We start from the raw sequence: 115,343 nt of genomic DNA, 5'->3' as shown, positions 1-115,343 counted from the left end.
ATCAGCCTGGAGGTGATTGCGGCGCCGGTGGGGCAGTAAGGCGTGCGTGGCGCGGAACAATGAAGCCGGGGGACGCGCCGCGCCACCGCCCTAGCAACCTTTCGCGCAAAAAAAACGCAGCGGAAGCCGCTGCGTACGATGAGAACGTGAGGGGAGACCTCTCCTCGCCTGCGTAAGTTACCCGTAAGTTATGACAAAAAAATGTCATGCAACTGCCTTAATCGCCGCTTTCGGGGCAAAACTGCCTACCAAAAGCGGAATTCTTGGCTGATGTGTATGTGTAGATCACATGCCTAAGCGATATGAGCTGCTTGCGAGTGAGCATCGAGCCCCGCCAGTGGATGCACACCCGCCCGCCACGGCGACGACAGAAAGTGCTGCACCCGCTCCGGCCGCACCGCGGCGAGCGTGGACGGTGCCCAGCCCGGGCGATGGTCCTTGTCGACCAGATACGCGCGCACGCCCTCGCAGAAATCGCCGTCTTCAATCCCGCGCGCCACGATGCCCAGTTCCATCTGGAAGCATTCGGCCAGCGACAGGTGCCGCCCGCGCAGCAGCGCCTCGCGCGTGACGTACAGCATGGTCGGCGAATGCGTGGTCATGGCGTCGAGCGTGGCCTGCAGCCACTGGCGCGGCTCGCGGGCCGATTCGCGCTCGAGGCTCTCGCGCAACGTGGCGAGGACGCGATCGACCGTTGAACGCCGATCGAAGTAGCGCAGCACCCACGGCATGGCCATGGCGAGCGCGGCATGCGGGACGATGTTGCATGGCGGCTCGAACACGCGGCGCAGGGCCTGCATCAGGTCACCGTCGTGCGGCATGCGCTGCAGGCGGTCTTCAAACGTGGCCAGCCATTCCGCCGGCACGCACAGATCCGCAAGATGGCAATGCAATGCGTCGGCGCCGGAAAGCGTCACGCCGGTCAGCCCGACATACAGCTCCAACTCGGGCGACATCACGCTCAGGAAGCGCGTCGCCCCCACGTCCGGCAGAAAGCCGATGCGTGTCTCGGGCATGGCCATTTTCGTGCGCTCGGTCACCACACGCAGGCGCGCAGCCTGCCCCAGGCCCATGCCGCCGCCCATGGTGATGCCGTCCATCAACGCGACGATCGGCTTCGGGAACTGGTGCAGCGCGTAGTCGAGCCGGTATTCGTCGATGAAGAATTGCAGCCAGCCGTCGTCGCCGTCCCGGCGGCCCTGCTTGGCAAGCTGGTAGAGCGAACGCACGTCGCCGCCCGCACAGAAGCCCTTCTGCCCGGCGCCGCGCAGTACCAGCGCAACGATGCCGTCGTCATGACGGCATTGCTCCAGCAGCACCGCCAGCTGCCGCACCATGCCGTGCGACAGCGCGTTCAGTGCAGAAGGCCGGTTCAGCGTGATGATCGCCACGCGGTTGATCACGCGCATCAGCACTTCGGGTTCGGCCGCGGCGGTATCTGGCTGCGCCTGCATCTGGACGGCACTCATTGCAGCGTCTCCGATTCGTGTGTGGTGTGCCAGCGTGGCGCGCGTTTCTCCAGGAAAGCGTTCACGCCTTCGCGTTGATCGGGGTGATCGAACAGGTCGACAAAGCGTTCACGCTCCACGGCCAGCGCCGCGCTGCGCGGCACGCCGTTACGCGCCTGGTGGACCAGCTGCTTGCTGAAGGTGACGGCCTGCGGGCTGAGCGTCGTCACCCGCAGCGCCATGGCGATGGCGGCCTCGCGTGCGGCACCGGTCTCCACCACCTCTTCCACCAGGCCGATGCGCAAGGCGGTCTGTGCATCGACGCGCTCGCCGGTCAGGATCATGCGTTTGGCCCAGCCTTCACCCACGAGCCACGGCAGCGTCTGCGTGCCGCAACCGCAGCACAGCAGGCCGACAGCGGTTTCAGGCACAGCGAGCTTGGCGTGAGCCTCGACGATGCGGATGTCGCAGGCCAGCGCACACTCCAGCCCGCCGCCCATCGCAAAGCCGTTGATGGCAGCAATCACCACGGGGCGCGCATTCTGCAACGCTTCAAAGGCCGCACCGAAACGTGCAGCGGCCTCGCGTGCGACATCGCGGTCGCCATCGGCAAAGGTGTTGAGGTCCGCCCCGGCGCTGAAGAACTTCGGGCCATCGCCGGTGATGACGATGGCGCGCACGCGGGCATCGGCGTTCAGGCGTTCCACGGTGGATTGCAATTGCAGCAAGCCTTCCGGCGTGAAGGCATTGGCGGGCGGGCGCTTGAGCGTCAGCAGCGCGACAGTGTTGTCGTGGAGAAAATCGAGTTCGATCATCACACGCCTCCGCCCTGGCGATAGAGCTTGATGACAGCAGAGAAATCCAGCCTGCCGTCGCCCTTGCTGCTCACGGTCTGGTAGAGCTGCTGCGCCAGCGCACCAAGATAGACTGGCTGGCGCACAGACTTGGCCGCATCGCCCGCCAGGCCCAGGTCCTTGAGCATCAGGTCCGTGCCGAAGCCACCGGTGTAACCACGCGACGATGGCGCGGTCTCGATCACGCCGGGGAACGGGTTATACGTGTCCGAACTCCAGCAGCGGCCGGTGGATGTGTTGATGATGCCGCCCAGCACCTTCGGGTCGATGCCCAGCGCCTCACCCAGCGACATGGCCTCAGCCACACCGGCCATGGTGATACCAAGCACGAGGTTGTTGCAGATCTTCGCGCCCTGGCCTGCACCGGTATCACCGCAGTGCACGAGATTCTTGCCCATGGCGGAAAGCACCGCGCGCACCTGCTCGAACGCCGCTGCGCTGCCGCCCACCATGAAGGTGAGTGTGCCTGCAGCCGCGCCGCCTGTTCCACCCGAGACCGGCGCGTCGATGAAGGTGTTGCCATGCTCGGCCGCCAGCGCGGCAAACGCCTTGGCGCTGGCCGGGTCGATGGTGCTCGAATCCATGATGGGCACGCCTTTGCTGATACCCGCCAGGACACCGTCTTCCGCAGTCAGTACATGACGCACATGCGCTGCGGCGGGCAGCATGGTGATGACAGTCTCGGCACCCGTCACCGCCTCTTTCGGCGATGCTGCGGCCACGGCTCCTGCTTCCACCAGCGACCCGACTGCCTGCGCGTTCAAATCGAACACGTTGAGTGCATGGCCTGCCTTCAACAGGTTGCGCGCCATCGGGGCGCCCATGTTGCCCAGGCCGATGAATGCGATCTTCATGACAACGCTCCTTGGCCGCTCAGCGCAGGCTGATGGTGGTGTTCACGCCGCCAGCATCGACTGCGTCGTCAAACCAACGTGCGGTGACGGTCTTCGTCTGCGTGTAGAACTGCACGACCTGCTTGCCGTACGGGCCCAGATCCCCCAGCTTGGAGCCGCGCGAGCCCGTAAAGCTGAAATACGGCACCGGCACCGGAATCGGGATGTTGATGCCCACCTGCCCGACGTCGATCTCGCTCTGGAACTTGCGTGCCGATGCACCGCTCTGCGTGAACAGGCCCACACCGTTGCCGAACGGGTTGGCATTGACCAGCGCAATGGCGTCGTCCAGCGTCGGTGCCGTCAGCACAACCATCACCGGCCCAAAGATCTCGTTGGTGTAGATATCCATATCGGTCGTCACATCGGTGAAGATGGTTGGGCCGACGAAGTTGCCGTCTTCATATCCGGCGACCTGCACACCGCGACCGTCGAGTGCCAGCGTGGCGCCCTGCTGAATACCCGACTCGATCAGGCCGAGAATGCGTTGCTTGGCTGCGCGCGAGACCACGGGGCCGACGTCCGTGCCCGGTTCCACACCCGCATTCACCTTGAGCGTTTTTGCCTTGGCGATCAGGTCCGGCACCCATTGCTGGGCTGCGCCCACCAGCACCACGACAGACGTTGCCATGCAGCGCTGCCCCGCCGCGCCAAAGGCCGCACCGGCCAGCGCGTTGAGCGTCTGCTCACGATTGGCATCTGGCAGCACCACGGCGTGGTTCTTCGCGCCCATCATCGATTGCACGCGCTTGCCGTGCTCGCTGCCCAGGCGGTACACATGTGTGCCCACGGCGGTGGAGCCGACAAACGAAATCGCTTTCACGTGTTCATGCGTGCAGAGCGCATCCACCACGTCCTTGCCGCCGTGCACGACGTTGAGCACGCCCGCCGGTACACCGGCCTCCAGCGCCAGCTCCACCAGCAGCATGGTCGACAGCGGGTCTTGCTCCGACGGCTTCAGAACGAACGTGTTGCCGCACACAATGGCCATCGGGAACATCCACAGCGGGATCATCGCCGGGAAGTTGAACGGCGTAATGCCCGCACACACGCCAATCGGCTGGCGCAGCGTGTAGGTGTCCACCGCGCCGGCTACGTTCTCCAGAAACTCACCCTGCTGCAGTGAGCCGATCGAGCACGCGTGCTCCACCACCTCCAGCCCTCGGAAGATGTCGCCTTCGGCATCGGGCAGCGTCTTACCCTGCTCCGCCGTGAGCGTACGTGCAATGCGTGCTGAGTGCTCGCGAATCAGCGCCTGGAACTTGAGCATGATGCGCATGCGCGCGCCCACGGGCGTGTTCTTCCACGTGGCAAACGCGGCATGCGCAGATTGGATGGCCGCATCCACCTCGGCTGCCGTGGCAAACGGCACGCGCGCCAGCACTTCCTGCGTGGCGGGGTTCACGATGTCGCGCCATTCTTTCGACTTGGATTCGACAAACGCACCGCCGATCAACAGCTTGACGGTGGGCGGGGTGTCCTGATTGGCAGCAGGCTTGGCGGAAGCGAGAGAGGCAACGGCGCTCATTGTGGTTCTCCTAGGCAATTCGATGGCGGGGGTTCAATGGGGATCAGCTTGGTCAAGCGAAGTCTTCTTCCCAGAACTCCCCAGGCATGCGGGCAGGTTCTGGGTTGCGCTCCAGTTCGAGCCGGCGCAGCTCAACCCGGCGGATCTTTCCGGAGATCGTCTTGGGCAGCTCGCTGAACTGCAGGCGACGGATGCGCTTGTACGGCGCGAGTTTTTCGCGCGAGAAGAGGAACACGGCGCGCGCCAACTCCGGGCCAGCCTCGTAGCCCTGGCGCACCGTCACAAAAGCTTTGGGCACGGACAGGCGCAGCGGGTCGGAACTCGGTACCACGGCGGCTTCGGCAATGGCCTCGTGCTCGATCAGCACGCTCTCCAGCTCGAAGGGGCTCAAGCGGTAGTCCGACGACTTGAACACGTCGTCGGTGCGGCCCACGTAGACGAAGTAGCCGTCGTCGCGGCGCATGGCCACGTCAGACGTGTGGTAGTAGCCGTTGCGCATCGCCTCGGCGGTGGCCTTTGCGTTGTTGGCGTAGCCCTGCATCAGACCAAGCGGGCGGTGCGCGAGCGGCAGCACGATCTCGCCTTCGCTGGCGGGTTGATCATCGTGGTCGACCAGTTCAACGCGGTAGCCCGGCAACGGGCGCCCGACCGAGCCCGGCACCACCGGCTGGCCCGGCGTGTTGCCGATCTGGCAGGTGGTCTCGGTCTGGCCAAAGCCATCGCGGATGGTCACGCTCCAGGCACTGCGCACGCGCTCGATGATCTCGGGGTTCAACGGTTCACCTGCACCGACGATCTCGCGCAGCTTGACCGGGTACGACGCCAGCGGCTCCTGCACCAGCATGCGCCACACGGTAGGCGGCGCGCACAGCGTAGTCACGCCACAGCGCACCAGCACATTCAGCGTGTCTTTCGGCACGAAGCGCGCGTAGTTGTAGACGAACACGCTGGCTTGCGCATTCCACGGCGCAAAGAAGCAACTCCAGGCATGCTTGGCCCAGCCGGGGGAGCTGATGTTCCAGTGGATGTCGCCCGGTTGCAGGCCGATCCAGTACATGGTCGACAGGTGGCCGACCGGGTAGCTCTGGTGCGTGTGCTCCACCAGCTTGGGCTTGGATGTGGTGCCCGAGGTGAAGTACAGCAGCAGTGGATCCGTGGCCTGGGTCGGGCCATCGGGGATGAACTCTGCAGGTGCGCTGTACGCGCCGGCCAGATCGATCCAGCCCTCACGCTGCGCACCCACGGCAATGCGCTTGACGCCCGCATCCACGGTATCGAACTTGTGCAGCTCCGCCGCATCCACAACCACGCAGTTCGCGCCACCCAGTTCCACACGGTCGCGCACGTCATCCGGCGAAAGCTGCGTCGTAGCAGGCAGCACCACGGCACCCAGCTTCATGGCCGCGAGCATCACATCCCACAGTTCCACGCGGTTGGGCAACATCAGCAGCAAGCGGTCGCCACGCACGATGCCCAGCCCGCGCAGGAAGTTCGCCATGCGCGACGAGCGCTCGGACATCTGCGCGAACGAGAGCTTCAGCCCTTCGCCTTGCAGGTCATCGACAATCCACAGCGCCGGGTTGTCGTTGCCGCGCGCCATGACATCGAAGTAATCGAGCGCCCAGTTGAACGTGTCCAGCTTCGGCCATGCAAACTCGCGGTACGCGCGGTCGTAGTCGGTGCGATGGCGCAGCAGAAAATCGCGCGCCTCGACAAAACCCTTTGCTGCAGATGCCACTTCGTTCATCGTCGTCTCCTGGTCGGCGCGTCTGCGCTCTTTCGTCGCTGTTTCGTACTCGGTCGATGCCGTGCAGGGCGCGCTACACGTGCCGCGCAATCACCATCCGCTGGACTTCGCTGGTGCCTTCGTAGATCTGGGTGATGCGTGCGTCGCGGTAGTGGCGCTCGACAGCATAGTCGGCCAGGTAACCGTAGCCGCCGTGGATCTGGATGGCGTTGGAGCAGATCTCCTCGGCCAGTTCGGATGCGTAGAGCTTGGCCTGCGAGGCTTCGGACAGGCACGGCTTGTCTGCACTGCGCAGGCGCGCCGCGTGGTGCACGAGCAGGCGCGCCGCATTCAGGCGCGTGGCCATGTCGGCCAGCATGTTGGCGATGGTCTGGTGCTCGCGCAGTGCCTTGCCGAACTGAATGCGCTCGTTGGCATAGTTGCGTGCGGCATCGAACGCGGCGCGCGCAATGCCCACTGCCTGTGCGGCAATGCCGATGCGCCCGCCTTCGAGGTTGGACAACGCAATCTTCAAGCCCTCGCCACGCTCACCCAGCAGGTTCTCTTCGGGCACGGCGCAGTCTTCCAGTGTGATGGGGCAGGTGTCCGACGCGCGAATACCGAGCTTGTGCTCCGGTCGCCCGACATGAAAGCCCGGCGTGTCCGTCGGCACGATAAAGGCTGAGATGCCGCGCTTGCCGGCCTCAGGGTCCGTCACGGCAAACACGATGGCGATGTCCGCCCGCGCACCGTTAGTGACGAACTGCTTGTTGCCGTTGAGCACCCACTTGCCGTCGCGGAGCACCGCACGCGTGCGCAGATTGTTGGCCTCGGAACCGGCGTGCGGCTCGGTCAGACAGAACGCGCCAATCGCGCGGCCCGTGGCCAGGTCCGGCAGGTGGCGCGCCTTCTGCGCCTCGGTGCCGAACTTCAGGATCGGGCCGCAGCCGACCGAGTTGTGCACGCTCATCATCGTCGCGCAGGCGGCGCAGCCGGCGGCCACTTCTTCCAGCGCAAGCGCATAGGCCACGTAGTCGGTGTACGAACCGCCCAGCTCGGCCGGCACGATCATGCCCAGCAGGCCCAGCTCGCCCATCTCGCGCACCACGTCATCTGGCAGTGCACCATCGCGGTCCCACTGCGCCGCGTTGGGCGCCAGGCGCTCGGTGGCAAAGTCGCGCGCAGCGTCGTGGATCATCCGCTGCTCTTCCGTATAGAAATCGTCCATCGCTTGCTCTCTGCTTGCCGACCGCGTGACGCTGCGTGCATGGGCGCCTTACACTGTGCAGCCCGCGGCGCGTGTACTCGATGGGGAAAAAGTGTAGGCATGCGGCGCGCCGGCTTCGATGCCCGTCACGCTCAACTTGCGTGAGCGGATTTGCCATACCGCGCTGCCGTAACGTTCGCTGCAACGATGAAGAACAACGAAAAAGGAACAGTCTCTGTCAGCCTCGTCAATGAGGCCGTGACCCGCGCACGCGCACACGGTGTCGACGTGCAGCCCGTCATGGCGGCGGCCGGCATCACGCCGCAGATGCTGGGCTCACCGCGCAGCCGCGTGTCGTCCGCGCAGTACGGCGCCCTGTGGGCTGGCATTGCGCAGGCCATGGACGACGAGTTCTTCGGGCAGGATGCGCACCCCATGCGCTGGGGCAGCTTCGTGGCGATGACGCAGGCGGCGCTTACCGCGCGCACCGGCCGGCAGGCGCTGCAGCGCGCGACCGGCTTCCTGCGGCTGGTGCTGGATGATCTGCACGTGCAGATCGAAGAGGATGCGCAGCACGTGCGCCTGGCCTTCGTGCACCGCAAGGGCACACGTGTGCCGCCCATGTTCACCTACGCCACGTGGTTCATCATGGTCTACGGCCTGGTCTGCTGGCTGGTGGGGCGGCGCATTCCGCTCATCGCCGCACGCTTCCGTTGTGCGGCGCCGCAAGATGCGCAGGAGTACCGCCTGATGTTCTGTGACGACATGGCATTCAAGCACAGCGCATCGTATGTCGATCTCTCGCCCGCCTTTCTTGACCTGCCGGTTATCCAAACCGCCGCGTCCATCAAGACCTTCTTGCGCGATGCGCCGGGCAGCTTCATCGTCAAGTACCGCAACCCCGATTCATTCGCGGCGCGCGTGCGCAAGACGCTGCGCAACCTGCCGGTGGCTAGCTGGCCTGCATCAGACGCGATGGCGCTCAAGCTGAACGTGGCCGAGGCCACCATGCGCCGGCGCCTCAAGCTGGAGGGCCACACGTATCAGTCCATCAAGGATGACCTGCGGCGCGACATTGCCATCGGCCAGTTGCAGGACACGCGCCGCACGATTGCCGACATTGCAGTCGCCGTCGGCTTTGCAGAGCCAAGCGCGTTTCACCGCGCCTTCCGCAAGTGGACGGGCATGCGACCGACCGACTACCGCTTGACCAGCGCAGGCTGAGGCTCAGCAGCGGCGGCGTCCGCACCTACGCTGCTCACTTCCCGCAGCGTTTCCAGAAAAGCCTTGAGCACTGGCGATGTGTCGTCCACGCGGTAATGCACGTACAGCGGCACGGCTGGAAGCGCGGGGTCCAGTGGTTTGAAAACCACCCCGGGCGGCGCCAGGTTGGCGGTGGACCCAGGCAGTAGCGCCACACCAAAGCCCGCACTCACCAGCGCCAGAAGCGTCTGCACCTCGGTCACCTGCTGGCGCACCAACGGTGCAAAACCGGCCTGGATGCACAGATGCATCAGGTGGTCGGCAAAGCGTGAGCGCTTGGACTCGAACGCCACGAACGGCTCGCCGGCAAAGTCGCCGAGTGCCAGGCTGGTTTGCCCGGCCAGCCGGTGTGTGGCGGGCAGCGCCATCACAATGGGCTCGTGCTGCAGCAACTCACTGCGCACGGCGGGGTCTTCGTGGCCGAGGCGGAAGATGCAGGCGTCAATGCGGCGCTCTTTGAGCGCTGTGACCTGCGCTGCGGGCGTCATTTCCTTGAGGCGCCAATCCACGCCGGGGTAACGCTCACGAAACTGGCGCAGCGCTTCGGGCAGCAGCCCCACCATCACCGAGCTGATCATGCCGATTTCCAACTCGCCGACCTGGCCGCGGCCCGCTTGCCGCGTAAGATCCAGCGCGCGGTTGAGCTGCTCGAACACCAGCGGCGCCTGTTCCTTGAGCGTGCGCCCGGCCGCCGTCAGCTCCACGCGATGGTGGCTGCGCACGAACAGCGGCGTGCCGATCTCATCTTCCAGCAGACGGATCTGCTGGCTCAGCGGCGGCTGCGACATGAACAGGCGCGCCGCCGCCCGCCCGAAGTGCAGTTCGTCGGCCAGCACCGAGAAGTAGCGCAGCAGGCGGATGTCCATGATGCGCCCTACGCCTGCAGGTCGAGCTTGAACGGCGTTTCGCGCTGGCGCTTTCCAGTCAGCCGGAAGATGGCGTTGGCAATGGCGGGCGCGACCGGCGGGTTGGCCAATTCGCCCACGCCGCCCGGTTTGTCGCGGTTGCCGTCCACCACAACGATCTCGATGGCGGGCATGTCCGACATGCGCATCACCGGGTAGTCGTGGAAGTTGCTCTGCTGAACCGCCCCGCCCTGGATGTCGATGCGGTCGAACAGCGCATGGCCGAGGCCCCACATCAGGCCGCCGTAAAGCTGCTCCTCCACACCGGTGCGCGAGACAGCCAAGCCGACGTCGGCCACGCAGGTGAGCTTCTCCACCACCACGCGGCCATCCTTACGCGCCACCTGGGCCACCACGGCGATGTAGCTGTCATAGGCCTGGTGCGTGGCGACGCCCAGCGCATGCCCGTGCGCGGTTTTTCCCCACCCGGCGCGCTGTACGGCGGTGCGCAGCACCTCCACATGACGCGGCCGGTCAGCCATGTGCGCAACACGAAATTCCACCGGATCGCGCTTGGCTGCCGCGGCCAGTTCGTCCATGAAGCTCTCGGTGGCGAACACATTGGGGATGAAGCTGACCGCCCGGTACCAGCCCGTCGGGATGCCCGTTTCGTGGCGCACCCAGCCGATGTCCATGTGGTTGGCGCGGTACGGAAAATCCCACTTCGAGATGGCCTCGGTTGTGCTGTAGTCCATGCGGTCTGCACGGTCGAAGTAGCCGGGCTCCCATTGCTCGGGCGAGGCCGGTGACACCGCGCGGATGCGCAGCGCATCGAGCCGGCCCTGTGTATCGAGCGCGCCTTCGAGCTGGTGATACGTGGCGGGGTGGCCGTACAGCGCGCGCATCTCGTCTTCACGGCTGTTCATCAGCTTGACGGGCACGCCAGCCTTCTTGGCAAGGTAGCTCACCTCGAACAACCAGTACTTGCTCTCGCGCGCGCCAAAGCTGCCGCCCGACACCATCTCGTGCAGGACCACCTTGCCGCGCGGCAGGCCGCAGATCGTCTCGGCCGCCTCCATCGCTGTGGACGGCACTTGGATACCGCCCCAGTACTGAATGACGCCATCCTTGAGCCACGCGGTAATGTTGACCGGCTCCAGCGGGTTCTGCTGCTTGTAGGGCATGCGGTAGGCTGCGTTGATGCGCTTTACCCCGTGCGCGATCGCCGCATCCGTATTGCCCGACTGGACGGTGTGCACCACACGGGCCTTGCCACTGGCGAGCCACGCTGCCTGGTGCTCGGCGACATGACCACTGTCGAAATCGGCGAAGGCGCTGTCGTCCCACTCGACCTTGAGCGCGGCACGGCCCTTGTTGGCGGCCCAGTAGTCGTCGGCCAACACCGCCACGCCTTCCTGGTTGCCGCCCAGCACGTCAGACCGCAGCGGAATGGTGATGACCTGGCGCACGCCGCGCACCTTCAAAGCCTCGGCGCTGTCGATATGCCGCACGCGCGCCCCAGGCATCGGAGCACGCTGCACCACTGCCACCAGCATGCCGGGCAATGCCACGTCGATGCCGTACTGGAAGCGGCCGCTGGCCTTGGCCGCAGCATCGCGCTTGTGGCGCAGCTTGCCGATGTATTTGAAGTCCGCCGGGTTCTTGAGCACGACGTTGGCAGGCGCGGCCAAGCGGCCTGCCGCATCGGCCAGTTCACCGTAGGTGGCCTTGCGGCCGTCGGCGCAGAGGACGGTGCCATCCGCCGTTCTGCAATTGGCAACCGGCACACCCCAACGTTGCGCTGCCGCACTCACCAGCATCGCGCGCGCCGTGGCGCCCGCCTGCCGCAGGCGTGCGTATTCGAGCGACACGCTGGTGCTGCCGCCCGTGGAATACACCTTCCAGATCGGGTGGATGTAGTCCTGAAAGAACGGATCTTCCGGCGTGATGACGGCAATGCGCATGGGGTCCACATCCAGCTCTTCGGCCACGCAGGCGGCCAGCGCCGTTTGTGTGCCGGTGCCGGAATCATGCTTGTGAACGACGATCTTGACCGTGTTGTCCGGCAGCACGCGTACCCAGGCATTCGGTTCGAACTCGCCCGCTGCGGCGTCCTTGCTGGCAGCCAGCGCATCGGGCAGACGGAACCCGACTGCCAGCCCTGCCGTCAACAATGCGCTCTGCTGCAGAAAGCGGCGGCGCGATGGCGCATCGAGCATCGGCGCGTGTGGCACTTGCGGCGTCGCGTTCATGCCTTGCCTCGCTCGTCGGCAGCGCGCTTGATCGCCTGGCGGATGCGCCCATAGGTACCGCAGCGGCAGATGTTGCCGGCCATGGCGTTGGTGATGGCCTCGTCGTTGACGGGGCCACCGGCTGCCAGCAGCGCTGCCGCCGACATGATCTGCCCCGACTGGCAGTAGCCGCATTGCGGCACGTCCTCAGCCACCCAGGCGCGTTGCAGCGGGTGTGTACCGTCCTTGGACAGCCCTTCGATGGTGGTGATCTTGTGCCCGGCCGCTACCGATGCGGGCGTGATGCACGCGCGAATCGGCGCACCATCCAGGTGGACCGTACAGGCCCCGCAGAAGCCGCCACCGCAGCCGAATTTGGTGCCGGTCAGCTTAAGCCGGTCGCGCAATACCCACAGCAGAGGCATGTCGGCGTCGGCATCGTCCAGCGCATGGGGGGTGCCATTGACCAGAATGTCGGTCATCATTGTTTCCTCCAGAAACCGGGCCGTCTTGTGCGGCCGCTACTGGCCGCAATATGAAGCCGCGCCCCAGCCCCCCGCCAGCGACGATTTCTGCCAACCTGTGTAAGTCAAACTAACAGCCCGCTGACAGCCGCCATGTACAAGCGTTATCCGTCGATCCAGTCAATGCATGCCTTCCTGCAGGCCGCCCGCACCGGCAGCTTTACCAAGGCCGCGCAGCAACTGGACCTGACGCACAGCGCCATCAGCCAGCAGATCCGCTCACTGGAGGAGTTCATCGGCCAGCCGCTCTTTGTGCGCGAGGCCGGCGGCATCGTGCTGACCGACGCCGGCCAACTCTTCGCCAGCATGCTCACCGACGGCTTCGGCCAGGTGGACCGGGCGCTGTCTTCGGTGCGCAACCGGCGCGTGCCGCAAACGTTAATCGTCGATGTCGACAGCGAACTGGCGCAGGGCTGGCTTAACGCGCGGCTACCGCAGTTGCTGATGGCACTGCCCGGTTATCAGGTGATGTTCCTGTCGACCACACGCGGCGAGCGGCCATCGTTCGAGCGTGTGGATGTCTCGCTGCGCTACGGCTACGGGGAATGGGACGACTGCGAGATGGCCCTGATCTGTGGCGACCACGTCACCGCCGTGGCGGCACCTGCCCTGCTGGAACAGCACGGTGTGCAGGCGCCACTCGCACCATCGGCGGTGATGACGCTGCCGCTGCTGGGTTACACGCGGCGCTCGTGGATTCCCTGGCTCGATGCGGCCGCACAGGAGCCGCAGGAACCCGCGGTGGTGGCCGCTTTCGATAACGCGGCCAACATGGTGGCTGCGGCCGAATCCGGCATCGGCGTCGCGCTGGTACGCGGCCTGCTGGCGGCCGATGCGTTGCAGCATGGGCGCCTCGTGCAACTGACCGAGGTGGCCATCCCGGCGCACTACAACCTGTATGCCGTCTGGCAACGCGGCCAGGGCGAGCGTGCCCGCGCCGTGGTAAATGCAGTGCAGCAACTCGCACGCGACACGCTGGGCGGCTGAGCCGTCGCTTATCCCCGCCTCACCTTCCCGCCCGCTTGCCGATATCGGCAGCGTATCAAGACCGCCGCCAAATAGTATTGGCCGGCCCCCGGCCCCGACTCCGATACTGCGCCCCAAGCAGCACGCATCCGGCATCAACGCGAATCAACGCGATCCGGCGAGGGGAAGGCACACGCCTAGCAAAGAGCGCCGCGCTGCAGGACGTGCCTGCCCTCACCGGGAAGCCATCACGCGCTTCCTCCCAGTCATCAGGAGATCCAACGATGATCATCGACATCAGCTGCTACCCCACCGACCTGGTGGACCTCGCGTGGTGGCACGACGGCGACCCCTTTACCGGCGAGCGTCTGCTCGAAATGATGGACGGCCCCTACATGATCAACGGCAAGCCGCGCCGTATTGACAAGGCCTTCATCCAGCCGCCGCAGGGCAACACCATCTATACGTGGACGGACGGCGAGCTCACGGGCCGCGAGTCCATCGACGCCTACATGGCGTACACCCTCAAGATGGTGCAGACGTATCCCGACCGCTTCATCGGTTGCTTCGTCTACAACCCGCGCTGCGGTGTGCAGAACGGCGTGGAGGCCATCGAGCGCTACGTCAAGGAACACGGCTTCAAGATGGTCCAGATGCAGGCCAACATGCACGCCTACCGGCCCGACCGCGCGCTGGACTGGGTGATGCCGGCCTTCGAGAAGTGCGCCGAACTGGGTGTGCCCGTCAAGCTGCATACCGGCGACGGCCCCTACAGCATCCCATCGGAATGGATTCCGATGATCAAGCAGTTCCCGAACGTCGATTTCATCATGGCGCACTTTGGTGTGCAGACCGGCGGCGTGTACGTGTTCGAGCCGATGCAGTGGGCCATGGAACTGCCCAACGTGTACTGCGAATCGGGCTGGTGCCTGCAGTCGCGCATCGTTGAATTTGCCAAGGTGCTGCCCAAGCACAAGATCCTGTTCGGCACCGACACGCCGCCCAACGAGCCCGGCATGTGGCTACGCTTGCTGGAGGTGCTGTGCATGGACCCGCCGCAGGGCCTGAACCTCGATGAAGACACGCTCGAGGATTACCTGGGCAACAACATCGCCCGCATGATCGGCCTGGAGCCGACCCGTCCGCCCAAGACCGTGGCCGAAGCCGAAGCGCAGCTTGCGCTGGCTGCCGCCTGAGCCACCGCAGAACGCACGGAGCGCACCCATGATTATCGATACCCATCTGCACCCGACCAACCTCGTCGACGAGGCCTGGCGCCACACCGGCACGCCGTTCAACGGCGAGCGCATGATCCAGCTGATGGATGGCCCCTACATGATCAACGGCAAGCCGCGCCGCATTGACATGGGCTTCATCCAACCGCCGCCGGGCAACACCGGTTACCGCGACGGCAACCGCCGCGGCCGCGAAGGCATTCGTGACTACATGTCGTACATCGCCGAACTGACGCAGAAGTACCCGGACCGCTTCATCGGCAACTTCACCTACAACCCGCGCTGGGGCCCGGAGAACGGTGCGGCGGAGCTGGAATTCCACATCAAGGAATACGGCTTCAAGATGGTCAAGCTGCACGCCAACATGCACGGCTACCGCCCCGACCGCGCACTGGACTGGCTGCGTCCGGCCATGAAGGTCTGCGCCAAGTACAACATCGTGGTGCTGATCCACACCGGTGATGGCCCGTACACCATCCCGACGATGTTCTACCCGATCATCCGCGAGTTCCCGATGGTGAACTTCATCATCGGCCACTTCGGTATCCAGACGGGCGGCAACTACTCGTTCGAAGCCTTCTGGATGGCGATGGACACGCCCAACGTGTACTGCGAATCGGGCTGGTGCTTCCAGTCGCGCATCGTTGAGTTTGCCAAGCAGCTGCCGCGCGACAAGATCGTCTTCGGCACCGATTCGCCGCCCAACGAGCCAGGCATGTGGCTGCGCGAGCTGGAAGTGCTGTGCTCGGCGCCGCCGCAAGGGTTGGGCATCGATGAGGACCACCTCGAAGACTATCTGGGCAACAACATTGCGCGACTGGTCGGCATCGAGCCCACCAAGCCGCCCAAGGACCTGGCCGAGGCGGAACTGCGCCTGAAGTCGACCTACGTCCAGACAGCAGAAGCGGCCTGAGCGCCGATCCCGCGGGCGCCGCGCCTCTGTGGTACCGGCGCCCGCCTCTAGCGAGGTGTGCCATGAGCATGACCCGGCTTGCCGAAGGCCAGGATTTCCACGTCTTCGCCAATCTCTATCGCGAGCTGTATCCGGATGACGTCCTGACCCTGCACAACGGCATCTCCGCCGACCAGGACGTCACGGCCGTCATCGACCAACTTGCTGCGCGCAACCGCAACCCCATGCTGGTGTGCGAGCACGTCAGCGGCCTGCAGGTGCCGCTGGTCACCAATGTCTTTGCCTCACGTACACGGCTGGCACGGCTGTTCGACGTGCCGCCGCAGCAACTGCACGATGCCTTCCAGGCGCGGGCCAATGCGCCCATCGCACCGCGTGTCGTTTCGCAGGGGCCTATCACCGACGAGGTGATCGAAGGCGATGCGGTGGACGTTGCGCTGCTGCCAATGATCAAGCACTTCGAGAGCGACCGCGCGCCCTACATCACCAACGCCATCATCGTGGCTGAGGACCCGGTAACCGGCGTGTCGAACATGAGCTATCACCGCTCGATGCGCCACGCACGCAACGCGCTGGCCACCAGCCTGCACTCGCGCGGGCACCTGTGGCGCATGCTGCAGACCGCGCGCGAGCGCGGCGATGTACTGCGTGTGGCAATGGTGGTGGGCGCGCATCCGCTGTTCATGCTGGCCGCCGCCGCGCGCCTGCCCTTCGGTGCCGATGAACGCGCCGTGGCCGGTGGCCTGCTGGGCGCGCCGCTGGATATCGTGCGCACGCCCCGCTACGGCATCGGCGTGCCGGCGGCGGCGGAGTTCGTGCTGGAAGGCACCATCGACCCGGCCGCGTATGCGGAAGAAGGCCCGTTTGGTGAATTCACCGGCTATTCGTCAGACCGCTCCACCAACAACGTGCTGCGCATCGATTCGCTGATGCGCCGGCGCGATGCATGGCTGGTCGACGTGGTGGGCGGTCAGTACGCCGAGCACCTCACGCTGGCCCGCCTGCCGCGCGAAGCCGAGATGAGCGAAAAGCTCAAGGCGCGCTTCCCTTCAGTGACGGCGCTGCACTACCCGAACTCGGGCACGCACTTCCACTGCTATGTCGCGCTCAATCCGACACGCGACGGCGAGGCCCGCCAGATCATGCTCGCCCTGCTCGGCTGGGACCCGTACCTCAAGACCGTGATTGCGGTGGATTCGGACATTGATCTGCAGCAGGACGAACAGGTGCTGTGGGCCATGGCCACGCATTTCCAGCCGCATCAGGATCTGTTCATGATCGATGGCCTGCCGGGCAGCCCGCTCGATCCGTCGTCGTCCGTGCATGGCACGACCTCGCGCATGGGCATCGACGCCACGCGCGGCGCCAGCTTCGAGGGCATCCGTGCACGCATCGATCCGGCGGTCATTGCGCGGGCAAGCGAGATCCTCGCCAAAGCCGGAGTGCAATCATGAATGCACGCCATCTTCAGCATCTCCGCCCCGCGCCCCCGCGCATGGTGGTCGGCATCAGCGGCGCGTCAGGCTTCATCTACGGCGTGCGCCTGCTGGAGCTGCTGCAGGCGCTGGAGGTGGAAACGCACCTCGTCGTCACGCGGTCTGCCCTGCTGACGATGACGCACGAAACGCCGTACAAGCTGGCCGACGTGATCGACCGCGCCACGCATTACCACCGTGCAGACGACATGGCCGCCGGCATTGCCAGCGGATCGTTTCGCGCGCTCGGCATGATCGTGGCGCCGTGCTCGATGAAATCGCTGGCGGAAATCGCCACCGGTGTTTCGTCGACACTGCTGACACGCGCGGCGGATGTCACGCTCAAAGAGCGCCGCCCGCTGGTACTGATGGCGCGCGAGACGCCATTCACCCTGGCACACCTGCGCAACATGCAGGCCGTGACGGAGATGGGCGCCATCGTCGCCCCGCCCGTGCCGGCCTTCTATGCAAGACCCAATACGTTGGACGACATGATCGACCACACCCTCGGCCGCGTACTCGACCTCTTCGGGCTCGATGCCGGCACCGCCCTGCGCTGGGGCGAACACGCTTTACCAACCTTAGTCCGTACCCCACCCACGATTGACAAGGAGATCGCATGACCACCCAAGCCCACCTGCCTGGCCCGAACACCAAGATTCCGGTCACCATCCTGACCGGCTTCCTGGGCGCCGGCAAAACCACGCTGCTCAACTACATCCTGCGTGAAAACCACGGCCGCAAGATTGCCGTGATCGAGAACGAATTCGGCGAGGTCGGCATTGACGGCGGCCTGGTGATGGCCTCGGAGAACGAAGAGATCTACGAGATGGTCAACGGCTGCGTGTGCTGCACAGCCGAAGTACGCGAAGACCTCGTGCGCATCGTGCGCCAACTCGTTGCACGGCCCGAGCGCCTGGACCACATCCTGGTGGAAACCAGCGGCCTGGCCGATCCGTACCCGGTGGCACAGTCGTTCTTCATTGACGACCCGATCGCCGAGCACGTGGAGCTGGACGCCATCGTGACCATGGTTGACGCCAAGCACATCGCCGCGCATCTGGATGATCTGCAACTGGACGGTGTCGACAACCAGGCCGTTGACCAGATCGTCTGTGCAGACCGCATCGTCATCAACAAGGTGGACCTGGTCGATGCCGATGCCGTTACCGCGCTGCGCGAACGCATCCGCGGGCTGAACGCCACGGCCGACATCGTCACCTCCAGTTATGCCGAGATCGACCTGAACAAGATCATTGGCGTGGGCGCGTTCGAAGCCACGCAGAAGCTGCTGGAGATCGGTGCCGAGCATGGCGAGCACCACGATCATGACCATCATGATCACGACCATGAACATGTTCATGCCGAAGCGCATGACCACGAGCCCGATCACCAGCACGACCCGAGCGTCAGCTCGGTGGGCTTTGACGTGCCGGCTGACGTTGACCTCGCCCGCTTCCATACCTGGATCGAAACCCTGCGCAACGAACAAGCGGAAACGCTGTATCGCATGAAGGGCATCCTGGCCGTGCAAGGTCAGGCGCAGCGCTACGTGCTGCAGGGTGTGCACAGCCTCATCGATTTTCGCGCAACGCAGCCCTGGGGCAGCGAAGCGCGCAGCAGCAAGATCGTCTTCATCGGCCGCGACCTTGATCGTGCGGCCCTGCAGGACGGTTTCAACGCGTGTCTGGCGGCGTGAGCATGCCATGACATGACATCCCCCTGACCTGCGGGCGGCTCCTGGCACGCCCCGGGCATGACAACGATAGGAGACAACCATGACAACAGCCGTACACCCGGTCGACCAGATTTTGTCGACCCGACAGATGTTGACGTTGGGCTTGCAGCATATGGCGGTGTCGTACATCGGCGCCATCGCGGTGCCGCTGATCATTGCATCGGCGCTGAAGATGTCGCAGGCGGACACCATTGTCCTCATCAGCACAACGTTGTTCTGCTCGGGCATCGCCACGCTGTTGCAGACCATCGGGTTCTGGAAGTTCGGGGTGCGGTTGCCGATCCTGCAGGGGGTCGCGTTCAGCAGCGTAGGGCCGGTGATTGCCATCGGCACCAACCCTGCCGTAGGTTTCGCGGGCGTGTGCGGTGCGGTCATTACGGCCGGTCTGTTTACGCTGCTCGCCGCACCGCTGGTGGGGCGGCTGCGGCGATTTTTTCCACCGGTGGTGACGGGCTGTATCGTGACCGTCATCGGCCTGCAACTCTTTCCGGTCGCCTATGACTGGGTGGGCGGCGGGCGCAACGCCTCCAACTTCGGTGCGCCGCTGTACCTGATGGTGGCGGCCATCGTGGTGCTCACCATCCTCCTCATCAACCGCTTCGGCACCCCGCTGCTGCGCAACCTCGCGGTGCTGATCGGCATGATTGTCGGCACGCTGCTCGGCTGTGCGCTGGGCATGGGCAACTTCCACGGTGTGGCGGAAGCCCCGTGGGCAACGCTGCCGGTGCCCTTCCACTTCGGCATGCCCGTTTTTGCGATCGTGCCGGCACTCACCATGATCGTCGTGATGATCGTGCAGATGGTGGAATCGATGGGGCTGTTCCTGGCCATCGGTGACATCGTCGAGAAGCCCATCCAGGAAGAAGAAGCCATCAACGGCCTGCGCGCCAACGGTTTGGCCAGCGCCATTGCCGGCATGTTCGCAGCCTTCCCGTTCATTGCGTTCATGGAGAACGTCGGGTTGGTGGTGCTGACCGGCGTGCGCAGCCGCTGGGTGGTGGCCGTGAGCGGCGTGCTGATGTGCCTGGTGGCGCTGGTGCCCAAGGCCGGCGCCGTGATTGCCGCCACGCCGCCGGCTGCACTGGGCGGTGCGGGCATCGCCATGTTCGGTGTGGTGGCCGCAGCCGGTATCCAGACGCTGGCACGCGTGGACTACGAAGAGAACCGCTACAACGTGCTGATCGTGGGCTTCACCATTGCCGCGGCGTTGGTGCCGGTGCTTGCCCCGGCGCTGTTCAAGCAAATGCCCGACTGGACGCAACCGTTCCTGCACAGCGGCGTGGTCATCGCCTGCCTGGTGTCGGTGGCGCTGAATCTGCTGCTCAATGGCACCGGCGAAGCGCATGTGCCGTCGTCCATCGTGCGAACGGCCGGCCGCGCCTGATTTTCCACCGGAAACTCTCATGCTCAACACGCCTCAAGACATCCTGATCCGCCGCCCCGTCGCCGTCATGACCGGCCTGCGTGGCGACGCGGCGCGCGCTGGTGCCGTCGATATCCGCATCGTCGGCAGCCGCATTGCCGAGATGGGCCCCGACCTCATGCCCCGCCCCGGCGAGCGTGTGATCGACGCCAGCGACTGCCTCGTCTACCCCGGCTGGATCAACACACACCACCACCTGTTCCAGAACCTGCTCAAGGCCGTGCCGGAAGGCATGAACCAGGACCTGCAAGGGTGGCTGGCCAGCGTGCCATATCCGCGCCTGCCGCTGTTCACGCCGGAGCTGATGCGCACCGCTGCGCGCTTGGGGATGGCGGAGCTACTGCTGTCAGGCGCCACCACGTGTGCCGACCACCACTACCTCTATCACGCTGGCGGCAGCACCGAGTCGGGCGACATGCTGTTCAATGTGGCCGGTGAATTTGGCATGCGCTTCGTGTTGTGCCGTGGCGGCGCGATTGAATCAGCCAACAGCCATCCGGGGTTTTCGAAGACGGCGCTGCAACCAGAAACGCTCGACCAGATGCTGGCCGACATCGAACGCCTCAAGCACCGCTATCACGATGCTTCGCCCGACGCGATGCGCCGTGTGGTGGTTGCCCCGACCACGCCCACGTTCTCGCTGCCGCCGGCTCTGCTGGCAGAGTTGGCGCATGTGGCGCGCGCCATGAACCTACGCATGCATACGCACCTGTCTGAGACCGACAACTACGTACGCTTCTGCCGCGAGAAGTACAACTGCCTGCCGGTAGAGTTCGTGGCCGAGCACGAGTGGCTGGGACCAGATGTCTGGTTCGCGCACCTCGTGCACCTGCAGCCGTCGGAGATTCGCATGCTGGCGCAAACGGGCACCGGCATCGCGCACTGCCCGGTCAGCAACAGCCGGCTGGGCAGCGGCATCGCACCGGTGCCGCAGCTGGCGGCGGCCGGCGTGCCGGTGTCGTTGGGCGTGGATGGCGTGGCGTCGAACGAATCAGGCAGCATGACCGGCGAAGTCAACACCACCTGGCTGATCCACCGCGCAGCACAGGGCGCCAGCGCCACCACGGCCGAAGAGGTAATCCACTGGGCCACGGCCGGCGGCGCACGCGTGCTGGGTTTGGGCGAGGTCGGCACGTTGCGGGTCGGGCAAGCGGCAGACCTGGTGCTCTACGACATCAACCACCCGCGCTTCTACGGCTTCCACGATCCGGCGCTCGCGCCCGTGGTGGCGGGCGAGCCGATCACCGTGCGCACCAGCATCATCAACGGGCGCGTGGTGGTGGATGAGGGCGTGGTGTGCGGGCTGGATGTGGAGAGCATACGCGCGCAGGCCAGCCAGGGCGTGGCCGACCTGATGGCGTGTGCCTGACGGCTCAGGTGTCGAGCCGCAACGCCATGTGTTCTTCGTCGAAGAAGCGATCTCCGACACGCATGGCGCGGCGCTCGACGCCGAAGGTTTCGAAACCCACGTTGCGATACAGCTGTTGCGCACGCGGGTTTTCGGCATTGACGCAGAGTTGGATCTGCAACACGCGTGCGGCGCGCGCATGTTCAATGGCTGCGTCCAACAGACGCCCCGCAATACCACTCCGCCGGTGCGCGGGGTCTACAAACACGCCCCACAGCACAGCCTTGTGCGCGACTTGCGCGAGCCGTTCTCGGCGCAAGCCGGCAATGCCGATCAGCGCTTGCCCCGCAAACGCGCCAAACACGATCTGGTGATCGGTCGTGCGGATGCGATTGCGCGTCTCCTCCAGCGTGCGCCCGGACTCTTCATCGTGCGTCGGCCAGATGGCGGTGGGTGCATCTTGAATCGCCTGGAGGCGCAGCGCCTTGAACGCTTCAGCGTCATCGTCAACCAACGGGCGGATGGCGATGTCGCTCATGGTTGCTTGGCCTCGACGCTAAAAGCATCGCCCGTTTCAAAGAAGGCGCCGCCCGCGAGGTAATGCACCGTCTTGCTACCGGCATCGGTGAAGTGCCAGCGGCCGTTGCTGAACAACGCTGGGTCTGCCCAGGCGGCCGTCACTTCAGCAATGAACAGGTCGTAGCGCTTCTCGTTGTGCGGCTCTGGAATGACGCGGCATTCCAGCCATGCCGCGCAGCCCGCCACCAGTGGTACGTCGATCGTGCGGGCCGGTACGCTGGCGAGACCGAGCGCTTCGAACTTGTCGCCATCGCGGCCGGAGAGCGTGCCTACGGTGAGCGTCGTCTCGGCAATGGCTCGGGTGGGGATATTGAGTGCGAATACGCCGGAGGCTTCGATCAACTCACGCGTGAGCGTACGGCTGTCGACCACCAGCAGCACCCTGGGTGGGTCAAAGTCGAGCGGCATCGCCCAAGCGGCGGCCATGACGTTGCGCACGCCGTTGTGCGCACTGCTGACCAGCGTGGTCGGCCCATGGTTGAGCAATCGGTACGACTTGGCAAGCTCGACGGGCGCGAGCGAGATGGGATCGGGCATGGTAGTCAAACGAGGAATCATATCGACGACCCGCCATCATAGGGCAGCCGCCATCAGCTCGTAGGCGGCGCCGACAGCCGCGCAGCATCGTCGATACCGAACTCGGATCGGCAACGGCGGTCGTATTCAACGTTGACCCCGCCGACATGCGCGATGGCCGTCATCAGACGTGGGTGAAAGCCGGCCTCTTCCAATGAGCGCCCATCCGAGAAGGTCAGCTCAGTAAAAATCAAGCCCCGCCCCGCGACCGTGCATTGCACCTTCGTCACTTGCCCGAGCGGGTAGGACTCGGCATGCAGGGCAAAGAAACGCTTTTGCACAATCTGCGTCGGCGTGACGATCGTGTAGGTGTTCATCCCGGGCAGGCACAGCAGCAAGACCACCGGTGTCGCAACGGCAAACCGCCTGAGCTGTCGCCTCGCTTCTTCACGCTGCGCCCCAACTTTGCGCCCGCCGCGCCATGGACGGCGAAACACCTGCCACGCATTCGACAACACGCTGTACGTCAGCAGCAGATAGAACAAGACCAGCAGATTGTTCGGAAGAACATTGATCACACTGTTGCTGTCGAGCCGGACATAGGGCCCGAGCGAGGCATCAATGAAGAGCCACGCACCAATCCGGCGCAGCACCTCGAGTGCGGCCCACATGGCAGCGAACAGCGCGCACAGGCCGAGCGCGAACCCAAACAGGATCACGACATTGGTGCGCCAAGTGTCAAGGCGTTCTGACAGACTGCTTTTCATATCCTTGGCCAGCAACGCCCCGATGCGGGCAGCGATGGATGCGCCAGACAGCACGAGCGCAATCAGCGGCCGGCCTTCGTACCGGCACGGCCGCTGGAGCGGCTTACTCCGCCACGCGCTTGGCGATGTGATCCAGCGCCTCTTCCACCTGATCAATCAGGATCAGGCAGAGGTCGCCGGGCTGCAGGCGGCCCAGTGCCGTATCAATGGCGAGGAACTCGCCGCGAATCTCATCGATGTGGCTGGTGCGCTGGGCACCCTGCAGCCCCTCGCGCAGCAGCGCCAGCACTTCGCCGTCTGCACGGCCGCGCTGGCATTGGTCTTCGTACAGCAGGACATCGTCAAACACGCCACCGAGGATCTGCGTCTGCTTGCGGATGTCCTCATCACGGCGGTCACCCGCCCCGCTGATCACCACAGAGCGGCGACGCGCCGGCATGGTAGCCACGGCGTTGCACAGTGCCTGGATGGCGTCGGGGTTGTGGCCGTAGTCGGCGATGAGCGTGGCACCCTTGTAGTCGAACAGGTTGAAGCGGCCCGGTGCCGTGGCAGCGTCGTTCACAAACGTCGCCAGCCCGCGGCGAATGACCGCCCAGTCGATACCAAGCGCCCAAGCAGCGGCAATCGACGACATGGCGTTCTCAACCTGGAAACCGATCGTGCCATTGCGCGTGAGCGGAATATCGGCCAATGCGATGCGCGTTTCGTTGGCGCCTTCGGTCGCCACGATCTCCGCACCGTCGACAAACACCACACGCTTGCCCTGGGCGCGATGCAGTGCCAGGGTGGGCAGGCTCGCATCCTGCGCGAAGAACGTGACCGAACCCGGGCAACCATCGGCCATGCGCGCAACCATCGGGTCGGCGGCGTTGAGGACGGCCATGCCGCGCGGTGCCACGTTCTGCACAATCACGCTCTTGAGCACGGCCAAGTCTTCAACAGTGCTGATGTAGTTCAGGCCCAGGTGGTCGCCTTCGCCCACGTTGGTCACCACGGCCACGTCGCAGCGGTCGAAGGCCAGGCCTTCGCGCAGCAGGCCGCCGCGCGCGGTTTCGAACACAGCGGCATCCACGTCGGGGTGCAGCAGCACGTTGCGGGCGCTGCGCGGGCCGCTGCAGTCGCCGGTATCGATGCGCTGGCCTTGGATGTACACGCCGTCAGTGCCGGTCATGCCCATGCGCAGGCCACTGGAGGCCAGCAGATGGGTGATCAGGCGCACGGTCGTCGTCTTGCCGTTGGTGCCGGAGACTGCCACCAAAGGGATGCGACCATCGTCGCCGTCGGCAAACATCGTCGAGATGATGGCCTCGCCCACCGCGCGGCCCTTGCCGTATGACGGCTGCAGGTGCATGCGCAGGCCCGGCGCGGCATTGACTTCCACAATGCCGCCGGCCTGGTCCTCGAACGGCTTGAGCATCGTTTCGCACACGGCATCCACACCGCAGATGTCGAGCCCGACCATCTGTGCAGCAGCCACCGCTCGTGCGGCAATGGCTGGGTGGACGTCGTCGGTCACATCGGTTGCTGCACCGCCCGTGGAAAGGTTGGCGTTGTTACGCAGCACCACGCGCGTACCCTTCGGCGGCACGGCGTCGGCGCTCAGGCCCTGCTTGGCGAGCGTGGCCAGTGCAATGTCGTCAAAGCGGATCTTCGTGAGCGACGTGGCATGCCCTTCGCCGCGGCGCGGGTCGCGGTTCACTTCTTCAACCAGCTCGCGCACCGTGTGCTTGCCGTCGCCAATGACCTGCGGTGGGTCGCGGCGCGCGGCCGCCACCAAGTGTTTGCCCACCACCAGCAGACGGAAATCGTGGCCGGGGATGTAGCGTTCGACGATCACGTCCGACGAGATGTCGGCCGCGACTTCGTAGGCGGTCATCACCTCTTCCTGCGTGCGGATGCGCACGGCCACGCCCTTGCCCTGGTTGCCATCACGCGGCTTGACCACCACCGGACCGCTGATTTCCTGCGCGGCTTCCCAGGCCTCTTCGGCGCTGCGCACCGAGCGGCCCAGCGGCACCGGCACACCAGCTGCGTGCAGCAGGGTCTTGGTCAGGTCCTTATCCTGCGCGATGGATTCGGCCACGGCGCTGGTCATGTCGGTCTCGGCCGCCTGAATGCGGCGCTGCTTGCTGCCCCAACCGAACTGCACCATCGAGCCTTGCGTGAGGCGGCGGTACGGAATGCCGCGCGCCACAGCCGCATCGACGATGGAACCGGTGCTTGGGCCCAGGCGCACGTCTTCGTCCAGGTCGCGCAGGCGGTGCAGCGCGTCGTCCAGATCGAACGGCTGGTCATCACGCGCCGCCAGACAGAGTTGGCCAGCCAGCTCGAACGCCAGTCGCCCCACTTCCTCTTCGCTGTATTCGACAACGACTTGGTACGTACCCGGTTCGAGCGTGGGCTCAGTGTGGCTGAAAGTGACCGGGCAACCGGCAGCAGCCTGCAGGCCCAGCGCAGCGGCTTCCAGTGCATGCGCCATCGACGGCGCACCGGCTTCGTCATCCGGCCGCAGCGGGCCGATGGCTGGAAAACGCGCACGCAGGCGTTCTTCAAAGCCCGGCAGCTCGGCCAGCAGCAGCGATTGGTCCGAGCACGCCACGATGGCCTCGATGGCCGTGTGACGACACCAGAGATTCGGGCCGCGCAAGGCCCGGATACGAGAGACTTCCATACAGTCGGCTTTCCGTTGTGCTTGGGGCTGCTTGTGAGATTCAGGCCCGGTGTTCCGTGCGGCCCATCCACTGGTGGACTTGTTCGACAGTGGCATCGATCGCGCACTCATCGCATTGCAGGACCAGCAGGTCACCAGCTGCGAGCTGCGATAGCGCCGTTTCCACGGCATCCCAGCGCTTGCCCCCTTCAATGACGACCTCGGCCACTCGGCCGCCTTGCTGCAACCCTTGCTTGAGCAGCGCACGCGCCTGGGACTCGAACTGGGCATCGGCACGCTTGACGCTCGCGTCTTCGCACAGCAGCACGCGGTCGAACGTTTGGCCAATTACCTTACCTTGTGCCACGAGATCCTCGTCGCGGCGCTGAACGCCGGCACCAAATACCAGCGTCCGGCGCTCTGCCGGGAAGTTGTCCAACGCAGCGGTCAGCGCCTGCAGCGCCGACACGTTGTGCGCGTCATCCACCACGATCGTGGCGCCGTTGTGCTGGAACAGCGTGAAGCGGCCCGGCACATCCACCTGGCCAACGTCAAACGTGAGAATGCCGGCACGGATCAACTCATGCGAGATGCCCAGCGCCCAGCCAGTCGCCACGGCGGCCAGCACGTTCTCGACCTGGAACGGCACCCGGCCCGCGTAAGCGAGCGGGATGGCCGACACATCGGCCAGTGCCACTTCCGTTTGGCCGGTGGCGAGCACCACCTTGCCATCGCGCACGAACACAGCCCGCTTGCCCGCGGCACGGTGTGCTGCGATGGCCGGCAGGTCACCCGAGAGCGCAAAGAAGATCACCTCGCCGTCGCACAGCTCAGCCATCTCGACCAGGCGCGCGTCAGCGGCATTGAGCACGCCCACGCCGGTTTTCAGCACCACATCAATCTGCGTACGCAGAACGCTGTACATGCGGTCTTCGTCTTCGACGTAGAAGTCGCCCAGGTGATCGGGCTTGTCGAAGTTGGTGACCACGCCGACCTGGCAGCGGTCATACGGCAGCCCTTGCGACAGGATCATGCCGCTGTCGTTTTCGAACACGGCGGCTTCCACCGCGCGGTTCATCAAGATGCGATGGCAGGCGTCCCAGGCAGCGCGATCGCTGCGGGCCACTCCTTCCACCTGGCGGTGGTCCAGGTACAAGCCGTCGCTGCAGCCCAGGCCCGTGTGCTTGCCCGACAGCTGCAGCAGTTGCGCCACCAGCTTGGCGACGACGGTCTTGCCGTTGGTGCCCGTGATGCCGACGACGGGAATGCGGCCATCGTCCTGCACGCCGTCCTTGTCGGAGAACAGGTGGTCGACAATCGCACGGCCCACCGGGCGCGGTTCGCCCTGGGCGGGGCGGATATGCATCAGCAAACCCGGCCCGGCGTTCACCTCAACAACGGCGCCGCGCTGTTCGTCCAGCGGGCGCGAGATGTCTTCGGCCACCAGATCCACACCGGCAATGTCCAGCCCGACCACCCGTGCCGCCAGCGACACATGGGCCGCCACGCTCGGGTGCACGCGGTCGGTCACATCAAATGCGACGTTGCCGTTGCGCTGGATCAGCACGGTGCGGCCTGCGGGCGGCACGGCGGTGCCATCGGCATAGCCCTGGCGCTTGAGCTCCAAGCGCGCGGCGGAGTCCAGGCGCACAGGGTTCAGCGGGTGCTCTTCGGTAGGTCCACGGCGCGGGTCGGCGTTGATCTGCGATTCGATCAGCTCCTCAATGGTGGAGGTGCCATCGCCGACAACCGAGGCGGTCTCGCCCATGGCCGCCGCTGCCACACGGCCGCCCACCACCAGCAGGCGGTGTTCGTTGCCGGAGACGAAGCGCTCGACGATCACGCCGTTGCCTTCCTCGATGGCCACGGCATAGGCGGTTTCCACCTCTTCGCGCGTCATCAGGTTCGTGAAGACGCCGCGGCCGTGGTTGCCGTCGTATGGCTTGACCACCACGGGCACGCCGATGTCTTCGGCGGCGTCCCACGCGTCTTCGGCGCTGTCGACCATGCGGCCTTCCGGCACCGGCACGCCGCACGACTGCAATAAGCTTTTCGTAAGGTCCTTGTCGCGCGAGATCGATTCGGCAATGGCGCTGGTGCGGTCCGTCTCGGCCGTCCAGATGCGGCGCTGGCGTGCGCCGTAGCCCAGTTGCACGAGGTTGCCATCCGACAGGCGGATCGACGGAATGCCCCGGTCATCGGCGGCATCCACGATGCAGGCCGTGCTGGGGCCAAGGCAGTGGTCGTCCACCAGATCGCGCAGCGTTTCAACCGCGGCATCCACGTCGAACGGGCGATCTTCGATGGCGGCCATGACGAGGTCCCGCGCCGCCAGCAGTGCTGCACGGGTCACGTCTTCGTGCCAGGCACGCACGATCACCTTGTAGACACCGCGGATCGGGGTCTCGCGCGCCTTGCCGAAACCGCCCGGCATACCGGCCAGGTTCTGCAGCTCAAGCGTGACGTGCTCCAGGATGTGACCCGGCCAGGTGCCTTCCTTCAAGCGCATCAGGAAGCCGCCGCGCACGCCGGGGCTGCAGCGGTGCTCGATCAGCGTTGGCAGCCACGTCGACAGGCGCTCATAGAACCCCGGAATCGTGTTGGAGGGGAAATCCTCCAGTTCACCAATGTCGACCCATGCCTCCAGCACTGGCCGATATGTCCACATATTCGGGCCGCGCAGCGACATGACATCGAGAATCTCAATGTCCTTCTTCTTCATCGAATTAGCTTGGAAAGCAGTGGGCGAAATGCCCGAGAAAATGAAGCGTTACCTTTCAATAACGTTACAACGGCTTCGGCGTTGACCGCTTGAGCCAGGAGTGCGTTGTGCACCGCACCAAATTCCTGGCTCGCTCCCCTAGGTATACTTGCGAGCAAAATTTCGGGCCACCGGGCGCTCAACGCGCGCGATGGCCGCACCATTGCTCCGATTTATGTTCGTCCTTTACCCGTTTTGGGCTGTTTTTTGGGCCATTGGGACGCGCTTTTTGAATTCTTTGCGCCGCTCATGACCCAGTCCTCCCCAACATCCGCCCCCAACCTTGCCCGCGCTCAGGACCCCTGGAGTGTCGAGCTCGGCTCAAGCCTCGCTCCAGAGGAAACCGTCCTGGCCGGACTGCAGCTGGATTTGGACGCAAGGCTGCATTTTACCCAAGGGTGGCTGGTTGTTACGCATCGCCGCCTGATCGGGCGGGCACCCGGCGGCAAGGACTTGCAAAGCTGGGACATCGCGCCCGGCATGACGCTTTCGCACACCGACCACGCCGGCGTGGGCACGCTGGAGCTGTCCGACGGCCAGCGCCGCCTTGCGAGCTGGCGGTACACGCTGGGCCACAACGCCGACGCCCTGCGGCTGACGGACGTGTTCGACGCACGCCGCAACGCACTGACTGCAGGTGCCGAGCCCGCTCCGGCCGACGCCAATGTCTGCCCAACCTGCAAGGCGCCGCTCCCGCCCGGTGAAGACACCTGCCCTCAGTGCAGCCGCGAGCTGGAACAGCCGCCCTCCACCTGGGCCCTGCTGCGCCTGTGGCGCTTTGCCCGGCCGTATCGCTGGCAATTGCTGGCTGGTTTCGCCCTGCTGCTGCTCGGCACGGCCGCCACCCTGGTGCCGCCGTACCTGACGATGCCCTTGATGGACAAGGTGCTGATCCCGTACCAGAACGGCAAGCCGATCGACACCAGCCTGGTCGCGCTCTATCTGAGCGGTCTCCTTGGCGCCGCGCTGGTGGCGTGGTCGCTGGGCTGGGCGCGCACCTACCTGCTGGCGCGCGTGTCCGAGCGCATCAGCGCCGACCTGCGCACCACGACGTACGAGCACCTGCTCAAGCTGTCGCTGGAGTACTTCGGCGGCAAGCGCACGGGTGACCTGATGGCCCGCATCGGCTCGGAAAGCGATCGGATCAGTGTGTTCCTATCGCTACATCTGCTCGACTTCGCCACCGACGTGCTGATGATCGCGATGACGGCGGTGATCCTGGTCTCGATCGACCCCTGGCTGGCGCTCGTCACGCTGATGCCGCTGCCGTTCATCGCGTCGATGATTCACCTCGTGCGCGACCGCCTGCGGCACGGTTTCGAGAAGATCGACCGGATCTGGTCGGAAATCACCAACGTGCTGGCCGACACGATCCCGGGCATCCGCGTGGTCAAGGCCTTCGCCCAGGAAAAGCGCGAAGTGACGCGCTTTGCTGAAGCCAACAAGCACAATCTGGCGATCAACGATCGCGTCAACGCGGTGTGGTCGCTGTTCACGCCCACCGTGACGCTGCTGACCGAAGTGGGCCTGCTGGTGGTGTGGATCTTCGGGATCTGGCAGATCAGCCACGACGCCATCAGCGTGGGCGTGCTCGTGGCGTTCCTGACCTATATCAGCCGCTTCTACACACGCCTGGATTCGATGAGCCGCATCGTGTCCGTCACGCAGAAGGCGGCGGCCGGCGCCAAGCGGATCTTCGACATCCTTGACCATGTATCGAGCGTGCCGGAGCCGGCCAAGCCCATGCACATCGAGAAGGTCAACGGCGCGATCGAGCTGCGCGACCTGGGCTTCCGCTACGGCAACCGTGCGGTGATCCGCGGCCTGAACCTGTCGATCCAGCCGGGCGAGATGATCGGCCTGGTGGGGCATAGCGGCTCGGGCAAGAGCACGCTCGTGAACCTGATCTGCCGCTTCTACGATGTGTCGGAAGGGGCGATCCGCGTGGATGGCGTCGATATCCGCTCGCTGCCCATCTCGGAATTCCGCCGCAACATCGGCCTGGTGCTGCAGGAGCCGTTCCTGTTCTTTGGCACGATTGCCGACAACATCGCCTACGGTAAGCCCGACGCCACGCGCGAGGAGATCGTCGCCGCCGCGCGCGCGGCCCACGCGCACGAGTTCATCCTGCGCCTACCGCATGGCTACGATTCGCTGGTGGGTGAACGGGGCCAGGCGCTGTCGGGCGGTGAGCGCCAGCGCATTTCGATTGCGCGCGCGCTGCTCATCAACCCGCGCATCCTGATCATGGACGAGGCCACGTCGTCGGTGGATACGACCACCGAGAAAGAAATCCAGAAGGCGCTCGACAACCTCGTGCAGGGCCGCACGACCATCGCCATCGCGCACCGTCTGTCAACGCTGCGCAAGGCCGATCGCCTGGTCGTCATGGACCGTGGCCAAATCGTCGAGGTGGGCAGCCACGATGAACTGCTGGCACGCGAAGGGGCGTACTACAAGCTCTATCAGGCGCAAGCGCGCAATGTCGATGCAGACACCGACATGACGAGCGACGGCGAGCGCGTGGACGCTGCCGAACCGGCTTACGCGCAATAAGCGCAGCCATCACGTTTCTGGAAGAGCACGGTAATGCAGACGCCCGATTTCACCCTGAGCCGCAACAGCCTCGGCAAGCTGGTCATGACCCTGGCCGATGGCACCTCGCATGAAGGCGTAGTGCCTGTGCGCGCGTTTCCGATTTCCGCCGCCGGCGACGGTTTCAGCCTGATGAGCACCGATGGCCGCGAGCTGGTCTGGATCACGCGGCTGGATGCGTTGCCCGAACCAACACGCACGCTGATCGCAGATGAGCTGGCCGCACGCGAGTTCATGCCCGAGATCCGCAAGATCATCGGCGTGTCGACCTATGCCACGCCCAGCACGTGGACGGTGCAGACCGATCGCGGCCAGACCGATCTCGTATTGCGCGGGGAAGAAGACATCCGTCGCCTGACCGGCAGCACGCTGCTGATCTCAGACAGCCACGGCATCCACTACCTGATTCGCGATCACTTTGCGCTGGACAAGCCCAGCCGCAAGATCCTGGACCGGTTCCTCTGAGCTGCGCAGCGGTCATCTGGTGGCGGAAGCGGCGGGCAACGCCGGCTGCACTGTCGCCATGACCTCGCTGAACAACGTTTTGGTCTGCCTCCAGATCGCGCGCTGGTTATAGTCACCCGCGGTGGCCACCACCACCATGTCTAGCCCCGGCACGATCCAGAGACGCTGCCCGCCTCGGCCGATGCCACCGATCCAGTCCTGCTGCGCACCGCCCGCTTCCACCTTGCCCAGCCACCACTGGTAGCCATACTGCAAGCCGGGCTCGAGGCCAGTGTCGATGCGTGGGCGCGTCGATTCCGCAATCCATTCGGCGGGCACGATCTGGCGACCCTGCCATTGACCGTGCTGCAGTACGAGTTGCCCGATGCGGGCCAGATCACGCGGGCGCAGCCGCAACCCGGCGTGCGCCATCGGGCGGCCCCGAAAATCGTCGACCCATTCCCAGTCGGTAATACCCAGCGGTTCGAAAAGTTGCTTGCGCGCGTAGTCGGGCAGCGACATGCCCACGCGCTCCACCAGCAACTGCGCCAGCACCACCGTGTTGCCGCCGTTGTAGTTGAACTGCGTGCCGGCCGGCGCAGCCATGGGCCGGTCGAACACGTAGTGCGCCTGCGCACCGCGCCAGATCAGGCCAAATTCGTCGTTGTCCAGCAGGCCGGTCGCGTTCCATTCGTTCCAGGCCAGGCCGCTCGACATGGCGAGCATCTGCGCCAGCGTGATCGCCTCACGCCCTTGCCCGTTGAGGTCTGCCAGATCCGAAAACAATGACAACGCGGGCGTGTCGAGCGGCGGCATCTTGCCTTGCGCCTGCGCAATCCCCCATAGCAGGCTCGTCACCGATTTGCTGATCGACCGGACGTCGTGCACGGTGGTCGGGCCAAATACTCGCGTGGTGCGGAACAGGTCTTTGATGCGCTCGTCCTTACCGGGCCGATAGACCTCGGCCACCAGATGGCCCTGGCGTACAACGAGCAGGCTGTGGAAGTTGATATCGCCGTCTGCGAAGTGATGCAGGACGCTGCAGAGGCGGTCGGCATCGAAACCCGCTGCAGCAGGGCTCGCGTCGACCTGCCAGCCGTCGTTCAATTGGGCTGGCGCATCGCACAGTGGAGCGGCAAGCGTTACATGCGTGCACACGGCCAAGCCAAGCGCGAGTCCCGCGCGGGCTAACCAGCCAAGACTGCGATGTCGTTGCGTCATGAAGCCCCACGTTGGATCGGTGGCAGGCAGTATCACCAACTGTTTGGCGTCAACCAAGCGGCGTGCGACGAACGGTGGATCCAGCGGCGTGAATGTCAGCGAAAGTGGTCTGACGGCTACACGCCTGTTGATGCGTAGACGTAGGCAAAGACGAATGCCCCGATCACCAGCGAGGCCACCCAGCCGGAAATGCGCACGCGGCGCGAACGCACCACTGCGCTCGAAAACAGCATGCGCTCGCGGCGTGCTGCGGCGCCGAAAGCAAGCAGCAGAAAGCCGAGCAGGCCAACTGCTGTAACGGCTGCGCCGACGCTCAGGCGCGACCACGTGGCCCTCAGCTGTTCACCATCCTGATAACCGAGATAGCTGCAAACCACCCCGATCACAACGAGGGCAATGCAGCCGAGGACAAAACGACCGCGCGCGGGGCGGGCTTTCCAATCAACCGGCATGTTGTTCTTGTTCTGCAAACACAATGGGCGAAGTATAAGTCGCATCCGAACCGACCCCGCCAAGTGCGACGCCAAGTCCCCGTCGGGAACCCCTGCCCGCGTTACCATGTCGGACTGATCTGATTTCAAAGTTACGTTACAGGCACCTATGGTCACACGCCGAACCCTTCTTGCCTCCGCCTCCGTTACCGCCACGCTGGCCGCGCTTGGCATCACGCCCGAAGCGCTGGCCGCCAGCCGCGTCAAACTGGGCGATGCCGCACCGTTTTCTTTCGATGCACTGATCGAGCGCGCCCGCACGATGGCCGGCCAGCCGTATACGCCGCCCGCCACCGCGCCGGCTGACATCCTCGCCAAGATCGACTACGAAGCGCACGGCAAGATCAAGTTCGACACGGCGCACGCGCTGTTTGCCGATGGTCCTGGCCAGTTTCCGGTGACGTTCTTCCACCTGGGCACGTTCTTCCGTGCACCAGTGCGCATGCACGTCGTGGAGAAAGGCGCCGCGCGCGAGGTCGTCTACGACGAGACCTACTTCGACATGCCTGCCGACAGCCCCGCGCGCAAGCTGCCGCGCGGCAGCGGGTTCGCTGGTTTTCGCTTCCAGGAAAGCCGCCTGGGCGACCAGAAGAAACTCGACTGGAAGAAGAATGACTGGGTGGCCTTCCTCGGTGCGTCGTACTTCCGCGCCATCGGCGAGCTGTATCAGTACGGTCTCTCGGCGCGCGGCATTGCGCTGGACGTGGCTCAAGCAGGCAAACCGGAAGAATTTCCCAACTTCACGCACGTGTGGTTCGACACGCCGGCAGACAACCGCGCCGATTCCGTCACCATCTACACGCTGCTCGACGGCCCGAGCATCACGGGTGCATATCGCTTCGTCATGCACCGCACGAAGGGCGTGGTGATGGACATCGACACGGCGATCTTTTTGCGCCGCGACATTGACCGCTTCGGCATCGCGCCGGCCACGTCGATGTACTGGTTCTCGGAAACCGCCAAGGGCACCGCCACCGACTGGCGCCCCGAGGTGCACGATTCCGACGGACTGGCTCTCTGGACGGGCAGCGGCGAGCGCATCTGGCGCCCGCTGAACGATCCGCCGCGCACGATGGCGTCCGCTTTTGGCGACAACAACCCGCGCGGCTTCGGCTTGCTGCAGCGCGATCGCGACTTCAATAACTACCAAGACGGCGTGCACTACGAGCGCCGCCCGAGCCTGTGGGTCGAGCCGCTGGAGGGCTGGGGCGAAGGCGCGGTGCAGCTCATCGAAATCCCGACCGACGACGAGATCCACGACAACATCGTCGCCATGTGGGTGCCGAAAGCGCCGGCGCGCGCGGGTAGTCAATATCGCTTGCGCTACCGCCTGCACTGGCTGGCCGATGAACCGTATCCGACGCCGCTGGCGCGTTGCGTGGCCACGCGCCTGGGTAACGGTGGCCAGCCGGGCCAGCCGCGTCCGCACGGTGTGCGCAAGTTCATGGTGGAGTTCAAGGGCGGTCCGCTGGAGAAGCTGCCCTTTGGCGTAAAGCCCGAAGCGGTGCTGAGCACCTCGCGCGGCACGTTCTCGTATGTGTTTACGGAAGCGGTGCCGAATGGTGTGCCGGGCCACTGGCGCGCGCAGTTCGATCTGACGGTCGACGGCAAGGACCCGGTGGACATGCGCCTGTTCCTGCGCGTGGATGGCAAGCCGCTGTCGGAAACGTGGCTCTACCAATACCACCCGTTCCAATCGCCGGTGGGGCCGGTGGCGTCGTAAGCACCGGCGCGACCAATAAATAAGGCGGGAGAATTCCCGCCTTATTTATATGCCACCGTCACCACGGCCAGGGCTGGTTCTGCCCCCGGCGGATGCGATAGCGTAAGTTTGCCGTTCTTGCCTGTGAGCACGTTGGCCTTGAAGCCTTCATACCGGGCGCGCACAGCTGCGCCACCAACGGCCTCACTAACACGCTGCCACACGCTCGACGATTTGCTGCGCGCCACGACCGATACCTCGGCGGGCACTGGCTTGACCACGGGCGTGTTGAAGTCCACCACCACCTGATTGCCGGTTGCGGCTGTACGCGCTTGCAGACCATCGACCACGCCCGCAGCACGCGGCCCGGCCTGCACGCTGTACCCGGTTGCAACAACAGCGCCCCTAAACCGGATCGTTCCACTGCTCTGGCCATCAGCTGCCAGCGCCCCAGTCACCCCAATCGCCGCCATCAACGCGGCGGCCCCTCTCGTATAGCACTTGCGCATAACAACCCCCAATGCCCGACCCTCGGGCGATGCTCTCTACCCAGTCGTTTACGGACGACCAGACATGACACGTTTTTAACGACTAATTTGTGACAGCCAGATTCAACAATTTTTTACATACGAAATCGTCTCACAACCCGATTCCTATCTTTAACTCCGGGTATTCCCGATTGAATATAAGAATCAGAAATACAGCATCCTCAGAGATTTATGGTGTCGGCCATACTGCCAGCGCTTGCATCAGCCGTTTGCCCAGCGGGATGCGCTTGGCCATGTCGACTTCGTTGGGCATGTCGATGTTGAGGGCGAACGCGTAAACCTGCCCCGCCCGTTCAACCCAGCCCACCCACCAACCGATTTCGGGCTGGTACTCGGTTGCGACGCCTGTCTTGGCGTAGAGCGCTGCATCGCCCTGCTTCTCGATTAGCAACATGCGATGGACCCGATCCCACGTACGTGGCGTCACGGGCAACTGCTTGAGTGCCAGTCGGCTGGTGAAGCGCGCTTCTTCAAATGCAGAAATCTCCAGCGGACCACGCAGCCAGAACTGGTCAATCACACTGCCGATCTGACGGTTTCCATAGTCAAAGGCATCCACGTAGGCCTGCATACGCTCAGCGCCAATGCGGCGCGCCACTTCCTGATAGATCGGCACGTTGGACGCACGAATCGCCTCGGGCAACGTCATGTCGTGCTCCCAGCGCTTGTAGGGCTGGGGCTTGCCGCCGTATGGGACCACCTCGTGGTCATCGCGCACGGCACCCGTATCGAAGGCAATCAGGCTATTGGGAATCTTGAAAGTCGATGCTGGGTGAATGCGTCGCGCGGCGCGCGACAGGTCGACCACGTAGGTGCGATCAGCGCTGATGTCCATCAGCACGAAGGTGCCCGTGACACCGGTTTCGTCGAAGACGCGCTTCAGGTCATCGCGCACGATCAACTCGGCGTGCGCTTGACTGGCACCCATCACGAAAGCACAGGCTGTAAAGGCCAGCGCGAAGGTCTTTGACCAGCGAGAGAGCATAGGAACTCCTTGAACGTTGTCGGTAGCTGCCGGCAAGCACCGGCGCTGCGCATCGTAGGGAGCGCGCTGTGCGCTTTCCAGCGCGCAAGGCATGCTGCACGTCACACGCGTAACGCCTGTAACAAACGGCTTGGCGCACAATGACGGCAATCTTTTTTGCCTTGCAGCCTCAACTGCAGTTTCCGTATGCAGCCACCCACCTTGCCCGCCCTTCACCTGGAACTGACCACGCCGCAAACCGTCGATGGCCGACGTGCGCCGTTCCAGAGCCTGTGGCTGCTGGTACGGCTGGCCTATGCACACCGCCTGTCGCCCGAGCAGCCCTTTGTGCGACTGGCTGATCTGCGTGGGGCGGTATCGGATGCCAGCACGCAGCGCATGATGATCAGCCGTGCGTTTCGCGATTGGCAGAACTGGGGGGTGCAAGCCGGCTGGGGCGAACAGCGCGACCGCGAGCCACGCTTCCTCAACGCCGACAAACGCAGCCAGGGCCCGTTCTGGCTCACCCCCGAAGACGCCGCACGCGTCGTGTGTCTGGTCGAAGGGCGTATTGCCGACGACACGGACGTACGCGCCTTCCTCGGCATCACCACCGCAGAATGCGCAACGGACAACGCTGCAGATGCCACCGCCAGCGCGCTATCCGGCCCCGCACCCGGCACACCCAACCCTGCGTTCTGGCATGCCTTTCTGACGGCACGCCATGCCATGCGGGAAGGGCGCTTGCTGCACGCGTTGGGGGCCGGCACCCACACCGGCAGCGCGTCTGATGCCGAGCGCGGTGGTGCGCTGCTCGCCCTGCGCCACGCGGGGGATGCTGCCGACAACGATTTCCAGCGCGCCCTCGTCACCCTGGGCGAGGCAATGGCAGCCCGCCGGCTGGGCGACTCCACGCGCGCCAGCGCCCTGCTCTCGCAACTGCGGGCGCACCGCCGTCAGCGGCACGTGCTCGGCAACGACTACCTCGCGGCCATGGAGCGTGTCGTCACCGCCTGGTGTGCGTACGACCGACGCGATCTCGACCTCGCCGCCGGCCTGCTCGCACGCATGGCCGACGCAGAACCCGGCCGCAGCCTGCTGCGCTATCACCCGCAGATCCGGTTTGAGTGGAACAACCTCAGCGCCCTGATCGAACGCGCGCGGCTGCTCTACGCCGACACGGCCGACATTGCCCCGGCCGCGCGCGTACAAACGGCACAGCGCATCGTCGCCCAGTTCGAAACCGCGCTGGCTGCCGCGCTGGAGAGCCAGGCCTCCGATGCCGTGCAGCAGGTTGCCGCCAACCTCGGCATGACGTGCTGGCTGCTGCGGGATGCGCTGGGCAATTCAGCACCTGCGGATGGCACCATCGATGCCGTGCGCTGGCTGGCCATGAGCGAGTGGCAAGCGCTACGCAATGGCGGGCCACTGCAATCGGCATGGAACGCCATCGCCCTGATGCGCATTGCGCGTGCCGATGTGCCCCTCACCCTGGCCGAGCTTCGAACACGGGCCGGCCCGTTTGCCGAAGCCTTCGATGCACGCTACTGGCCGCAACGCTGGGCCGATGTGGCTGCACTGCGCCTGCGCGAGCACGACAGCGGCCGCCATCGATACGGCCACGTGCAAGTCAGCGGCCTGCTGCTGGAGCTGGCGTGGTTTTCCAATGCCGATGGCGATCACGCCACCTCCCGCACTGCCATGGAGCGGCTGTCGGAAACCGCACAAGACCTGGCGCCGCATGACCGCGCCTACTTCGCGCAAGCGCTCAAACAGCTTGCACAGACAACCGAGGCCGCCCCCTGAACCAGGTCGGTCATGAATCGACGGAAATATTCGTTGCATCCCTAACGATCTGTCGCTAGACTGCCGCGCATGTTCGATCACTGCCTGTACTTCAACACGACTGCCCTAGCCCGCACCGTCGAGCGCGAATGGACCGCCGCGTACGCGCCGTTCGGCCTGACGCCGCCGCAGGGGTTCGTACTACGTGTAGTGCTCAAGCGGCCCGGCGTGCTCAACCGCGAGCTGGCCGAGGTACTGGGCATTGCGCGGCCAACCGCCACGCGGCTCGTTGATGGTCTGGTCGCCAAGGGGCTGGTGGAACGCCAGCCCTCCGCGGAAGACGGCCGCGAGTGGAACCTGTTCCCCACCGATGCTGCACGTGCGGTGGAAGCTGCGTTGCAAGTAGCCAGCGCCAAAGTGGCACGGCGTCTGCGCGAGCATGTGGGCACCAGCATGTTTGACGACACGGTCCAGGCCATCCGTGAAGTGCGCAGCGCGCTGAACACGTAGCAAAAGCCAAGGCGGCAGATGCCGCCTCTTTCATCGCCATTTAGTTGCATACCTACTCATTTTTGCAGGGAGCCATGCATGACCACAGTCCTCGTCACCGGCATCGAACCGTTTGAATCCGACCCGACCAACCCTTCCTGGGACATCGCGCAGGCACTCGATGGCACGCAAGTCGACGGCGCGACCATTGTGGCGCGGCAGTTGCCCTGCGTGTTCGGCGCTGCCAATGCGCAGCTGGTGGCCGCGATTGAAGAAACGTCACCCACACTGGTGCTGGCGCTGGGGCTGGCCAGCGGGCGGGCGGAGATCTCGGTGGAGCGCGTGGCAATCAACGTGATCGATGCGCGCATTCCGGACAACGCCGGTAACCAGCCGGTCGACACACCCGTGGTGCCAGACGGGCCGACGGCGTACTTCTCCACGCTGCCGATCAAGGCGATCGTGCAGACGCTGCGCGAGGTGGGCGTGCCTGCGGCGGTGTCGCAAAGTGCCGGCACGTACAACTGCAACCACCTGTTCTATGGCCTGATGCACCACATCGCCACGCGTGCGCCGCATGTGCGCGGTGGCTTCATCCACGTGCCGACCACGCCCCAGCTGGCGGCACGGCATGCAGGCCGGCCAAGCCTGTCGCTGGATACGCAGGTCAAAGGGATACGCACGGCGATCAGCGTTGCGCTCGCCACGCGTGCCGATCTCAAGGTGAGCGGTGGTGCGGTGCACTAGGGCAGTCGTGCTGCCCGATGCTACGATCCAGGCGAAACTTCAATTCGCGAGGATCCTCACATGAAGAAGAATGCATGGATGCTCGGCATCTGCTTGGCGGTTGCAGGCGGCACGCTTGGTTCGATCACGTTACCTGCACAAGCGCAGGTGTCGGTTCATGTGCGGGTCGGCCCACCGCCGCCGCCACGCCACGAGCGTATTCCGAGAATGCCACCGGGCTACGTGTGGGCACCGGGTTACTGGCAATGGCACGCTGGTCGCTACGTCTGGCGCCCTGGCCACCAGATGCGCGGACGCCCCGGCCAGCACTGGCGGGCGCCGCATTGGGTGCACGGCCCCCGTGGCTGGGAAATGCGTCAAGGTGGCTGGGACCGTAACCACGGCCACCCCAAGAACCGCATCCAAGGCTGCCCGCCTGGCCGCAGGTGCTGATGAGATCAAAACTGGCCGGCCATGCGCCGGCCAGTTTTTTTGCCGAAGGCGATTCAGGCCACCAGCGGCATCAGCAACATGCGCGCAGCCAACTCCTGGCTAAACCCGTCGAGAGCCTGCACTGCGGATTCAGCACCGCGCGCCGTGTTCTGCAATCGGATGCCTTCCACTTGCTGGATGCCCACCGTGGCAAACACGTAGCGCAGATACGGCATCAGGAAATCCGTCTGCGCGTGGGCGCCGTCAAAATTGCCGCCCGATGCCGACACCACCAGCACCGAGCGATCCGCCAGCACACCAACCTTGCCTGTCGGCGTACGGCGAAACGTGCGCTCGGGCCGTACCACCAGGTCAATCCACGCCTTCAGCGTCGACGGCACGGTGTAGTTGTGCACGGGCGTCGAGATCAACACCGAATCCGCCGCCTCCAGTTCGCCGATCAACGTCTCGGACAGCGCCAGTTCCGCACGGTGCGCGTGGGTGCGATCGGCATCGGGCATCAGACTGGCCTCGACAAACGCAGCGTCGGGATGCGGCAGAGGCGTTGCCGCAAGGTCACGCTCGATGATGCGCAGGTCTGCGCTCGCCTCGGCCAGTTGGTCGAGCACCAGTTGCGCCGCGCGTCGGCTGTGCGATCGGCCTTCTCTCGGGCTCACGGCCACATGCAGCAATGTCGTCATGCGGCACCTTTTGCTGGCGTGTTGAACCCGAAACGCAGGGCGCCGGCCAGCAGGCCGTTGCGGTAATAGAAGCGGTGGCCGAGCACGTTGGACAACGGCGTGTCCAACACCAGCCGCACGCAACCCAGGCGCTGCGCCGTGTCCTTCAGATAATCCATCAACACATTGCCCAAGCCGCTGCTGCGCAGGTTGGCGTCGGTCACCAGATCGTCGACATATAGAAACGGACCGTAGACCAGGTTTTCCTGCAGCCGATAGCCAGCCAGTGCGACGGGCGCGCCATCACGCCAGACAGCGATGAGGCGATAGCCTTGCTCGACCTGCCGGCGCCAGCGTGTAACCAACTCGTCGGCATCGGCCAGATGCGGCCGCAGTTGATGCATGACGGGAAAACACGCACGCAGCGCGGCTTCGTCTTCAATAGGGCGGATGGAATCCACGGTCATGCCTCCTGCGTCGTAGCCACGGCGGTCGCTGGTACCTGCGGCGCAAAGCGCAACGACACGGCAATGCGGTTCCACGCCTGGATGTTGGCAATGGCGGCCGTCAGAAAGGCCACTTCGGTCTTGGAGAAATGCTCACGTACGGCATCGTATGCGTGGTCCTCAACACCGTGATCGACCGTGCGTGCCAAGGCGGACAGGGCTTCTGTCCAGGCCAGTGCAGCGCGCTCGCGCGGGGTGAACACCGCCGGCGTGTCACGCCACACGGCCACAAGGTCCAGCTTGGAAGTTGCCACGCCCAGCTTGCGCGACAGATTCAGGTGGAACTGCACGCAGAACGCACAGCCGTTGATTTGCGAGGCGCGTACCTTGATGAGCTCGGTCAGCGGCTTTTCCAGCCCGGAGGCATCCACCGCCTTGCCAAGTGCTTGCAAAGCGGCCGATACACCACCGGCGGTTTCGACGAATTCCGAGTAATCCATGCGAGGCGAGAGATCGTGCATATCCAGCTCCTGTTTGGGGGACGACGTTGTAAGCATGTTAATATCAGAGTTCGAACATGATATTCGAACTCTTACATTATGAGCAAGCGCACCCCTGCCGCCAACGCGGGCAATGAGTTGGACACACCCTTCATTCCCGAGCCAGGCCAGGGCAAACGCGGTGAAGAGGGCTACCTTGGTTACCTGCTGCGCCAGGCCAGCGCCGCGCACCGCCTGCGCATGGAACGCGCCATGACCGACGTGGGTGTCACGCTGCCGCAGTTCCTGGTGCTGACCATGATCCGCGCCTACCCCGGCGTCTCGAATGCCGACCTCGCCCGGCTGGCCATGCTGACGCCGCAAACCGTGAGCGTGATCGTCGCCAACCTGGAGCGCAGCGGCGCTATCACGCGCCGGCCGCATGCCGTGCACGGCCGCATCCAGCACATCGATGTAACGCCGGAAGGATTGGCCCTGCTGGCTGCCTGCCGAAAACGATCCGGCGGCATTGAGCGGGAACTGCTCGAAGGCTTCACCCCCGAAGAAGAACAGGTCGTGCGGCGCTGGCTGGTGCACGCGGCCATGGTGGGCAGCGACAAAGCGGCACCCTGAGCACCCTCCCGCGCCTGAAATTTTTCGCCCTCGTCCTTGACTTCAAGATCATCGCCACTATCATTCGATGTATCTTAAGATATATCTAGTGATGTTCAGCAGGAGAGTGACGATGCACGGATGGTTTGGACGCCACCACAAGATGTGGATGGAAAAGCATTTCATGATGATGGGCCGGCATGGCCACGGCCGCGGTGGTTTTGGCCGCGGTATGGGTGGCTTCGGCGGCCCTGGCGGCCACGGCGAGGGCGATGACGAAGGCGGCAGCCCCTGGCGCGGCCGGCGGCTGAGTTCAGCCGACCTGCAGCTCGTGCTGCTGGCGCTGCTCAAAGGCAGCCCACGTCACGGCTATGAACTCATCAAAGCGGTGGAAGAACACTCGTTGGGCTTCTATACACCGAGCCCTGGCATGGTCTACCCGGCGCTGTCGTATCTTGAGGATCACGGCTTTGCCTCCGTTACCGTCGAGGGCAACAAGAAGCGCTACGGCATTACGGCCGAAGGCGAGGCTTGGCTAGCCGAACGCCAGCACAGCGCCGACGCCATCCTCGCGCAACTGCGCGCCATGGGTGAACGCGTCAAGCGCATGAACGAAGCCATGGCGTTCGACCGCGAAACCGACGGCTCGGCTGAATGGGCCGACACCGGCAACGACCCGCTGCGCACCGCACGCTGGCGCCTGAAGTTCGCCATCATGGAAAAACGCTTCGCCTCGCGCGAAGAACAACAACGCGTGGCAGACATCCTGCTGCGCGCCCTCAAGGAAATCACCGGGGAACGTTGAGCCTCGCAGCCTTGATCCGGGTGGCCTGCCGCCACCTGGATGACGTCTGCGCAGCCATACCTCCCCCCTCTTTTCCGCAGCCCAACTATGCTCGCCTTCTACCGCACACAAGGTCTCATGTCGCAGCTGCTTAGCCCCCTCAAACCCGCCACGCGCCGCATGCGCGTGCGCGCCATTCATACATTGTCACCACGCATGCGCCGCGTGGTCTTTACGGGTGTCTCGCCGACCGACCTGGCCGATCTAGCCAATGTGTCGCCGGGCGCCGCGATCAAGCTGATGTTTCCGCTCAACGCGAATGGAGCAGCCGATCGTACGCTGGGCCGGGCCTACACCATCCGCCGCTACCACGCCGAGCGTGCCGAACTGGAAGTCGATTTTGTCGTGCACGACGAGACTCCCACCGCGCAGCACGGCCCCGCCGCCCGCTGGCTGGAGCACGCGGCCCCTGGCGATGAAGTCGAGTTTGCCGGCCCCAAGCGCGGCTTCCAGGCAAATCCCGCCGCACCGTGGACGTTGCTGGTGGGCGATGAAACCGCGCTGCCGGCCATCTTTGCCATTCTGGAGAGCCTGCCAGAACGCACGCGCGTGCACGCCTTTATCGCCATCAGCGATGCCCGTGCACGCTTGCCGCTTGAAGGCGTGCCTGGAGGCGCATCCGCCGGGCACCCGCGCAGCCACGACATCCACTGGGTCGAAGCCGACACGGCGCACGCTGGCGCCATGGTGGTGGGTGCGCTGAGCGCGCAGACGCTGCCCACGGGTACGCCGCAAGTCTTTCTGGCGGGCGAGGCGTCACTGCTCAAACAGGTGCGCACGCTGCTTGAAGACACCTGGGCGGTGCCACGCGATGCCATCGATGCCAAGGGCTACTGGACAGCCGGACTCACGCGCGAGCAGCGCAAAGCGCAGGAGCGTCGCTAGTACCACCCGAGGTTGCGGGCCGGTGCGCTCACGCCGCACCGCGCACCCAGTCGCCCAGCACGCGCTGCCCATACAGCAGCGCGGCATCCATCGCCTCACGCGGTGAGCCGAACGTGCAACTGGGCAGCACGGACTGCGACCCCCTCAGCGACTGCCCCTCCGCGCTGCGAAAGACCACGTCGATACGGGCCTCCCAGCCACGCTCGCCCGCCGGAATCACTCGAGGGACGATCTCCACGTCTCCACAGATCTTGTACACCGTGTTCCTCCATCTCCAGCAAATTCGCCAGTTGCCTTCAATCTAGCAATGGCTATGCCACGCGTACCGGTTCTGGGCGACCGGAGGAACCACTCGCCGATTTGATCTGGATCAAGTCGCGTCACATTTCAGCCTTCTTCGGCCTTTAGCCCCACGCCAGGCGTGCCGTTGCAGAGGAGGACTCCCGCCCATTTCTGCTATTTCCGCCTACCTGCGCGCCCATAAGGCGCGGCACACCATGCGCAAGAACCTCCCGGTCACCCAAGCCGAAACCGCACTCGCCCCCACCGATTACCTCATCTCCCGTACCGACCTCAAAGGCCGCATCGTCTTCGCCAATCCGGCGTTCGTGCGCGTCAGCGGCTACACACAGGAAGAGCTGATGGGCTCGCCGCACAATCTCGTGCGCCACCCCGACATGCCCGAGGCCGCCTTTGCAGACCTGTGGACCACGCTGCAAGCCGGCAAGCCGTGGCGTGGTTTCGTCAAGAACCGACGCAAGGACGGCGGCTTCTACTGGGTGCTCGCCAATGTCACGCCCGTGTTCCAGGGCGGTAGCGTCACCGGCTATACCTCCGTGCGCTCGATGGCCACGCCTTCGCAGATTGCCCGCGCGCAGCGTGCCTACGCCGCCATCAACGAAGGCGACACGTCCTACACCGTGCGCGCCGGTCGCATCCTGCGCACGGGCTGGCGACGCGCCGTCAATCTGTTCCAGCGCGACAGCCTGCGCTTCAAGGTCATCGGGCTGCAAAGCCTGATTGCCGTGGCCATCCTGATCGGCACGCTGTGGGCGCACATCGCGCTGGAAGCGGCCGACCTGCATGACAAAACGTGGCTGGTACTCAGCCGTGACTGGCTGTGGCTCACCGGTGTGGGCTGCGCGGGGCTTGCGACGATGTCGGGCGTGCTGCTGGCGCGCACGCTCATCCGCCCGCTGGAGGACGCGGCCACGCTGGCCACGCGCCTGGCCGCTGGTGACTTGACCACGGCCGTTGAAGTCCGCTCCAACGATGAGTTGGGCGAGGTGATGCGCGCCATGGGCACCATGCGCGCAAGCCTGTCGTCCATCGTGCGCGACATTCAGGATGGCGCCACCAACGTCGCACACAGCACGCTGCAGATTTCTGCGGGCAACCATGACCTGTCGGCCCGCACGGAGCAGCAGGCCGCCGCGCTGGAAGAAACCGCGTCGAGCATGGAAGAGCTCACGTCCATGGTTGCGCAGAACGCCGATCACGCGCGCGAAGCCAGCACGCTGGCCGAGCAGGCATCGCACATCGCGGCTGACGGCGGGCAAGTCGTGCAGCGCGTCGTGCAGACCATGGACGCCATCCGCGCCGACAGCCAGCGCGTGACCGAGATCATCGCCACCATCGAAAGCATCGCCTTCCAGACCAACATCCTGGCACTCAACGCCGCCGTGGAAGCTGCCCGCGCAGGAGAGGAAGGCCGCGGCTTTGCCGTCGTGGCCGGTGAGGTGCGCAGCCTCGCGCAACGCAGCGCGCAGGCCGCGGCACAGAGCAAGGAGATCATTCGCGCGTCTGACCAATCCGTGCGCGATGGCGTGGCGCTGGTACACCAGGCCGGCGCCACGATGACGCAGATCGTGCAGTCGGTGCAGACCGTCACCCAGCTCATGTCGGAAATCTCGGCCAGCTCGCGCGAGCAAAGCAGCGGCATTGCGCAGATCAACGACTCGGTCTCACAGCTCGATGGGGTGACGCAGCAGAACGCCACGCTGGTGGAAGAAGCCGCGGCAGCCACCTCGGTGCTGGCGCGACAGTCGGAAGACCTGAAGCTCGCGGTGGCGGTGTTCCGGGCGTGATTGCAGGGCGGGCGTACCTTGCGTGTGCCCGCCCCAGACCCTAGACGGCGAAGCGCGTATCACGCTCCAGCAGCGCCGCCACCGCATCGGGCAGCAGCGGCTCGCTGAAGTAATACCCCTGCAGTACGTCGCACTGATGTGAGGTGAGGAAGGCGGCCTGTGTGGCGTCTTCCACGCCTTCGGCACACACCTTCACGCCCAGGTTGTGGGCCAGCACCACCACCGTCGTGCAGATGGCCGCATCGTTGGAATCACGGTCGATGTCCTTGACGAAGGCGCGGTCGATCTTGATGAGGTCAATCGGCAGGCGCTTCAGATACGCCAGGCTCGAATACCCCGTTCCGAAATCGTCGATGGCAATGCGCACGCCAAGCTGACGGATGGCGGTCAGATCTTCGATGGTGCGCTCAGTGCCTTCCATCAGCATGGATTCAGTCACCTCCAGCTCCAGGAAGCCCGAGCCCAGGCCGTACTGGCGCTGCAGCTTGAGCAGCGTCGGCAACACGGTACCGCGCTTGAATTGCAACGGCGATACGTTCACGGCAATCGTCAGATCGTCAGCCAGGCCGCGCGCATGCCATTCCGCACGCTGCTGCGCAGCCTCGGCCAGCACCCAGTTGCCGATATCGACGATCAACCCACTCTCTTCGGCCACCGGAATAAACGCAGCCGGCGGCAGCAGCCCGCGCGTCGGGTGAATCCAGCGGATCAGCGCTTCCAGCCCGCATACGCGGCCGGTCTGGGTGTCGATCTGCGGCTGATACAGCAGGCGGAACTGGCCCTGCTCCAGCGCAGCCCGAATCTGGTGTTCCAGGTTCAACCGGTACGACACGCCGATGTCCATCTCGGGCGCGAAGAACTCCAGCCGGTTGCGGCCGTTCTGCTTGGCGTAGTACATCGCCATCTCGGCATGGCGGATGAGGGTGTCCGCATCCGAGCCGTGCGTGGGGTACTCCGCCACGCCAATGCTCGCCGTCACGAACACTTCGTGCCCTTCCACGCGGATGGCTTCGGCAAACAGGTCGAAGCCGAAATCCACGCCGCGCGAGCCGGCATGGGAGATCACCAGCGCAAACACGTCGCCGCCAAAGCGCGCCACGGTATCGACGGTGTCGGCCGCATCGCGCAGGCGCTCGGCCACGCGGCGCAGCACCTCATCGCCCAGCAGATGCCCCAGGCTGTCGTTGATGACCTTGAAGCGGTCGATATTGACCAGCGCCACGTAGAAGCGGCTGCGCTGGCGCGCGGCCATCTCCACCGACTGCTGCACACGGTCGGCCAGCAGCGTGCGGTTGGGCAGGCCGGTGAGCGGGTCGACCGTAGCGTGCTGCGCCAGGCGCGCGCGCGTCATCTCCTGCTCGGTCACATCGTCCTGAATCCCGACGTAGTGCGTGACCGCACCCTTGGCATCGCGCACGGGCGAGAGCAGGAAGTTGTTCAAGAACGGGTGGCCATCCTTGCGGAAGTTGCGCAGCAGCACGCGAATCTCGCTCGCGTCCCGCAGGGCTGCGCGCACTTCGTTCAACGCCGGCTGACCCGGCTCGGAAGAATGCAGGAAACGGCAGTTACGGCCCAGCACCTCGTCGGCGCGGTAGCCTGTCATGCGCTCGAAGCCGGGGTTCACGTAGACCAGCGGCATGTCCGGCCGCTGCGCATCGGCCACAGAAATGCCCGACGGCACAGACTCGACCACGCGGCGCAGCAGGCGCAATTGCTCGTCGGACTCGCGGCGCTCAGTGATGTCCTGCATGGTGCCGAACAGCGCCACCACCTCGTCGCGCTCGTTGCGCTCGATGTTGCCGCGCGAGAGCACCCAACGGTGCTCGCCGTCCCGGCGGATCATCTCCAGCTCCAGCGAATACGGCTCGCCTTCGGTTACGGCATGGCTGGCAGCTTCACGCAGGCGGTTGAAGCTGTCGGCAGTAAAGAACTGCGACTGTTGCGCGAATGTGGGCGGCAAACCTGCCGGCACGCCGGTCAGCACGTACATGCCGGAAGACCACGTGGTGGAGTCCCGCAGCACGTCCCAGCGCCAGCTACCGAGTAGCGCGATCTGTTCGGCCACGCTCAGGTTGGCCTCGCTTGCTCGCAGCTCCTGCTCCATGGCCGAACGCTGCGAGATATCGCTCACGCCGCCCACCATGCGTACGGCACGGCCGTCCTTGCCACGATAGATGCTGGCGCGAATCTCCACCGTGCGCGTGGCGCGGTTGGCATCAATCACGCGGCAGACGCTGTGCCAGCTGTTCTGGTCCGAATGCAGCACCGCGCGCAACTCCTGACCGAACGCGTCCACATCGTCCGGATGCACGAACTGGTGGAAAGTCAGCGTGCGCGATACACCGTCGTCTTCACCGGGGCCCATCAGCGCGTCGCTGCCCAAGAGCCGGTGCAGGCTGGCATTGGCCCAGGATTCTCCGGTGGCGATATCCCAGTCGAAGATCCAGTCATTCGTGGCACGCGCCACGCGCTGAAAACGTTCGGTCAGCCGATGGACGGTGGCGTCGTGCCGCTGGATGGCCGCGCGCATCTCGTTGAAGGTGCGCTCAAGCAACGACAACTCATCGCGCGTGGTGCCCTGCTCGACCACGCGCGCGGAGAAGTCACCCGCCGCGTAGTGGCGCGCCGCATCCACCAGCGCATCGACACGCGGCAGCACGAGCCGTCGCATCGCTATCTGAATCAGCGCCAGCAGCAGCACGATCATCAACAGGATGGCGCCGCCGCCGGCCAGCGCGATGTCGCGCTGCTGGCGAATGATGTCGGTCGCGTCCACCCCGCGCACGATGCGCAGGCGCCCGGCGGCGGCGTGCGGCACCACCATGGCGGCGTAGGCGCGGCGCACGCCATCGGTGTCGTCCACCAGCACCGGATCACCCGGCTGCTGGCCAGCCATGGCCACCAGCGTTCCCTTTGCAATCGTGGGGGCCTGCTCGGGCGTCATCGTGGCGTTGATCGACAGCACGTTGCCGGACGCGTCGATCAGGTAGACCGGTGCCCCCGACATACCGCCAGAGGCGGCCGAGATCAGAGCACTTTGCCGCACGGCCGCATAGGCCACACCCCGGATGGCGCCATCGCCGGCCACCATCGGCCGCGCAGAAACGATCACGGCCTGGTTGGACGCCTTCCCAATGACGAATGTCGACAGCGCCGGCTGACCGGTCGCCAGGATCTCGTGCACATATTCACGATCCGACACGTCGATACCGAGATTGGCCGGATCGGGCGTACACACCAGCTTGCCATGCGCGTCGATCACGCCGAGGTTGGAAAGCTCGTTCTGGTTATGGAAGACGCGGTTGACGAAGCGACTGCATTCCTGCTGGTCCATGCGCAGCGCCGAATCGTCGGCCACCAGCACGGAGAGCAGTTCGTTAGCGTTGGACAGCACCATCCCGACGCGCGCGGCGGCGGACTCGGTCTCGTGGGTCAGGCGCTGGGCAAGATGATCGTTGAGCCGGTCACGATAGAGCGCCACGCCGGCAATCGCCACAACAATAGCCGGCAAGGCGGCCACCGCAGCCAGTGCAAGCAAACGGCCGCGCAGCGTGGTGGGAAAAAAAGCGTGCTTCGGCACTTGAATGACCGGTAGAGCCTTGGTGTGGAGAGCGGATGCACTCTGCGGCTGCACCTCAGTGACGACACGACATGCGGCTCAGGGACCGTACGCCAAGGCACACGATGCAGTTGCGGCATCGTGCCGGCTGACGGCTGACGCAGTGCGCAAGCATTTTGCTTGCAATTCCTATCGCACGCAACTTGTGGAAATTGTGCACGCAACTGTTGCAATCCAGGTGGTTTTGTTGACGTTTCAGGGTTTCCAGGGGGCCAACTCGCTCTAAAATCCGGGCACATGTCAAACACGCCCGAATCTCGCCCCGTGGGCACCGCCCCACGCCGCCTGTTGTTCCGCCTACTGCCGGGCGTGGTGTTTGCCGCGCTGGTGCCGTTTGCGGGGTTGATTGCGGTGGCCGTCTCCACGGTGTACGACGACACCCGGCAGGAGATCGACAACCGCCTGGACCAGGTGATGTCGCAAGCGGCCCGCCCGATCGACGCGCGGCTGGCCACCATCATCGACCGCCTCTCCGCTGCCGCCGAGGGCGCCAGCAACCTGCACAAACCGGCCGACGGCCAAACCTGGCTCGACGCCCATGCCGAATTGCGCGGCGCGTTCGACAACGTACTGGTGGTCGGCGCCGACGGCACCATCCTGGCCGATGCGCCGGCGCTGCCTGAACGGCGTGGCGACAACATGGCCGACCACCCCATCTTCAAGACCGTGCGCGACACGCGTCGGCTCTACATGCCGGAACCGTTCCTGGCACCGGCGGGCAAGCGTCCGGTGGCCTCGTTTGCGGCACCGCTGCACGGCAATGACGGCGGCTTTGCTGGGCTGGTGATCGGATCGATCGAACTGTCTCGCAATCCGATGCTCGCCGATCTGGAAGCCGTCCGGATGGGGCGTACCGGGCGTCTGGTGGTGGTGTCGGAAGGGGGCAAATACATCGTCGCGCCGGATCGCTCGCGTCTGCTGCAGCAAGCGCCGGATCTGGCGGCCCTGCCCAATTCTGCGCGTTCGCTCGCGCAGGGCTGGAGCCAGGGCGCTGAATTCACCCCGCCGGGGCAGGCACCCGTCATCGTCGGCTATCGCCGGCTGAATGCTGTGCCCTGGAGCGTGGGCGTCTGGTGGCCGGTGCAGGAAGCCTACGCGGGCGCGGCACGTACGACGCGCACACTGATTGCTGCCGGCATCGCCTTCGGGGCCGTTTGCCTGCTGTTCGCCTGGTTCTGGATCGAGCGCGCAGTCAGTCCGCTGGAGCGCCTGCGCCACGAGGTGGAAGGCGGCCTGCCGATCCACCCGGTCACGCCCACTTCCGGCCGCCCGCCATTGCACGATACCCACCCGCCCGGGCCGCTCACGCGCCTGGGCGAGCTGGCGGACCCGAAGGTCTCTACGTTTGACCCGACCACAGAGGTAGGTGCACTGGCTGTGCGCGTCGGCCACCTCGCCAAGTACTGGGACCGGGCACTGGAGACCAGCAAACAGGACGTCGCCTTCTTCCGCGGGCTGGCCGAGCAGGCCCCGGTCGGGCTGGCGTTTCTGGATCGCACGCTGGCGGTGCCGTTTGCCAACGTGCGTTTCGAGCGGCTGCTGGGCACGAGCGCACAGGCTGTCAGCCTGGCACTGCAGGCCAAGGAAGGGGATCCGATCTCGCCTGCAGCGCGGGCCGTGGCCACCGTGCTCGCCCATCTGCCGCGCGCGCCGCTAGCACTGGCGGATCAGCCGGTCGTGATTGCCACCGGACAAGGTGCCGGTATCGGCGCGGTGCTGCTGACGGCACGGCCCATCGGCGGGGCCGGTGCGCCGCTGGCGGGCTGGATCGTCGCCGTGGTCGACAGCACGCGCGAGCAACGTGCCAAGGAAGCGCTCGAACAAGAAGTCCGTGCCGCGCTGCTGGTGCTCGATGCCATTCAGGAGCCGCTGCTCACGATCGACGGCGATGGCATCATCACCCACGCCAGCCGCGCCATTGAAACACTCGTTGGCACACACCCCGCTCGCGCGGTCGGCCAATCGATCAACCGCCTGCTGCACCTGATCGAGCACGACAGCGGCAGGCGGGTCATCCCCACGCAGCTGCTGCGCGCGGGCGGCACGCTCACGGGCAGCCTGCGGCTGGAACGCGCCGACGGGCGCCGGCACGATGTGGAATTGTCATGGGGCCCGTTGCCGGGCACGTCGGGCAGCGGTGTACTGGTGCTGCGCGATGTGTCAGCCACACGAGAAACCGTGCAGCGCATTGCCTGGGATGCCACACACGACGTGCTGACCGGGTTGCTGAACCGCCGCGGCTTTGATGCGACCTTGCACGCGCAGGTCGAAGCCCACCGTGGGGGCAACCCGGTCACACGTGCGCCACTGGCCCTCATCATGATCGACTTGGATGGCTTCAAAGCCATCAACGACCGCTACGGCCATGCCGCTGGTGACGACGTGCTGCGCGGCGTGGCCGAGCTCGTCGTGCAGAACACCCGCACGCAGGACTACGTGGCCCGCCTGGGCGGCGACGAGTTCGCAGTCATCCTGCCCAACTGCGACATGCAGGCTGCCGTCACGTTTGCCGACCGCATCCGCGCGGCGCTGGCGCGGCAGCCGCTGCTGGCCGCCGGTGCGCGGGCAGAGATTGCGCTCTCACAGGGGGTGGTTGAATTGCACGCAGTTGACGCAGACGCCAGTGCCTTCCTGGCACGTGCGGACGCCGCTTGCTACCGCGCTAAAAACGAAGGCCGCGGCGCGATCGCCAGCGACTAGCACCGTGAGGAACCCGCCTGCGATCCGTAGCGAGCGGCCTGAGGTTGGTTCGAGAGCCGCAACCGTACATGGGTACGGTGAGCATCGCAGGGCCAAGATCGAGCCGCGCAGCAGAATCGCGGGCAAGTTCCGGGCACCAAAGAAAAAACCACCGGATAGCGGTATCCGGTGGCTTCAAGAATACGCTTTGAACGGGGAAGTTCAGCGCACTTGAAGCATAGGCAATGCCCCCCACCCGGCCAATACCCAGGATAGGGTAATTTGGCAAAAACCCGGCACCCGTAGCGGTTTCCCACGCACCCCACGCTTTTTGTGCCTTCGGCGCAACGCCCCCCCCTCCGCGTTAATCCCTCGTCCGAAATAACCATCCCGGCGACCCGGTGCCGCAGCCCTTCACACGGGATGTTGCGATATAATGAAAACGATTCGCATTTACGCAATATCAAGTTAACGACTAGGCACGATGCGGCTTTCCGAGCTTTCCCGCCGGGCGACGGCGGTGGTGGATCACGTTGAAGACCGTGAATCCGCCGATCCAATCAGCCAACGCCTGCGCGAACTCGGGTTCGTCACAGGCGAAGTGGTGCGCGTGGTGGCCGTGGGCCCGTTCGGCGGTGATCCGCTGGTCGTGCAGGTTGGTTTCACGCGCTTTGCGTTGCGCCGCCAGGAGGCCGCCCGCGTTCGCGTGCGTGCTGAAGCGGCCACGCAACCCGCCGCTTCGGCCGTTTCCGCCACCGAGGCAGCCCCGCCCGCGCAGGTGCGCGAGGCGGCGTAGCCCGTCGCTCGCTGCCGACACTTTCCGGCCCCGCTTATCCGGTCTTCATGCAGATGCACGCCTCTCCCGCTTCCTCTTCCTCGCCGGCATTGCGCGTTGCCCTGGTCGGCAACCCCAATTGCGGCAAGACCGCGCTGTTCAACCTGCTGACCGGCAGCCGTCAAAAGGTGGCCAACTATGCAGGCGTGACGGTAGAGCGCAAGGAAGGCCGCTTCACCGCACCGTCGGGCCGTCACGTACAGATTCTCGACTTGCCCGGCGCCTATAGCTTGGTTGCCACCAGCCCCGACGAAGCCATCACGCGCGATATCTGCCTGGGCACGTTCCGTGGTGAGCCACGCCCCGACATGCTCATCTGCGTGGTGGACGCCACCAATCTGCGCCTGCACCTGCGCTTCGTGCTGGAGCTGCAGCGACTGGGCCTGCCGATGGTGCTGGCATTGAACATGGTGGATGCAGCGGAACGCCGCGGCATCCGCATCGACCGCGCCAAGCTGGAGGCCGCACTGGGCGTGCCCGTGGTGCAGACCGTGGCCATCAAGCGCAATGGCGCGGCCGACCTCGTCGCCCATATCGATCACGAGCAACTGCCGGCCGTGCCGGTGGGGCTGCCCGCCGACGCCGACCCGCATACAGAGGTCAAACGCCTGCTCGACGCCGCCGTCACCATGCCGCGCAGCACCGCCGAGCTGGACGACCGGCTGGACCGCATCGTGCTGCATCCGGTGCTGGGCCTGCTGTTGCTGGCCGTGCTGATGTTCTTCATGTTCCAGGCGGTGTTCTCCTGGGCGCAGCCGCTCATGGACGGTATCCAGGGCGCCGTGGAAGCCGTGGGTGTGTGGGTTGGCACAGTCATGCCCGACGGCATGCTCAAGAGCCTGCTGGTGAACGGCATCATCGCGGGCACGGGCAGCGTGTTGGTGTTCCTGCCGCAGATCCTGATCCTGTTCCTGTTCATCCTCTCGCTGGAGGAATCCGGCTACCTGCCGCGCGCGGCCTTCCTGCTCGACCGGCTGATGGCGGGTGCCGGGTTGTCGGGCCGCTCGTTCATTCCGCTGCTCTCCAGCTTTGCCTGCGCGATCCCCGGCGTGATGGCCACGCGCACGATTCAGGACCCCCGCGACCGGCTGGTGACGATTCTTGTGGCACCGCTGATGACATGTTCGGCACGCCTGCCCGTGTATGCGCTGCTGATTGGCGCGTTCATTCCGATGCGCCAGGTGTGGGGCGTGTTCAACCTGCAGGGGCTGGTGCTGTTCGGGCTGTACATGGCCGGCATCGTGTCGGCGCTGGTGGTGGCCTACGTGCTCAAGTACCTCAAGCGCGATCGCAATGAGCACCCGCTCATTCTCGAATTGCCGTCGTATCGACTGCCCAGCGCGCGTAACCTCATCGTTGGCCTGATCGAGCGTGCGCGCATCTTCCTGCGGCGCATCGGCACGGTCATCCTGAAGATGATGGTGCTGCTGTGGTTCCTGTCGACGTTCCCATCACCGCCCGCCAACGCCACCCTTCCCGCCATCGACTACAGCTTTGCTGGCTACATCGGCCGCGCGCTGGAAGTCGTGTTTGCGCCGATCGGCTTTACGTGGCAGATGTGTGTTGCGCTGGTGCCGGGCATGGCCGCACGCGAAGTGGCTGTGGGTGCGCTGGCGACGGTGTATTCGCTGTCGGCCACGCATGAGGATGCCGCCGCGCAACTGGCGCCGATCATTGCCCAGCAATGGTCGCTGGCCACTGCGTTGGCCTTCCTGGCTTGGTACGTGTACGCGCCGCAATGCATTTCGACGCTGGCCACCATCCGCCGCGAGACCAACTCGTGGAAGGTGATGGCGGGCACGGCCGCTTACCTCTTCGCGCTGGCCTACCTAGCCGCCTTCGCCACCTACCAGATCGCACGGGTGCTGACATGAGCCTGTACCACGTTGTCGAAACCGGCGTCGTTGCCACGGTCGTGGCGATGAGCGCGCTGTCGATTACCGGTCGCTATGCACCAACCATGCGTGCCCGAACGATGGCGCGCGTGGCAGGCTGGTGCGATCGGCCGTCGCGACCGGACTGGATGCGTGCTTTCGGGCAACGCCTCCTCACTCCGGGAGTGTCGCCGTCATGCCACTCCGATCCGCTTTCGGGCAGCGCGTGTGGCAGCGGTTGCAGTGGCTGCGCATCGGGCGAGTCTTCATCGTCTGCTGCGGTTGAACAACCAATCCACTTCTTGCGCCGCAAATAATCGCCGACGCAACACCACAACACCAACGGGCTCGCATCACGCGAGCCCGTTTTATTTTTGGAGAGCGCAGGCGTAGACTGGTCCAAACCTGAACGGGGGACGCGTCATGACCGAAGAGTTGCTGGTTCAGTTGATTGCGGAAGTCGAGAAGGAAGACCCGGTGGACTTCGCCAACCTGCCCTTTGACGAGCAGATGTTGCGCGGCTTGGTCTGCAAGCTGGTCTCGCGCCAGCTGTCGCAAATGGAAGATGCGCACTTCAGCCAGGACGAGGTGATCGTCTCGCTCACGGCGAGCATCGCCAAACTGGTGCTGGAAAATCTCGTGCTGAATGCGCGCCTGCTGGCACAGCAGGGCCACGGCGAAAGCGCCCGCGCACTGCTCGAGCGCATCTCCCGACAGGCGAAGGGCTGACGCCCAAACCTGAGCGTTACGACACTACGTTGTACTGGGTGCGCGCCCGCGTCAGCAGACGCTTGGCGACCGACAGGCCGCGAATGGCGGCGGCATCGTCATCGCTAGGAAAATCGAATTCGGCGCTCCAGTTACAACCGGTGTGATCGGGCCGGTGAATGCACATGGCGCGCAGTTCGCAGTTGGCGCATTCCGGATGCTGCTGAACACAGCGGGCCAGCAGGGTCTTGAGTTCATCTTCGGACTTCAGACGGCGTTGCATCGGCATCTCCTGGGTAACACGATGTGTTGGAACCCACGGCAGCGGATGAGTTTCGCCACGATCCCGCCGATGATGTTTCAGGGCGTTACCGCATCACATCAATGTGAAGCGCACCCTATGCGTTCAAGCCCACAGCGTCCCGCGCACCCGCACTGGCCTGGCACGCCGGGCACACACCGTACAGCGCCAGCGCGTGATCGCGCAGCACAAAGCCGCGCTCACTTGCCACACGCTCCTGACGGGCCTCGATGGCATCGTCGTGAAACTCTTCCACGCGGCCGCACGACATGCAGATCAAGTGATCGTGATGCGCACCCTCGTTGATCTCATACACCGCATGGCCGGCCTCGAACGTATGACGCAGCAGCACGCTGGCATCCACCAGTTGATTGAGCACGCGGTAGACCGTCGAGATGCCGATGTCGAGGTCCGACGTCAGCAGCTGGCGATAGACGTCTTCCGCACTCAGGTGACGGCCGTGGTCCGTGCCGGCAGCAAGAATTTCCAGAATCTTGACGCGCGGTGACGTGGCTTTGAGCCCGGCACGGCGCAGGTCGGTCGAATTTGGCATGGCGTTCGGGGGCGTAAGGCTAGGAGGTCAGCGCAGCAGGGCCGGAAACGGGCGTCGCAATCGTGCAGACGGGGTTCCGAAAAAAGACGGCATGGCTGGCGGCCCGGGAAAGTCGCAGTCGGGAAAGCGGGGTCTGAGTGCTTTCCCGACTGTCGGGCGGCTTGCTACTGCCAAACGCTCTGTGTGTCAGAGCGGTCCCCACAAAAGATCGGTTGCCGGGGCGCCAGGCATCCAATGGCCGGCACGCTCGCAGCGGAATTCGGTTCGACAGGTTGCGCTTGGTGGTTTGTCCATCGGCTGCAGCGCTGTCGATAGACAAACTATAAATGCGAATGATTCGCATTACAAGACTTTTCTGAAAATCGTCGAAGACCCTTGTGGGGATGGGGTCGGGAGGCGCGTTAGATGCGCCCCATGGCGCGGGCGTAGCCGGCCGGCGCAAAGCGCAGCGTTGCGACCATGGCAGCGATCACGATGGCAACCAGCAACAGCCACGGCACCTGAAAACCCCCGGTCAATTCGCGCAGCCAGCCCACGGCGTAGGGAATGAGCCCCGTGATGATGAAGCCGATGCCTTGCACAAACGCCGCGAGATGACCCGCAGCACGCGCATCAGGCAGATGGTCGAGCGTGAGCGTCAGACACAGCGAGAACATCGAACCCAGGCCACAGCCGATCAGCGCAATCCAGAACGCCGTTTCGGCTTGCGGTGCGAGCAATAGGCCGGCCATCCCCACCAGTTGCGAGAACAACGCCGCCAGCAGCCACGGGCGTCGATCGTTCCAGCGGCGCGCAAGCAACGGTGCCCCAAACGCGCCGGCCACCTGGAAGATCGTCATGACACCGATAAGGCCACCAGCATCCTGCGCGCTCCAGCCGAGTTGGCGATAGAACATTGGCAGCCACGCAATCATGCTGGTGTAGCCGCCGTTGGCGCCGCCAAAGTAGACCGCCAGCAGCCATGCACGCCGATTGCCGAAGAAATTCAGCACTGGCCCTTGCTGCGCGGTTGGCAGCGCCTCGCGCGGGCGGGCAGTCACCCACAACACTAGTGCTGCCAGCGCCGGCAACACCCAGATGCCAAGGCCCACGTGCCAGTCGGCAGCGTGCGCAATGCGCGGGCTGAGCGTGGCCGCGATGCCGCCGCCCGCCATGAGCGAAGCGGAATACAAACCCAGCGTGAGCGGCACACGCTGCGGAAACCAACGCTTGATGATGCCCGGCGCCAAGCCCTGGATGATCGCGACACCCGTGCCAGCCAAGGAATAAACAGCGCGATGCTGCCCATGCACAGCACCGGAATCACGGTCAGCATTGACACGCCCTGCAAGCCGAGGCCCGTACCCGCGCGAATCTCCGCCAGCAGCGGGCCGATGGTCGTGAGAATGGGGCGCAGATTCAGGCCGAGCGCTATCACCACCAGCACGCCGATCCAGCCGGCATCGGCGCGCGCAGGCGCAGTAGTCGATGCAGCCGATGCGGCGTGCTGTGCGGTGGCGTCCGTCACGATTGAAGTGCCTGCCATGCTTCGTACAAGCCCTGCTCGCCCGTCGGCCGCAGTGCACGCATCTGCAGCGCGCGCGCCTGCGGTTCGCGCTTGAACTCCTCGTAAATGGCGGCGGTGGACATGCCGAACGGCTCGCCGTCCTCGTTCGAATACGCGAAGTACGCAGCGCGGATGCCGCAGCGGTGCATGGCGGCAAAGCACATCGGGCACGGATGGCCGCTGGCGTACATGACGGCGCCGCTCATGTCCGGTGTGGCCAGCGCGTGGCTGGCCTGGCGGATCGCCTGCATCTCGGCATGGGCGGTCGGGTCGTTGGTGGTGTGCACCTCGTTGACGGCACGGGCGATGATCTTGCCATCGCGCACCAGCACGGCACCAAACGGCGCGCCACCGGCGTTGATGTTGGCACGGGCCAGCTCAACCGCCTCGCGCATGTACTGTTCATCGGACATCGTGATCTCCTGAATCGGTTGGCGCCATGGCTGAGCGTCACGCGCAGCATGTCCAGGCGCCCTCTGCACCAGCCAGCAAATCGCCACTGTCCAGCGCTTCCAGACACGCAACGCCATCTCGGCTGCCGCCTGGCAATCGGAATAACCGGCCGATTATGGTTGCGCCCTGATGTATGTTCAAATTAAATGATTGAATGCACATCAGTGGGTTATCAAATGATTGATCTGATCTTGCTGCGCAGCTTCGTCACGGTGGTCGACACTGGCAATTTCACGCGGGCGGCAGAGCACCTGCACCTCACGCAATCGACGGTGAGCCAGCAGATCCTGCGGCTGGAGCAGCAGCTGAACTGCCGCCTGCTCGATCGCAGCCAGCGGCAGGTGCTGCCCACTGAAGAAGGCGACCGCCTGCTCGGCTACGCGCGCCGCCTGCTACGTTTGGCCGGCGAGGCAAGCGAGGCGCTCAGCCCGCAACACACTGAAGGCGTGCTCCGCCTGGGCGTGCCGGAAGACCTCGGCAGCGGCGCGTTGATGCCGCTCATCGCCAGCTTTGCGCGCGAGCGCCCGCGCCTGCGTCTGGAAGTCGAAAGTGGCTTGTCCCACCACCTCTTGCGGCTGTACCGCAATGGCGACTTGGACATGCTGCTGGTCAAGCAATGGGGTACCGATAGCGACTGCCATGCGCGCTGGGCGGAACCGGTTTGCTGGATTGACAGTGCCGAGCGGCCACACACGCTGCCGCTCGGGCCAACGCAGCCCGCGCTGCCATTGGTGGTGTTTCCGGTGGGCGCACTGTATCGGCAGGAGATGCTGCACGCGCTGGAATCGCTCGGCCAGGCGTGGCGCATCACGTATTCAAGCCCGAGCCTGGCAAGCCTGTGTGCGGCGGTCACCGCAGGGTTGGGCGTGAGCCTGCTGCCGGCCAGCTGCATGCAAGCCGGGCATCGCGTGCTCAGCGCTGCTGACGGTTTTCCGGAGATCGGCGGGCTGGAACTGGCGCTCTTCGCGCGGCCCGACCTCGACAGCGCGGGGCGCGTGTTGCGTGATCGCCTGGTCGAGATGTGCAGCGCGCGCGCGCAGGCATTGCTCTGCTCCACGGGTTAAATACCAAAGAAAAAGCCGGACCCGCTCATCGCGAGGTCCGGCTTGGTACGGCTGCGTTCCGCTTCAGGCAGCTTCAGCCAGCGGCACCCGGATCAGGTGGTCAAACGCCGACAGCGCGGCCTTGGCACCATCACCCGTAGCGATGATGATCTGCTTATACGGCGTCGTGGTCGCATCGCCTGCAGCGAACACGCCTTCCGCGCTGGTCTGACCACGCGCATCGACAACGATCTCGCCAAAGCGGTTGCGTTCTACCACGCCATCCAACCACTCGGTGTTGGGCACCAGGCCAATCTGCACGAACACGCCTTCCAGCGCGACTTCGTGCTGCGTGCCGTTCGTGCGGTCCGTGTAGCGCAGGCCGTTGACCTTCTCACCGTTGCCAGTGATCTCGGTGGTCTGTGCGTTGGTGACGATGGTCGCGTTCGACAGGCTTTGCAGCTTACGCACCAGCACCGCATCGGCGCGGAGTTGATCGCCGAACTCCAGCAGCGTGACGTGGCTCACCAAACCAGCCAGGTCGATAGCGGCTTCCACGCCCGAGTTACCGCCGCCAATCACGGCCACACGCTTGCCCTTGAACAGCGGGCCATCGCAGTGCGGGCAGTAGGCGACACCCTTGTTCTTGTATTCCTGCTCACCGGGCACACCCACGTTGCGCCAGCGCGCACCGGTCGACAGGATGATCGAGCGGCCTTTGAGCACCGCGCCGTTGGCCAGCGTCACCTCGGCAAAGCCGCCCGGCGCATCGGCCGGCGTGAGCTTGACCGCGCGCTGCGCGTTCATGATGTCGACCTCGTACTGGCGCACGTGCTGCTCCAGCGCGGCGGCAAACTTCGGCCCTTCGGTTTCCGATACGGAGATGAAGTTCTCAATGGCCAGCGTGTCCAGCACCTGACCGCCAAAGCGCTCGGCCACCACCCCGGTGCGCACACCCTTGCGTGCCGCGTACACGGCTGCAGCCGCACCGGCGGGGCCACCGCCGACGATCAGCACCTCATACGGCTCTTTGGCGGCGAGCTTCTCAGCGTCACGCGCAGCAGCGCCGGTATCGATCTTGGCGAGAATTTCTTCCACACCCATGCGGCCCGACCCGAACGTTTCGCCGTTCAGGAACACGGTCGGCACGGCCATGATCTTGCGTTGCTCGATTTCGTCCTGATACAGCGCGCCGTCAATGGCAACGTGCTGGATGCGCGGGTTGATCACCGACATCACGTTCAGCGCCTGAACCACGTCCGGGCAGTTCTGGCACGTGAGCGACATGTAGGTCTCGAAGCGGAAATCCCCTTCGATATTGCGAATCTGTTCGATGACGTCGGCTTCAAGCTTGGGGGCATAGCCGCCAACTTGCAGCAGCGCCAGCACGAGCGAGGTGAACTCGTGGCCGGTCGGGATCGCAGCAAAACGCACGCTCACATCAGCCCCGGTGCGGCGGATCAGGAACGACGGCGCACGCTCGGCTGCGTCACGTTGTTCGGTCAGCACGATCATGCTGGACTGCTCGGCCACATCACGCAGCAGGTCCATCATGTCGCGGGAGCCCTCGCTGTCATCGACGTTGGCGACCAGCTCAATGGGCTGCACGAGGCGTTCGAGGTAGGCCTTCAGTTGGGCCTTGACATCAGCATCCAGCATGACGACTTCCTTTATTCGTTTTTGAATCTGTGACAGGGCGCGACACATGTCGCCGCCCTCAAGCAAACGGCCGGCAGAGCCGGCCGTTTTTCGTGCTGCAACTTCGCAGCGAAACAGCCTTACGACTTAGATCTTGCCAACCAGGTCGAGCGACGGCTTGATGGTCTTCGCGCCTTCGTTCCACTTGGCCGGGCACACGTTGCCCGGGTTGTTGGCGACGAACTGGGCAGCCTTGAGCTTGCGCAGGGTTTCCTTCACGTCACGGGCGATGGCGTTGTCGTGCACTTCCATCGTCTTGATCACGCCTTGCGGGTCGATCACAAACGTGCCGCGCAGGGCCAGACCTTCTTCCGGAATGTGCACGCCAAAGGCGTTGGTCAGTTGGTGCGTCGGGTCGCCCACCAGCGGGAACTGCGCCTTGCCCACGGCCGGCGAGGTTTCATGCCACACCTTGTGCGAGAAGTGCGTGTCGGTCGTGACGATGTAGACCTCGGCGCCAGCCTTTTGGAATTCTGCGTAGTTGTCGGCTGCGTCTTCCACTTCAGTCGGGCAGTTGAAGGTGAATGCGGCCGGCATGAAGATCAGCACGGACCACTTGCCCTTGAGCGACTCATCCGAGACTTCGATGAACTTGCCGTTGTGGAACGCTTGGGCCTTGAACGGTTGGACTTGAGTATTGATCAGCGACATAGTGGTTGGGTTGGTTGGGTTGACGACGGGAGTGATCGTATCGTGACCCGTCGCATTGTACAAATTGATTGATACGATCAATTCGATTACAAAATACTATTATACACGGAGTCGGTGACGGCTTCTTGGACAACCTCCGGCCCAAAATTACAAACCCGCGCACAAGTTGCGCACGATGCACCCCAAGGGCGAGCCGCCCCTGCACCGCCACCCGTTAGATCTGCGGGCTTTGCTGGCCACGCGCGGGGCACAGCCTGGCGGGCACGGCATTTGCGCAAGTCAGGATTCGCCAACCCGCCGCGCGCCGACCACATTGCACCCACGGGTCGAACGCAGGTTCGCCGTCTGCTGCAGCGCCGGCTCATGGAGGATCTCCTGTCATGACGCGCAACCCGACCGCGCTGCTGGTGGACGACCCGCTCTGGTACAAGGACGCTGTCATCTACCAATTGCATGTCAAGTCGTTCTGCGATTCGAACAACGACGGCATCGGTGACTTCCCCGGCCTGATCTCCAAGCTCGACTACATCGCCGAGCTGGGCGTGGACGTCATCTGGCTGCTGCCGTTCTACCCCTCGCCGCGGCGCGATGACGGCTACGACATCGCCGAGTACCGCGGAGTTCACCCCGACTACGGCTCCATGGCCGACGTGCGCCGCCTGATTACCGAGGCGCATGCGCGCGGCCTGCGCGTCATCACCGAACTGGTCATCAACCACACGTCGGATCAGCACCCGTGGTTCCAGCGTGCACGGCGGGCCAAGCCGGGTTCGGCATTGCGCGACTTCTATGTGTGGTCAGACCACGACAAGAAATACGCCGGCACGCGCATCATCTTCATCGACACCGAGCCCTCCAACTGGACATGGGACCCGGTGGCCAATGCCTACTACTGGCACCGCTTCTATTCCCACCAGCCCGATCTCAACTTCGACAACCCGCGCGTGCTCAAGGCCGTGATCGGCGTGATGAAGTTCTGGCTGAACCTGGGCGTGGACGGCCTGCGGCTGGACGCGGTGCCTTACCTGGTGGAGCGCGAGGGCACCTCCAACGAAAACCTGCCCGAAACGCATGCCGTGCTGCGCAAGCTGCGCGCCGCCATGGATGCCGAGTTCAAGAACCGCCTGTTGTTGGCCGAGGCCAACCAGTGGCCCGAAGACACGCAGGAATACTTTGGTGCAGGCGACGAATGCCACATGGCCTTCCATTTCCCGCTGATGCCGCGCATGTACATGGCGATCGCGCGCGAAGATCGCTTTCCGATCACCGACATCATGCGGCAAACGCCGGACGTGCCCCACGCGTGCCAGTGGGCGATCTTCCTGCGCAACCATGACGAGCTGACGCTGGAGATGGTGACCGACGCCGAGCGCGACTACCTGTGGGAGGTCTATGCCAGCGACCGACGCGCGCGCCTGAACCTGGGCATCCGTCGCCGCCTGGCGCCGCTGCTCGAGCGCGACCGACGCCGCGTTGAGCTGATGAACAGCTTGCTCTTCTCAATGCCCGGCACGCCCGTCCTGTACTACGGCGACGAGATCGGCATGGGCGACAACATCCATCTGGGCGACCGTGACGGCGTACGCACGCCGATGCAGTGGTCGCCCGACCGCAACGGCGGCTTCTCGCGCGCTGACCCCGAGCAGCTCGTACTGCCGGCCATCATGGGCTCGCTGTACGGCTATGAATCCGTGAACGTGGAAGCGCAGAGCCGCGACGCACACTCGCTGCTCAACTGGACGCGGCGCCTGCTTGCCACGCGCAAGCAGCACCGCGTATTCGGGCGCGGCAGCATCCATTTTCTGCAGCCATCCAACCGCAAGATACTGGCCTACATTCGCGCGCTGGCAGATGAACCGCCAATGCTGTGCGTGGCGAATCTTTCCCGCGCTTCGCAAGCAGTGGAGTTGGATCTATCGAACTACGCGCAGCGTGTGCCAATCGAGCTGATTGGCGGCACGGCGTTCCCACCTGTTGGGCAACTCCCGTATCTGCTGACGCTGCAGCCCTATGCCTTCTTCTGGCTGGAACTGCGCGAGAACGAACCCGGCCCAAACTGGGCACAACCGGCCGCCGAGCAGTTGCCAGAGTTCATGACGCTGGTCTTGCGCTCGGGGCTGGATACGCTGTCCGACACGCGCCAGCGTGAAGCACATCGCCAGTCAATCGAACGCGAAGTCCTGCCCACTTACCTACCGATGCGCCGCTGGTTTGCTGGTCACGAGAGCGTGCCGCATGAAAGGGACGTGCTGCGCAGTGCCCGCTTCGCCTGGGGTGCGGCGGTGCCGGTGGATGCTTCGTCCACCAACCGGCCGCTGGCGGGCGCGACACGGCCGGAGGTGTTCTTCAACGAAGTCGTCGTCACGCTGTGCGATGCAGATGGCGTGGAACGCATCGAGCGTTATCTGCTGCCGCTGTCGATTGCATGGGAGTCCGCCACCCTGCCCGCGCTGCCGGTGCAACTCGCACTCGCCCGCGTGCGCCGCGGCCGCCACGTTGGTTACCTGACCGACGCCTTCACCACCGAAACCTTCGCCCGTGCGCTGCTCGCCAACCTCGTGCGTGGCGCCACGCTGCAGGCCAGCGACGGCACAGTGTGTTTTCTGCCGGAACCCGGCATTGCCGAAGCGGCCAAGTCCACTGCGCCCGAAGCCCACTTGCCGCTGGCCCCTGATGCGAGTGTGCAGTGGGTAGCCCCTGAGCATGCATACAGCGCACTGGTGATCGACGATCGGGTGACGGTCAAGCTGATGCGCCGCGTCTGGCCGGGCACGCAACCGGAGGCGGAGATGTCACGCCACCTCACCCGCGCCGGCTACGCCAACACCGCGGCACTCATTGGCGAGATCACACACGCCGGCCCGGTGGGCGAACCTGCCACGCTGGCGGTTTTGCAGCGCTACGTGCCCAACCAGGGCAACGCCTGGAACTGGGCGCTCGACTACCTGCGCCGCACCATCGACGAGTTGGCTGTGCAGGCGGAAGCCGTGCCCGCAGGCGACGGCGAGGTCGTGCCCATGGCTCCCGTTGCTGCCCTGGAGTCGCGCACCGACACCAACGAAGCGCTAGCGAGCTTTCTGGCACAGATCGGCGCCATCGGCACACGGCTGGGCGAGCTGCATGCATTGCTGGCGCAACCGAGCGACGACCCGCGCTTCGGCACACGTCCCGCCCATGCCAACGATGTGCGCAACTGGACAGCACGCGTGCGCGAGCAAGTCACCCAAGCGCTGAATCACGTGCAGGCGTGGCAAGACACGCACGCTACGCACGAACCCGCCGAATGGTTGCTGTTGCAACGAGACACCTTGCCGACGGCCATCGGCGCATCGGCCCAGGCCGGGCTGGGTACAACGCTGTCACGCCTGCATGGAGATTTCCACCTCGACGAGGTACTCGTCTCGCAAGGGGACGTATTTCTGGGCAACTTTGGTGGCGACCCCGCGCTACCGGTCGAGGTGCGACGCCGCAAGGACAGCCCGCTGCGCGACGTGGCGAGCCTGCTGCATTCGCTGGACGATGTGGTGGAAGCCGTGCGGCAAGGCCCAGAGCACGTGACGGGGCCCGTGCAGGAGCGCCGCGATCAACTGCTCGAACGCTTTCGCGCTGCCGCCGCAGAGCACTTCCTGCAGACCTATGCCGATGCCGGCGGATGCCCAATCCACCCGGAACTGCTCAATCTGTTCCTGCTGGAAGACGCGGCCCGCCACCTCGGTGCGGACGCCGCCAGCCGGCCGGCCTGGCTGCCGGTTCCACTGGCCGGCCTTGTGCACGCGGCACGGCGCCTGCTTAGCGCGAAACCCGAGCCGGCCAACCCCGCCGCCATGCTCACCTCAATCGTCCCTGTCGACGATCGCCCGGAACCCACACCATGACTGCTGTCGCACCCACGTCACCACCCGCCCCGCGCGCGCGCTTCACACATGAACTGCCATTTGGCGCCACGTGCCTCGGTCCGGATCGCACGCGCTTTCGCCTGTGGGCACCAGACGCCACCGAGGCGTGGATCGAAATCGACGCCGGACACGCCCGCAACGGCAACAACACTGTGCGCATGGAGGCTGAACCCGACGGCTGGTATGCAGCCGTTGCGCCAATCGGCGCCGGGTTGTGCTACCGATACCGCGTGACCGACCGCAACGGTGTGACCATCACCGTGCCCGATCCGGCTGCGCGTGCGCAGTGGCAAGACCTCTACGGCCCCAGCCTGGTGGTCGACCCGTCACGCTACCTGTGGCGCCACGCCGACTGGCAAGGACGGCCCTGGCACGAGACCGTGCTGTACGAGTTGCACGTCGGCGCAATGGGTGGCTTCAACGGCGTACGTGCACGGCTGCCCGAGCTGGCGCGCCTTGGCGTCACGGCCATCGAACTGATGCCACTGGCGGAATTTCCGGGGGCACGCAACTGGGGCTACGACGGTGTGCTGCCGTTCGCGCCGGACGCCAGCTACGGCTCGCCCGACGAACTCAAGGCGCTGATCGACACCGCGCATGGCCTCGGGCTGATGGTCTTCCTGGATGTGGTCTACAACCACTTCGGGCCCGATGGAAATTACCTGGTTCACTACGCACGCCGCTTCTTCCATGAAGGCACACACACGCCCTGGGGCGCTGCGTTCGATTTTCGCCAGCCAGCCGTGCGCGAGTTCTTCATCCAGAACGCGCTGATGTGGTTGATGGAATATCGCTTCGACGGCCTGCGCCTGGATGCCGTGCAGGCCATTGGTGAGCGCGACTGGCTGAGCGAGTTGGCTGCGCGCGTACGCCAGGCAGTCGAGCCCGGGCGCTATGTGCATCTTGTGCTGGAGAACGAGAACAACGCGGCATCACTGCTGCGTGGTGCTACCACATCCCCCATCCCGCCGGATCGTAGCCCAACCGAGCCGACGCAGACTGGCCCGTTCGAAGCCCAGTGGAATGACGACGGTCACCACGCCCTGCATGCCTTGCTCACAGGTGAACACGAAGCCTACTACGCGGCTTACGCCGACGCCCCCGCAGAGCGCCTGGCGCGTGTGCTGCAAGAAGGTTTCTGCTACCAGGGCGAGCCCTCTGCGCTGCACAACGGCGCCCCGCGTGGTGAACCAAGCGGCACCCTACCGCCCACCGCCTTTGTGCTCTATCTGCAAAACCACGACCAGATCGGCAATCGGCCGCTCGGTGAACGACTGACACGTCTCGCACACCCAGAAGCCCTGCACGCCGCGCAAACGTTGCTGCTGCTGTGCCCACAAATCCCCCTGCTGTTCATGGGTGAGGAATGGGGCAGCCTGCGGCCCTTCTATTACTTCACCAGCCACCACGGCGCATTGGCCGATGCGGTGCGTGAAGGCCGGCGGCGCGAGCTTGGGCGGTTCTCAGCGTTCTCCGACCCACTTAAACGCGAGCGCATTCCCGACCCGAACGATGAGCGCACCTACCAAGCCTCCTGGCCCGGCGAGGCGGAACTCACCAACCCCGAACACCTCGCCTGGCTAAACCGCACGCACCAGCTGCTGACGTTGCGCCATGCGCAAATCGTCCCGCGTCTGGTGGGCGCACACGCGTTGGATGCCGTGCCGCTAGGCACCACCGGCGTGCTGGCGCGATGGCGGCTGGGCGACGGCAGCGTACTGACACTCGCGGTCAACCTGGGGGCGCAGCCAGTGTCACTGCCGACTGCGTTGGCCGGCAATCCCGCCGATCTGCTCTACGAATCGCGCGACGGCGCGGCCGCCATGCTGGCTACACACCATGTACCGGCATACACCTGCATCGCACTGTTGGCACCACCCTCCAACTGAGCCACCGCGATGAATCATGTTCCCCACCCGTCCGACAGCGCGCTGCATGCACTCGCTCAACAGGCCGGCTTGCAGGCTGACTGGGAAGATGCCGCCGGCTGCGCCATGCGTGTGAATGACGACGTACTGCGCACGGTGCTGGGCTGCCTGGGCCTACCAGCCAGCACTGCGGCGCAAGTCGCAGACAGCCATGCGCGGTTGCGAGCGGAAGCCGACAACGTGACTGTGCCTGCGCTGGTGACTGGCATCGTCGGTCAGCCAATCCAGTTGGTGACCGCACCGCGCCAACGGGCTGCGCTGGAGGGCCGGCCATACCGCATCGAGTACGAACACGGCGGCGCCACGGTTGAAAGCACCGTCGGTGCCGATCGAGATCGCGCCACGCTGCAATTGGCGCCCGTGCCGACAGCCGGCTACCACCGATTGCGCATCGACACCGGAGCGGGCAGCAGCATCGACGCCACGCTCGCCATTGCCCCACCACGCTGCTATGCCGTGGCCGATGCGCTGCACGAACGCAAGCGCACACAGGATGCCCGCCTGTGGGGGTCTTCAGCGCAGCTCTATGGCTTACGTGCCGCGGCTGAATTGGCCCCGCTCTCTGCCGGATTGGGCAGCTACGCCAACGCTGGCGCGCTGGCGCGCAGCCTCGCGCAACATGGTGCCGATGCACTGGCCCTGAGCCCGGTGCATGCCATGTTCAGCGCGGAACCGCAACGCTACTCGCCCTATTCACCATCAAGCCGGCTGTTTCTCAACGCAACGATGATCGACCCCGCAGCGCTGTTCGGCGAGCACGCCGTTCGACAAGCGATAGCGGACAACGGCCTGACTGACGTCTACACCCGATTGGAAGCGGCAACACTGATCGACTGGCCTGCCAGCGCCACAGCCCGGTTGACGGTACTACGCGCGCTGCATCGGCAAATGCGGGAGCAGGCGGCCGCCGGTAATGAAAACGTCAAGCGCCTGCGCGAAGACTTCCGGACGTTCTGCGCCGCACGCGGCCAGAGCCTGCTCGACCACGCGCACTACGAGGCGCTCGATGCGCATGTACGCAACCGCGATCCGCACACGTGGCATTGGAAGCAGTGGCCCGCGGCGTATCAGTCGCCATCCAACCCAGCGGTACGTGCTTTTGCCCATGACCATGCGGAGGGCGTCGATTTCCATCTGTTCTTGCAGTGGGCCGCGGCGCGCCAGTTAGCCGCCGCGCAACGCGGTGCGGAAGACGCCGGCATGGCCATCGGCCTGATCGCAGACCTGGCCATCGGCACCGACAGCGCGGGCAGCCATGTATGGAGCCGGCAGCAGGAAGTCCTGATTGGCGTAACGGTTGGCGCACCGCCCGATCTCTTCAACACGCACGGGCAGAACTGGGGCCTGACCACCTTCAGCCCGCGTGCCATGCGCTCGCACGGATTTGCCGCCTTCATCGAGATGCTGCGCGCAGTCATGTCCACGCCGGGTGGCGTGCGCATCGACCACGTGCTCGGGCTGATGCGGCTGTGGGTGATTCCGGAGGGGGCATCCGCGCTGGACGGTGTGTACCTGCGCTATCCGCTGCAGGATCTGCTACGGCTGATTGCGTTGGAGTCCTGGCGCAACCGCTGCATCGTCATTGGCGAAGACCTCGGCACCGTGCCGGGCGGGTTGCGCGGGCAACTGGCCGACACCGGCCTGCTTGGCATGCGCATCCTCTGGTTTGAGCGCGAGGAAGCGGTGCCCGGACAGCCGTTCCGCCCACCACAAGATTGGGCGCGCACGTCTGTGGCCATGACCAGCACACACGATCTATCCACGTTGGCCGGCTGGTGGGTCGGCAACGATCTGCGCTGGCAGGGCAAGCTCGGTCTGCTGCCCGCTGGCATGGACGAAGCCCAGGCGCACGTGCAGCGCATGGCCGATCGGCATGCCCTGGTGGAAGCCTTCGCACACCACAATCACGCGGCCGAGCAATACGGCAATCCCCCTCCGTTGCACATCACCACGTTGAGGTTGGCACTGGAGCGTGCCGGCGCGGCAAGTGCAGCAGATGCCGACATCGCGCTCGACGCCACCGCCGACGATTTCGCCACGGCCGCCACGGCCTTTACTGCCGCCGCTCCTGTACCGTTGACCGTCGTACCGCTGGAAGACCTGTTCGGCCTTACCGAACAGCCAAACCTGCCGAGCACCATTGAGACCCACCCCAACTGGCGCCGCCGGCTGCCCGGACCGGCCAGTGCGCAGCTCGACGACCCGGCCGTGCAGGCGCGACTCGCTGTGCTCGCCCGGCAGCGGTAACGGGCTGCAGGCTCGCCGACTGGTCCCCCGAAATCGGCAATCGCCAAAGCGGTGCGGCGTCCCGCTCAGGCCGCGCGATAACGCAGCCGATTCTGCGACGGCAAGTGACGCAGGAAGCGGAAGAGCCCGTTCTCGTCGATCCATCTGGCGTAGGCCACGTACTCGGGATCGCGTGACAGGTGGCGCTCCTCGGTCCACGCGCGCAGTACGTAGATGCCGTTCACGGCCAGAAGCAGCAAGCAGTGGCGCAACGCCTCATCGCCCGAACCTTGCGCCACGAAGGGGATGGAAATCATCCACCACGACAGGTTCTTGGCCACGTAAGCCGGATGCTTGGTCCAGCGGTAAGGGCCATTGGTGATGATGCCCCGATGCGTCAGGTTGGAGAAACGCGCGCCGAAGCTGACCGTGGCCCAGACATAGATGGCCGTCAGCAGCAGGATGGCGCTACCCCAGATGCCGTACAGCAGCGGCGTGTTCCACAGCCAGGCGCCCCACTTGAAACCCGTGTCATAGGCTAGGTACTGGCGCCCATACAACGACCAGAACGGCTCGTAGCAAACCAGTGCCACGGCCCAGCCCAGCATGGTCGGCTCGGCCGAACGCAGGTGCGTGTCGGCGATGCGCAGCGCCAGCAGGTAGCCCATTGCCACCAATCCCACGTCGATGAAGTAGAACAGCCCGTACAAGAGGTCGAACCAGGCCTTGAAGCCATTGAGCTGGCTGTAGTCGGTGGCCAGGAAGCGCGCCAGATCGTTGCACATGTAGGCGAACATCAGCGGCAGGAAGAAACCCTTCACCAGCCAGCCCAGCAGATGCTGGCCAACGATGCGGACATCCACCTTGTCCCACTGCATGGTCACCAGTCGGCCCAGGTGCCAGTAGCCGTCGAACGGCTGCGCCATCTTGCGGTCGACGAAGTACAGGTAGGGTAACGCCAGGGCCAGCCACGGCGGCAGCACGAGCCGCAGCATTGCGTAGTAGCGGTCGTAGAAATCGCCGTGGTACTCCGGGAACAGCCAGTACAGCAGCGCGACGAAACCCAGACTACCAAGCAGGCCAGCGAACTTGAACAGGCTGCGCTGCCACGACGGATGATCGCGGCCGAAGTCCAGTCCGGTAGACGTGCGGCGATACGCCTTCAGCCACAGCAGGTCCACCAGCAGCACTGCCGCCGAGGTCATGCCGAGTATGAAGAGCGCGGACTTCACTACATCGTCGCCGAAAGGCCGATCGGCATGCAGGATGACCAGGGCCAGCAAGAAAGCCACCAGCCCGGCCACGGCCACCGCGCCATGGGTGGCCGAGCGCGGCCTGGTCGCCACCTGCCCACCTGCCACGGCGCGCTCCCCATCCGGCGTGGCGCCAGCCTGGCGCCGCCCGTCCTGGGCTACATCGTTCTCAGTCACATCCCACCTCATTTACTGGTTGCGCTCGGTGATCACCAACGGCACGCGCACATCACCCACCGTCATCACCGCCTGCACCGGCAGCGCTCCGGCCGGCACAGACGTGGCGGTGAACGCGCGCGACTGTGGCGTGAAGCGCAGCCACGCAGGCAGGGCCTGGCCATCGGCCAGCGTCACCTTCGCCGCACCTGGCACCGCCTGTGCGGGCAGCACAAAGCGGAAGTGGCTGCCCGGCCGCGCCATTGCCTTCGGCACCGACACCGCAATGAGATCGGTCGGATGGCCCGAAGTCTTGAGGCTTACCGTGACCGAGATGCCGTTCGGATCATCAGCGGGGCCGTTGGTGCTGTCGGTAGCTGCACGGCGGCCGGACTGCGCAGCAGCATCGCTTGACGGCGAGGTGCTACCGCTCGACGAACTGCCATTGCCGGACGACGAGCCATTGCCGCTGGACGAACCGCTGCTGCTCGAAGAGCCCGCGTCATCGGGCTTGCCGCCGCTGGAGCTGCTGCTCGAGGAACTGCCATTGCCGGACGACGAGCCGCTACCGCTGGACGAACCACCGCTACTCGAGGAACCCGCGTCATCGGGCTTGCCGCCGCTGGAGCTGCTGCTCGACGAACCGCCATTGCCGGACGAGGAACCGCTGCCGCTGGACGAGCCACCGCCGCTCGAAGAGCCCGCGTCATCGGGCTTGCCGCCGCTGGAGCTGCTGCTCGACGAACCGCCATTGCCAGACGAGGAGCCGCTACCGCTGGATGAACCGCCGTTACCCGATGATGAGCCGCCGCCACTGGACGAACCACTGCTGCTCGACGAACTGCCACTGCCGGACGAAGAGCCGCTACCGCTGGACGAACCACCGCCACTCGAAGAGCCCGCGTCATCGGGCTTGCCGCCACTGGAACTGCTGCTCGACGAGCTTCCATTGCCGGACGAGGAGCCGCTGCCGCTCGATGAACCCGCGTCATCGGGCTTGCCGCCGCTGGAGCTGCTGCTCGACGAGTTGCCGTTGCCGGACGAGGAGCCACTGCCGCTGGACGAGCCACCGCTGCTCGAGGAGCTTGCGTTGTCCTGCTTGCCACCGCTGGAGCTGCTACTCAACGAGCTGCCATTGCCAGACGACGAGCCACCGCCGCTGGACGAACCGCTGCCGCTCGATGAACCCGCGTCATCGGGCTTGCCGCCGCTGGAGCTGCTGCTCGACGAGTTGCCGTTGCCGGACGAGGAGCCGCTGCCGCTGGACGAGCCACCGCCGCTCGACGAACTCACATCATCCGGCTTGCCGCCGCTGGAGCTGCTGCTCGACGAACCGCCATTGCCAGACGAGGAGCCGCTACCGCTGGATGAACCGCCGCTGCCGGACGAGGAGCCACTTCCGCTAGACGAACCACCGCCGCTCGAAGAGCCCGCGTCATCGGGCTTGCCGCCGCTGGAGCTGCTGCTCGACGAACCGCCATTGCCGGACGACGAGCCACTGCCGCTGGACGAGCCACCGCTGCTCGAGGAGCTTGCGTTGTCCTGCTTGCCACCACTGGAGCTGCTGCTCGACGAGTTGCCGTTGCCGGACGAGGAGCCGCTGCCGCTGGACGAGCCACCGCTGCTCGAGGAGCTTGCGTTGTCCTGCTTGCCACCGCTGGAGCTACCGCTCGACGAACCGCCGTTGCCAGACGAGGAACCGCTTCCGCTGGACGAACCACCGCCGCTCGAAGAGCCCGCGTCATCGGGCTTGCCGCCACTGGAGCTGCTGCTCGACGAGTTGCCGTTGCCGGACGAGGAGCCGCTGCCGCTGGACGAGCCACCGCTGCTCGAGGAGCTTGCGTTGTCCTGCTTGCCACCGCTGGAGCTACCGCTCGACGAACCGCCGTTGCCAGACGAGGAACCGCTTCCGCTGGACGAACCACCGCCGCTCGAAGAGCCCGCGTCATCGGGCTTGCCACCACTGGAGCTGCCGCTCGAGGAACTGCCATTGCCGGACGACGAGCCGCTTCCGCTGGACGATCCGCTGCCACTCGAAGAGCCCGCGTCATCGGGCTTGCCACCGCTGGAGCTGCCGCTCGACGAACCGCCGTTGCCGGACGAGGAACCGCTTCCGCTGGACGAACCTCCGCCGCTCGAAGAGCCCGCGTCATCGGGCTTGCCGCCACTGGAACTGCTGCTCGACGAGCTTCCATTGCCGGACGACGAGCCACCGCTGCTCGAGGAGCTTGCGTTGTCCTGCTTGCCACCGCTGGAGCTGCTGCTCGACGAGTTGCCGTTGCCGGACGAGGAGCCACTGCCGCTGGACGAACCGCTGCCGCTCGACGAGCTTGTGTTGTCCGGCTTGCCACCGCTGGAGCTACCGCTCGAGGAACTGCCGTTACCCGATGACGAGCCGCTACCGCTGGACGAGCCACTGCCGCTCGAGGAACCCGCGTCATCGGGCTTGCCACCACTGGAGCTGCCGCTCGACGAACCGCCGTTGCCAGACGACGAGCCGCTTCCGCTGGACGATCCGCTGCCACTCGAAGAGCCCGCGTCATCGGGCTTGCCGCCGCTGGAGCTGCCGCTCGACGAACCGCCGTTGCCAGACGAGGAGCCGCTACCGCTGGATGAACCGCCGTTACCCGATGATGAGCCTCCGCCACTGGACGAACCACTGCTGCTCGACGAACTGCCACTGCCGGACGAGGAGCCACTTCCGCTAGACGAACCACCGCCGCTCGAAGAGCCCGCGTCATCGGGCTTGCCACCACTGGAGCTGCCGCTCGAGGAACTGCCATTGCCAGACGACGAGCCACCGCCGCTGGACGAACCGCTGCCGCTCGAGGAATTGCCATTGCCGGACGACGAGCCACTGCCGCTAGACGAACCACCGCCGCTCGAAGAGCCCGCGTCATCGGGCTTGCCACCACTGGAGCTGCTGCTCGACGAACCGCCGTTGCCGGACGAGGAACCGCTTCCGCTGGACGAACCTCCGCCACTCGAAGAGCCCGCGTCATCGGGCTTGCCGCCGCTGGAGCTGCCGCTCGACGAACCGCCGTTGCCAGACGAGGAGCCGCTACCGCTGGACGAACCGCTGCCGCTCGACGAGCTTGTGTTGTCCGGCTTGCCACCGCTGGAGCTACCGCTCGAGGAACTGCCGTTGCCAGACGACGAGCCACTGCCGCTGGACGAACCGCTGCCGCTCGAGGAACCCGCGTCATCGGGCTTGCCACCGCTGGAGCTACCGCTCGAGGAACTGCCGTTGCCAGACGACGAGCCACTGCCGCTGGACGAACCGCTGCCGCTCGAGGAATCCGCGTCATCGGGCTTGCCGCCGCTGGAGCTGCCGCTCGACGAACCGCCGTTGCCAGACGAGGAACCGCTTCCGCTGGACGATCCGCTGCCACTCGAAGAGCCCGCGTCATCGGGCTTGCCGCCACTGGAGCTGCTGCTCGACGAACCGCCATTGCCGGACGAGGAACCGCTGCCGCTGGATGAACTGCCGCTACCAGACGATGAGCCACTACCGGAGGACGAACCGCTGCCGCTCGAACTGCCAGAGGGTGAATCCAGAGGCGGCGGTGACGGCATCGGCACTGGAACAGGTGCTGGAGGCGGCGGAGGCGGCGGAATCGGTACTGGGGATCCACTCGACGATCCGGAGCTTCCCGACGAACTGCCGGATGATCCACTACCGCTAGAAGAACCCGATCCACTCGATGAGCCCGAGCCGCTCGATGATCCGGAACCACTCGACGATCCCGAGCCGCTCGACGATCCCGAGCCGCTCGACGATCCCGAGCCGCTCGACGATCCCGATCCGCTCGATGAACCCGATCCGCTCGACGAGCCCGAACCGCTCGATGAACCCGAACCGCTCGATGAACCCGAACCGCTCGATGAACCCGAACCGCTCGATGACCCCGAACCGCTCGATGACCCCGATCCGCTCGATGAGCCCGATCCGCTCGATGACCCCGAACCACTCGATGAACCCGAACCGCTCGATGAACCCGAACCGCTCGATGACCCCGAACCACTCGATGAACCCGAACCGCTCGATGAGCCCGATCCGCTCGATGACCCCGAACCACTCGATGAACCCGAACCGCTCGACGAGCCCGAACCGCTCGATGAACCCGAACCGCTCGACGAGCCCGAACCGCTCGATGACCCCGAACCACTCGATGAACCCGATCCGCTCGATGACCCCGAACCGCTCGATGAACCCGAACCGCTCGATGACCCCGAACCACTCGATGAACCCGAACCGCTCGATGACCCCGAACCACTCGATGACCCCGAACCACTCGATGAACCCGAACCACTCGACGAGCCCGAACCGCTCGATGAACCCGATCCGCTCGACGAGCCCGAACCGCTCGATGAACCCGAACCGCTCGATGAGCCCGAGCTGCTGCTGGGTGCGCAGTTACCGAAAATGCAGAGTACGGCGTACCCCTGGTTGACCGCACTCGTCGCCGGAAAGCCCCACACCGGCCCGTCCGACGGCCCCGTGCCCAGCTTCCTGGCCAGCATGTACTTCAAAGCGCCAGTCGGGTCCTTCATGGCCGCGGTCGTCAACCACATCCCCGTGTCCGGGATATAAACAGGCAAGCCATCCATACCGGTTTGCTGCCCATAGTCCGTCATCCTGTTCTGGCCAGTCGTCTGACCATCCCAGTGGCCGTTGATGGAGGGGCCACTTGTCACCTGAGTGAGTTGAAGATACCCGACAAGGCCGCCGGTAGTTCCGCTAATGTCAGTCGTTTTCACACGCCCAGCAGCGTAGACATACTGAATGATGAGTCCATCCGAAGCCCTTCCGACCAAGCCGCCTGCTGCCGACATGCCGGTCACCGCTCCCGTTGCGTAGCTGTCCCAGATGCTCGCTCCGCCATACATTCCGGCGCCCTCCCCCGTGTAGGTGCCTAGCAGCCCGCCTGCGGCGCCTCCGCTGGCGGTCACGGCACCCGTGGCGTAGCTATAGCTGATGACACCCGATGGTATGGCGCCAATCAGGCCGCCGACGCTGTCCACGCCTGTGACCGCCCCGGTCGAGAAGCTCGTGCTAATGCCGCTCAGGGTGTCGATGCTGCCGATCAGCCCACCAACGTAGGTATTGCCGATCACGGAACCCGTGGCGTAGTTCCAGGTGACCAAACCTGGAGCTCCAGTGACATAGCCAGCCACGCCACCCACGTTATTGGCACCCGGAGCCGACACATTGACCGCGGCATAGCTATGGGCGAGGCCGCCTTCCATGCGCCCCACCAGCCCGCCAACGTTGTCAGCGGAACCCGTGACCGTCCCGCTGCCAGTGACATAGCTATTGTCGATGCTCCCCTGACTCTGATAACCGACCAGGCCGCCCACGTCGCCCTGCCCAGCCACCCCTGCCGCCCCCAGCACCACGCCAACATTGCGGATGGCGCCCTTGTTCTGCGAGAACAGTCCCACCTGGTCGGTGGTCGGCAGGTTGATTTCCAGCCCCGTGATCTGGTGCCCCAGCCCATCGAACGCACCGGTGAATGCACCAAGGTTGGCGCCGGCCATGCCGATTGGGGTGAAGACTCCACTCAGTGCTACGTCGCCGCCGAGAAAGTAGTGACCATTCAGCGACAGGTTCTGCAAGTCCGTCTGCGACGTGATCTGTGTGTAGACATTGCCATTGATGGTCAGGCTGCCGCTTGAACTGAAGTCGAGCCGCCCCGTGAAGCCACTAGCATTCAGGCTCACGCCCATGCGCACAGTACCGCCACTGACCGAGGTACCGGTGTTCATCACCAGCGAGCCCTGGCCGCTCACGCTGGCAACGGCGTTGAAGTTGATGTTGTTCTGTGCGTTCAGCGTCAGCGTGTTGGCATTCCACGTCACCGCATCGTTCACATTGATGCTGCCGTTATCGGTGGAGCTGTTGCCCGTCGTGGCGCCATCAGTGGAGCTGATTGTGATGTTGCTGGTGGCCAGCTTCGCGCTCAGTGCAGCGCCTGTAATGTCGCCGCCCGATGCTGCAATGTTGTAGTTGTTCGGGTCGATCAGCCAGTTGCCGGTCCGCCCCTGCGGCGCACGCGTATCCACCATCGCGCTGTCCGCGATCTTCACGTGCGAGCCTGACGTCTCCACGAAGCCGCCATCGCCACCGAGATTGCCACCGCGTGCGCTGATGGTGCCATCCACTGTGGTCTGACTGTTGGCGTTGCCCAGGTCTGCGATCGCGATTACGCTGCCGCCCTTGCCTGCGCTCTGCGCGGCTGCATCAGCGTTGATGGCACCGCTCTGCTGGATGGTGTCGCTGGCCAGCAGGCGCACGGTGCCGCCGTCACTGGTCAGGCCCGTGGCCTCCAGCGTGCCGGTGTTGCGCACCACGCCGCCCTGCAGGCGGTCAACCGCCTGCGCCGACAGGATGATGAGCCCGCCAGGCGCACGTACGGCGTTGCCGTTCTCCACCAGCGCGGCGATGGTGGCAGGCGTCACCTGGATGTTGGCCAGCGTGTGGTTGCCGCTGAACTGCAGTTCGTACGTCTCGCCCGCTGCCAGCGCGACGGTACCAAGCTGGGCGACGACCACGCCGTGGTTGCGCACTTCCGGTGCCAGCAGCGCGATATAGCCGCCCAGTGCCGCGTTGATCTGCCCATCATTGACAACGCTGCCCGTGGCCCCATTGCGCGTGAAGCGGTAGTTGCCCGCCATGAAGTCGGCGTTGCTGATGCCGTGCGTGGTCGCCACCAGGCTGCCGACGTTGACGCTGGCCGTCGGCCCGAAATACATCCCCGACGGGTTGACGAAGAACACCTGCCCCGGCGCGTTGATATGGCCGTAGATCTGGCTGGGGTTGCTGTCCAGCACGCGGTTGAGGATGGCCGCGCTGGCCGAAGGCTGCTGGAAGTTGACCGTGGCGGCACTACCCAGATTGAAGCTCTGCCAGTTGACCACCGCGTTCTGCGAGGTCTGCGTGACGTTCATCGTGTTGCCGCTGGTGCTGATGCTGGCCTGCCCGGCCGTTACCTGCCCGCCGATGGGCAGTTGGTTCGGTGCCGGCGGCGCGGCATGCGCCAGGCCGATGCTGGTCAGTGCTACCACCAGCCGCTTGAGGGCCAGGCGGATACGCCTTGCGCCGCCGCCCAAGCGGCGGCCGGCCTTGCCACGGCCTCGCGCGGTTTCTGCCACAACGATCCAGGCGCGCACGAGCTCGCTCCAAACCAGGCGATAGATCTTGTTCATGCTTGGAATCCAGGGAAATTAGAACGACAGGCTGGCGGTCAGCCAAACGCGGTTTTTGATCAGGGAGCCGTCCTGATCCTTGCCAGACGGCGTGGCGTTGGGATTGCCGCCAATGCGATGCGCCCAGACAGCGCCCAGGTTCACACCGCGACCGGGCTGCCATTGCACGCCCAGCCCCGCCCCTTGCAGGTGGACGCTGTTGACCAGCGGCGCGCCAGGGAAGTTGTTGTCGCGGTTGATGGTGACGTGGCCCCAGTCATAGAAGCCCGACAGCGACACGCCATAGGGCAAGCGCCAGCGCAGCTCCAGGTTGACCATTTGCCCCTCGCTGCCGCCGCCCTCACCAATCGGGTACGCGCGCACGCCGCTGGGACCGCCCAGATAGAACTTCTCGGAAGAATCCAGGTTCTTGCTGGCCATCTGCCCCGACAGCGAGGCCGTGGCCGACAACGCATCGGTCAGCACCTGTTGACGCGACAGGCCGTAGCGCAACTTCAGAAATTGGCCCGCCGTGCGCGCGGTCATGGCGTCTGCCGCTTGCGTGGGCGACTGGCCCAGGTTCAGGTTGCCGCCAGTGAAGATCGCGCTGGCCGTGTTGGAGCCACCGCGCCCCAGGTTGTCGAACGCATTGCCGCTCAGACCCAGGCTCAGTGTGTTGTCGAAATAGCGACTGGTGGTGACCTGGTTGGCCTCGTTGTCGTAGGTCTTGTGGTCGTAGTTGACGACGAAGTACAGGTTGCGCTGGCGCGAGCGGATGAGCGGATAGCTGGCCTCCAGGCCAACCGTGTTGGAGTTGCCGCGTGCGCCCAGTGCCTTGAAGTCGTCGGTCACCAGCCGGTAATCCAGCCGTGAGGCGTTGGCGCCAACGCGCCAGCCGTCGTAGCCCACCGGCACGGTATAGCCCAGCCTTGCGTAGCGATAGCCTTCACTCAACAGGCCGTTGGCCAGCAGTTGGTCGCCCAGTCCCGCCAAGCTGTTCACGCTGGCGTTGCCCACCAGCCGAACTGCGCCGGTAGAGCGCGCGCCCTGGTTGTCGATCGCCACATCGCCCGTCGCCAGCGGCGTCTGCACGAAGTTCAGCGCCAGATCCGTTTCCTGCTCCTGCGCGCCGGGCTGCAGACGCCCCACCAGCGACACGCCCGGCAGATCGTTCGCCAGCAGCAATGCCCGATCCAGCGTTTGCGTATTCAGCGGCTGGCCTACCGCCTGCTGCGCCGCAAAGGTATTCAAGATGCGCTCGCGGCTCACGCGCTGCGGCCCAGCCCCTTCGATGCGCACACCGCCGAACACCCCTTCCACCACCTGGATGGTGACCACGCCCGCCTGCACGTCCTGCGCGGGCAGATAGGCCCGCACAACCCAGCCTGCGTCACGATAAGCGTTGGCCACGGCTGTGGCCGCAGCCTGCAGTTCGTTGAAGCTCAACGCGCGGCCCAGAAAGCCTGCAACCACCGGCGCAAGCTGCGCCTCGCTCATCAAGGTATTGCCGGCAAAGCGGAATGCCTTGACGGTAACGGTCGCCTCGCCTTGCTGCCGCATAGGTGGCAGCGGTGCGGTGCGGTCCGGCGCCACGGGCTGAGGCAGGGCCGGAGGCAAAGCGGGCTCGATCTGCTGGCGCAGCGCGCCGGCATCGGGTGGCGTCTGCGCCAGGGCCGGAGCGGCGGCCAGCGTGGTCAGCCACAGGCCAACAAGTTGCCGCATGCCTGCAGGCATGCGACCAGAAAAGCGGGAGGCGGGATTGCGCATTGGAGAGACAAGTCGAACGCTTTTTTACAGGCGCCCACTCTAGCCAAGGGGCTGCGGGCAAAGCTGACAAGTCCTGACATGAGCTACCGCAGCGCGCGGACTGGTGGTAATGCAGCGCGAAATTGCGTGCGTGGGGAGGATTTGAAGAGCAGTCTCAGTGGCAATTGAGCAACGGCCTGTGCAGCGGATATGCGCGTGCGCAGGCCCAGTACGATTCGACTCACTGGCGCCGTGCGTCGGCCTCCCGCTCTCTGAGGCCGATCGCTTGCGCGCGGGAAGATGGATGTCGACTTACGGCACCCGGCACATGCAGACGGCGTGTTGCCGCCCCTTGATCCACGCGAATGGCTCAAGGGACGAAGGCAACCGCAATGCCGTCACCTCGCCCGGCCTCATCCGCACTGCGCCCTCTACTGCACCGGTACAAGCTTGCGGATCATGTTGTTGCTGGAGTCAGCCACGTATAGGTTGCCGCTGGCGTCTATCGCCAAGCCTTCCGGGCCGGAAAAGGATGCAGCGGAACCGATGCCGTCGGCGTGGCCAGACAGCGAGCCGGCCAGGGTGGACACCATGCCTGCCGGCGTGATCTTGCGAATCCTCGAGTTGCCCGCGTCGGTCACGTAGACGTTGCCGCTGGCGTCCACCACCACGCCGGTTGGGCTGTTGAATGACGCGGTAGCAGTGGGGCCGTCGGCATGACCGCTTGTGGTCGTGCCGGCCAACGTGGACACCACGCCCGCCGGCGTGATCTTGCGGATGGTGTTGTTCATTTGGTCGGCCACATAGACGTTGCCGCTGGCGTCCACCGCCAGGTTATTGGGGAAGCGGAAGGATGCGGCGGTGCCGGTGCCATCGGCAGAGCCAGGCGTGGTCGAACCCGCCAGGGTAGATACCACGCCCGCTGACGTGATCTTGCGGATCGCATGATTGTTGCGGTCGGCCACATACACGTTGCCGCTGCCATCCACCGCTATACCGGTCGGGTAGTAGAAGGACGCGGCGGCGCCGGTGCCGTCGGCATAGCCAGGGAAAGGCGAGCCCGCCAGCGTGGAGACCACGCCCGCCGGCGTGATCTTGCGGATGGTGTTGTTGCCATGGTCGGCTACGTAGACGTTGCCACTAGCGTCCACCGCCACACCGCCTGGGCCGTTGAAAGACGCAGCGGCGCCGGTACCGTCGGCAAAGCCAGGCTTGGCCGAACCCGCAAGGGTGGACACAACGCCCGCCGGCGTGATCTTGCGGATCACGTTGTTGCCCCAGTCACCCACGTAGACGTTGCCGCTGGCGTCCACCCCCACACTATAGGGAAAGGAGAAGGACGCAGCAGAGCCAGTGCCGTCGGCATAGCCTTTCGTGGTCGAGCCGGCCAGCGCGGTAACCTGCGCCTGAGCGGCCGCGCAGGTCACCGCCACGTTGGTCATGTTGGCCGTGGCCGTGCCACTACCATTGCTCAGCGCGCAGGACTGCCACAGCGGCTGGGTGCCTACCGATACGGCGTAGCCCGCATTGAAGGCCACCGGCGTTGCAAAGGTAAATGCACCGTTGGCCGATTGGGTCAGCGCATCGCCGCCGTTGTTCAGCAGCACCAGCTTCGTGCCGGACAGCAGGCCCGCAACGGTGCCACCAATCGTGTACGTGAGGGTAGGGGTAGTGGGGGTAGTGGGGGTAGTGGGGGTAGTGGGCGTTGCAGGGGCCTGGGGAGCTGCACTCGCGTTAGGCGTATCGTCCCCGCCGCCGCAGGCCACCAGGAAGAGAGAAATGGCCGCTGCAGCGCAAAGGCGGACACGGCACACAGTGTTGGGCTTCATGAGATTCATATCCAATTGGGCCCCCCCTGAAATGGCAGGGAATTGGTCGATAACAGTTGCCGCCGGCACAGGTTGATCGTTTGCGCAACAAAGCGCCGGGCGACTTGCGTTGCTCACCTTGCGGTAAGGCTCAGGTTGTTCTTACGCGGCATGGACCGACGGCACGCGCGTCCCATCGCGCTGGGCGAACAGTTGAGGGGGCCGAGGCAACCGCAATGCCGTCATCTCGCCCGGCCTCATCCGCACTGCGCCCTCTACTGCACCGGTACAAGCTTGCGGATCATGTTGTTGAAGACGTCGGCCACGTAAACGTTGCCACCGGCATCCACTGCCACGCCATATGGGCCGTTAAAGGATGCAGCGGAACCGGTGCCATCGGCGGAGCCGCTCGTGGTCGAGCCAGCCAGCGTCGACACCACGCCCGCCGGGGTAATCTTGCGGATCTCGTTGTTGGCATAGTCAGCTACGTACACGTTGCCGCTGGCATCCACTGCCACGCCGCTTGGGTTGGCGAAGGATGCAGCAGAGCCAGTTCCGTCGGCAAAGCCACGCGTGGTCGAGCCGGCCAGCGTGGACACCACGCCTGCCGGCGTGATCTTGCGGATCATGCTGTTGCCTTGGTCGGCCACGTAGAGGTTGCCGCTAGCGTCAAACGCCATGCCACGTGGGGCGCTGAAGGACGCGGCAGAGCCAGTGCCGTCGGCGTGGCCGGCCGTCGTCGAACCAGCCAGCGTAGACACCACGCCCGCCGGCGTGATCTTTCGGATCTGGTTGTTGAAGGCGTCGCTTACATAGAGGTTGCCGCTGGCATCCACCACCACGCAGGATGGGATATTGAAGGACGCGGCAGCGCCGGTGCCGTCGGCGTGGCCCGCCGTCGTCGAACCGGCCAGCGTGGACACCACACCCGCCGGCGTGATCTTGCGGATCATGTTGTTGTTGGAGTCGGCTACGTAAACGTTGCCGCTAGCGTCCACCGCCAGGCCGATTGGTTGGTAGAAGGACGCGGCAGAGCCGGTGCCGTCGGCGTGGCCCGCCGTCGTCGAACCGGCCAGCGTGGACACCACACCCGCCGGCGTGATCTTGCGGATCATGTTGTTGTTGGAGTCGGCCACGTAGAGGTTTCCGCTGGCATCCACCGCCACCCCGATTGGGCCAAAGAAGGACGCGGCAGAGCCGGTGCCGTCAGCGTGGCCTTTCGTGGTCGAGCCGGCCAGCGCGGTAACCTGCGCCTGAGCGGCCGCGCAGGTCACCGCCACGTTGGTTATGTTGGCGGTAGCCGTGCCGCTGCCATTGCTCACCGTGCAGGATTGTCCCAGCGGCTGGGTACCTACCGATACAGCGTAGCCCGTGTTGAAGGCAACCGACGTTGCAAAGGTAAATGCACCGTTGGCCGATTGGGTCAGCGCATCGCCGCCGTTGTTCAGCAGCACCAGCTTCGTGCCGGACTGCAGACCGGCGATGGTGCCCCCAATCGTGTACGTGGGGGTAGTGGGCGTTGCAGGGGCCTGGGGAGCTGCACTCGCGTTAGGCGTATCGTCCCCGCCGCCGCAGGCCACCAGGAAGAGAGAAATGGCCGCCGCAGCGCAGAGCCGGACACGGTACACAGTATTGGTTTTCATGAGATTGATATTCAAATGAACCACCCCTGAAATCGCAGGGGATGGCTGGTTTCGGGCATGGGCCAGCGCGCATCAAGACCGTGCCTTCCATGAAAACGCTCGCGCTATGCAAACCGGTCTTGACCACCCATCTCAGTTCTTGTCGCTGTCGCCAACCGCGGGCTCAGCGTCGTGCCGGAAAGCTCACCTCCGGAAACCGCGACATTGAAGTCGACCGGATCGAGTAGCTAGGTACCGGTCTTGCCCCATATCGCATGCGTACCCACTCTAGCCAGCAGGCTGCAAGCAAAGCTGACAAGTTCTGACATGGACGCCTTGGGCGCCTGAAGTGCCCGCGCTTGGGCTATAGTCCCGCGGCGGCGGCAGGCGCCTCTGCGCCGCACAGCTCAGTGGTATGGCAGTGAGGCAGCGCGTGACTGGAGGAAGGTTTGAAGAACGGTAGGTGGTGGACACGGCACAACAGCCGGTGTCACGAATATGCGCGCGCAGGCACCGCCCTGCTGTGGTCGATCTTCATCGCGCTATTGGCAGCCCTCCTGCCGGGCACGGCCCAGGCTGAACTGCGCGTGCCGGTCTCGGGCAAGGTCGAGCTCAATCGCCAGTGGGCGCTGCTGCTCGATCCGCAGGACAAGCTTGCCGTCGAGCAGATGACGCAGCCCGACATCGCCGCGGCTTTCCGCGTACAGAATACGCAGCCAGCATTGGGCTACCGGCAAGGCAGCGCGTGGCTACGCATCACGCTGTTGCGGCCGGCGAACGCGTCACCGCAATGGCTGCTGCAGTTGAACTCAGCCCTGCTCGACGACGTCACCCTCTACACGCCTGAGCCGGGCGGCGGCTATCGCGCGCATGTCGCCGGCGACCGGCAACCGGTCGAAGGGCGCGACATCTCCCACCGCACGCCGGTTTTCCTGCTCAACCTGCCGGCCGAGCAGCCCGTTACCGTGTATGTGCGTGTGCGCAGCACCAGCACGATGAGCTTTCCCATGGTGCTGTGGTCACCCGACGCCTTCATCTCCTTCATTGACGGCGAACTGCTGCTGTTCGGTCTGTTCTATGCGGCGCACCTGGTGCTGCTGATTACCAGCGGGTGGTTCTACTGGGTGACGCGCAACAGCTCGTTCGGCCTGTTCTGCCTGACCGTGCTTGCCAACCTGCTCACCTCGCTGGGCGCAGAGGGTTTCACCTATCAGTACCTTCTGAGCAACTGGCCTTTGTTCAACGATGGGCTCTACGTGGTGAGCTGGTTCTGCGCGGTGCCGCTGGGCGCGCTGTTCATGGCGCATTACCTCGGCCTGTTCGAATCGAGCTTGCGGCGCTGGGCGATTGGCTTTTCCTTGACGACCTGGGTCGTGGCCCTGGCCTCTGCCCCTTGGCTGCTGTTCGACAATGTCTGGTGGATTCGTCCGCTATACCTGCTCTGGCAGGCGCTCATCATCGGCGCCCTGATGGCCGTTGCCGGTTGGATGACCTGGCACGGCCACAAGACCGCCAGGGTGCTGCTTCTGGTGCTTTTCCTGCTGCTTGGCGGGACCGCCCTGCGCCTGGCGCGCAATGACGGCTGGATCGCACCCGGCCTGTTTGTCGACAATGCCAACTACATCGGCATGGTGGCGTTCCTGCTCATCATGAATTCGGCCATCACTTGGCGCTACACCGATCTGCGCAGCGAGAAAGAGGCCGCCCAAGCCGAGGCATTGCGGGTCACGCGGCAAGCCGAGCGCGACTTGGAAACCAAGGTTGCGTTGCGCACACAAGAGCTCCGCGAAGCCATGGCGCAAGTCGAGGGCGCGCTCTCCCTCGAGCGCCGCGCACAGGAAGAGCAGCGGCAATTCCTGGCCACGGTCTCGCACGAGCTGCGCACGCCGCTGGCCGTGATCGACGCCACCGCGCAGAACCTCGACCTGGATGATCCGCACGCCGACCCGCTGACCACCGCTCGCTACCAGAAGATCCTCCGCGCCACACAGCGCTTGACCGTGCTGCTGAACGATTCACTGCATGAGGATGGCTTCGAACTGCTGCGGCACAGCTCCCACGCGGCGCCAACTGATCTGGCGATCCTCATGAAGGACGCCGCCGCTGCCGCCAGCTTGCTGTCGGAAGGGCATCGCCTCGAAGTCGAAACACAAGACTTGGACGAAGCGTTCATGTGCGATGCCAGCCTGCTGCGCCTGGTGCTGCGCACGCTCGCCGACAACGCCGTGAAGTACACGCCCCGGGGCACCCGCATCGTGCTGCGCGGAAAGCGGTTGAGCGATGGTGTTGAACTGCAGGTGGAGGATGACGGGCCAGGCATCGGGCCGGCCGATCTTCCGCACGTTTTCGAGCGCTTCTATCGAGGCCAGAACGTGGGCCAGAAGCCCGGCACCGGGCTGGGCCTTCCGCTGGCCCGGCGTATGGTCGAAATGCAAGAGGGCAGCCTGCGCCTGGACAGCACGCCGGGGCGCGGCTGCCGCGTGACCATTTTCCTGCCGGCGATCGCGGCTGGATCTCAGGCCAACGAGATCGGCTCCGCAAAAGCGTAGCCAAGGCGATGGGCTGTCTTGAGAGGCAGCACAGTACCCGCGACGTTGCGCCAGCGTTGACGTAGGCGGCTGACCATCGTCTCAAGCCGCCGCTCGTCATAGTCGAGCCATTCGTAGCCCAAGATCTCTGCAATCTGACGGCGGCTGACTGGCTGCGTCGGATGACGCGCGAGGAGTTCGAGCAGACGACTCTCGCTGGAAGAAACCTCAAGGCGGCTGCCCTGTGGGGCCACAAGCGCCCCAGCCTGCCGCTCAAGGCGCCAGTTTGTCACCACCCGACGGCTCAGCGCTCGGAGGATCGCATCGAGTTCCAGAAGCTTGATCGGCTTAACCAGATAGTGGTCAGCACCGCCGCCCAGGCCTGCAACCTTGTCCTGGGTGTCACCGCGGGCGGTCAGCATGACGATGCCGCAGCCGTTCTGCTGCTCCCGCAACCAACTGGCCGCCTCGAACCCATTGCCATCCGGCAACATCACGTCGACGACGGCAATACTGGCTTGCAATGCCAGTTCTCGAAACTCCGCCACCGTACCGGCCTGGCTGACGGTCCAACCACGTTTTGTCAGGAAGGCCGCAATTTCTTCGCGCAACCCGACCTCGTCCTCAAGCAACAGTACCGTTCCCATATCCAAACCGAAAAATTGCCCTGACACGCAATACGGTCAAGTCATTAGAAACTTTAGGGCGCCGTGAGTCCTCCCGCCCCGCCCTGAGGGGGTTAACACCAACTGCGTCGTTTGACAGTTAGCCCTAGAATTCATCTATTCATATATATGACTAGAGCAATACGTGTTTCGAGTATCGCTTACGTCACCTGGAGGAGACCGCATGTTCGGCTGGTTCAAGGAGATTTCAAAAGGGGAGAAGCGCACCTTCTGGGCGTGCTTTGGCGGCTGGGCACTCGATGCGCTCGACGTGCAGATGTTCAGCCTCGTCATTCCCACCATCATTGCGGCGTGGCACATCGACAAGACCGAGGCTGGGCTGGTGTCGGGCGTCACGCTGGTGGCCTCGGCACTGGGCGGCTGGATTGCCGGTGCGCTAACCGACCGCTTCGGCCGCGTACGCACGCTGCAGATCACGGTGCTGTGGTTTTCCATCGCAACATTCGCCTCGGCCTTCGCGCAGAACTTCGAGCAGTTCCTGGTGCTCAAGGCCATCCAGGGTTTCGGCTTTGGTGGGGAATGGGCCGCCGGCGCCGTGCTGATGGCCGAGAGCATTCGCGCCAGCCATCGCGGCAAGGCCATGGGCACCGTGCAGAGCGCGTGGGCCGTGGGCTGGGGCGCGGCGGTACTGCTGTATGCGCTCACGTATTCGTTCATCGAACCGGACCTTGCCTGGCGCGTGATGTTTGCCGCAGGTCTGCTGCCAGCGCTGCTCATCATCTACATCCGCCGGGGCGTGCAAGAACCCGTGGTTGCCAAGACGGAAGTGAAGGCTGATGCGATGCCGGTGTCACGCTTTCCGTTGCTCGACATCTTCCGCCCGCAGGTGCTGCGCATGACGCTGATCGGCGGCCTGCTGGGCGTGGGCGCACACGGTGGCTACTACGCGCTGATGACGTGGTTGCCGACGTATCTGAAGACGGAGCGCCACCTGTCTGTGCTCGGCACCGGCGGCTACCTGGCGGTCATCATCTTCGCATTCTGGTGCGGCTGCGTGGCCAGCGCATGGCTGCTGGACGTGATCGGCCGGCGCGGCAACATCTTGCTGTTCTCGTGCTGCTGCGTGGTCACCGTGCTGGTGTATTTGCTGGTGCCGTTGTCTGACGGCGCGATGCTGGTGCTGGGCTTTCCGCTGGGCTTTTTTGCCGCCGGCATTCCGGCCAGCATGGGCGCGCTGTTCAACGAGCTGTACCCGCACGGCGTGCGCGGCACGGGCGTAGGCTTTTGCTACAACTTCGGCCGCGTGGTGTCTGCCGCCTTCCCGGTGCTGGTGGGCAAGATGAGCGCATCAATGTCGCTCGGCACGGCCATTGGCATTGACGCGGCCATCGCCTATTCGATTGTTGCGGTGGCGGTGCTGATGCTGCCCGAGACACGCGGCCGCGATCTCGCCGCTGTCACTGCTTGATTTCCAACAACAACACCATGTGCCCGACGCCCTTCACCCGTCGCCGCCAGGAGACCCCATGCCCACTCGCCGCGCCTTCAACACCGGGTTGCTTGCCATGCTAGGTTCCACTGCCCTTGCCGGGTGCGCCACCAACGGCACGCGTGAAAGTACAGCACGCATGACCGGCATCGATACCCATGCGCACGTGTTCGAGCGTGGCCTGCCGCTGGCCAATGCGCGCCGCTATGCGCCGGGCTATGACGCACCGCTGTCTGCCTACCTCGCGCAACTCGACGCGCACGGCCTGTCGAACGGCGTGCTGATTCAGCCGAGCTTTCTGGGCACCGACAACAGCTATCTGCTGGCCGCGCTCAGGCAGGCACCGCAGCGCCTGCGTGGCGTGGCCGTCATCGACCCAACCGCGCCCGAGACCCTGCTCGCGCAGATGCGCACCGAGGGCATCGTCGGCATCCGCCTGAATCTGATCGGCGCGCCGGACCCGCAGTTGAAATCGCCCGTGTGGCAAACCGCGCTCGCACGCCTGCATGCGCTCGGCTGGCATGTCGAGCTGCATGTGGAAGCCCGTCGCCTGCCCACACTGCTGCCGCCCCTGCTGGAAGCCCAGGTGAACGTGGTGGTTGACCACTTTGGCCGCCCCGAACCGGCATTGGGCCTGGATGACCCTGGCTTTGGCGCGCTGCTCGCCGCTGGCCGCACACGCCGCGTGTGGGTGAAGATTTCGGGTGCGTATCGAAACGGTGACAACGGACGTGGTGAAGCCATTGCCATCGCTGCCATGCCGCGCCTGAAGGATTCACTGGGCCTGGACCGCCTGGTCTGGGGCAGCGACTGGCCGCACACGCAATACGAGTCGCGCATCAATTACGACAAGATGTGGGCGTTCGGCGACGTGCTGCTGCCCAACGCAGCCGACCGAAAACAAGTGCTGGTCGATACGCCGGCACAACTGTTCCGCTTCGTCTAAGACGGCCGGCACGATACCCCATTTCGCCAATCGCGAATTTCGCTGCACGGGCCACGCTCCTACACTGGCCGCTCCTCGCCCTCACAAGAACACAGGAGCAGCCATGCAGCAGCATCGACTCGTCGACCAGCAATTCGGCCAGGTGGCCCAAGCCTATCTGACCAGTGCCGTCCATGCCCAGGGAGCCGACCTGGAAGCGCTGGCCACCCTGGCGCAATCGATGCCGCATGCCAAGGTGCTCGACCTCGGCAGCGGCGGCGGGCACGTGAGCTTTGCCATGGCGCCGCATGTGGCAGCCCTGGTGGCTGTCGACCTGTCGGAAGACATGCTGGCCGTGGTGGCGGCCGAAGCTGCTAGGCGCGGCCTCAAGCAGCTCCACACGCAAGCCGCCCGCGCAGAGGCCTTGCCTTTCGACGACGGCGCATTCGACATCGTCGCCACGCGCTTCTCCGCCCACCACTGGTACGACGTACGCGCCGGGTTGGCCGAGGCGCGCCGTGTGCTCAAACCCGGCGGCACGCTTGTCATCGTCGACATCGTTGCGCCGGAAGCCCCACTGCTCGACACACTGCTCCAGACCGCCGAGGTGCTGCGCGATGCGTCACACGTGCGCGACTACCGTGTCTCCGAATGGCAAGCCATGCTGGCCGAAGCGGGTTTTCAGCCAGGCACGCCACACACCTGGAAGCTGACGATGGAGTTCGACACGTGGATTGCCCGCATCCGCACGCCGCAGGTGCGCGCTGATGCCATCCGCGACCTGTTCGACCGCGCCGCCGACGAAGCCCGCCAGTACTTTGCCGTGGCACCCGACCATTCGTTTGCCATCGACGCGATGATGATCAAAGCGGTCTAGTACGTTTAGTGCCATCCGTTCGAGGGGGGCCTTGCGGAGCCCCCTTTTTTGGATTTCATTTAAGCCAGAATGAAAAAGATGTGACATCGAAACCCGTGCGCGAAGGCCTAGAAAGCCAGTAACCTTGAGGGTCGCCGACAGTCCGTGTCGGTAGTGGTACCCGGCGCATTGCGCCGGCCTCCGACCGTCATGTACGCCCTCCTCCCCGCCTTCGTTTCGTCGCTGTTCTTGTTCTACGGCGTGTATGTGCTGAGCACACGCGGTCGGACACGTGCGAGCCTGGCGTTCTTCAGCATGACCGCGCTCACCAGCCTCTGGCAGGGGCTGTGGGCATTCCTGTTTCAGACCTCCGATGCCGACGTGGCGCACGTCCTGGCAAAGCTCGGCTGGGTCGCCATTCTGATTGTCCCGACGGCGTTCTATCACTTCATGGCGGAAATCTCCGAGCAGGTGGAGGAGCGCCGCTGGATCGTCGCCTCGTACACGCTCGATGCAGCGCTGATCGCGCTACTGCTGGGCAGCCATTGGGTAATTGCCGGCGTCTGGCATTTCCCGTTCGGCTTTTATCCGAAGGCCGGCCCGCTGGAAGCCGTTCATGTTGCCCAAACGGTGGTGCTGGCGCTGCGCAGTGCGTGGCTGCTCTATACCGCCCAACAACATGCCACGGCAGAAAAGCGCAAGCGCCTGTGGGTCTGCCTGTTCGGCCTGGGGCTCTATACCCTCTCCGCTGCGGACTACGCGGTCAACTACGGTGTCGCACTCTATCCCCCAGGGGTGATCTTCATCGCCGCCAGCCTAGGCATCATTGCGGTTGGCGTCGTGAAGTTCGACCTGATGCATCCGTATGCACTGGCCGCTACGGTGGCGCATGAAGTCCGCACACCCCTGGCAACCATCCGCCTGCAGGCAAGCGAGATCGCGCGCGCGTGGCCCGATCTGTTCCGAGGCTACCAGTTGGCCGTCGACAACGGACTGTGCAATGACCGAGAACCGCTTTCGCCGGCCATGCTCGAACGCGTGTCCAAACTGGCCGGCGCAATCAGCACAGAGGTTGCCAGCGCACACAGCATCATTGAAATGGCGCTGGCCTCTGTCACGCTGGAACGCCTCGACAAGCGCACGTTCAGCGCGCATTCGTTGCACGGCTGCGTTGCCATGGCGGTCTCGCAATACCCGTTCCAACCGGGCGAGCGCGAACGGGTTCGCGTGCGCGAGTTTGACGCCGGCTGGCACTTCGTCGGGTCGGATACATTGCTGATGTATGTGCTGTTCAACCTTATCAAGAACGCCCTGCACGCCATCCAGATCGCCCGAAAAGGGCAGATCGAAATTTCCGCCCGGCGCGACGGCGATGCCTATGTGCTGGAAGTTCGTGACGATGCGACCGGTATTCCGCCGAAGGTGCTTCGCCGCATCTTCGATCCGTTCTTTTCCACCAAGCACCACGGCAAGGGGGCCGGCGTGGGCCTGATGTTCTGCCGCCGGGTCATGCATGCGTTCGGTGGCCGCATTCAATGCGAATCGGTAGTCGGGGAATACACGCTGTTCTCCATGCGGTTTCCCCAACCCTCAACGATTTAGCAAGGCTTTACGCTACAGCGTTATGCAGCCATCTGCGCGGGCTCCAGCAACTCATACTGCTTGGCGCGCTGCATGATGTGCGCCGGTATGCGCTGGATGTTGCGATCCGTGCTCGCGATGACAATCTGCTGATACCCCAGCGACACCAGTCGCCCGCCGGACATGAAGCGGAACACCAGATACGCAGAGCACGATCGAACACGGAACGTATTCAGATAGCAGTCGACCCGCTGGAACGGAAACGTCTCCTGCACAAACTCCTGATGCGCCCGCTTTGTGATGAAGATCAGATTGCCGCCCACCAGGTTTGCATCGATGCACTCATAAAACCACCGCTCACGCGCTACCCCCTGCCATTCGAAATAGCGAGAGAAATAGGTGTTGGAAAAAGCGTTGGAATCTTTCAAATACACGTCGAAAGCATGGTGGAAAGTCTGATGTGCAGAAAATGGGACGGAAAGATCTGCGCTGCGCAGGTACTGATCAACAACTGCGTCAATGGATTGGCCTGTCGGCATTGTGTGCTCCGTGAATGGATTGACTGCATGCGGCAGCCGCGCATGCGCGGAAACCCGCGCACACTCCCATTCTTGCGACGCTCGTTAAGCTTTGTAACAGGCAAATTGATTACCCCACGCGATACGCTCCATTGCTGTTTCGATGTACCACACCGCGCATGGCAGCAGCACAGACCATTCCAAGTCGAATCGCTTAAAACACATGGTTCCTAACCGCATGCAAACCCCGCAGTGATTCGCTACGTTTGAGAACCGTCGACATTTTGCGTCGTGAATATCGCCCTCTGACCGGCCTCACATGCCATGTACGCGCTGTTACCGATCTTTGTTTCGTCTCTCTTCCTGCTCTGCGGCATCCATGTGCTGACGACGCGCTGGAAAACGCGGGCGGGCCGGGTATTTTTCTGCCTGACCGTTCTTATCAGCATATGGCAGGGGCTGTGGGCCTTCCTGTTTCAGGCGAGCGACATCGGTACCGCACAGATGTTGGCCAAAGCGGGCTGGGTGGCGATTCTTGTGCTGCCCACCACGCTCTACCATTTTGCGACGGAAGTGGCGGAATATCCGGAGCAGCGACGCTGGCTGATCACGGCGTATGCGTTGGATGTCGTGCTCATTGCACTCCTGCTCAGCGGCGATCTGGTCATCGCAGGCGTGCAGCATTTCCACTTCGGTTTCTATCCCAAGGCTGGCCCACTTGAGGCGGTGCACATTGCCCAGACCCTGGCGCTGGTATCGCGCAGCATGTGGTTGCTGTATGTGGGCCAACAACATGCCACAGCCGAGAAACGTAAGCGGCTGCGGACTTGCTTGTTTGGTATCGGGCTGATTTCTCTGTCAGCGGTGGACTACGCCACAAACTACGGCATGGCGATCTACCCGCCCGGTGTATTACCGCTGGCCATTGCCCCAGGCACCATCGCCGTCGGCATCATCATGTTCGACCTGATGCGGCCCTACGCGCTCGCGGCCACCGTCGCGCACGAAGTACGCACGCCGCTGACGACCATCCGCCTGCAGGCTGCGGAAATCGCGCGGGCATGGCCCGAACTCTTCCACGGATACCGGCTCGCGGTCGAACACGGCCTGTGTCAACCGCCATCTCATCCGGGCATGCTGGAGCGCGTGTCCAAGCTGGCGGGAACCATCTCGACTGAAGTCGCTTCAGCGCATGGCGTAATCGACATGGCGCTGGCTTCGGTCACACTGGAGCAACTGGACCGCCGCACCTTCGTCACCCACTCGCTGCGCGAATGCGTCGACATTGCATTGGACCAATACCCATTCCAGTCAGGGGAACGGGAACTCGTGGAAGTCCACGAGTTCAACGCAGACTGGCGTTTCATCGGCTCCAACACCCTGCTGGTCTACGTGCTGTTCAACCTTCTGAAGAACGCACTGCACGCCATTCAGATCGCACGCAAAGGACGTGTCGAGATTGCGTGCCGACAAACGGAAAACGGCTACGTTCTGGAGGTACGCGACAGCGCGACGGGTATCCCCCCCACGATTCAACGCCGCATCTTCGATCCCTTCTTCTCCACCAAGCAGCATGGCAAGGGCTCAGGCATTGGGCTTACATTTTGCCGACGCGTAATGCAGGCATTTGACGGCGACATTCAATGTGAATCCGTCGTGGGGGAGTACGCGCTGTTCTCAATGTGGTTTCCTAAAGCACCCTCAATCTGAGTCTGATTGGAGCTGCCGACTTATTCCCCGCCTGAGACGCTGCGCAACCCCGGCGCAGCCTGATGAAAACGGAACGTATTCCGCCCGTTGCGCTTGGCCTCATAGAGCGCCGTATCGGCGTGCTCGAACAGCACATCCAGGCGTTCGCCATTTGGCGTCACGGCCACCACGCCGGCTGACAGCGTTACGTACGGCGCCACCGTGGATGCCGCATGCGGGCGCGCCTGCTCAGCCACCGTGGCCACCACACGCGCCACCGCACTGCGCGCATCATCCAGGTTCAGGTCGAACAACATGGCGATGAATTCCTCGCCGCCCACGCGGGCGATGAAATCATCGGGGTGGCGGCAGGCCATGACAAGCGTGTCGGCCACCATGCGCAAGCAGTCGTCGCCTTGCAGGTGGCCGTAGGTGTCGTTGTATTGCTTGAAGCAGTCGATGTCGAACAGCGCAAGCGTGACGGGGCGACTGTCGCGGCGCGCGTGGTCAAGCAGGCGCGGTGCCTGCATCTCGAAAAAGCGGCGGTTGAACAGGTGCGTGAGCGAATCACGGTTGACGTCGTTCTCGAGCAGGCTGAGCTTGGCCTGCGTGCGCTGCAGCTCGCCGCGCAGTGCATCTTGCGCACTGACCATGCCGGCACGCTGCAACTGCTCGACCGTCACGTCGCGCAACAGCAGGAAAACGCCGGTGTGCCGGCCACGCGCATCGATCAGCCCCTCAAGCGTGATCTCCAGCGTGCGGCCCGTGTCATGCAGCCAAACCTGATGGCGATTGGGCAAGCGTGTGCGTTCAAACTCGCGCAGGATGCTCGGCACGTTCAGCACATCGGGCGGCGGCGCGTGCAGCCGCGCAGTGGGCAGCAGGTAACGTGCGGCAGCGTTGATGCTGGCGATGGTTCCGTCACGGGCCAATACGATGCAGCCATCGCGCATGGCTTCGATGATCTTGCCGCGCGCATAGGCGGCGGTATCGCGCAGGCGCGGGCGCAGCACCACCCAACCGAGCAGCGCAGTGCTGATGGCGAAGGTGGCGGGTGTGAGATCGCCGCCCAGGGCCGTAGTCCAGCGTTGCAGATAGGCCAGATGGGCAACCAGCGGCAGCAACTGCCCGCCAACGAGTGCCAGTCGCACCTGCGTGCGCGTGGCGGCGTGGGCGTACAGCACGTTGACGGTGTCGCTGGTGGGCAACGTCAGCAGCACCAGGCTCATCGCCAGCAGCACGTAGTTGTAGGCGGTGCCAACCCAGAACACCGGCCCATGGTCAAAGACGGCCCGCTGAACGCCGTCGATGATGACAAAACGCGCATCCAGCCAGACAAGGTGATGCAGTTCGTTGGTGGCAACCAGCCCCAGGAAGGCCGCAGCCACGAGCAGCGCGATCACCCAACCTGCGCGCACGACCGGCAATGTATTCAGTTCGGGCCGTGTGAGGCCAAGCACGAGGCGCAGCCAGGCGGCCGGCACCATCATGATCCCGAGGTAGGCCACCTTGGCCCAGCCCACGCGAACGGGCATTTCGAAGGTAACCACCTCCATGAGCCGCGCGCCGCTCCACAATGCAGTGCCCAGCGCTAGCAGCATGAAGGCGGAGACTTCCGCGTCGTCGCGGCGCGGCCATGACAGGCCGATCAAGGCAATGGAAACGAGGGCAGCACAAGCCAGCGCGGCAATCAGCATGATCCGCGCTCCCGACGCCCACCGCGATGTCCGAGAGAATGCCGACGGAGGTTGCCGCCGGCTGGCTGGTTCACGTTGTACTCCCCCGTCCGTTTATGCCTGTTTTTTCTTTTTTGCCAGTGTATCGGCTGCGCCGCTGCGATGGGTAAACGCGTGGTGCACGCTCGATCACCTGTCAAGCCCTATCGGCGGTCAATGTAAAAACTGAAGCACCATGTTAGGGCACTCGCCCCACAACGGGGCAGCGCGCATATCGATCTGCCAACGAATTCGTTTGCGCGGTGCAGCATCCACTTTACGCTGGGCCCCTCAAAATCTTCAGGGGGTTGTCATGCAGGCAGAAATCACAGGGCATTTTCCGTTGCGGGGGTTGGTCCAGGGATTGGCAAAATCGTCGCGTCAGGCGGTCGGCGTGGTCATCGGGGCAGCACTGGCGTTGGCGGTGCTGCATGCACCCGCCGCCCGGGCCGATCGCCTAGACGACATCAAGAAGGCCGGCGTGCTGCGCGTGGGCGTATTCGACGCCAACCCGCCATTCGGCTATGCCGACGCCAAGACGGGCCAGCCGGTCGGCCTGGATGTCGACTACGCGCAGGAAATCGCCAAGAAGCTGGGCGTCAAGCTGGAACTGCGCGCCACCAACCCGGCCAACCGCGTGCCGTTGCTCACCTCGGGCAAGGTCGACCTGATTGCCGCCAACTTTACGATTACCGACGAGCGCAAGAAGCAGATCGACTTCAGCACGCCGTACTTTGCGAGCGGCCTGCAGTTCATTGCCAAGAAGGGCCTCCTCAAGCAACCGGATGATCTGAAGAAGGATGGCATCCGCCTGGGCGTGGATAAGGGCACCACGCAGGAGACCACGTTGCGCGAGGGCTATCCCAACGCGCGCGTGATTGCCTATGACGACTCCCCGCTGGCGCTGACGGCGCTGCGCAGCGGTGCCATCCAGGCGTTTGCGCAGGATGGCGCCAAGCTGGGCGCGCTGCTGGCCACGCTGCCCAATCGCAGCGAACTGGAAATCTCGCCGTTCGTGTTGACGCGCGAGTACATGGGGGTGGGCGTGCCCAAGGGCGAGACGCAGCTCACCGCCACGATCGACCAGATTCTGCAGGGCCTGGAAAAGGACGGCACCGCCGCCCGCATCTATGACCGCTGGTTTGGCCCAAAGAGCACAGCACCATTGCCGCGCGACTTCGTGATCGGCAGCACCAAGTGAGCTTGAGCCTGCCGGCGTTCCTCCAGCCCCTGCCGCCGCGTTACCTCGGCTGGATGCTGGAGGGCTTTGGAATGACGCTGCTGGTGTCGGCCGCGGCCATTGCCGGGGGCCTGGTATTGGGCCTGCTGCTGACCGCCCTGCGTGCCAGCGGCCAACCTTGGCTGTACCAGCCCGCGCGCGGGCTGGTTGCTTTCCTGCGCAAGACACCGCTGCTGGTACAGCTGTTCTTCTGGTACTTCGGGGCCGCGCAGTTGCTGGGCGAAAACGTGGTCGGCGCCATCACGGGCTGGAGCGGCATCGCGCTGGGCACCTGGCAGTTACCCGCGCCATCGTTTGAATTCCTGACAGCGGCATTTGGTCTTGCACTGTATGCCGGAGCCTTCTTCTCGGAGGAACTGCGCGCCGGCATCCGGGCAGTGCCGCGCGGCCAACGTGAGGCGGCCCTGTCGCTCGGTTTCACACCCGGTGCAGCCTTCCTGCGCGTGGTGCTGCCGCAGGCGTTGCGCGTATCGGCACTGCCGCTGCTGGGGCAATGCGCCAATACCATCAAGAACACCTCGCTGGCCATGGGCATCGGGCTGGCGGAACTTTCCTACAGCGCGCGACAGGTGGAAACCGACACGTTGCTCGCCTTCCAGGCCTTTGCCGTAGCAACCGTGCTGTATGCGGTGGTGATCTTGCTGCTGCAGTGGGCGGCGCCGCGGGTGCTGAGGCGATTGAGGTGGGTATCGACCTCGACCGCTGGGCTGGCTGGAGCAGCGGCATGACGGCAGAGGCAATCCTCCTGCACCTGCGGTATCTGCTGGTCGGCCCGTATCCGAACGGGCCACTGTCAGGTGCAGCTCTCACCTTGTGGATGGCGCTGCTGGCCTGTGCGGCAGCCACGGTGGTAGGGATCGGCTGTGCACTGCTGCTGGACCGCCTGGAAGCCATGCCGAACCTGCGCTGGCTGGCACGCGCACTGCGCGGCACGCTGGCAACGCTGCGCGCCATCCCCGTGCTGATGCTGATGTTCTGGGCGTACTTCCTGATCCCGATGGCGCTGGGCGTGGCCGTGCCGGAAACCGCCACCGTGATCACCGCACTGGCCGCCGTGGGAGCTGCCTACATCGCACAGAGCATGGAGGCCGGCCTGCGTGCGGTGGGCGCCGGACAACGTCATGCGGCGCTGGCGCTGGGCATGCGGCCCACACAGGCGCTGCTGACAATCGTGCTGCCGCAGGCGTGGCGCATCATGCTGCCGTCGCTAGCCAATCAATGGGTGTCTACGGTCAAGGACACGTCACTGGCATACATTGTCGGCGTAGTGGAACTGTCCACCGCCGCGGGCCAGGTCAACAGCCGCACAGTGGCATATCCGGCCGAAGTATTCGGCGCCGTTGCCGTGCTGTACTTCCTGCTGTGCAGCGGGATTGAGGCGTTGCCCAATTGGTTGCGTGCAACCTCCTCGCCGCAGGTGGAAATGTCGACCTGGAAGCGCTTCCTGCGCTGGCGGTCCCGCCCCGTTGCGGACGCGGTGACGTAACTACGCGGCTACCTTGCGTTCACAAAACGCCGGTATCATCGAAACATGACCGATACCCGCGCTACTGCCAATCTCTATCCCGCGCACGACCTGGCGATCTGCACCGACGCCAACACCGCTGTCGAGCGCATCACCGCCATTTACGAGCGCTCCGCGCAGACGATTCGCGACCGCTTCCACGCCTTCGCGCGCGGTGAAGACTGCAGCGAAGACGGCTCCGCCTGCTATCCGTACCTCGGCATCACCGTCGACCCGAGAACGCTGGTGAGCGATGCGCGGCCGGCCTGGGGCACGGTGGCGTATCCGGGGGTGTACGGCACCACGCTCACACGGCCGGATCTCTTCCGCGAGTACTACCGCACGCAGATCGAGCGCCTGCTGCACTATCACAACAGCCCGGTGGTGGTGGGCGTGAGCGACCGGCCGATTCCGCTGCCGTTCGTCGTAGAAGCATCGACGGTGGACATCACGCCCGAGCAGGCACGCGCGCTGGGTGGCGCGTTCACGCTGCCCGACCTCGCGCAGATCGATGATTCCATCGCCAACGGCACCTACCGCCCCGAGGGTGATGCACCGCAGCCGCTGTCGATGTTCACCGCCGAGCGCGTCGACCTGGCCCTGCAGCGCCTGTACCACTACACCGCCACGCACCCGAAGCACTTCCAGCGCTTCGTGCTGTTCACCAACTACCAGCGCTACGTCGATGAGTTTGCCGCGCTCGGCCGCAAGCTGATGGAAGACGGCAACGACGAGGGCTACATCCGCTTTGTCGAACCCGGCGATACGGTGCACGAACTGGGCACCCCGGCACCCGATGACGCGCACCGTATCAAGGGTCTGCCACAGATGCCCGCCTACCACCTGGTGCGCGAAGACCGCCTGGGCGTGACGCTGGTCAACATTGGCGTAGGCCCGTCCAACGCCAAGACCATCACCGACCACCTGGCCGTGCTGCGCCCGCACTGCTGGATGATGATCGGCCACTGCGGCGGCCTGCGCCGTTCACAGCAACTGGGCGACTACGTGCTCGCCCACGCCTATGTGCGCGATGACCACGTGCTCGACCAGGATCTGCCGCCGTGGGTGCCCGTACCGCCCATCGCCGAAATCCAGGTGGCGCTGCAGGAGGCGGTGGCCCGCATCACGGGGCTCTCGGGCGCCGACATGAAATCACGCATGCGCACAGGCACGGTGGTCTCCACCGACGACCGCAACTGGGAGCTGAAGTACCAGGCGCTGTACAGCCGCTTCAACCAGTCGCGCGCGATTGCCATTGACATGGAAAGCGCCACGATTGCCGCCAACGGCTTCCGCCTGCGCGTGCCTTACGGCACCCTGCTGTGCGTGTCGGACAAGCCGCTGCACGGCGAGTTGAAGCTGCGTGGCATGGCCAACCTGTTCTATCGCCAGCGCGTGAGCCAGCACTTGGATATCGGCATGGAAGCCGTGCGCCTGCTGCGCGAAAACGGCGTCGAGGCGCTGCACTCGCGCAAGTTGCGCAGCTTTGACGAACCGGCGTTCCGATAAGGCATCACCGGACTGCGGAGCACGCCCTTTAGGGAAACTCCGATGGTCAAACAGGTCGCGCTTGCCCAAACTGCAGCGACCTTGTTTGACCAGTGGAGTTTCCCCATGCCCACCCAGTTCGCAGCCCGCGCAGCTTTCGCCCCCCAAACCCCGCGTCGCCCGCTGGCATGGCTGCCTGCCCTGCTGCTCGGCACCGCCAGCCTGACCAGCGCCGCAGACCTTTCCACGCCTGACGCCGAACGCTACGCCCAGGCGACCTACCGCGAATACCTCGACCTGCTGTCCCTGCCCAACGACGCCGTCGCCCCGGCAGACATCCGCAAGAACGTCGACTGGCTGGAGCAGGCCTTCCGCAAGCGCGGTTTCACGACACGGCAACTGGCCAACAACGGCAAGCCGATGCTGTATGCCGAATTCCCCAACAGCAACGCCGCGCGCAAGACCGTGCTGTTCTACATGCACCTTGACGGCCAGCCGGTGATTCCCGAGCAATGGGCGCAGAAGAGCCCGTGGACGCCCGTCCTCAAGCGCAAAACCGCGCAGGGCGGCTGGGAAGCAATCGATTCGGCGCAGCTCTTCAGCGGCCCGCTCGATCCGGAATGGCGCGTGTTCGGCCGCTCGTCCGCCGACGACAAGGGCCCGATCATGATGATGCTGGCCGCCATCGATGCGCTCAAGGCCAGCGGTGGCCAACCGGCAGTCAACGTCAAGGTGATCCTGGACAGCGAGGAAGAGAAGGGCTCGCCGACCATCGGCGAGGTCATGAAGGCGAACCATGACCTGCTGCGCTGCGACGCCATGGTGATCCACGACGGCCCCATGCACGCAAGCAACCTGCCGACGCTGATCTTCGGCAACCGGGGCGTAGCGCAGGCCAAGCTCACCGTCTACGGTGCGAAGGTGCCTTTGCACAGTGGGCACTACGGCAACTACGCGCCCAACCCGGCGCAGTTGCTGGCCAGCCTGCTGGCATCGATGAAGAACGACCAGGGCCGGGTGACCGTGCCGGGCTACTACGACCACGTCAAGATCAGCGAAGCCGATCGCAAGATCATGGCGGCCGTGCCCGACGACGAGGCCGTGCTCAACCGGCGCCTGGGCATTGCGCATGCAGACAAGGTGGGGGCCAACTACCAGGAGGCCATGCAGTACCCATCATTGAACGTGCGCGGCATGGCCTCCGCCGCGGTAGGTGACAAGGTGGCGAACATCGTGCCCGACACGGCTGTCGCCGAGCTGGACCTGCGCACCACGCCAGACTCCAGCGCGGCCTACCTCGGCAAGCTGATCGAAGACCACATCGTGCGCCAGGGCTACCACCTCGTGAAGAACACGCCGACGGACGAAGAACGCAGCCGCTACGGCAAGCTCGCCAGCTTCTCGTATCAGGCCGAGGGCGCAGACGCCGCCGGCTCACCGATCGACTCGGCGGTGGGCAAGTGGGCCTACAAGGCGCTGACCGACAGCTATGGCACGAACCCCGTGCCAGTCCGCATCCGCATGATGGGCGGCACGGTGCCCACCGCCGACATCGTCGGCGTGCTGCAGGTGCCGTTTGCGATCATCCCGCTGGTCAATGCTGACAACAACCAGCATGCCGCCAACGAGAACCTGCGCATGGGCAACTACGTGAGCGGCGTGCGCACGATCTATGGCCTGATCACCAGCCCGCTTTGATCAACCCACTGCGCTAGACCGCGCGAAACAGTCCGTGCAAGCCCAGCGGTGCCACGCCGTTCAGGCTTGCCATGGCCACCGGCCCCGCGGATACATTCCGCGCATCGAACGCGGTCAGTTTGGTGCAGCCGGCGTCCACATCGAACACCGTGCCAATCAGCCAACCCTCACCTTCGCGGGCGTTGGCCGAGGCCGGCACAAACACGTGCTCTTCCACCATCACGCGGTGCCCGAAGCGGTACTGTTGAACCTGCCCTGAATCCGTATCGAAACGCATGACCGTGTCGAACCCATGCAGCGCCTGCGCATTGCCGGACGGCGCCGTGTGGGCCACGGTAAACAACGCGCGATGGCGCAGGGCCGTGCGGCGCGCGTCGACCTTCGGGAACTCCGCCACGTGCTCGGTGATGGCCTGATCGGCACGGCCGGTGCGCAGGTTCAGATGCAGTTGCGTCAGGCGTGCGCCGGGTGCCGGGCGAATCTGCCCGCGCATCAGCTCACGCAGCGTGGTGGTGACGATGGTGGCGTCATCCGAGCGTACGTAGTCGAGGTGGATTTCCTGTCCATCTGGTGACGACCACGCATTGCCGAGGTGGAACACGAAGCCGGCCGGCAGTTGCAGCCAGCGCATGCGTGTAACGTCGTTCTTATCGAGCACCAGCACACGCATGCCCAACTCGGGGCGCCACTCATGCGCATCGAGAAAAGACATCCCCTCACGCGAACGCTCCACGTCGTAGATGAACGACGGCAGCAGGAACACCAGATGGTGCTGCGTTACGGCAAAGTCATGCACCATCGCCACGTCGGGCACCTTGACCGATTGCACACGCTTGAGCGCACCATCGGCGCCCACGCAATACGCCGTCAGCAAGCCCGCCGCGCTGCTCACGCCAAAGTTCCACAGCGTGCCATCAGGCTCCACCTTGGGGTGGGCGGAGAACGGCATGCCCCTGTAGTCGTCACGCCAGGTCTGCACGCCCAGCGTGCGCAGCGAATCTGGATCGACGCGCGTGGCCGAACCGCCCTCCCACAGCGCGAGCATCTCGTTGCCGTGCATCACGAGGCTGGTGTTGGCTACGTTGATGCTGTCGGGCGTACTGACCGGCTCCATGTCGGGGTTGGCGGTGCCGAAGGTTGCGCGCAGCGGCTTGCCGGCGGCGGTGTCGGCGACAAACTTGTCGGTGCGTACGAACACGCCGCGATGCGTGACACCCTGTTCACTGATGTCGTAGCGCTGGATCATGCCGTCACCGTCGAACAGGTGGTGGTAGCGCACCCCGCCAATCTCGTGCCGCGCAGGGCCGTTGCGGTAGAACGCACCGCGCAGGGCGGGCGGGAACGTACCCTCCACCTTGAGCGTGCTGGTTGGCATGTCCGTGCTGGCGCCCTGGTAACCCGCCAGCCACGGGTACTGCGCGCGGGCAGCGGCAAACCCCGCAGCCCACGGGTCGACGCTGGCTGCCATTACATCTTGCAGTGTCAGCCCAAACGGTGCGGCACCCAAGGCCGCGAGGAATGATCGGCGTTGCATGGCGAGCCCCCGGTTCAGTGGTCAGTGCAGATGGATGGTCACGCGCTGGTCGGCCTGTACGTCGATCGCAGCATCGTCGAAGGACGGCGCGCCGAAGCGGCCTTTTGCGTCGCGGCTGAAGCCGTAGGGCTCGACGGGAATGCCGGCCGGATTGGTGCCGAGCTTGCCGTCGTTGTTGACGTCATGGAAGACCGACAGTGCGTAGCGCCCCGTCGGCAAATCCGGATAGACGAAGGTGACGCTGTTGCCTGAGACGCTGTCGAGCACGGCAATGTCTGCGCGGACGGCGGTATCGGGCTTGAGCCAGCCGGCGGCATCGCGGAACATCGCAGCGCGCACCGCGCCCTGGCGGCCCTGCGCGCCTTCAACGACAACGGTGAGCGTGGCAGCGGATACACCAGCCGCGGCCAGCATCAACACCAATGCAGCGCCCGCGCGGGACATCATCGGTGCCGAGAACATTGCAGCCATGGGAGTCTCCTGAATTGGCATGGCCGGATCGGGCTCCGGCGGTCAGGAGGCAGTCTAGGCAGGCGCCCGAGGGGCGTCGCCCACGGTGCGACGAAGTGCAGGCTGCGGGGTGCAAACGGTCGCTTGCGTGCGATGAATGGGTCACGCCAGCCGTGGGGTACCGCTCAAAAAGCGCAGGCACGTACACAAAAAACGCCCGCGGCGCGGCGAGCGTTCCTAGCAATGCGGCGACAGGCTGGAGAGGCGGTGCTCGGCCAGCAACACGCTGGCGCTCACGGCAAGTTGGGCTGAGATGAATCCCTCAGGCATCTCAACGTCCTCCCAGTCACACACGACGTGGCCTGCGCGGCAGACCTGGAATCGCGCCGTCCAGCGGCGGTCGTCGCGCTGCAGGGGATCAACGAGGATCACGTGCGCGCCGTGTGTCACTTCCTGAATCGGCATAGTGTTCCCCGTTCATCGTCGTCGGAAGTTCACCTTATCAAAGACGCGTGACACGAATCTGTCCGCTGCACACCTACAAACGGGGGAGAGCAAACGTTGAACACTCCCCCAGTGCGCTTCAACCGACCAGTGGATCAGGCCGCGCCGATGACCGCGTGCCCGGCAGCGGAGAGTTGTCAGGGCCGTAGTACGTAAAGACGGCCGAGAACTTGACCGTGCCGGTCTGGTTGGCGCGTGCCGCGTGGAAGGTATTGCAGTGGAAGAGCAGCACGTCGCCGGGCAGCAGCGGCACGGGGCGCGCGGTGTCGATCAGATCCCGGTTCTCAGGCAGATCCTGGCGCAGGAACAACTTGGCGTCGAAACGCTCGGCGGGCAATTCGAGCGTGTGGCTGCCGGGGATGACCCACAGGCAGCCGTTGTCGACCGTCTCCTCCACCAGCGCAAGCCATGACGACACCAGTTCGTTACGCGCGAACGACCAATAACGGCTATCACGATGCCAATGCGTGGCGGTGCCGAAGGCCGGGTGCTTGGTCATCACGCAATTATGGTGCGCGAGCGAGAGGTGCACCGGGCTACCGATCAGTTGTGCGATTGGACCGGCAACACGCGCGTCGCGCGCCCATTCTGTGTAAGGCGTGCCGCGCGAATCGGCGTCGAGCAGGCGGCGCACGGTGTGGCCACCCTCCGCCTCGCGCGACGTAGGTGCACCGGCATAGCCGACGTCGGTTTCCAGTTCTACGGGCGGAATGGCGCGCGCCAGTGCATCCTGGGCGGCCGCCAGCAAGGCCGCACACTCGTGCTGACTAGCCAGGCCGCGCAGGACGAGGTAGCCGTGCTCGTTGAAAAATGCCTGTTGCTCAGGGGAAAGCGATTGCGCGGAGGTGGGCGCAGGAGTGCGCGTGTCGACAGACGCGGTCATGGCAGGAGAATCGTACGAAGACGGCGAAAGACAAAGAGTGTAGCGCGCCGCCGCACTGCCTGCCGATCAACCCCTAAGCCAACTCTGCCCTGGATCAAACGTCCTACGTGTCGACGTGGCCGCGCCTTACCAAAAGGCCTGTTGACCCGACAGACGGAAATACTTCGCGATCACCATCAAACCGAGTAGGCGCTCCTGATCGCGGTTCAGGAACTGCGCCACCCATTGATTGGCGTTGCGGATGATCGTCAATGCGTCGCCAGGGAACTTTTGGTAATGCTCCATTTTTTCCTGGAGATCGGAAAAATCATCCTTCAGCAGAACATAGTGCACATCGGGAATCAGCCTACCCTCCATGAACCACGTCTCATACCGGGGTCGCCGCATGAAGCAAAGCGAATTGGATGACATGATCCATTTCAGATTGGTGGCAACGTCATTCCCTTCAACGCTGACGATGTACTTGTATTGCAGCTGCTCAGCAATCGTCATGGGCGCTCTATAGATTGCCTTCCCCTGCACGGATTTCCGGATATCACCGATATCAACGTTCGGCAGGTCATGGCACCGCTCGACAAATGCTTGGCGATGCGCCTGATGGCAGGGCCCTCTGAAAACCGCCATTGATTTTTTGTCCGCAAAATCAATGTTGTCGCGCGCAAAAGAAAAATGCCGGATTGCATCCAATTTCAAAAGAATCCCATTGTGCGAAGAATCCTTGATTGGACGGCTTTTTACGAAAGCGGGAGAGGTCGGCTCGGAGGTTACATCTCCGCAGTCGTAGTCGAAGGTGTAGCCCGGGCCAAAATAATCCATCAGATCAACCAGATCATAAAAATACGTGCTGCCGATATTACGATCTTTGCTCTGAATGGTGCTCGTTGAGGATTCCAACAAGAAGTTGGAATATTCAATCGCATTTCCACTTGGGCCGAACGTTTCCGAAATCGAGTTGTAGTAATTCAGGCGATCCAGTACATCCTGATGGCTGCCGTGACGGCCTTTTCTCTTCAAAAACGCCTCAGCTCTTCCGTGCTTGGTCGCGCGGGCCAGAAAATGGCTCGATGCATTCGAAAAGTAGTACCAGAATTTTCTTGCAGAGACCCGGCTCAGGCGATATTTGAGATGCGGCATGAATCAAACAAGCGATTGCAGAAATGGCCCAGGGATAAAGCGCGCCGACGCGCTTCCTCAAAAAGTGTGATGCCAGGACATCGTTTTTCGAGTGGAAAGCTGCCAGCTCACACGTGATTATGGGTGGCACATGGGCCACTTTTTTTGATTCCGCTGACACACCCGGCCACTGATCGCGCTTGCCCCGTCAGGCAGCGCTTCGGACCCAGTTACCACGCGCATTTGCGGCGGGCCTTACTCTACCGTAAGTCGCTTGCAGCGCCTTCTGTTTCTTGGGGCAAAGTCGCGAGCCCAGCACCGGGCGCAATCCACGGTCCGTTGACTGTTGTCATGACGTCACACTTCGACACCCGTGAGCTGGGCCGGCTGCGCATCCATTTTCAGCAGGTGGACGCGCAATCACCCCGGAGATGCGGCTTGAACCACACAACCGGTCGGATAATCCTGCGCCAGCCAGATACAACCTTGCGCGATTCCGCGCCGGACCGGGAGGAGGCCTGGGCCATCTCAGCCGAGTGGCGCGGCCCTCCTCGACATCCGATCACTGCACTTCCAGCGTAGTCACCGTCAGCGCACCCCCCACCTTCTCGGCAGTAAAGCGGATCTTGCTGCCGGCCTGCACCTTGGTGAGCATGACCGGATCCTGAACGCGGAAGACCATGGTCATCGGCTCCATGCCGAGATTGACCAGCGGGCCATGCTTGATGGTCAGCTTGCCGGCGGCGGTATCGATCTTCTTGACCTCGCCTTCAGACAGCGGTGCGGCCGCCGCAACAGCAGCCGGTGCAGGTGCAGCGTCATCCGCGGCGTTGGCAAATGGGGCACCGGCCAGCAGCGCGACCAGCATCAGGGCATGACGAAACAACATGTTGGGCTCCTTGTAAGCAAGAGAAAGAGAGCGATCAGGACTTGCCGGCACGTGCCTGCTGCACCTCGACAGCACCGCGCATGCCGGCTTCGAAATGCCCTGGCTGTAGGCAACCGAACTCGACCGTACCAGCCTGCGTGAAGCGCCAGACGATCTCGCCGGTCTGGCCGGGGTCCACAGTGACGGCGTTGGCGTCGGCATGCTCCATCTCGGGGTGTTTGCGCATCTGCTCGGCGTGGGCGATCAGGTCGGCCGGTGAGCCGAGCGTCATCTCGTGCCGCACGCGACCGCTGTTGATAGCCAGGAAGCGGATCGTCTCGCCACGTTGCACGGTGATCTGCGCGGGCGTAAAGCGCATGGTGTCGGCCATATCAACGCGCACGGTGCGCGTGACGCGCGTGGCGTCGCCCGGCTGGCCGATGGCGGCATCGCCATGGTCATGGCCACCGGCGTGATTGCCGGATGCGTGCGCAAAAGCCGCCATTGAAAGGAGCGCGGCCAGGAAGGCGGAACGGATCAGATTGCGTTGCATGTGTGGTCTCGTATTCGGATGCGGTTCAGTGGTCGGCATCGTTGCCGGTGTATTCGTAGGCGACGGTGCCTTTGGGGTGCTTGTACCAACCGGGATCGGCGTAGCTGTTGCGTGGCAGGTCGCGACGCACCTTCATGACGGTGAACATCCCGCCCATCTCGATGGCGCCGAACGGGCCCTGGCCGGTCATCATCGGCAGCGTGTTGTCGGGCAGCGGCATTTCCATCTCGCCCATGTCGGCCATGCCGGCCTCCCCCATGCCCATGTAGTCGGGCACCAAGTTGCGCATCTTGTTGGCGAGATCGTTCTGCTGCACGCCAATCATGGTCGGCACGTTGTGCCCCATGGCGTTCATCGTGTGGTGCGACTTGTGGCAATGGAAGGCCCAGTCGCCCGGGTTGTCGGCGATGAACTCGATGGCACGCATCTGGCCGACGGCAATGTCCGTCGTCACTTCCGGCCAGCGCGCACTGGGCTGCACCCAGCCGCCATCGGTGCCGGCCACCTCAAACGTGTGGCCATGCACATGCATCGGGTGGTTGGTCATCGTGAGGTTGCCCATGCGGATGCGCACGCGATCGCCCAGGCGCACGGGCAGCGGGTCGATGCCGGGAAAGACGCGGCTGTTCCACGTCCACATGTTGAAGTCGGTCATCTCGGCCACGCGCGGCGTGTACGAGCCGGGGTCGATGTCGTAGGCGGCGAGCAGGAAGACAAAATCGCGATCGACGCGGTGCTGCGCCGGGTCTTTCGGGTGCACGACAAGAAAGCCCATCATGCCCATCGCCATCTGCACCATCTCGTCGGAATGCGGGTGGTACATGAAGGTGCCGGACTTCTTCATCTCGAACTCGTAGACGAAGGTCTTGCCGGGCGGAATGTGCGGCTGCGAGAGGCCACCCACGCCGTCCATGCCGGCGGGCAGGATCATGCCGTGCCAGTGGACGGAGGTGTGCTCGGGCAGCTTGTTGGTGACAAAGATGCGCACGCGGTCGCCTTCCACGCATTCAATCGTGGGGCCGGGGCTCTGGCCGTTGTAGCCCCACAGGTGGCCTGTCATGCCGGGGGCGAATTCGCGCTCGACAGGTTCAGCCACGAGGTGGAATTCCTTCCAGCCGCCGCGCATGCGCCACGGCAATGTCCAGCCGTTGAGCGTAACAACGGGGTTGTAGGGCCGGCCGTTGGGCGGCGCGAGTGGCGGTTGCGTAGTGGGCTTCGACTGCAGCGGCGCTTCGGGCAGCGAGGCCGCGCCAGCGCGCGAGACCATCGCCGCGCCTAGCATGGCCGCGCCCCCGCCACTAAGACTGCCGAGAAATTGACGTCGGGAAACCATGTTCAGTGTCCTTCAGGATGAGTGGGTGCCGGTGCGGATGCGGCGGTTTCGGCCGGCGGCAGCTTGCCGCCCAGCGCCATCTGCAGATCGGTCTGCGCGAGCCAGTAGCCGCGTAGTGCATCGATGTAGCCGTTCACGGCATTCACCTGCTCGCGTGCATCGGCCAGCAGCTCGAACACGCTCACGAGCATGCCGTTGTAGCGCAGCAGCATCTCGTCGGAGATGGTCTTGCGTACCGGCACGACCTCGTCGCGGTAGTGGCGCGTGAGGTCATACGCGGTCTGGTAACGCACGTACGACTCGCGCACTTCGGAGCGTGCTCGCACAGCCGTGTCGGCAAGCTGGTCGGCAGCCTGCATGTAGATCGCCTCCGAGCGCGCCACGCGGGCGCCGCCCCAGTCGAACAGCGGGATCTCGATGCCGATCTCGTAGCCGCGTTCTTGTTCACCGCCGCGCGACTCATTCGATTTGCTCGTTTTACTGTTATGCACGTAGCCGAGGTCCAGCACGTTGATAAAGCGCGTGGCTCTCGTCAGCCCCAGTGACGACGCAAGACCGTCGACTTGCAGCTTGCCGGCCTGGATGTCGAGCCGGTTGCGCAGCGCGTAGGCCTCGATCTGCTGGAGTTCGGGGCGATCCTTCGGCAGGTCAGGCAGACGCTCGGGCAGCTTGAAACCCGTGTCCGCACCCCATACGCCAAGCTGGCGGATGAGCGCTTCGCGTTCGGCTTGAGCTTGTTGGCGCGAGCGGGCGAGGTTAGCGGTGGCCTCTGCATAGAACGCCTGTTCGCGTGCGCGATCAAGCTTGCTGAAGTTGCCGGCAGCGGCCAGACGCTTAGCAAACTCGGCACCGGCTTCTGCCGCTTGCTGGACCTGCTCGGCGTACCGAGCAGACTGCTCCGCCGCCACGGCGTTGACGTACGCACGGCGCGTATCGGCCGCGACCTGCAGCATCTGGTTGGCAACCAGCAGCTTGGTCTGCTCGAAGTAGCGCCCTTCGATACGCGCGGCCATCGGCAGCGTCAGCAGGTTCAGAAATGACAGCGAGAACGTGCGCGAGATCGACAGTTCGTTGCCCGTACGCGTGCGCTCAAATGTGAACCCCGGGTTCGGCAGGCGACTGGCCTGCACCATGGCCGCCTCCGAAATACCCAGCTCAGCATACGAAGCCTGCAGCCCGCGGTTGTTCAGGAGCGCGACCTGCACGGCGTTGTCCATCGTCAGCGGCTGGGCCAGCAGTTCGCGCGTGCGCTGGGCGGCGCTGTCGCGTGCTTCGGGTGCGCGCTGCCAGGTGGCGTCCCTGCCAAGCCGGTCGCGGGCGACCTCCGCAACGGTCTTGAAGCCGCTGTCCTGTGTGACGGTGGCGCAGCCGCCCAGCAGCAGCACAGTTGCCAGCGCGCCGAAGGCGAGGCGATGTGTGGAGTGATTCAACATGACTGCCTCCTCAGTGGTGGTGCATGCCGGGCATGGCGTTGCCGGCGGGCGTGGCCGGAGAGGCAGCGGGCTCGCTCGCGGACATCGCATGCCCTGCATGCCCAGCGTGAGCGCCATGTACGTTGTGCCCGGAAGCAGCACTCGGTTTGGGGCTGACAGCCGCATTGGTCTCGCGCCACGGCGCGGGGCCGGTGTCGCGGTACGCGTGGTAGTGATCGAACGTGCGGGGTGCGGACACGGCGGGTACCGCTGCCTGCGCGTTCAGTGGGTCAGGTGCAGACGCAGCCGGCGCAGAAGCCACCCCCTGCGCCAATGTCCATTGCGACGCGGGCGCCGTCCATGCCAGCAGCGGCGCAGCGGCCATGAACCATCGTGTGAGAAACATGAGAAACCTCGATCAAGCGTAATGACGCACGGCTGCGCAGTCGTGCACGGTGCCGTGAAACCAAAGGCCAGATCCGTTCTATGGACGGACTCGTGGCGTCAAACGCGAATCGAGGGTGGGCGTTGCAGCGCTTCGGGAATGAAGCTGTGGAAGGCGGTGGGCAGCTCGCGCGGCGCAACGGCCGGCAGCTTGAGCAGCGGCACGCCAAGACTGGCGGCCAGCGGGATGACCGAGCCGAGCGAACACGTCGCGCAGATCGGGCAGGTCTTGCAGTGCGATTGCGTGGGCGCTTTCGCGTCACCGTCGGCGGCCATCGCGGCTTCGTGTTCATGGCAGGCATCCGCCATGACCGCGCCGTCGTGGCCAGGCATTGCCATGGCAACAGTCGCCTCGTCCATTGTGCCGGCGCGCGCCATCATGGTCGTCGCGGCCATCCCCTGCAGAGGAAGCGCCAGGACAACCAGCCAGAGCAGCAGGCGGGTCAGCAAGCGATGCATGGAAGAAGAATGTCGACCAGAAAGGCGGCCAAGAAAGCCGGTAGTGTAGCGCGATGCCATCAATTTTTGCCCGGCGGTGGACAAGACAGCGCACAAAATGCCCCCGGCGCGGCACAATGGCACGCCTCTGCGTACCCATTTCTGCGCACCGCATTCCCCCATTTCTTCCAGCTTCAACGCCCCATGAATACGCAATCCCACCAGCTCAGCATGACCGTGCTGATGACGCCCGACATGGCCAATTTCTCCGGCAACGTGCACGGCGGCCATATCCTCAAGCTGCTCGACCAGGTGGCTTACGCGTGCGCCAGCCGCTACGCCGGGCGCTACGTCGTCACGCTGTCGGTCGATCAGGTCGTGTTTCGCCAGCCGATCCACGTGGGCGAACTGGTGACGTTCCTGGCGTCGGTCAACTACACCGGCCGCACGTCCATGGAGATTGGTATCAAGGTGGTGACGGAGAACATCCGCAACCAGGTCGTGCGCCATACCAATAGCTGCTACTTCACCATGGTGGCGGTGGACGATGACGGCAAGCCCGCCGACGTGCCGCCGCTCACGCCCGCCAACGCAGAAGAGAAGGAACGCTTTGAAGCGGCTCAGCAGCGTCGTGCGCTGCGCCAGGAAATGGAAGCGCGGCACAAGGCCATCAAGGCTGCGTACGGTACGCCGGGTACATCGGACACGGTCAGCTAAGACAACATCGGCGCCACGCCTGTCTGCCTACGCGGTCAGCAATGCACTGCAAACCGCATGGCGCCGGGCACTCCCGCCGTTATCCACAGGCTTACCCACCGTTTCTGTGGATAAATCACTGCGGCCATTTCTTTGCGCAAATGCTGTCAGCCGTGTGCAAGCCCTGCTGACACAATGGCTTCGGTTGGCCGCGCCGCAATCGGTACCCCAAAACTGTCAAGCGATGACAGCGTCGCGTTGTGATGCCGCCGGATCCACTCACCGCTGGCGTGCGATTTGTCATGCGTCGTATGCGCATCGGCCGCCAAGGTAATGGCATAACCCAGCGCGGCGGCCTGACGAATGGTGGTGTCCACGCAGAACTCGGTGGCGTATCTGCAGACAATCAGGTGCTCGACACCGAGGCCCGCAAGCAATGCCGCCAACCCTGTGCGTAGAAACGAGTTCGGTGTCGTCTTGCGCACCACAGGATCGGTGGGGAGCGCCAACAAGGTCTCGACAAGGCTCCATGCGGGCGTGCCATAGGGCAGCTCATCGTCGGCCGTCTCGTGCTGCACGAAGATCACCGGCACATGTTCTTCACGCGCACGGGCAATCAGTTTATTGATGGCAGCCAGCACATGCTCGGCCTGTGCGGGCGGCGGCGTGAACAACCCGGTCTGCACGTCGATCACGATCAGGGCAGTCGTCATACGGTCCTATGTCTGTTGTTGGGAGAGTGGCTCCAGAAAGGCTAGCACCGCTTCATTGAACAACCCTGGGCGTTGCAGCGGCGCGAAATGGCTCACGCCCGGCAGCATTACAAACCGCGCCCCAGGAATCGTCTGCGCCAGATACTGTGCGTGCTCGGGCTTGATGAATTCGTCGTGCGCGCTCTGCGCAATGGTCACGGGCACACGAATCGCAGCCAGTTCATCCGCCGTGGCGTTCGGCTGTGTCCGCATCATCTCGGTGACGGCGGCAACGAACGCGTCGAAGTCGGCAGGTGTGGCGGACAGCGCAGCGTAATCCTGCCGGTGGCGGCTGAAGCAGCGGTCAATCGTCGGCGTCGGCTGGAAAGGCTTGGCGCCGCTCGGGTCCATATTGCAGCCGAAGAAGAACACACCGGCCACACGCTCGGGCGCCTGCATGGCGAGCGTGAGTGCAATGCAGGCACCATCGCTCCAGCCGACGAACGCGGCGCGTTCCACGCCCAATGCGTCCATGACGGCGCACATGTCCGCAGCCATGCACTCGTACGTGTAGGGCCGTGCATCGCGCGTGCTGCGACCGTGCCCACGGCTGTCGATAAGAATCACGCGATAGCCTGCAGCCACCAACGCCGGCACTTGGTGCCCCCAGTTACCGCCGTGGCCGAGCCCACCGTGCAGCAGGATCACTGGCGCGCCGGCACCAAACGTCGCGTACCAAACGCTTGCGCCGTCATGCTCCACGTGGCCTTGCTCTGCTGCTGCCGGCAAAGGCGCCGCACCTTGCGCGGCAAACCGCGTGAGGTCGTCGTCGGCGATGTCCACATCAACCTCCCTGTCAGGTGTCGTACCCCAGTGCCGAAAACTGCTGCTTGAACCACCAGTAGAACCCCGCTGACGAGCGCCCAGCCGAGCGGGGTGAGGCGCTTGCGCGCTGCGCGTCGTGCCAGGCCAGCTTATCGCTGCCAATCAGCAAGCCCAGGCCAAAGACCAGACAACCCGCCAGCAACACCATGACCCTGAGCGAGTAGCGCACTGTGGTGGCAGCCGCCTGTGCCTGACGCAGCGGGCCAAGGATGAAGAAGAACCAGGCGATCCCGGCGCCTATCGCGAGCATGGGGAGGCCATTCTCACCACGCAAGTTGTGTTAAGCGCCTTAACATTAGCGGCCGTCTTCGATGCGCACCCCCAGTTCGCTGAGGACCTCACGCGCGCATCGGAATGCCTCAATGGCCGCAGGCGCTCCGGCATAGATAGCGCTGTGCAGCAGCACTTCGCGAATCTCCACGGCCGTTGCGCCGTTGTTGATGGCACCACGCACGTGGCCTTTGAGCTCGGTGCCGCGGCCCAGCGCGGCGAGCATGGCGCACGTGCATAGGCTGCGGGTCTTGAGGTCGATGCCTTCACGCTGCCATGTGCTGCCCCAGGCGTGCTCGTTGAGCCAGTCCTGCAGCGGCGCGGAGAAAGCATCGAGCCCGCTCATCGCGCGCTCCACAAACGCATCGCCCATCACCTGTGCGCGGCGTGCGCGCCCGGCTTCCTTGTCCTGTTCTGCCACGATCCCTCCTCCGTTCTGAAAACCCGTTGCAGGCCGATCAGGCTGGCTTGACCAACAGCATCATCAACGCGGTACCGAGCAGTACCGTGCAGAACGCCAACCGCAAACGCAACGGCGAAAACCTGTGCGCGAGCGTTACACCCCACGACACGCTGACAATGCCACCCACCGCCAGCGGAATGCCCGTGCCCCAGCTCACATGCCCCGCGTGGGCATACGTCGCCAGCGCAATCAGCGTGCCCGGCACCACCAGTGCCAGCGCCATCCCTTGTGCGCGTGTCTGCGGCATGCCGAAGAAGGTCACCAGCGCCGGCACAACCACCAGTCCGCCGCCCACGGTAAAGATGCCCGACATCGCTCCGCTGGCGATGCCCATCAGCGGCATGGCCGCGGCCGGCATGGCGCGTGGCGCAGCGTGCTCAGCATCCTCGGCCGCGTCCGACTTGTCTTTGAGCTGCGAAGCAAAGTACACCGCCAGTGCGATCAGGAACACGGCAAACGCGGTATGCAGATGGTGCGCATCCAGCCCCGCTGCAAAGCGCGCTGCCATATACGTTGCCGCCATGGAGAACACGCAGATCAACGCCACGGAACGCAAATGCACCGGATGCCGTTGGTGATACCGCAGAAAGCCGACCAGCACGTTGGGCGCAATCATCACCAGCGCGGTGCCCTGCGCCAGATGCTGGTCCATACCGTACAGATAGCCGAGTACGGGAATGGCGATCAGCCCGCCGCCAATGCCCAGCAGCCCGCCCGCCACGCCCAGGCCCATACCGAGCAACAGGTTGAACAGGCCAGAGAGAATCGCGTGGGACGTCATGCGCGCAAAGAAAAATGAGGAGAGAAAGCAAACGCGGCGATGCGCCATGCTGAACATGGCGCAT

At 64.6% G+C, this 115,343-nt stretch carries 99 protein-coding genes and 1 pseudogene (1 of these 100 running past the window's edge); 46 read left to right on the top strand and 54 right to left on the bottom strand.

Annotation, left to right across the window (positions count from 1 at the left end; all coding sequences use genetic code 11):
- A protein-coding gene (locus tag R2N11_RS12895; RefSeq protein ID WP_316681326.1) for a molybdopterin-binding oxidoreductase crosses the window boundary here: on the top strand, nt 1–39 show its 3' end. It extends 978 nt beyond the left edge of the window; 39 of the gene's 1,017 nt are visible here — the last part of the coding sequence; the start codon falls outside the window, past its left edge; the stop codon is at nt 37–39.
- 254 nt (nt 40–293) lie between these two features.
- On the opposite strand, the gene R2N11_RS12890 is transcribed toward R2N11_RS12895, so the two are convergent.
- From R2N11_RS12890 to R2N11_RS12865, 6 genes are all read right to left on the bottom strand, one after another.
- A complete protein-coding gene (locus tag R2N11_RS12890) occupies nt 294–1,469 on the bottom strand; it encodes an enoyl-CoA hydratase/isomerase family protein (RefSeq protein ID WP_316681325.1) in 1,176 nt (391 codons plus the stop codon).
- On the bottom strand, nt 1,466–2,263 hold the full coding sequence (locus R2N11_RS12885) for an enoyl-CoA hydratase (RefSeq protein ID WP_316681324.1): 798 nt from the start codon (nt 2,261–2,263) through the stop codon (nt 1,466–1,468). Before R2N11_RS12885 ends, R2N11_RS12890 begins: the two co-directional genes overlap by 4 nt.
- Nucleotides 2,263–3,156 carry a 3-hydroxyisobutyrate dehydrogenase gene (gene mmsB / locus R2N11_RS12880; RefSeq protein ID WP_316681323.1) on the bottom strand — a complete coding sequence of 298 codons (894 nt, stop codon included), beginning with the start codon at nt 3,154–3,156 and terminating at the stop codon, nt 2,263–2,265. The genes R2N11_RS12885 and mmsB overlap by 1 nt, the downstream gene beginning before the upstream one ends.
- A 19-nt stretch (nt 3,157–3,175) precedes the next feature.
- Nucleotides 3,176–4,723 carry a CoA-acylating methylmalonate-semialdehyde dehydrogenase gene (locus R2N11_RS12875; protein ID WP_316681322.1) on the bottom strand — a complete coding sequence of 516 codons (1,548 nt, stop codon included), beginning with the start codon at nt 4,721–4,723 and terminating at the stop codon, nt 3,176–3,178.
- A 52-nt stretch (nt 4,724–4,775) separates the two neighbouring features.
- Nucleotides 4,776–6,470, bottom strand: a complete 1,695-nt coding sequence (locus R2N11_RS12870; RefSeq protein WP_316681321.1) for an AMP-binding protein — start codon at nt 6,468–6,470, stop codon at nt 4,776–4,778.
- A 73-nt stretch (nt 6,471–6,543) separates the two neighbouring features.
- Nucleotides 6,544–7,677, bottom strand: a complete 1,134-nt coding sequence (locus R2N11_RS12865) for an acyl-CoA dehydrogenase (RefSeq protein WP_316681320.1) — start codon at nt 7,675–7,677, stop codon at nt 6,544–6,546.
- Nucleotides 7,678–7,863: 186 nt separating this feature from the next.
- On the opposite strand from R2N11_RS12865, the gene R2N11_RS12860 reads away from it, so the two are divergent.
- Nucleotides 7,864–8,880, top strand: a complete 1,017-nt coding sequence (locus R2N11_RS12860) for an AraC family transcriptional regulator (protein ID WP_199032061.1) — start codon at nt 7,864–7,866, stop codon at nt 8,878–8,880.
- On the opposite strand, the gene R2N11_RS12855 is transcribed toward R2N11_RS12860, so the two are convergent.
- From R2N11_RS12855 to R2N11_RS12845, 3 genes are read right to left on the bottom strand one after another with little or no spacing between them, the layout of a single operon-like run.
- Nucleotides 8,856–9,785 carry a LysR family transcriptional regulator gene (locus R2N11_RS12855; protein ID WP_199032062.1) on the bottom strand — a complete coding sequence of 310 codons (930 nt, stop codon included), beginning with the start codon at nt 9,783–9,785 and terminating at the stop codon, nt 8,856–8,858. The genes R2N11_RS12860 and R2N11_RS12855 overlap by 25 nt on opposite strands.
- A gap of 8 nt (nt 9,786–9,793) precedes the next feature.
- Complete coding sequence (locus R2N11_RS12850) at nt 9,794–12,016, bottom strand: xanthine dehydrogenase family protein molybdopterin-binding subunit (protein ID WP_316681319.1); 2,223 nt, start codon at nt 12,014–12,016, stop codon at nt 9,794–9,796.
- Entirely contained in the window at nt 12,013–12,477 is a 465-nt protein-coding gene (locus R2N11_RS12845; protein ID WP_199032069.1) for a (2Fe-2S)-binding protein, read from the bottom strand. Before R2N11_RS12845 ends, R2N11_RS12850 begins: the two co-directional genes overlap by 4 nt.
- A 135-nt stretch (nt 12,478–12,612) precedes the next feature.
- Between R2N11_RS12845 and R2N11_RS12840 the strand changes: the two genes are divergently transcribed.
- The 8 genes from R2N11_RS12840 to R2N11_RS12805 all read left to right on the top strand — a co-directional run bounded on the left by R2N11_RS12840 (nt 12,613) and on the right by R2N11_RS12805 (nt 21,638).
- Nucleotides 12,613–13,506, top strand: a complete 894-nt coding sequence (locus R2N11_RS12840; RefSeq protein ID WP_316681318.1) for a LysR family transcriptional regulator — start codon at nt 12,613–12,615, stop codon at nt 13,504–13,506.
- 263 nt (nt 13,507–13,769) lie between these two features.
- Entirely contained in the window at nt 13,770–14,681 is a 912-nt protein-coding gene (locus tag R2N11_RS12835) for an amidohydrolase family protein (RefSeq protein WP_021192950.1), read from the top strand.
- A 28-nt stretch (nt 14,682–14,709) separates the two neighbouring features.
- Complete coding sequence (locus tag R2N11_RS12830) at nt 14,710–15,633, top strand: amidohydrolase family protein (RefSeq protein WP_021192951.1); 924 nt, start codon at nt 14,710–14,712, stop codon at nt 15,631–15,633.
- Between the two features lie 62 nt (nt 15,634–15,695).
- The gene (locus R2N11_RS12825; protein WP_316681317.1) at nt 15,696–17,087 is read left to right on the top strand and encodes a UbiD family decarboxylase; all 1,392 of its coding nucleotides are present in this window, start codon (nt 15,696–15,698) and stop codon (nt 17,085–17,087) included.
- Nucleotides 17,084–17,731, top strand: coding sequence for a UbiX family flavin prenyltransferase (locus tag R2N11_RS12820; protein ID WP_199032066.1), 648 nt, complete (start codon nt 17,084–17,086; stop codon nt 17,729–17,731). Before R2N11_RS12825 ends, R2N11_RS12820 begins: the two co-directional genes overlap by 4 nt.
- Nucleotides 17,728–18,807: a CobW family GTP-binding protein gene (locus tag R2N11_RS12815; protein ID WP_316681316.1), complete on the top strand. Its 1,080-nt coding sequence runs from the start codon at nt 17,728–17,730 to the stop codon at nt 18,805–18,807. Before R2N11_RS12820 ends, R2N11_RS12815 begins: the two co-directional genes overlap by 4 nt.
- 79 nt (nt 18,808–18,886) lie before the next feature.
- On the top strand, nt 18,887–20,230 hold the full coding sequence (locus tag R2N11_RS12810; RefSeq protein ID WP_316681315.1) for a nucleobase:cation symporter-2 family protein: 1,344 nt from the start codon (nt 18,887–18,889) through the stop codon (nt 20,228–20,230).
- 19 nt (nt 20,231–20,249) lie between these two features.
- On the top strand, nt 20,250–21,638 hold the full coding sequence (locus R2N11_RS12805) for an amidohydrolase family protein (protein ID WP_199033268.1): 1,389 nt from the start codon (nt 20,250–20,252) through the stop codon (nt 21,636–21,638).
- Between the two features lie 4 nt (nt 21,639–21,642).
- Here R2N11_RS12805 and R2N11_RS12800 read toward each other — a convergent pair whose 3' ends face one another.
- The 5 genes from R2N11_RS12800 to cphA (R2N11_RS12780) are packed head-to-tail and all read right to left on the bottom strand — an operon-like array spanning nt 21,643 to nt 28,851.
- Nucleotides 21,643–22,155: a GNAT family N-acetyltransferase gene (locus R2N11_RS12800; RefSeq protein WP_316681314.1), complete on the bottom strand. Its 513-nt coding sequence runs from the start codon at nt 22,153–22,155 to the stop codon at nt 21,643–21,645.
- Complete coding sequence (locus R2N11_RS12795; RefSeq protein ID WP_316681313.1) at nt 22,152–22,733, bottom strand: flavin reductase family protein; 582 nt, start codon at nt 22,731–22,733, stop codon at nt 22,152–22,154. Before R2N11_RS12795 ends, R2N11_RS12800 begins: the two co-directional genes overlap by 4 nt.
- A gap of 53 nt (nt 22,734–22,786) precedes the next feature.
- Complete coding sequence (locus R2N11_RS12790; RefSeq protein ID WP_316681312.1) at nt 22,787–23,533, bottom strand: hypothetical protein; 747 nt, start codon at nt 23,531–23,533, stop codon at nt 22,787–22,789.
- A 49-nt stretch (nt 23,534–23,582) separates the two neighbouring features.
- Entirely contained in the window at nt 23,583–26,150 is a 2,568-nt protein-coding gene (cphA, locus tag R2N11_RS12785) for a cyanophycin synthetase (RefSeq protein ID WP_199032652.1), read from the bottom strand.
- A gap of 40 nt (nt 26,151–26,190) precedes the next feature.
- Nucleotides 26,191–28,851 (bottom strand): cyanophycin synthetase, encoded by a 2,661-nt coding sequence (cphA, locus tag R2N11_RS12780; protein ID WP_316681311.1) that lies wholly within the window; start codon nt 28,849–28,851, stop codon nt 26,191–26,193.
- 288 nt (nt 28,852–29,139) lie between these two features.
- On the opposite strand from cphA (R2N11_RS12780), the gene R2N11_RS12775 reads away from it, so the two are divergent.
- Nucleotides 29,140–31,446 (top strand): cyanophycin metabolism-associated ABC transporter, encoded by a 2,307-nt coding sequence (locus R2N11_RS12775; RefSeq protein WP_316681310.1) that lies wholly within the window; start codon nt 29,140–29,142, stop codon nt 31,444–31,446.
- Nucleotides 31,447–31,479: 33 nt separating this feature from the next.
- A complete protein-coding gene (locus R2N11_RS12770) occupies nt 31,480–31,950 on the top strand; it encodes a cyanophycin metabolism-associated DUF1854 family protein (protein ID WP_199032649.1) in 471 nt (156 codons plus the stop codon).
- Between the two features lie 12 nt (nt 31,951–31,962).
- Here R2N11_RS12770 and R2N11_RS12765 read toward each other — a convergent pair whose 3' ends face one another.
- Together R2N11_RS12765 and R2N11_RS12760 are read right to left on the bottom strand one after the other, a co-directional pair.
- Nucleotides 31,963–33,150: a serine hydrolase domain-containing protein gene (locus tag R2N11_RS12765; RefSeq protein WP_316681309.1), complete on the bottom strand. Its 1,188-nt coding sequence runs from the start codon at nt 33,148–33,150 to the stop codon at nt 31,963–31,965.
- A 116-nt stretch (nt 33,151–33,266) separates the two neighbouring features.
- Nucleotides 33,267–33,602: a hypothetical protein gene (locus R2N11_RS12760; RefSeq protein ID WP_199032647.1), complete on the bottom strand. Its 336-nt coding sequence runs from the start codon at nt 33,600–33,602 to the stop codon at nt 33,267–33,269.
- 148 nt (nt 33,603–33,750) lie between these two features.
- Between R2N11_RS12760 and R2N11_RS12755 the strand changes: the two genes are divergently transcribed.
- The gene (locus R2N11_RS12755; RefSeq protein ID WP_316681308.1) at nt 33,751–35,364 is read left to right on the top strand and encodes an OpgD/OpgG family glucan biosynthesis protein; all 1,614 of its coding nucleotides are present in this window, start codon (nt 33,751–33,753) and stop codon (nt 35,362–35,364) included.
- A 41-nt stretch (nt 35,365–35,405) separates the two neighbouring features.
- Here R2N11_RS12755 and R2N11_RS12750 read toward each other — a convergent pair whose 3' ends face one another.
- Together R2N11_RS12750 and blaOXA are read right to left on the bottom strand one after the other, a co-directional pair.
- Nucleotides 35,406–35,852: a hypothetical protein gene (locus R2N11_RS12750; protein WP_199032632.1), complete on the bottom strand. Its 447-nt coding sequence runs from the start codon at nt 35,850–35,852 to the stop codon at nt 35,406–35,408.
- A gap of 208 nt (nt 35,853–36,060) precedes the next feature.
- Complete coding sequence (gene blaOXA / locus R2N11_RS12745) at nt 36,061–36,876, bottom strand: OXA-60 family carbapenem-hydrolyzing class D beta-lactamase (RefSeq protein ID WP_316681307.1); 816 nt, start codon at nt 36,874–36,876, stop codon at nt 36,061–36,063.
- 186 nt (nt 36,877–37,062) lie between these two features.
- Here blaOXA and R2N11_RS12740 point away from each other — a divergent pair, with 186 nt between their 5' ends.
- The 4 genes from R2N11_RS12740 (at nt 37,063) to R2N11_RS12725 (ending at nt 40,308) form a co-directional block, all read left to right on the top strand.
- A complete protein-coding gene (locus R2N11_RS12740; protein ID WP_316681306.1) occupies nt 37,063–38,661 on the top strand; it encodes a hypothetical protein in 1,599 nt (532 codons plus the stop codon).
- Between the two features lie 69 nt (nt 38,662–38,730).
- A complete protein-coding gene (locus tag R2N11_RS12735; RefSeq protein WP_316681305.1) occupies nt 38,731–39,150 on the top strand; it encodes a MarR family winged helix-turn-helix transcriptional regulator in 420 nt (139 codons plus the stop codon).
- Between the two features lie 78 nt (nt 39,151–39,228).
- Nucleotides 39,229–39,876, top strand: coding sequence for a pyroglutamyl-peptidase I (gene pcp, locus R2N11_RS12730; protein WP_199032628.1), 648 nt, complete (start codon nt 39,229–39,231; stop codon nt 39,874–39,876).
- Between the two features lie 60 nt (nt 39,877–39,936).
- Entirely contained in the window at nt 39,937–40,308 is a 372-nt protein-coding gene (locus R2N11_RS12725; protein WP_199032627.1) for a YXWGXW repeat-containing protein, read from the top strand.
- Nucleotides 40,309–40,361: 53 nt separating this feature from the next.
- Here R2N11_RS12725 and R2N11_RS12720 read toward each other — a convergent pair whose 3' ends face one another.
- Genes R2N11_RS12720 through R2N11_RS12710 form a run of 3 tightly spaced genes read right to left on the bottom strand, consistent with a single transcriptional unit; the run spans nt 40,362 to nt 41,934 of the window.
- Nucleotides 40,362–40,988: an FMN-dependent NADH-azoreductase gene (locus tag R2N11_RS12720; protein ID WP_316681304.1), complete on the bottom strand. Its 627-nt coding sequence runs from the start codon at nt 40,986–40,988 to the stop codon at nt 40,362–40,364.
- Nucleotides 40,985–41,434 carry a GNAT family N-acetyltransferase gene (locus tag R2N11_RS12715; RefSeq protein ID WP_199032625.1) on the bottom strand — a complete coding sequence of 150 codons (450 nt, stop codon included), beginning with the start codon at nt 41,432–41,434 and terminating at the stop codon, nt 40,985–40,987. Before R2N11_RS12715 ends, R2N11_RS12720 begins: the two co-directional genes overlap by 4 nt.
- A complete protein-coding gene (locus R2N11_RS12710) occupies nt 41,431–41,934 on the bottom strand; it encodes a carboxymuconolactone decarboxylase family protein (protein ID WP_199032624.1) in 504 nt (167 codons plus the stop codon). The genes R2N11_RS12715 and R2N11_RS12710 overlap by 4 nt, the downstream gene beginning before the upstream one ends.
- 78 nt (nt 41,935–42,012) lie before the next feature.
- Between R2N11_RS12710 and R2N11_RS12705 the strand changes: the two genes are divergently transcribed.
- From R2N11_RS12705 to R2N11_RS12695, 3 genes are all read left to right on the top strand, one after another.
- Nucleotides 42,013–42,525 (top strand): MarR family winged helix-turn-helix transcriptional regulator, encoded by a 513-nt coding sequence (locus R2N11_RS12705; protein WP_316681303.1) that lies wholly within the window; start codon nt 42,013–42,015, stop codon nt 42,523–42,525.
- A 112-nt stretch (nt 42,526–42,637) separates the two neighbouring features.
- Complete coding sequence (locus R2N11_RS12700) at nt 42,638–43,309, top strand: PadR family transcriptional regulator (RefSeq protein ID WP_199032622.1); 672 nt, start codon at nt 42,638–42,640, stop codon at nt 43,307–43,309.
- Between the two features lie 87 nt (nt 43,310–43,396).
- On the top strand, nt 43,397–44,233 hold the full coding sequence (locus tag R2N11_RS12695; RefSeq protein ID WP_316681302.1) for a siderophore-interacting protein: 837 nt from the start codon (nt 43,397–43,399) through the stop codon (nt 44,231–44,233).
- 28 nt (nt 44,234–44,261) lie between these two features.
- On the opposite strand, the gene R2N11_RS12690 is transcribed toward R2N11_RS12695, so the two are convergent.
- Nucleotides 44,262–44,492 carry a hypothetical protein gene (locus tag R2N11_RS12690; protein WP_199032620.1) on the bottom strand — a complete coding sequence of 77 codons (231 nt, stop codon included), beginning with the start codon at nt 44,490–44,492 and terminating at the stop codon, nt 44,262–44,264.
- Between the two features lie 238 nt (nt 44,493–44,730).
- Between R2N11_RS12690 and R2N11_RS12685 the strand changes: the two genes are divergently transcribed.
- Nucleotides 44,731–46,320: a methyl-accepting chemotaxis protein gene (locus R2N11_RS12685; RefSeq protein ID WP_316681301.1), complete on the top strand. Its 1,590-nt coding sequence runs from the start codon at nt 44,731–44,733 to the stop codon at nt 46,318–46,320.
- Nucleotides 46,321–46,360: 40 nt separating this feature from the next.
- Here R2N11_RS12685 and R2N11_RS12680 read toward each other — a convergent pair whose 3' ends face one another.
- Nucleotides 46,361–49,900, bottom strand: coding sequence for a bifunctional diguanylate cyclase/phosphodiesterase (locus R2N11_RS12680; RefSeq protein WP_199033058.1), 3,540 nt, complete (start codon nt 49,898–49,900; stop codon nt 46,361–46,363).
- A gap of 276 nt (nt 49,901–50,176) precedes the next feature.
- On the opposite strand from R2N11_RS12680, the gene R2N11_RS12675 reads away from it, so the two are divergent.
- The 5 genes from R2N11_RS12675 (at nt 50,177) to R2N11_RS12655 (ending at nt 56,056) form a co-directional block, all read left to right on the top strand.
- Nucleotides 50,177–52,639 (top strand): sensor domain-containing diguanylate cyclase, encoded by a 2,463-nt coding sequence (locus tag R2N11_RS12675; RefSeq protein ID WP_316681300.1) that lies wholly within the window; start codon nt 50,177–50,179, stop codon nt 52,637–52,639.
- Nucleotides 52,640–53,102: 463 nt separating this feature from the next.
- Nucleotides 53,103–53,414, top strand: a complete 312-nt coding sequence (locus R2N11_RS12670) for a FeoA family protein (protein ID WP_316681299.1) — start codon at nt 53,103–53,105, stop codon at nt 53,412–53,414.
- Nucleotides 53,415–53,461: 47 nt separating this feature from the next.
- Nucleotides 53,462–55,327, top strand: coding sequence for a ferrous iron transport protein B (feoB, locus tag R2N11_RS12665; RefSeq protein WP_316681298.1), 1,866 nt, complete (start codon nt 53,462–53,464; stop codon nt 55,325–55,327).
- Complete coding sequence (locus tag R2N11_RS12660) at nt 55,324–55,644, top strand: DUF6587 family protein (RefSeq protein WP_316681297.1); 321 nt, start codon at nt 55,324–55,326, stop codon at nt 55,642–55,644. The genes feoB and R2N11_RS12660 overlap by 4 nt, the downstream gene beginning before the upstream one ends.
- A 106-nt stretch (nt 55,645–55,750) precedes the next feature.
- Entirely contained in the window at nt 55,751–56,056 is a 306-nt protein-coding gene (locus R2N11_RS12655) for a hypothetical protein (RefSeq protein ID WP_316681296.1), read from the top strand.
- A gap of 16 nt (nt 56,057–56,072) precedes the next feature.
- Here R2N11_RS12655 and R2N11_RS12650 read toward each other — a convergent pair whose 3' ends face one another.
- The 4 genes from R2N11_RS12650 to R2N11_RS12635 all read right to left on the bottom strand — a co-directional run bounded on the left by R2N11_RS12650 (nt 56,073) and on the right by R2N11_RS12635 (nt 58,848).
- On the bottom strand, nt 56,073–56,318 hold the full coding sequence (locus R2N11_RS12650; protein ID WP_199032889.1) for a hypothetical protein: 246 nt from the start codon (nt 56,316–56,318) through the stop codon (nt 56,073–56,075).
- A 115-nt stretch (nt 56,319–56,433) separates the two neighbouring features.
- Entirely contained in the window at nt 56,434–56,889 is a 456-nt protein-coding gene (fur, locus tag R2N11_RS12645; RefSeq protein ID WP_199032888.1) for a ferric iron uptake transcriptional regulator, read from the bottom strand.
- Between the two features lie 401 nt (nt 56,890–57,290).
- The gene (locus R2N11_RS12640; protein ID WP_316681295.1) at nt 57,291–58,151 is read right to left on the bottom strand and encodes an MFS transporter; all 861 of its coding nucleotides are present in this window, start codon (nt 58,149–58,151) and stop codon (nt 57,291–57,293) included.
- 241 nt (nt 58,152–58,392) lie between these two features.
- A complete protein-coding gene (locus R2N11_RS12635; RefSeq protein ID WP_316681294.1) occupies nt 58,393–58,848 on the bottom strand; it encodes a nucleoside deaminase in 456 nt (151 codons plus the stop codon).
- Between the two features lie 216 nt (nt 58,849–59,064).
- Between R2N11_RS12635 and R2N11_RS12630 the strand changes: the two genes are divergently transcribed.
- Nucleotides 59,065–59,952 carry a LysR family transcriptional regulator gene (locus tag R2N11_RS12630; RefSeq protein WP_199032871.1) on the top strand — a complete coding sequence of 296 codons (888 nt, stop codon included), beginning with the start codon at nt 59,065–59,067 and terminating at the stop codon, nt 59,950–59,952.
- Between the two features lie 63 nt (nt 59,953–60,015).
- Here the strand turns inward: R2N11_RS12630 and ahpF are convergent, their stop codons facing one another.
- Together ahpF and ahpC are read right to left on the bottom strand one after the other, a co-directional pair.
- Nucleotides 60,016–61,590 (bottom strand): alkyl hydroperoxide reductase subunit F, encoded by a 1,575-nt coding sequence (gene ahpF / locus R2N11_RS12625; protein WP_199032870.1) that lies wholly within the window; start codon nt 61,588–61,590, stop codon nt 60,016–60,018.
- A gap of 126 nt (nt 61,591–61,716) precedes the next feature.
- Nucleotides 61,717–62,280: an alkyl hydroperoxide reductase subunit C gene (gene ahpC, locus R2N11_RS12620; RefSeq protein WP_199032869.1), complete on the bottom strand. Its 564-nt coding sequence runs from the start codon at nt 62,278–62,280 to the stop codon at nt 61,717–61,719.
- A 380-nt stretch (nt 62,281–62,660) separates the two neighbouring features.
- Here ahpC and treS point away from each other — a divergent pair, with 380 nt between their 5' ends.
- The 3 genes from treS to malQ are packed head-to-tail and all read left to right on the top strand — an operon-like array spanning nt 62,661 to nt 70,351.
- Nucleotides 62,661–66,155, top strand: a complete 3,495-nt coding sequence (gene treS / locus R2N11_RS12615) for a maltose alpha-D-glucosyltransferase (RefSeq protein ID WP_316681293.1) — start codon at nt 62,661–62,663, stop codon at nt 66,153–66,155.
- The gene (gene treZ, locus R2N11_RS12610; RefSeq protein ID WP_316681292.1) at nt 66,152–68,065 is read left to right on the top strand and encodes a malto-oligosyltrehalose trehalohydrolase; all 1,914 of its coding nucleotides are present in this window, start codon (nt 66,152–66,154) and stop codon (nt 68,063–68,065) included. The genes treS and treZ overlap by 4 nt, the downstream gene beginning before the upstream one ends.
- 9 nt (nt 68,066–68,074) lie before the next feature.
- On the top strand, nt 68,075–70,351 hold the full coding sequence (gene malQ, locus R2N11_RS12605; RefSeq protein WP_316681291.1) for a 4-alpha-glucanotransferase: 2,277 nt from the start codon (nt 68,075–68,077) through the stop codon (nt 70,349–70,351).
- 65 nt (nt 70,352–70,416) lie between these two features.
- Here the strand turns inward: malQ and R2N11_RS12600 are convergent, their stop codons facing one another.
- Both R2N11_RS12600 and R2N11_RS12595 read right to left on the bottom strand, forming a co-directional pair.
- A complete protein-coding gene (locus tag R2N11_RS12600; RefSeq protein ID WP_316681290.1) occupies nt 70,417–71,760 on the bottom strand; it encodes a methyltransferase family protein in 1,344 nt (447 codons plus the stop codon).
- A gap of 12 nt (nt 71,761–71,772) precedes the next feature.
- Complete coding sequence (locus tag R2N11_RS12595) at nt 71,773–72,015, bottom strand: cadherin repeat domain-containing protein (protein WP_199033193.1); 243 nt, start codon at nt 72,013–72,015, stop codon at nt 71,773–71,775.
- A 49-nt stretch (nt 72,016–72,064) separates the two neighbouring features.
- Here R2N11_RS12595 and R2N11_RS12590 point away from each other — a divergent pair, with 49 nt between their 5' ends.
- The 4 genes from R2N11_RS12590 to R2N11_RS12575 all read left to right on the top strand — a co-directional run bounded on the left by R2N11_RS12590 (nt 72,065) and on the right by R2N11_RS12575 (nt 78,334).
- Complete coding sequence (locus R2N11_RS12590) at nt 72,065–76,333, top strand: hypothetical protein (protein ID WP_316681289.1); 4,269 nt, start codon at nt 72,065–72,067, stop codon at nt 76,331–76,333.
- A gap of 635 nt (nt 76,334–76,968) precedes the next feature.
- Nucleotides 76,969–77,418 (top strand): hypothetical protein, encoded by a 450-nt coding sequence (locus R2N11_RS12585; RefSeq protein WP_316681288.1) that lies wholly within the window; start codon nt 76,969–76,971, stop codon nt 77,416–77,418.
- A gap of 49 nt (nt 77,419–77,467) precedes the next feature.
- Entirely contained in the window at nt 77,468–77,749 is a 282-nt protein-coding gene (locus R2N11_RS12580) for a hypothetical protein (RefSeq protein ID WP_316681287.1), read from the top strand.
- A gap of 243 nt (nt 77,750–77,992) precedes the next feature.
- Nucleotides 77,993–78,334 carry a hypothetical protein gene (locus tag R2N11_RS12575; protein WP_316681286.1) on the top strand — a complete coding sequence of 114 codons (342 nt, stop codon included), beginning with the start codon at nt 77,993–77,995 and terminating at the stop codon, nt 78,332–78,334.
- Nucleotides 78,335–78,492: 158 nt separating this feature from the next.
- Here R2N11_RS12575 and R2N11_RS26400 read toward each other — a convergent pair.
- The 4 genes and pseudogenes from R2N11_RS26400 to R2N11_RS12555 form a co-directional block, all read right to left on the bottom strand.
- A pseudogene (locus tag R2N11_RS26400) lies at nt 78,493–78,948 on the bottom strand (two-partner secretion domain-containing protein); the annotation flags it as partial.
- 18 nt (nt 78,949–78,966) lie between these two features.
- On the bottom strand, nt 78,967–80,649 hold the full coding sequence (locus R2N11_RS12565) for a ShlB/FhaC/HecB family hemolysin secretion/activation protein (RefSeq protein WP_316681284.1): 1,683 nt from the start codon (nt 80,647–80,649) through the stop codon (nt 78,967–78,969).
- 455 nt (nt 80,650–81,104) lie between these two features.
- A complete protein-coding gene (locus R2N11_RS12560; protein ID WP_316681283.1) occupies nt 81,105–82,502 on the bottom strand; it encodes an NHL repeat-containing protein in 1,398 nt (465 codons plus the stop codon).
- A 254-nt stretch (nt 82,503–82,756) separates the two neighbouring features.
- The gene (locus R2N11_RS12555) at nt 82,757–84,124 is read right to left on the bottom strand and encodes an NHL repeat-containing protein (RefSeq protein WP_316681282.1); all 1,368 of its coding nucleotides are present in this window, start codon (nt 84,122–84,124) and stop codon (nt 82,757–82,759) included.
- A gap of 428 nt (nt 84,125–84,552) precedes the next feature.
- Between R2N11_RS12555 and R2N11_RS12550 the strand changes: the two genes are divergently transcribed.
- Nucleotides 84,553–86,652, top strand: a complete 2,100-nt coding sequence (locus R2N11_RS12550) for a sensor histidine kinase (protein ID WP_316681281.1) — start codon at nt 84,553–84,555, stop codon at nt 86,650–86,652.
- Here R2N11_RS12550 and R2N11_RS12545 read toward each other — a convergent pair.
- Nucleotides 86,619–87,278 carry a response regulator transcription factor gene (locus R2N11_RS12545; RefSeq protein WP_199031111.1) on the bottom strand — a complete coding sequence of 220 codons (660 nt, stop codon included), beginning with the start codon at nt 87,276–87,278 and terminating at the stop codon, nt 86,619–86,621. The genes R2N11_RS12550 and R2N11_RS12545 overlap by 34 nt on opposite strands.
- 202 nt (nt 87,279–87,480) lie before the next feature.
- On the opposite strand from R2N11_RS12545, the gene R2N11_RS12540 reads away from it, so the two are divergent.
- The 4 genes from R2N11_RS12540 (at nt 87,481) to R2N11_RS12525 (ending at nt 92,129) form a co-directional block, all read left to right on the top strand.
- A complete protein-coding gene (locus R2N11_RS12540; protein ID WP_199031110.1) occupies nt 87,481–88,725 on the top strand; it encodes an MFS transporter in 1,245 nt (414 codons plus the stop codon).
- Nucleotides 88,726–88,783: 58 nt separating this feature from the next.
- On the top strand, nt 88,784–89,692 hold the full coding sequence (locus R2N11_RS12535) for an amidohydrolase family protein (protein WP_316681280.1): 909 nt from the start codon (nt 88,784–88,786) through the stop codon (nt 89,690–89,692).
- A 103-nt stretch (nt 89,693–89,795) separates the two neighbouring features.
- Complete coding sequence (locus R2N11_RS12530) at nt 89,796–90,548, top strand: class I SAM-dependent methyltransferase (protein WP_316681279.1); 753 nt, start codon at nt 89,796–89,798, stop codon at nt 90,546–90,548.
- Nucleotides 90,549–90,737: 189 nt separating this feature from the next.
- Complete coding sequence (locus tag R2N11_RS12525) at nt 90,738–92,129, top strand: sensor histidine kinase (protein WP_316681278.1); 1,392 nt, start codon at nt 90,738–90,740, stop codon at nt 92,127–92,129.
- 20 nt (nt 92,130–92,149) lie between these two features.
- On the opposite strand, the gene R2N11_RS12520 is transcribed toward R2N11_RS12525, so the two are convergent.
- Nucleotides 92,150–92,647, bottom strand: coding sequence for an acyl-CoA thioesterase (locus R2N11_RS12520; RefSeq protein WP_316681277.1), 498 nt, complete (start codon nt 92,645–92,647; stop codon nt 92,150–92,152).
- 303 nt (nt 92,648–92,950) lie between these two features.
- Here R2N11_RS12520 and R2N11_RS12515 point away from each other — a divergent pair, with 303 nt between their 5' ends.
- On the top strand, nt 92,951–94,336 hold the full coding sequence (locus R2N11_RS12515) for an ATP-binding protein (protein WP_316681276.1): 1,386 nt from the start codon (nt 92,951–92,953) through the stop codon (nt 94,334–94,336).
- Nucleotides 94,337–94,356: 20 nt separating this feature from the next.
- On the opposite strand, the gene R2N11_RS12510 is transcribed toward R2N11_RS12515, so the two are convergent.
- Nucleotides 94,357–96,012, bottom strand: a complete 1,656-nt coding sequence (locus tag R2N11_RS12510; RefSeq protein WP_316681275.1) for a GGDEF domain-containing protein — start codon at nt 96,010–96,012, stop codon at nt 94,357–94,359.
- A gap of 331 nt (nt 96,013–96,343) precedes the next feature.
- On the opposite strand from R2N11_RS12510, the gene R2N11_RS12505 reads away from it, so the two are divergent.
- The 5 genes from R2N11_RS12505 to R2N11_RS12485 are packed head-to-tail and all read left to right on the top strand — an operon-like array spanning nt 96,344 to nt 101,960.
- Nucleotides 96,344–97,231 carry an ABC transporter substrate-binding protein gene (locus R2N11_RS12505; RefSeq protein ID WP_316681274.1) on the top strand — a complete coding sequence of 296 codons (888 nt, stop codon included), beginning with the start codon at nt 96,344–96,346 and terminating at the stop codon, nt 97,229–97,231.
- A gap of 53 nt (nt 97,232–97,284) precedes the next feature.
- Nucleotides 97,285–97,998 (top strand): amino acid ABC transporter permease, encoded by a 714-nt coding sequence (locus R2N11_RS12500; protein WP_316681406.1) that lies wholly within the window; start codon nt 97,285–97,287, stop codon nt 97,996–97,998.
- On the top strand, nt 97,995–98,756 hold the full coding sequence (locus tag R2N11_RS12495) for an amino acid ABC transporter permease (protein ID WP_316681405.1): 762 nt from the start codon (nt 97,995–97,997) through the stop codon (nt 98,754–98,756). Before R2N11_RS12500 ends, R2N11_RS12495 begins: the two co-directional genes overlap by 4 nt.
- Nucleotides 98,757–98,801: 45 nt before the next feature.
- Complete coding sequence (locus R2N11_RS12490) at nt 98,802–100,283, top strand: AMP nucleosidase (protein WP_316681273.1); 1,482 nt, start codon at nt 98,802–98,804, stop codon at nt 100,281–100,283.
- A gap of 42 nt (nt 100,284–100,325) precedes the next feature.
- Nucleotides 100,326–101,960, top strand: coding sequence for a M20/M25/M40 family metallo-hydrolase (locus tag R2N11_RS12485; protein ID WP_316681272.1), 1,635 nt, complete (start codon nt 100,326–100,328; stop codon nt 101,958–101,960).
- Nucleotides 101,961–101,973: 13 nt separating this feature from the next.
- Here R2N11_RS12485 and R2N11_RS12480 read toward each other — a convergent pair whose 3' ends face one another.
- From R2N11_RS12480 to R2N11_RS12430, 11 genes are all read right to left on the bottom strand, one after another.
- Nucleotides 101,974–103,494 carry a carotenoid oxygenase family protein gene (locus tag R2N11_RS12480; protein ID WP_316681271.1) on the bottom strand — a complete coding sequence of 507 codons (1,521 nt, stop codon included), beginning with the start codon at nt 103,492–103,494 and terminating at the stop codon, nt 101,974–101,976.
- A gap of 21 nt (nt 103,495–103,515) precedes the next feature.
- On the bottom strand, nt 103,516–103,965 hold the full coding sequence (locus R2N11_RS12475) for a DUF2141 domain-containing protein (protein ID WP_316681270.1): 450 nt from the start codon (nt 103,963–103,965) through the stop codon (nt 103,516–103,518).
- A gap of 216 nt (nt 103,966–104,181) precedes the next feature.
- The gene (locus R2N11_RS12470) at nt 104,182–104,409 is read right to left on the bottom strand and encodes a hypothetical protein (RefSeq protein WP_199031099.1); all 228 of its coding nucleotides are present in this window, start codon (nt 104,407–104,409) and stop codon (nt 104,182–104,184) included.
- Nucleotides 104,410–104,527: 118 nt separating this feature from the next.
- The gene (locus R2N11_RS12465) at nt 104,528–105,331 is read right to left on the bottom strand and encodes a phytanoyl-CoA dioxygenase family protein (RefSeq protein ID WP_199031098.1); all 804 of its coding nucleotides are present in this window, start codon (nt 105,329–105,331) and stop codon (nt 104,528–104,530) included.
- Between the two features lie 126 nt (nt 105,332–105,457).
- On the bottom strand, nt 105,458–106,465 hold the full coding sequence (locus tag R2N11_RS12460) for a glycosyl transferase family 90 (protein ID WP_316681269.1): 1,008 nt from the start codon (nt 106,463–106,465) through the stop codon (nt 105,458–105,460).
- A gap of 541 nt (nt 106,466–107,006) precedes the next feature.
- Nucleotides 107,007–107,330: a copper-binding protein gene (locus R2N11_RS12455; protein WP_199027024.1), complete on the bottom strand. Its 324-nt coding sequence runs from the start codon at nt 107,328–107,330 to the stop codon at nt 107,007–107,009.
- A gap of 37 nt (nt 107,331–107,367) precedes the next feature.
- Entirely contained in the window at nt 107,368–107,865 is a 498-nt protein-coding gene (locus R2N11_RS12450; protein ID WP_316681268.1) for a cupredoxin domain-containing protein, read from the bottom strand.
- Nucleotides 107,866–107,890: 25 nt separating this feature from the next.
- Nucleotides 107,891–109,198, bottom strand: coding sequence for a multicopper oxidase family protein (locus R2N11_RS12445; RefSeq protein WP_316681267.1), 1,308 nt, complete (start codon nt 109,196–109,198; stop codon nt 107,891–107,893).
- 2 nt (nt 109,199–109,200) lie between these two features.
- On the bottom strand, nt 109,201–110,631 hold the full coding sequence (locus tag R2N11_RS12440; RefSeq protein ID WP_316681266.1) for a TolC family protein: 1,431 nt from the start codon (nt 110,629–110,631) through the stop codon (nt 109,201–109,203).
- Between the two features lie 10 nt (nt 110,632–110,641).
- A complete protein-coding gene (locus R2N11_RS12435; protein WP_316681265.1) occupies nt 110,642–111,016 on the bottom strand; it encodes a hypothetical protein in 375 nt (124 codons plus the stop codon).
- A gap of 98 nt (nt 111,017–111,114) precedes the next feature.
- Entirely contained in the window at nt 111,115–111,690 is a 576-nt protein-coding gene (locus R2N11_RS12430; RefSeq protein ID WP_316681264.1) for a DUF2946 family protein, read from the bottom strand.
- 6 nt (nt 111,691–111,696) lie between these two features.
- Between R2N11_RS12430 and R2N11_RS12425 the strand changes: the two genes are divergently transcribed.
- Nucleotides 111,697–112,209, top strand: a complete 513-nt coding sequence (locus R2N11_RS12425) for an acyl-CoA thioesterase (RefSeq protein ID WP_021193017.1) — start codon at nt 111,697–111,699, stop codon at nt 112,207–112,209.
- A gap of 146 nt (nt 112,210–112,355) precedes the next feature.
- Here the strand turns inward: R2N11_RS12425 and R2N11_RS12420 are convergent, their stop codons facing one another.
- From R2N11_RS12420 to R2N11_RS12400, 5 genes are read right to left on the bottom strand one after another with little or no spacing between them, the layout of a single operon-like run.
- Nucleotides 112,356–112,901 carry an isochorismatase family protein gene (locus R2N11_RS12420; RefSeq protein ID WP_316681263.1) on the bottom strand — a complete coding sequence of 182 codons (546 nt, stop codon included), beginning with the start codon at nt 112,899–112,901 and terminating at the stop codon, nt 112,356–112,358.
- A gap of 6 nt (nt 112,902–112,907) precedes the next feature.
- On the bottom strand, nt 112,908–113,723 hold the full coding sequence (locus tag R2N11_RS12415) for an alpha/beta fold hydrolase (RefSeq protein WP_316681262.1): 816 nt from the start codon (nt 113,721–113,723) through the stop codon (nt 112,908–112,910).
- A 13-nt stretch (nt 113,724–113,736) separates the two neighbouring features.
- The gene (locus R2N11_RS12410) at nt 113,737–114,015 is read right to left on the bottom strand and encodes a hypothetical protein (protein ID WP_199027025.1); all 279 of its coding nucleotides are present in this window, start codon (nt 114,013–114,015) and stop codon (nt 113,737–113,739) included.
- Between the two features lie 45 nt (nt 114,016–114,060).
- A complete protein-coding gene (locus R2N11_RS12405) occupies nt 114,061–114,456 on the bottom strand; it encodes a carboxymuconolactone decarboxylase family protein (RefSeq protein WP_199027003.1) in 396 nt (131 codons plus the stop codon).
- 37 nt (nt 114,457–114,493) lie between these two features.
- On the bottom strand, nt 114,494–115,279 hold the full coding sequence (locus tag R2N11_RS12400; protein WP_199027000.1) for a sulfite exporter TauE/SafE family protein: 786 nt from the start codon (nt 115,277–115,279) through the stop codon (nt 114,494–114,496).
- Between the last annotated feature and the right edge of the window lie 64 nt (nt 115,280–115,343).

The organism is Ralstonia flaminis, from assembly GCF_958415495.1.
Classification (GTDB): domain Bacteria; phylum Pseudomonadota; class Gammaproteobacteria; order Burkholderiales; family Burkholderiaceae; genus Ralstonia; species Ralstonia flaminis.
The sequence above is the reverse complement of the archived record's forward strand: the minus strand, read 5'-3'. Positions and strand labels throughout refer to the sequence as shown.

Bases quoted from the DNA above. Each gene is read 5' to 3' on its own strand.
- R2N11_RS12470 (WP_199031099.1), bottom strand. From the start codon at position 104,409: ATGCCGATTCAGGAAGTGACACACGGCGCGCACGTGATCCTCGTTGAT.
- R2N11_RS12795 (WP_316681313.1), bottom strand. From the start codon at position 22,733: ATGCCCGATCCCATCTCGCTCGCGCCCGTCGAGCTTGCCAAGTCGTAC.
- R2N11_RS12885 (WP_316681324.1), bottom strand. From the start codon at position 2,263: ATGATCGAACTCGATTTTCTCCACGACAACACTGTCGCGCTGCTGACG.
- R2N11_RS12775 (WP_316681310.1), top strand. From the start codon at position 29,140: ATGACCCAGTCCTCCCCAACATCCGCCCCCAACCTTGCCCGCGCTCAG.
- R2N11_RS12655 (WP_316681296.1), top strand. From the start codon at position 55,751: ATGACCGAAGAGTTGCTGGTTCAGTTGATTGCGGAAGTCGAGAAGGAA.
- R2N11_RS12650 (WP_199032889.1), bottom strand. From the start codon at position 56,318: ATGCAACGCCGTCTGAAGTCCGAAGATGAACTCAAGACCCTGCTGGCC.
- R2N11_RS12490 (WP_316681273.1), top strand. From the start codon at position 98,802: ATGACCGATACCCGCGCTACTGCCAATCTCTATCCCGCGCACGACCTG.
- R2N11_RS12875 (WP_316681322.1), bottom strand. From the start codon at position 4,723: ATGAGCGCCGTTGCCTCTCTCGCTTCCGCCAAGCCTGCTGCCAATCAG.
- R2N11_RS12420 (WP_316681263.1), bottom strand. From the start codon at position 112,901: ATGACGACTGCCCTGATCGTGATCGACGTGCAGACCGGGTTGTTCACG.
- R2N11_RS12715 (WP_199032625.1), bottom strand. From the start codon at position 41,434: ATGACCGTGGATTCCATCCGCCCTATTGAAGACGAAGCCGCGCTGCGT.
- R2N11_RS12725 (WP_199032627.1), top strand. From the start codon at position 39,937: ATGAAGAAGAATGCATGGATGCTCGGCATCTGCTTGGCGGTTGCAGGC.
- R2N11_RS12555 (WP_316681282.1), bottom strand. From the start codon at position 84,124: ATGAAAACCAATACTGTGTACCGTGTCCGGCTCTGCGCTGCGGCGGCC.
- R2N11_RS12870 (WP_316681321.1), bottom strand. From the start codon at position 6,470: ATGAACGAAGTGGCATCTGCAGCAAAGGGTTTTGTCGAGGCGCGCGAT.
- R2N11_RS12805 (WP_199033268.1), top strand. From the start codon at position 20,250: ATGCTCAACACGCCTCAAGACATCCTGATCCGCCGCCCCGTCGCCGTC.
- R2N11_RS12735 (WP_316681305.1), top strand. From the start codon at position 38,731: ATGTTCGATCACTGCCTGTACTTCAACACGACTGCCCTAGCCCGCACC.
- R2N11_RS12675 (WP_316681300.1), top strand. From the start codon at position 50,177: ATGTCAAACACGCCCGAATCTCGCCCCGTGGGCACCGCCCCACGCCGC.
- R2N11_RS12510 (WP_316681275.1), bottom strand. From the start codon at position 96,012: ATGCTGATTGCCGCGCTGGCTTGTGCTGCCCTCGTTTCCATTGCCTTG.
- R2N11_RS12765 (WP_316681309.1), bottom strand. From the start codon at position 33,150: ATGACGCAACGACATCGCAGTCTTGGCTGGTTAGCCCGCGCGGGACTC.
- R2N11_RS12820 (WP_199032066.1), top strand. From the start codon at position 17,084: ATGAATGCACGCCATCTTCAGCATCTCCGCCCCGCGCCCCCGCGCATG.
- mmsB (WP_316681323.1), bottom strand. From the start codon at position 3,156: ATGAAGATCGCATTCATCGGCCTGGGCAACATGGGCGCCCCGATGGCG.
- R2N11_RS12700 (WP_199032622.1), top strand. From the start codon at position 42,638: ATGCACGGATGGTTTGGACGCCACCACAAGATGTGGATGGAAAAGCAT.
- R2N11_RS12560 (WP_316681283.1), bottom strand. From the start codon at position 82,502: ATGAAGCCCAACACTGTGTGCCGTGTCCGCCTTTGCGCTGCAGCGGCC.
- R2N11_RS12660 (WP_316681297.1), top strand. From the start codon at position 55,324: ATGAGCCTGTACCACGTTGTCGAAACCGGCGTCGTTGCCACGGTCGTG.
- R2N11_RS12750 (WP_199032632.1), bottom strand. From the start codon at position 35,852: ATGCGCAAGTGCTATACGAGAGGGGCCGCCGCGTTGATGGCGGCGATT.
- R2N11_RS12495 (WP_316681405.1), top strand. From the start codon at position 97,995: ATGACGGCAGAGGCAATCCTCCTGCACCTGCGGTATCTGCTGGTCGGC.
- ahpF (WP_199032870.1), bottom strand. From the start codon at position 61,590: ATGCTGGATGCTGATGTCAAGGCCCAACTGAAGGCCTACCTCGAACGC.
- R2N11_RS12850 (WP_316681319.1), bottom strand. From the start codon at position 12,016: ATGAACGCGACGCCGCAAGTGCCACACGCGCCGATGCTCGATGCGCCA.
- R2N11_RS12840 (WP_316681318.1), top strand. From the start codon at position 12,613: ATGTACAAGCGTTATCCGTCGATCCAGTCAATGCATGCCTTCCTGCAG.
- R2N11_RS12500 (WP_316681406.1), top strand. From the start codon at position 97,285: ATGCTGGAGGGCTTTGGAATGACGCTGCTGGTGTCGGCCGCGGCCATT.
- R2N11_RS12425 (WP_021193017.1), top strand. From the start codon at position 111,697: ATGAATACGCAATCCCACCAGCTCAGCATGACCGTGCTGATGACGCCC.
- R2N11_RS12515 (WP_316681276.1), top strand. From the start codon at position 92,951: ATGTACGCGCTGTTACCGATCTTTGTTTCGTCTCTCTTCCTGCTCTGC.
- cphA (WP_316681311.1), bottom strand. From the start codon at position 28,851: ATGAAGAAGAAGGACATTGAGATTCTCGATGTCATGTCGCTGCGCGGC.
- R2N11_RS12535 (WP_316681280.1), top strand. From the start codon at position 88,784: ATGCCCACTCGCCGCGCCTTCAACACCGGGTTGCTTGCCATGCTAGGT.
- R2N11_RS12865 (WP_316681320.1), bottom strand. From the start codon at position 7,677: ATGGACGATTTCTATACGGAAGAGCAGCGGATGATCCACGACGCTGCG.
- R2N11_RS12835 (WP_021192950.1), top strand. From the start codon at position 13,770: ATGATCATCGACATCAGCTGCTACCCCACCGACCTGGTGGACCTCGCG.
- R2N11_RS12760 (WP_199032647.1), bottom strand. From the start codon at position 33,602: ATGCCGGTTGATTGGAAAGCCCGCCCCGCGCGCGGTCGTTTTGTCCTC.
- R2N11_RS12485 (WP_316681272.1), top strand. From the start codon at position 100,326: ATGGTCAAACAGGTCGCGCTTGCCCAAACTGCAGCGACCTTGTTTGAC.
- R2N11_RS12410 (WP_199027025.1), bottom strand. From the start codon at position 114,015: ATGCTCGCGATAGGCGCCGGGATCGCCTGGTTCTTCTTCATCCTTGGC.
- R2N11_RS12480 (WP_316681271.1), bottom strand. From the start codon at position 103,494: ATGCAACGCCGATCATTCCTCGCGGCCTTGGGTGCCGCACCGTTTGGG.
- R2N11_RS12545 (WP_199031111.1), bottom strand. From the start codon at position 87,278: ATGGGAACGGTACTGTTGCTTGAGGACGAGGTCGGGTTGCGCGAAGAA.
- R2N11_RS12635 (WP_316681294.1), bottom strand. From the start codon at position 58,848: ATGTCCGATGAACAGTACATGCGCGAGGCGGTTGAGCTGGCCCGTGCC.
- R2N11_RS12695 (WP_316681302.1), top strand. From the start codon at position 43,397: ATGCTCGCCTTCTACCGCACACAAGGTCTCATGTCGCAGCTGCTTAGC.
- R2N11_RS12740 (WP_316681306.1), top strand. From the start codon at position 37,063: ATGCAGCCACCCACCTTGCCCGCCCTTCACCTGGAACTGACCACGCCG.
- R2N11_RS12855 (WP_199032062.1), bottom strand. From the start codon at position 9,785: ATGGACATCCGCCTGCTGCGCTACTTCTCGGTGCTGGCCGACGAACTG.
- R2N11_RS12520 (WP_316681277.1), bottom strand. From the start codon at position 92,647: ATGCCGACAGGCCAATCCATTGACGCAGTTGTTGATCAGTACCTGCGC.
- R2N11_RS12755 (WP_316681308.1), top strand. From the start codon at position 33,751: ATGGTCACACGCCGAACCCTTCTTGCCTCCGCCTCCGTTACCGCCACG.
- R2N11_RS12450 (WP_316681268.1), bottom strand. From the start codon at position 107,865: ATGCAACGCAATCTGATCCGTTCCGCCTTCCTGGCCGCGCTCCTTTCA.
- R2N11_RS12540 (WP_199031110.1), top strand. From the start codon at position 87,481: ATGTTCGGCTGGTTCAAGGAGATTTCAAAAGGGGAGAAGCGCACCTTC.
- R2N11_RS12845 (WP_199032069.1), bottom strand. From the start codon at position 12,477: ATGACCGACATTCTGGTCAATGGCACCCCCCATGCGCTGGACGATGCC.
- R2N11_RS12530 (WP_316681279.1), top strand. From the start codon at position 89,796: ATGCAGCAGCATCGACTCGTCGACCAGCAATTCGGCCAGGTGGCCCAA.
- R2N11_RS12565 (WP_316681284.1), bottom strand. From the start codon at position 80,649: ATGCGGCAACTTGTTGGCCTGTGGCTGACCACGCTGGCCGCCGCTCCG.
- treZ (WP_316681292.1), top strand. From the start codon at position 66,152: ATGACTGCTGTCGCACCCACGTCACCACCCGCCCCGCGCGCGCGCTTC.
- feoB (WP_316681298.1), top strand. From the start codon at position 53,462: ATGCAGATGCACGCCTCTCCCGCTTCCTCTTCCTCGCCGGCATTGCGC.
- R2N11_RS12525 (WP_316681278.1), top strand. From the start codon at position 90,738: ATGTACGCCCTCCTCCCCGCCTTCGTTTCGTCGCTGTTCTTGTTCTAC.
- R2N11_RS12825 (WP_316681317.1), top strand. From the start codon at position 15,696: ATGAGCATGACCCGGCTTGCCGAAGGCCAGGATTTCCACGTCTTCGCC.
- R2N11_RS12630 (WP_199032871.1), top strand. From the start codon at position 59,065: ATGATTGATCTGATCTTGCTGCGCAGCTTCGTCACGGTGGTCGACACT.
- cphA (WP_199032652.1), bottom strand. From the start codon at position 26,150: ATGGAAGTCTCTCGTATCCGGGCCTTGCGCGGCCCGAATCTCTGGTGT.
- R2N11_RS12710 (WP_199032624.1), bottom strand. From the start codon at position 41,934: ATGCACGATCTCTCGCCTCGCATGGATTACTCGGAATTCGTCGAAACC.
- R2N11_RS12505 (WP_316681274.1), top strand. From the start codon at position 96,344: ATGCAGGCAGAAATCACAGGGCATTTTCCGTTGCGGGGGTTGGTCCAG.
- R2N11_RS12445 (WP_316681267.1), bottom strand. From the start codon at position 109,198: ATGGTTTCCCGACGTCAATTTCTCGGCAGTCTTAGTGGCGGGGGCGCG.
- malQ (WP_316681291.1), top strand. From the start codon at position 68,075: ATGAATCATGTTCCCCACCCGTCCGACAGCGCGCTGCATGCACTCGCT.
- R2N11_RS12705 (WP_316681303.1), top strand. From the start codon at position 42,013: ATGAGCAAGCGCACCCCTGCCGCCAACGCGGGCAATGAGTTGGACACA.
- R2N11_RS12810 (WP_316681315.1), top strand. From the start codon at position 18,887: ATGACAACAGCCGTACACCCGGTCGACCAGATTTTGTCGACCCGACAG.
- R2N11_RS12720 (WP_316681304.1), bottom strand. From the start codon at position 40,988: ATGACGACATTGCTGCATGTGGCCGTGAGCCCGAGAGAAGGCCGATCG.
- pcp (WP_199032628.1), top strand. From the start codon at position 39,229: ATGACCACAGTCCTCGTCACCGGCATCGAACCGTTTGAATCCGACCCG.
- fur (WP_199032888.1), bottom strand. From the start codon at position 56,889: ATGCCAAATTCGACCGACCTGCGCCGTGCCGGGCTCAAAGCCACGTCA.
- R2N11_RS12860 (WP_199032061.1), top strand. From the start codon at position 7,864: ATGAAGAACAACGAAAAAGGAACAGTCTCTGTCAGCCTCGTCAATGAG.
- R2N11_RS12435 (WP_316681265.1), bottom strand. From the start codon at position 111,016: ATGTTTCTCACACGATGGTTCATGGCCGCTGCGCCGCTGCTGGCATGG.
- R2N11_RS12575 (WP_316681286.1), top strand. From the start codon at position 77,993: ATGGCACCGCTCTGCTGGATGGTGTCGCTGGCCAGCAGGCGCACGGTG.
- R2N11_RS12830 (WP_021192951.1), top strand. From the start codon at position 14,710: ATGATTATCGATACCCATCTGCACCCGACCAACCTCGTCGACGAGGCC.
- R2N11_RS12465 (WP_199031098.1), bottom strand. From the start codon at position 105,331: ATGACCGCGTCTGTCGACACGCGCACTCCTGCGCCCACCTCCGCGCAA.
- R2N11_RS12770 (WP_199032649.1), top strand. From the start codon at position 31,480: ATGCAGACGCCCGATTTCACCCTGAGCCGCAACAGCCTCGGCAAGCTG.
- R2N11_RS12585 (WP_316681288.1), top strand. From the start codon at position 76,969: ATGGGCGAGGCCGCCTTCCATGCGCCCCACCAGCCCGCCAACGTTGTC.
- blaOXA (WP_316681307.1), bottom strand. From the start codon at position 36,876: ATGCTCTCTCGCTGGTCAAAGACCTTCGCGCTGGCCTTTACAGCCTGT.
- R2N11_RS12440 (WP_316681266.1), bottom strand. From the start codon at position 110,631: ATGTTGAATCACTCCACACATCGCCTCGCCTTCGGCGCGCTGGCAACT.
- R2N11_RS12580 (WP_316681287.1), top strand. From the start codon at position 77,468: ATGCGCACAGTACCGCCACTGACCGAGGTACCGGTGTTCATCACCAGC.
- R2N11_RS12670 (WP_316681299.1), top strand. From the start codon at position 53,103: ATGCGGCTTTCCGAGCTTTCCCGCCGGGCGACGGCGGTGGTGGATCAC.
- R2N11_RS12815 (WP_316681316.1), top strand. From the start codon at position 17,728: ATGACCACCCAAGCCCACCTGCCTGGCCCGAACACCAAGATTCCGGTC.
- R2N11_RS12400 (WP_199027000.1), bottom strand. From the start codon at position 115,279: ATGACGTCCCACGCGATTCTCTCTGGCCTGTTCAACCTGTTGCTCGGT.
- R2N11_RS12475 (WP_316681270.1), bottom strand. From the start codon at position 103,965: ATGGCTGCAATGTTCTCGGCACCGATGATGTCCCGCGCGGGCGCTGCA.
- ahpC (WP_199032869.1), bottom strand. From the start codon at position 62,280: ATGTCGCTGATCAATACTCAAGTCCAACCGTTCAAGGCCCAAGCGTTC.
- R2N11_RS12460 (WP_316681269.1), bottom strand. From the start codon at position 106,465: ATGCCGCATCTCAAATATCGCCTGAGCCGGGTCTCTGCAAGAAAATTC.
- R2N11_RS12685 (WP_316681301.1), top strand. From the start codon at position 44,731: ATGCGCAAGAACCTCCCGGTCACCCAAGCCGAAACCGCACTCGCCCCC.
- treS (WP_316681293.1), top strand. From the start codon at position 62,661: ATGACGCGCAACCCGACCGCGCTGCTGGTGGACGACCCGCTCTGGTAC.
- R2N11_RS12890 (WP_316681325.1), bottom strand. From the start codon at position 1,469: ATGAGTGCCGTCCAGATGCAGGCGCAGCCAGATACCGCCGCGGCCGAA.
- R2N11_RS12800 (WP_316681314.1), bottom strand. From the start codon at position 22,155: ATGAGCGACATCGCCATCCGCCCGTTGGTTGACGATGACGCTGAAGCG.